This window comes from Sphingomonas sp. Leaf20 (assembly GCF_001421535.1).
In the GTDB taxonomy this organism is placed as follows: domain Bacteria; phylum Pseudomonadota; class Alphaproteobacteria; order Sphingomonadales; family Sphingomonadaceae; genus Sphingomonas.
The window spans coordinates 508,150-622,091 of record NZ_LMKN01000001.1 but is presented as its reverse complement, the minus strand read 5'-3'; the positions used below and the strand labels follow the sequence as shown (position 1 = coordinate 622,091).

Annotated in this window: 107 protein-coding genes (1 of these 107 running past the window's edge); 65 read left to right on the top strand and 42 right to left on the bottom strand. The window is 67.3% G+C overall.

The genetic code is table 11. From position 1 onward, the window contains the following. The 5 genes from infB to rimP form a co-directional block, all read right to left on the bottom strand. A protein-coding gene (gene infB / locus ASE72_RS03005; protein ID WP_056016471.1) for a translation initiation factor IF-2 crosses the window boundary here: on the bottom strand, positions 1-1,797 show its 5' portion. The gene continues 1,047 nt to the left of window position 1, outside the view; the window shows 1,797 of its 2,844 coding nt (coding positions 1-1,797); its start codon is at positions 1,795-1,797; the stop codon falls past the left edge of the window. After that, complete coding sequence (locus ASE72_RS03000) at positions 1,794-2,552, bottom strand: DUF448 domain-containing protein (RefSeq protein WP_056018814.1); 759 nt, start codon at positions 2,550-2,552, stop codon at positions 1,794-1,796. Before ASE72_RS03000 ends, infB begins: the two co-directional genes overlap by 4 nt. Positions 2,553-2,676: 124 nt before the next feature. Next, positions 2,677-2,913, bottom strand: a complete 237-nt coding sequence (locus ASE72_RS02995; RefSeq protein WP_056016469.1) for a tautomerase family protein — start codon at positions 2,911-2,913, stop codon at positions 2,677-2,679. Next, positions 2,913-4,622, bottom strand: coding sequence for a transcription termination factor NusA (gene nusA, locus ASE72_RS02990; protein ID WP_056016467.1), 1,710 nt, complete (start codon positions 4,620-4,622; stop codon positions 2,913-2,915). The genes ASE72_RS02995 and nusA overlap by 1 nt, the downstream gene beginning before the upstream one ends. Then, positions 4,622-5,218, bottom strand: a complete 597-nt coding sequence (gene rimP, locus ASE72_RS02985) for a ribosome maturation protein RimP (RefSeq protein WP_056016464.1) — start codon at positions 5,216-5,218, stop codon at positions 4,622-4,624. Before rimP ends, nusA begins: the two co-directional genes overlap by 1 nt. Positions 5,219-5,396: 178 nt before the next feature. Here rimP and ASE72_RS02980 point away from each other — a divergent pair, with 178 nt between their 5' ends. Next, positions 5,397-6,518 (top strand): PQQ-dependent sugar dehydrogenase, encoded by a 1,122-nt coding sequence (locus tag ASE72_RS02980; RefSeq protein ID WP_056016461.1) that lies wholly within the window; start codon positions 5,397-5,399, stop codon positions 6,516-6,518. A gap of 39 nt (positions 6,519-6,557) precedes the next feature. Here the strand turns inward: ASE72_RS02980 and ASE72_RS02975 are convergent, their stop codons facing one another. Further along, positions 6,558-6,959: a PaaI family thioesterase gene (locus ASE72_RS02975; protein ID WP_056016458.1), complete on the bottom strand. Its 402-nt coding sequence runs from the start codon at positions 6,957-6,959 to the stop codon at positions 6,558-6,560. Then, positions 6,953-7,375, bottom strand: a complete 423-nt coding sequence (locus tag ASE72_RS02970) for a PaaI family thioesterase (RefSeq protein WP_056016455.1) — start codon at positions 7,373-7,375, stop codon at positions 6,953-6,955. Before ASE72_RS02970 ends, ASE72_RS02975 begins: the two co-directional genes overlap by 7 nt. Positions 7,376-7,473: 98 nt before the next feature. Here ASE72_RS02970 and ASE72_RS02965 point away from each other — a divergent pair, with 98 nt between their 5' ends. Continuing rightward, positions 7,474-8,256 carry a crotonase/enoyl-CoA hydratase family protein gene (locus tag ASE72_RS02965; protein ID WP_056016452.1) on the top strand — a complete coding sequence of 261 codons (783 nt, stop codon included), beginning with the start codon at positions 7,474-7,476 and terminating at the stop codon, positions 8,254-8,256. A 2-nt stretch (positions 8,257-8,258) separates the two neighbouring features. On the opposite strand, the gene gorA is transcribed toward ASE72_RS02965, so the two are convergent. From gorA to pgi, 3 genes are all read right to left on the bottom strand, one after another. Then, on the bottom strand, positions 8,259-9,614 hold the full coding sequence (gene gorA, locus ASE72_RS02960; protein ID WP_056016448.1) for a glutathione-disulfide reductase: 1,356 nt from the start codon (positions 9,612-9,614) through the stop codon (positions 8,259-8,261). Between the two features lie 106 nt (positions 9,615-9,720). Then, positions 9,721-10,098, bottom strand: coding sequence for a DUF4174 domain-containing protein (locus ASE72_RS02955; RefSeq protein ID WP_235532199.1), 378 nt, complete (start codon positions 10,096-10,098; stop codon positions 9,721-9,723). Between the two features lie 174 nt (positions 10,099-10,272). Continuing rightward, on the bottom strand, positions 10,273-11,763 hold the full coding sequence (gene pgi, locus ASE72_RS02950; protein WP_056016445.1) for a glucose-6-phosphate isomerase: 1,491 nt from the start codon (positions 11,761-11,763) through the stop codon (positions 10,273-10,275). 125 nt (positions 11,764-11,888) lie between these two features. Between pgi and lepB the strand changes: the two genes are divergently transcribed. The 3 genes from lepB to era all read left to right on the top strand — a co-directional run bounded on the left by lepB (position 11,889) and on the right by era (position 14,472). Continuing rightward, a complete protein-coding gene (lepB, locus tag ASE72_RS02945) occupies positions 11,889-12,698 on the top strand; it encodes a signal peptidase I (protein ID WP_056018808.1) in 810 nt (269 codons plus the stop codon). Next, a complete protein-coding gene (gene rnc / locus ASE72_RS02940) occupies positions 12,635-13,357 on the top strand; it encodes a ribonuclease III (protein WP_082445753.1) in 723 nt (240 codons plus the stop codon). The genes lepB and rnc overlap by 64 nt, the downstream gene beginning before the upstream one ends. Before the next feature lie 176 nt (positions 13,358-13,533). Further along, positions 13,534-14,472: a GTPase Era gene (era, locus tag ASE72_RS02935; RefSeq protein WP_235532198.1), complete on the top strand. Its 939-nt coding sequence runs from the start codon at positions 13,534-13,536 to the stop codon at positions 14,470-14,472. Between the two features lie 182 nt (positions 14,473-14,654). On the opposite strand, the gene ASE72_RS02930 is transcribed toward era, so the two are convergent. Continuing rightward, positions 14,655-15,395 (bottom strand): NAD-dependent deacylase, encoded by a 741-nt coding sequence (locus tag ASE72_RS02930; RefSeq protein ID WP_056016440.1) that lies wholly within the window; start codon positions 15,393-15,395, stop codon positions 14,655-14,657. A gap of 205 nt (positions 15,396-15,600) precedes the next feature. Between ASE72_RS02930 and ASE72_RS02925 the strand changes: the two genes are divergently transcribed. The 3 genes from ASE72_RS02925 (at position 15,601) to ASE72_RS02915 (ending at position 18,621) form a co-directional block, all read left to right on the top strand. Next, on the top strand, positions 15,601-16,347 hold the full coding sequence (locus ASE72_RS02925; RefSeq protein WP_056016437.1) for a hypothetical protein: 747 nt from the start codon (positions 15,601-15,603) through the stop codon (positions 16,345-16,347). A gap of 163 nt (positions 16,348-16,510) precedes the next feature. Then, positions 16,511-18,028 carry a fumarate hydratase gene (locus ASE72_RS02920; protein WP_056016434.1) on the top strand — a complete coding sequence of 506 codons (1,518 nt, stop codon included), beginning with the start codon at positions 16,511-16,513 and terminating at the stop codon, positions 18,026-18,028. Between the two features lie 80 nt (positions 18,029-18,108). After that, on the top strand, positions 18,109-18,621 hold the full coding sequence (locus ASE72_RS02915) for a DUF2501 domain-containing protein (RefSeq protein WP_056016431.1): 513 nt from the start codon (positions 18,109-18,111) through the stop codon (positions 18,619-18,621). A 575-nt stretch (positions 18,622-19,196) separates the two neighbouring features. Here ASE72_RS02915 and ASE72_RS02910 read toward each other — a convergent pair. Then, on the bottom strand, positions 19,197-19,751 hold the full coding sequence (locus ASE72_RS02910; protein ID WP_056016428.1) for a hypothetical protein: 555 nt from the start codon (positions 19,749-19,751) through the stop codon (positions 19,197-19,199). 118 nt (positions 19,752-19,869) lie between these two features. On the opposite strand from ASE72_RS02910, the gene ASE72_RS02905 reads away from it, so the two are divergent. Next, entirely contained in the window at positions 19,870-20,250 is a 381-nt protein-coding gene (locus tag ASE72_RS02905) for a PRC-barrel domain-containing protein (RefSeq protein WP_156350081.1), read from the top strand. Positions 20,251-20,357: 107 nt separating this feature from the next. On the opposite strand, the gene uvrB is transcribed toward ASE72_RS02905, so the two are convergent. Next, positions 20,358-22,556 carry an excinuclease ABC subunit UvrB gene (gene uvrB / locus ASE72_RS02900; protein WP_056016421.1) on the bottom strand — a complete coding sequence of 733 codons (2,199 nt, stop codon included), beginning with the start codon at positions 22,554-22,556 and terminating at the stop codon, positions 20,358-20,360. A gap of 303 nt (positions 22,557-22,859) precedes the next feature. Between uvrB and ASE72_RS02895 the strand changes: the two genes are divergently transcribed. Next, positions 22,860-23,690, top strand: coding sequence for a ferredoxin--NADP reductase (locus ASE72_RS02895; RefSeq protein WP_056016418.1), 831 nt, complete (start codon positions 22,860-22,862; stop codon positions 23,688-23,690). Between the two features lie 188 nt (positions 23,691-23,878). Beyond that, the gene (locus ASE72_RS02890; protein WP_056016415.1) at positions 23,879-24,265 is read left to right on the top strand and encodes a VOC family protein; all 387 of its coding nucleotides are present in this window, start codon (positions 23,879-23,881) and stop codon (positions 24,263-24,265) included. A gap of 197 nt (positions 24,266-24,462) precedes the next feature. Here ASE72_RS02890 and ASE72_RS02885 read toward each other — a convergent pair whose 3' ends face one another. Further along, entirely contained in the window at positions 24,463-25,626 is a 1,164-nt protein-coding gene (locus tag ASE72_RS02885; protein ID WP_056018802.1) for an MBL fold metallo-hydrolase, read from the bottom strand. 119 nt (positions 25,627-25,745) lie between these two features. Here ASE72_RS02885 and ASE72_RS02880 point away from each other — a divergent pair, with 119 nt between their 5' ends. Next, the gene (locus tag ASE72_RS02880) at positions 25,746-27,326 is read left to right on the top strand and encodes an amidase (protein WP_056016413.1); all 1,581 of its coding nucleotides are present in this window, start codon (positions 25,746-25,748) and stop codon (positions 27,324-27,326) included. A 7-nt stretch (positions 27,327-27,333) separates the two neighbouring features. Here ASE72_RS02880 and ASE72_RS02875 read toward each other — a convergent pair whose 3' ends face one another. The 3 genes from ASE72_RS02875 to ASE72_RS02865 all read right to left on the bottom strand — a co-directional run bounded on the left by ASE72_RS02875 (position 27,334) and on the right by ASE72_RS02865 (position 31,640). Next, positions 27,334-28,803 (bottom strand): hypothetical protein, encoded by a 1,470-nt coding sequence (locus tag ASE72_RS02875; protein ID WP_056016411.1) that lies wholly within the window; start codon positions 28,801-28,803, stop codon positions 27,334-27,336. Next, on the bottom strand, positions 28,803-30,029 hold the full coding sequence (locus ASE72_RS02870) for a hypothetical protein (RefSeq protein ID WP_056016408.1): 1,227 nt from the start codon (positions 30,027-30,029) through the stop codon (positions 28,803-28,805). The genes ASE72_RS02875 and ASE72_RS02870 overlap by 1 nt, the downstream gene beginning before the upstream one ends. A gap of 87 nt (positions 30,030-30,116) precedes the next feature. Beyond that, on the bottom strand, positions 30,117-31,640 hold the full coding sequence (locus tag ASE72_RS02865; RefSeq protein ID WP_056016405.1) for a CpaF family protein: 1,524 nt from the start codon (positions 31,638-31,640) through the stop codon (positions 30,117-30,119). Between the two features lie 128 nt (positions 31,641-31,768). Between ASE72_RS02865 and ASE72_RS02860 the strand changes: the two genes are divergently transcribed. Together ASE72_RS02860 and ASE72_RS02855 are read left to right on the top strand one after the other, a co-directional pair. Further along, positions 31,769-33,316, top strand: coding sequence for a S1C family serine protease (locus tag ASE72_RS02860; RefSeq protein ID WP_056016402.1), 1,548 nt, complete (start codon positions 31,769-31,771; stop codon positions 33,314-33,316). 113 nt (positions 33,317-33,429) lie between these two features. Next, on the top strand, positions 33,430-34,977 hold the full coding sequence (locus ASE72_RS02855; RefSeq protein ID WP_200916152.1) for a hypothetical protein: 1,548 nt from the start codon (positions 33,430-33,432) through the stop codon (positions 34,975-34,977). A 49-nt stretch (positions 34,978-35,026) separates the two neighbouring features. Here the strand turns inward: ASE72_RS02855 and ada are convergent, their stop codons facing one another. Beyond that, a complete protein-coding gene (gene ada / locus ASE72_RS02850) occupies positions 35,027-36,154 on the bottom strand; it encodes a bifunctional DNA-binding transcriptional regulator/O6-methylguanine-DNA methyltransferase Ada (RefSeq protein WP_082445750.1) in 1,128 nt (375 codons plus the stop codon). Positions 36,155-36,216: 62 nt separating this feature from the next. Further along, complete coding sequence (locus ASE72_RS02845) at positions 36,217-36,894, bottom strand: dienelactone hydrolase family protein (protein ID WP_056016400.1); 678 nt, start codon at positions 36,892-36,894, stop codon at positions 36,217-36,219. A 332-nt stretch (positions 36,895-37,226) separates the two neighbouring features. Here ASE72_RS02845 and ASE72_RS02840 point away from each other — a divergent pair, with 332 nt between their 5' ends. The 5 genes from ASE72_RS02840 to ASE72_RS02820 all read left to right on the top strand — a co-directional run bounded on the left by ASE72_RS02840 (position 37,227) and on the right by ASE72_RS02820 (position 42,266). Then, positions 37,227-37,781 carry a F0F1 ATP synthase subunit delta gene (locus ASE72_RS02840; RefSeq protein ID WP_056016397.1) on the top strand — a complete coding sequence of 185 codons (555 nt, stop codon included), beginning with the start codon at positions 37,227-37,229 and terminating at the stop codon, positions 37,779-37,781. Positions 37,782-37,785: 4 nt separating this feature from the next. Then, positions 37,786-39,315 (top strand): F0F1 ATP synthase subunit alpha, encoded by a 1,530-nt coding sequence (gene atpA, locus ASE72_RS02835; protein WP_056016394.1) that lies wholly within the window; start codon positions 37,786-37,788, stop codon positions 39,313-39,315. A 123-nt stretch (positions 39,316-39,438) separates the two neighbouring features. Further along, a complete protein-coding gene (locus ASE72_RS02830) occupies positions 39,439-40,332 on the top strand; it encodes a F0F1 ATP synthase subunit gamma (protein ID WP_056016391.1) in 894 nt (297 codons plus the stop codon). A 17-nt stretch (positions 40,333-40,349) separates the two neighbouring features. Then, positions 40,350-41,825, top strand: coding sequence for a F0F1 ATP synthase subunit beta (atpD, locus tag ASE72_RS02825; protein ID WP_056016388.1), 1,476 nt, complete (start codon positions 40,350-40,352; stop codon positions 41,823-41,825). A 186-nt stretch (positions 41,826-42,011) separates the two neighbouring features. After that, positions 42,012-42,266 carry an ATP synthase F1 subunit epsilon gene (locus ASE72_RS02820; protein ID WP_056018797.1) on the top strand — a complete coding sequence of 85 codons (255 nt, stop codon included), beginning with the start codon at positions 42,012-42,014 and terminating at the stop codon, positions 42,264-42,266. 5 nt (positions 42,267-42,271) lie between these two features. Here ASE72_RS02820 and ASE72_RS02815 read toward each other — a convergent pair whose 3' ends face one another. The 3 genes from ASE72_RS02815 to ASE72_RS02805 all read right to left on the bottom strand — a co-directional run bounded on the left by ASE72_RS02815 (position 42,272) and on the right by ASE72_RS02805 (position 47,056). Next, positions 42,272-43,348 carry an acyltransferase family protein gene (locus tag ASE72_RS02815; protein ID WP_056016385.1) on the bottom strand — a complete coding sequence of 359 codons (1,077 nt, stop codon included), beginning with the start codon at positions 43,346-43,348 and terminating at the stop codon, positions 42,272-42,274. A gap of 48 nt (positions 43,349-43,396) precedes the next feature. Beyond that, positions 43,397-45,568 (bottom strand): primosomal protein N', encoded by a 2,172-nt coding sequence (locus ASE72_RS02810; protein ID WP_056016382.1) that lies wholly within the window; start codon positions 45,566-45,568, stop codon positions 43,397-43,399. 72 nt (positions 45,569-45,640) lie between these two features. Continuing rightward, on the bottom strand, positions 45,641-47,056 hold the full coding sequence (locus tag ASE72_RS02805; protein ID WP_056018794.1) for a sensor domain-containing diguanylate cyclase: 1,416 nt from the start codon (positions 47,054-47,056) through the stop codon (positions 45,641-45,643). 154 nt (positions 47,057-47,210) lie between these two features. Between ASE72_RS02805 and ASE72_RS02800 the strand changes: the two genes are divergently transcribed. Next, a complete protein-coding gene (locus ASE72_RS02800) occupies positions 47,211-48,110 on the top strand; it encodes a tyrosine recombinase XerC (protein WP_235532197.1) in 900 nt (299 codons plus the stop codon). Here the strand turns inward: ASE72_RS02800 and ASE72_RS02795 are convergent, their stop codons facing one another. From ASE72_RS02795 to rsmI, 5 genes are all read right to left on the bottom strand, one after another. After that, positions 48,111-48,710, bottom strand: a complete 600-nt coding sequence (locus ASE72_RS02795; protein ID WP_056016379.1) for a DedA family protein — start codon at positions 48,708-48,710, stop codon at positions 48,111-48,113. Between the two features lie 161 nt (positions 48,711-48,871). Beyond that, positions 48,872-49,840: a glutathione synthase gene (gene gshB, locus ASE72_RS02790; protein ID WP_056016376.1), complete on the bottom strand. Its 969-nt coding sequence runs from the start codon at positions 49,838-49,840 to the stop codon at positions 48,872-48,874. 162 nt (positions 49,841-50,002) lie between these two features. After that, positions 50,003-50,395 (bottom strand): YraN family protein, encoded by a 393-nt coding sequence (locus tag ASE72_RS02785; protein ID WP_056016373.1) that lies wholly within the window; start codon positions 50,393-50,395, stop codon positions 50,003-50,005. A 57-nt stretch (positions 50,396-50,452) separates the two neighbouring features. Next, positions 50,453-51,439 carry an alpha/beta hydrolase gene (locus tag ASE72_RS02780; RefSeq protein WP_056016370.1) on the bottom strand — a complete coding sequence of 329 codons (987 nt, stop codon included), beginning with the start codon at positions 51,437-51,439 and terminating at the stop codon, positions 50,453-50,455. Between the two features lie 39 nt (positions 51,440-51,478). Then, positions 51,479-52,324 (bottom strand): 16S rRNA (cytidine(1402)-2'-O)-methyltransferase, encoded by an 846-nt coding sequence (gene rsmI / locus ASE72_RS02775; protein WP_156350079.1) that lies wholly within the window; start codon positions 52,322-52,324, stop codon positions 51,479-51,481. 52 nt (positions 52,325-52,376) lie between these two features. On the opposite strand from rsmI, the gene ASE72_RS02770 reads away from it, so the two are divergent. Continuing rightward, the gene (locus tag ASE72_RS02770; RefSeq protein WP_235532277.1) at positions 52,377-53,561 is read left to right on the top strand and encodes a penicillin-binding protein activator; all 1,185 of its coding nucleotides are present in this window, start codon (positions 52,377-52,379) and stop codon (positions 53,559-53,561) included. 42 nt (positions 53,562-53,603) lie between these two features. Here ASE72_RS02770 and hemW read toward each other — a convergent pair whose 3' ends face one another. After that, positions 53,604-54,788 carry a radical SAM family heme chaperone HemW gene (gene hemW / locus ASE72_RS02765; protein ID WP_056016361.1) on the bottom strand — a complete coding sequence of 395 codons (1,185 nt, stop codon included), beginning with the start codon at positions 54,786-54,788 and terminating at the stop codon, positions 53,604-53,606. A gap of 43 nt (positions 54,789-54,831) precedes the next feature. Between hemW and ASE72_RS02760 the strand changes: the two genes are divergently transcribed. Continuing rightward, the gene (locus ASE72_RS02760; RefSeq protein WP_056018787.1) at positions 54,832-55,389 is read left to right on the top strand and encodes a CAP domain-containing protein; all 558 of its coding nucleotides are present in this window, start codon (positions 54,832-54,834) and stop codon (positions 55,387-55,389) included. 173 nt (positions 55,390-55,562) lie between these two features. On the opposite strand, the gene rdgB is transcribed toward ASE72_RS02760, so the two are convergent. Both rdgB and rph read right to left on the bottom strand, forming a co-directional pair. After that, positions 55,563-56,198: an RdgB/HAM1 family non-canonical purine NTP pyrophosphatase gene (gene rdgB / locus ASE72_RS02755; protein WP_056016358.1), complete on the bottom strand. Its 636-nt coding sequence runs from the start codon at positions 56,196-56,198 to the stop codon at positions 55,563-55,565. After that, positions 56,195-56,911 (bottom strand): ribonuclease PH, encoded by a 717-nt coding sequence (gene rph, locus ASE72_RS02750; protein ID WP_056016355.1) that lies wholly within the window; start codon positions 56,909-56,911, stop codon positions 56,195-56,197. The genes rdgB and rph overlap by 4 nt, the downstream gene beginning before the upstream one ends. Before the next feature lie 193 nt (positions 56,912-57,104). Between rph and hrcA the strand changes: the two genes are divergently transcribed. From hrcA to ASE72_RS02730, 4 genes are all read left to right on the top strand, one after another. Continuing rightward, positions 57,105-58,148, top strand: a complete 1,044-nt coding sequence (gene hrcA, locus ASE72_RS02745; protein WP_056016352.1) for a heat-inducible transcriptional repressor HrcA — start codon at positions 57,105-57,107, stop codon at positions 58,146-58,148. A gap of 25 nt (positions 58,149-58,173) precedes the next feature. Next, entirely contained in the window at positions 58,174-58,713 is a 540-nt protein-coding gene (grpE, locus tag ASE72_RS02740; protein WP_056016349.1) for a nucleotide exchange factor GrpE, read from the top strand. Between the two features lie 137 nt (positions 58,714-58,850). Further along, the gene (locus tag ASE72_RS02735; RefSeq protein ID WP_056016346.1) at positions 58,851-60,074 is read left to right on the top strand and encodes a threonine synthase; all 1,224 of its coding nucleotides are present in this window, start codon (positions 58,851-58,853) and stop codon (positions 60,072-60,074) included. A gap of 96 nt (positions 60,075-60,170) precedes the next feature. Next, the gene (locus tag ASE72_RS02730; RefSeq protein WP_056016344.1) at positions 60,171-60,410 is read left to right on the top strand and encodes a hypothetical protein; all 240 of its coding nucleotides are present in this window, start codon (positions 60,171-60,173) and stop codon (positions 60,408-60,410) included. A gap of 191 nt (positions 60,411-60,601) precedes the next feature. Here ASE72_RS02730 and ASE72_RS02725 read toward each other — a convergent pair whose 3' ends face one another. Together ASE72_RS02725 and ASE72_RS02720 are read right to left on the bottom strand one after the other, a co-directional pair. Further along, positions 60,602-61,114, bottom strand: a complete 513-nt coding sequence (locus ASE72_RS02725) for a hypothetical protein (RefSeq protein ID WP_056016341.1) — start codon at positions 61,112-61,114, stop codon at positions 60,602-60,604. Further along, positions 61,111-61,548, bottom strand: a complete 438-nt coding sequence (locus ASE72_RS02720; RefSeq protein WP_056018783.1) for a copper chaperone PCu(A)C — start codon at positions 61,546-61,548, stop codon at positions 61,111-61,113. The genes ASE72_RS02725 and ASE72_RS02720 overlap by 4 nt, the downstream gene beginning before the upstream one ends. Before the next feature lie 168 nt (positions 61,549-61,716). Here ASE72_RS02720 and dnaK point away from each other — a divergent pair, with 168 nt between their 5' ends. From dnaK to ASE72_RS02705, 3 genes are all read left to right on the top strand, one after another. Then, entirely contained in the window at positions 61,717-63,624 is a 1,908-nt protein-coding gene (dnaK, locus tag ASE72_RS02715) for a molecular chaperone DnaK (RefSeq protein WP_056016338.1), read from the top strand. Positions 63,625-63,751: 127 nt separating this feature from the next. Beyond that, positions 63,752-64,885, top strand: a complete 1,134-nt coding sequence (gene dnaJ, locus ASE72_RS02710) for a molecular chaperone DnaJ (RefSeq protein WP_056016334.1) — start codon at positions 63,752-63,754, stop codon at positions 64,883-64,885. Between the two features lie 59 nt (positions 64,886-64,944). Continuing rightward, positions 64,945-65,421, top strand: a complete 477-nt coding sequence (locus tag ASE72_RS02705; protein WP_056016331.1) for a TM2 domain-containing protein — start codon at positions 64,945-64,947, stop codon at positions 65,419-65,421. A 55-nt stretch (positions 65,422-65,476) separates the two neighbouring features. Here ASE72_RS02705 and ASE72_RS02700 read toward each other — a convergent pair whose 3' ends face one another. From ASE72_RS02700 to radC, 4 genes are all read right to left on the bottom strand, one after another. Continuing rightward, complete coding sequence (locus ASE72_RS02700) at positions 65,477-65,740, bottom strand: hypothetical protein (RefSeq protein WP_056016328.1); 264 nt, start codon at positions 65,738-65,740, stop codon at positions 65,477-65,479. Positions 65,741-65,965: 225 nt separating this feature from the next. After that, positions 65,966-66,184 carry a hypothetical protein gene (locus ASE72_RS20095; RefSeq protein WP_156350077.1) on the bottom strand — a complete coding sequence of 73 codons (219 nt, stop codon included), beginning with the start codon at positions 66,182-66,184 and terminating at the stop codon, positions 65,966-65,968. 108 nt (positions 66,185-66,292) lie between these two features. Next, positions 66,293-67,591 carry an adenylosuccinate lyase gene (gene purB, locus ASE72_RS02695; protein ID WP_056016325.1) on the bottom strand — a complete coding sequence of 433 codons (1,299 nt, stop codon included), beginning with the start codon at positions 67,589-67,591 and terminating at the stop codon, positions 66,293-66,295. Positions 67,592-67,756: 165 nt separating this feature from the next. Continuing rightward, on the bottom strand, positions 67,757-68,449 hold the full coding sequence (gene radC / locus ASE72_RS02690; protein WP_056016322.1) for a RadC family protein: 693 nt from the start codon (positions 68,447-68,449) through the stop codon (positions 67,757-67,759). An 88-nt stretch (positions 68,450-68,537) separates the two neighbouring features. Between radC and ASE72_RS02685 the strand changes: the two genes are divergently transcribed. From ASE72_RS02685 to alaS, 20 genes are all read left to right on the top strand, one after another. Continuing rightward, entirely contained in the window at positions 68,538-71,750 is a 3,213-nt protein-coding gene (locus ASE72_RS02685) for a YdbH domain-containing protein (RefSeq protein ID WP_235532196.1), read from the top strand. Positions 71,751-71,794: 44 nt separating this feature from the next. After that, positions 71,795-71,974 carry a YnbE family lipoprotein gene (locus ASE72_RS02680; protein WP_082445295.1) on the top strand — a complete coding sequence of 60 codons (180 nt, stop codon included), beginning with the start codon at positions 71,795-71,797 and terminating at the stop codon, positions 71,972-71,974. Position 71,975: 1 nt separating this feature from the next. Next, positions 71,976-72,356: a YdbL family protein gene (locus tag ASE72_RS02675; RefSeq protein ID WP_056016319.1), complete on the top strand. Its 381-nt coding sequence runs from the start codon at positions 71,976-71,978 to the stop codon at positions 72,354-72,356. A gap of 264 nt (positions 72,357-72,620) precedes the next feature. After that, complete coding sequence (locus tag ASE72_RS02670; RefSeq protein ID WP_056016316.1) at positions 72,621-72,941, top strand: AtpZ/AtpI family protein; 321 nt, start codon at positions 72,621-72,623, stop codon at positions 72,939-72,941. A 70-nt stretch (positions 72,942-73,011) separates the two neighbouring features. After that, complete coding sequence (locus tag ASE72_RS02665; protein WP_056018773.1) at positions 73,012-73,770, top strand: F0F1 ATP synthase subunit A; 759 nt, start codon at positions 73,012-73,014, stop codon at positions 73,768-73,770. A gap of 42 nt (positions 73,771-73,812) precedes the next feature. Next, the gene (locus ASE72_RS02660) at positions 73,813-74,040 is read left to right on the top strand and encodes a F0F1 ATP synthase subunit C (protein ID WP_055873230.1); all 228 of its coding nucleotides are present in this window, start codon (positions 73,813-73,815) and stop codon (positions 74,038-74,040) included. Between the two features lie 58 nt (positions 74,041-74,098). After that, on the top strand, positions 74,099-74,593 hold the full coding sequence (locus ASE72_RS02655; protein ID WP_056016314.1) for a F0F1 ATP synthase subunit B family protein: 495 nt from the start codon (positions 74,099-74,101) through the stop codon (positions 74,591-74,593). Beyond that, positions 74,586-75,230, top strand: coding sequence for a F0F1 ATP synthase subunit B family protein (locus tag ASE72_RS02650; protein WP_056016311.1), 645 nt, complete (start codon positions 74,586-74,588; stop codon positions 75,228-75,230). The genes ASE72_RS02655 and ASE72_RS02650 overlap by 8 nt, the downstream gene beginning before the upstream one ends. A gap of 156 nt (positions 75,231-75,386) precedes the next feature. Next, a complete protein-coding gene (locus ASE72_RS02645) occupies positions 75,387-75,707 on the top strand; it encodes a DMT family transporter (RefSeq protein ID WP_056016307.1) in 321 nt (106 codons plus the stop codon). Positions 75,708-76,015: 308 nt separating this feature from the next. Next, complete coding sequence (gene uvrC, locus ASE72_RS02640) at positions 76,016-77,941, top strand: excinuclease ABC subunit UvrC (RefSeq protein ID WP_056016304.1); 1,926 nt, start codon at positions 76,016-76,018, stop codon at positions 77,939-77,941. Between the two features lie 104 nt (positions 77,942-78,045). Beyond that, entirely contained in the window at positions 78,046-79,014 is a 969-nt protein-coding gene (locus ASE72_RS02635) for a polysaccharide deacetylase (protein WP_056016301.1), read from the top strand. After that, complete coding sequence (locus ASE72_RS02630) at positions 79,014-79,940, top strand: GNAT family N-acetyltransferase (RefSeq protein ID WP_082445747.1); 927 nt, start codon at positions 79,014-79,016, stop codon at positions 79,938-79,940. Before ASE72_RS02635 ends, ASE72_RS02630 begins: the two co-directional genes overlap by 1 nt. Positions 79,941-80,043: 103 nt before the next feature. Then, positions 80,044-80,775: a DNA repair protein RecO gene (recO, locus tag ASE72_RS02625; RefSeq protein WP_056016296.1), complete on the top strand. Its 732-nt coding sequence runs from the start codon at positions 80,044-80,046 to the stop codon at positions 80,773-80,775. A 40-nt stretch (positions 80,776-80,815) separates the two neighbouring features. Continuing rightward, a complete protein-coding gene (gene leuB, locus ASE72_RS02620) occupies positions 80,816-81,862 on the top strand; it encodes a 3-isopropylmalate dehydrogenase (protein WP_056018770.1) in 1,047 nt (348 codons plus the stop codon). Next, a complete protein-coding gene (locus tag ASE72_RS02615) occupies positions 81,859-82,986 on the top strand; it encodes a glycosyltransferase family 2 protein (protein ID WP_056016293.1) in 1,128 nt (375 codons plus the stop codon). Before leuB ends, ASE72_RS02615 begins: the two co-directional genes overlap by 4 nt. A 57-nt stretch (positions 82,987-83,043) precedes the next feature. Then, positions 83,044-84,249 carry a trans-sulfuration enzyme family protein gene (locus ASE72_RS02610; protein ID WP_056016290.1) on the top strand — a complete coding sequence of 402 codons (1,206 nt, stop codon included), beginning with the start codon at positions 83,044-83,046 and terminating at the stop codon, positions 84,247-84,249. Next, entirely contained in the window at positions 84,246-84,644 is a 399-nt protein-coding gene (gene apaG, locus ASE72_RS02605; protein WP_056016288.1) for a Co2+/Mg2+ efflux protein ApaG, read from the top strand. The genes ASE72_RS02610 and apaG overlap by 4 nt, the downstream gene beginning before the upstream one ends. Further along, positions 84,641-85,447 (top strand): LysR family transcriptional regulator, encoded by an 807-nt coding sequence (locus tag ASE72_RS02600; protein ID WP_056016286.1) that lies wholly within the window; start codon positions 84,641-84,643, stop codon positions 85,445-85,447. The genes apaG and ASE72_RS02600 overlap by 4 nt, the downstream gene beginning before the upstream one ends. Before the next feature lie 29 nt (positions 85,448-85,476). Further along, the gene (locus tag ASE72_RS02595; protein ID WP_235532195.1) at positions 85,477-86,007 is read left to right on the top strand and encodes a GNAT family N-acetyltransferase; all 531 of its coding nucleotides are present in this window, start codon (positions 85,477-85,479) and stop codon (positions 86,005-86,007) included. Between the two features lie 44 nt (positions 86,008-86,051). Next, the gene (gene alaS / locus ASE72_RS02590; protein WP_056016276.1) at positions 86,052-88,694 is read left to right on the top strand and encodes an alanine--tRNA ligase; all 2,643 of its coding nucleotides are present in this window, start codon (positions 86,052-86,054) and stop codon (positions 88,692-88,694) included. A 287-nt stretch (positions 88,695-88,981) separates the two neighbouring features. Here alaS and ASE72_RS02585 read toward each other — a convergent pair whose 3' ends face one another. Next, positions 88,982-90,625: a thiamine pyrophosphate-binding protein gene (locus ASE72_RS02585; protein ID WP_056016273.1), complete on the bottom strand. Its 1,644-nt coding sequence runs from the start codon at positions 90,623-90,625 to the stop codon at positions 88,982-88,984. A gap of 104 nt (positions 90,626-90,729) precedes the next feature. Between ASE72_RS02585 and ASE72_RS02580 the strand changes: the two genes are divergently transcribed. The 5 genes from ASE72_RS02580 (at position 90,730) to ASE72_RS02560 (ending at position 94,193) form a co-directional block, all read left to right on the top strand. After that, entirely contained in the window at positions 90,730-91,440 is a 711-nt protein-coding gene (locus ASE72_RS02580) for a CoA transferase subunit A (RefSeq protein WP_056016271.1), read from the top strand. A gap of 110 nt (positions 91,441-91,550) precedes the next feature. Next, complete coding sequence (locus tag ASE72_RS02575; protein ID WP_443024705.1) at positions 91,551-92,372, top strand: HAD family acid phosphatase; 822 nt, start codon at positions 91,551-91,553, stop codon at positions 92,370-92,372. Further along, entirely contained in the window at positions 92,372-92,683 is a 312-nt protein-coding gene (locus tag ASE72_RS02570; RefSeq protein ID WP_056016266.1) for a DUF5076 domain-containing protein, read from the top strand. Before ASE72_RS02575 ends, ASE72_RS02570 begins: the two co-directional genes overlap by 1 nt. Then, positions 92,683-93,318 (top strand): 3-oxoacid CoA-transferase subunit B, encoded by a 636-nt coding sequence (locus tag ASE72_RS02565; protein WP_056016263.1) that lies wholly within the window; start codon positions 92,683-92,685, stop codon positions 93,316-93,318. Before ASE72_RS02570 ends, ASE72_RS02565 begins: the two co-directional genes overlap by 1 nt. Further along, a complete protein-coding gene (locus ASE72_RS02560; protein ID WP_056016260.1) occupies positions 93,318-94,193 on the top strand; it encodes an alpha/beta hydrolase in 876 nt (291 codons plus the stop codon). Before ASE72_RS02565 ends, ASE72_RS02560 begins: the two co-directional genes overlap by 1 nt. A 151-nt stretch (positions 94,194-94,344) precedes the next feature. On the opposite strand, the gene ASE72_RS02555 is transcribed toward ASE72_RS02560, so the two are convergent. Next, positions 94,345-96,348, bottom strand: coding sequence for a M13-type metalloendopeptidase (locus ASE72_RS02555; protein ID WP_082445857.1), 2,004 nt, complete (start codon positions 96,346-96,348; stop codon positions 94,345-94,347). A 294-nt stretch (positions 96,349-96,642) separates the two neighbouring features. On the opposite strand from ASE72_RS02555, the gene ASE72_RS02550 reads away from it, so the two are divergent. Then, positions 96,643-98,016 (top strand): FAD/NAD(P)-binding protein, encoded by a 1,374-nt coding sequence (locus tag ASE72_RS02550; protein WP_056016254.1) that lies wholly within the window; start codon positions 96,643-96,645, stop codon positions 98,014-98,016. 76 nt (positions 98,017-98,092) lie between these two features. Here the strand turns inward: ASE72_RS02550 and ASE72_RS02545 are convergent, their stop codons facing one another. The 4 genes from ASE72_RS02545 to yghU form a co-directional block, all read right to left on the bottom strand. Beyond that, positions 98,093-98,959: an outer membrane protein gene (locus tag ASE72_RS02545; RefSeq protein WP_056016252.1), complete on the bottom strand. Its 867-nt coding sequence runs from the start codon at positions 98,957-98,959 to the stop codon at positions 98,093-98,095. A 93-nt stretch (positions 98,960-99,052) separates the two neighbouring features. Continuing rightward, positions 99,053-100,132 carry a ferritin-like domain-containing protein gene (locus ASE72_RS02540; protein ID WP_056016248.1) on the bottom strand — a complete coding sequence of 360 codons (1,080 nt, stop codon included), beginning with the start codon at positions 100,130-100,132 and terminating at the stop codon, positions 99,053-99,055. 53 nt (positions 100,133-100,185) lie between these two features. Then, positions 100,186-101,184: a ferritin-like domain-containing protein gene (locus ASE72_RS02535; RefSeq protein ID WP_056016245.1), complete on the bottom strand. Its 999-nt coding sequence runs from the start codon at positions 101,182-101,184 to the stop codon at positions 100,186-100,188. A gap of 185 nt (positions 101,185-101,369) precedes the next feature. Continuing rightward, complete coding sequence (gene yghU, locus ASE72_RS02530) at positions 101,370-102,242, bottom strand: glutathione-dependent disulfide-bond oxidoreductase (RefSeq protein WP_056016242.1); 873 nt, start codon at positions 102,240-102,242, stop codon at positions 101,370-101,372. Positions 102,243-102,842: 600 nt separating this feature from the next. On the opposite strand from yghU, the gene ASE72_RS02525 reads away from it, so the two are divergent. The 10 genes from ASE72_RS02525 to ASE72_RS02490 all read left to right on the top strand — a co-directional run bounded on the left by ASE72_RS02525 (position 102,843) and on the right by ASE72_RS02490 (position 113,858). Next, positions 102,843-103,829 carry a helix-turn-helix domain-containing protein gene (locus tag ASE72_RS02525; protein ID WP_082445745.1) on the top strand — a complete coding sequence of 329 codons (987 nt, stop codon included), beginning with the start codon at positions 102,843-102,845 and terminating at the stop codon, positions 103,827-103,829. A gap of 108 nt (positions 103,830-103,937) precedes the next feature. Further along, positions 103,938-104,711 carry a class I SAM-dependent methyltransferase gene (locus tag ASE72_RS02520; protein WP_056016236.1) on the top strand — a complete coding sequence of 258 codons (774 nt, stop codon included), beginning with the start codon at positions 103,938-103,940 and terminating at the stop codon, positions 104,709-104,711. Continuing rightward, complete coding sequence (locus ASE72_RS02515; protein WP_056016233.1) at positions 104,708-106,534, top strand: ABC transporter ATP-binding protein; 1,827 nt, start codon at positions 104,708-104,710, stop codon at positions 106,532-106,534. Before ASE72_RS02520 ends, ASE72_RS02515 begins: the two co-directional genes overlap by 4 nt. Then, a complete protein-coding gene (locus tag ASE72_RS02510) occupies positions 106,531-107,463 on the top strand; it encodes a hypothetical protein (RefSeq protein WP_056016230.1) in 933 nt (310 codons plus the stop codon). The genes ASE72_RS02515 and ASE72_RS02510 overlap by 4 nt, the downstream gene beginning before the upstream one ends. A 243-nt stretch (positions 107,464-107,706) precedes the next feature. Further along, positions 107,707-107,835, top strand: a complete 129-nt coding sequence (locus ASE72_RS20990; RefSeq protein ID WP_268795873.1) for a hypothetical protein — start codon at positions 107,707-107,709, stop codon at positions 107,833-107,835. Between the two features lie 556 nt (positions 107,836-108,391). Beyond that, the gene (locus ASE72_RS19530; protein ID WP_082445743.1) at positions 108,392-108,679 is read left to right on the top strand and encodes a PqqD family protein; all 288 of its coding nucleotides are present in this window, start codon (positions 108,392-108,394) and stop codon (positions 108,677-108,679) included. Between the two features lie 72 nt (positions 108,680-108,751). Continuing rightward, positions 108,752-110,821: an asparagine synthetase B family protein gene (locus ASE72_RS02505; RefSeq protein WP_082445742.1), complete on the top strand. Its 2,070-nt coding sequence runs from the start codon at positions 108,752-108,754 to the stop codon at positions 110,819-110,821. After that, positions 110,814-111,416 (top strand): lasso peptide biosynthesis B2 protein, encoded by a 603-nt coding sequence (locus ASE72_RS02500; protein WP_056016225.1) that lies wholly within the window; start codon positions 110,814-110,816, stop codon positions 111,414-111,416. The genes ASE72_RS02505 and ASE72_RS02500 overlap by 8 nt, the downstream gene beginning before the upstream one ends. After that, complete coding sequence (locus tag ASE72_RS02495) at positions 111,413-112,618, top strand: nucleotidyltransferase domain-containing protein (protein ID WP_056016222.1); 1,206 nt, start codon at positions 111,413-111,415, stop codon at positions 112,616-112,618. Before ASE72_RS02500 ends, ASE72_RS02495 begins: the two co-directional genes overlap by 4 nt. 85 nt (positions 112,619-112,703) lie before the next feature. Then, positions 112,704-113,858: a polysaccharide pyruvyl transferase family protein gene (locus tag ASE72_RS02490; protein WP_162235454.1), complete on the top strand. Its 1,155-nt coding sequence runs from the start codon at positions 112,704-112,706 to the stop codon at positions 113,856-113,858. The last annotated feature ends 84 nt before the right edge of the window (positions 113,859-113,942 follow it).

Genomic DNA, 113,942 nt, shown 5'->3' with positions numbered 1-113,942 from the left:
GAGACCGATCTTCTTGGTCGCGGAGACTTCGACGTCCTGGACGTCGCCGCCCATGTCCTCGACCACGATCTCCTCGCTCAGCAGGCGCTCGCGCACCTTCTGGGCATTGGCGCCTTCCTTGTCGATCTTGTTGATCGCGACGATCATCGGCACGCCCGCGGCCTTGGTGTGGGCGATCGCCTCCACCGTCTGCGGCATGAGGCCGTCGTCCGCCGCCACCACCAGGATGACGATGTCGGTGACGTCCGCGCCGCGAGCACGCATCTGCGTGAACGCCTCATGGCCCGGCGTGTCGAGGAAGGTGATCTTCGACTTGTCCTTCAGCGTGACCTGATACGCGCCGATATGCTGGGTGATGCCACCCGCTTCGCCGCGCACCACATCGGTGCCGCGCAGGGCATCGAGCAGCGACGTCTTGCCGTGATCGACGTGACCCATGATCGTGACGACCGGGGCACGCGGACGCAGAGTCTCGTCGGCATCGTCGATCGTGTCGTTCGCCAGATCCTGGTCGACATCGCTGACGCGCGTCAGGTTGTGACCGAATTCGGTGACGAGCAATTCGGCCGTATCCTGGTCGATCGTCTGCGTCATCGTGACGGGCATGCCCATCTTGAACAGCGCCTTGACGAGGTCGGCACCCTTCTCGGCCATACGGATGGCCAGTTCCTGCACGGTGATCGCCTCGGGGACGACCACGTCGCGGACCTGCTTGGCCTGCGGCTCGCGCGGACCACCGGTGCCACGACGCTCCTTCTCACGCGCACGCTTGAGCGCGGCGAGCGAACGGGCGCGGGCGCCATCGCCATCGCCGAGTGCGCGGTTGACGGTGAGCTTGCCCGAAGTGCGACGATCGTCGCCCTTGCGGTCACGCTGCTGCGGCCGTGCCGGGACGGCATCGCGGCGTACGCCACCCGCAGGTGCGTTTGCACCGGTCGCGCCAGGGCGCGCTGCGGTCGTACCGGCGTTGGCCGCCGTGGTCGGCGCTGCTGCTGCGGCAGGCGCTGCAACGGGCTTTGGCGGCGGGGGAGGGCGTTCAGGACGCGCCACCGGCGAGAAACGGCGTGGTGCCGGCATCGACGGATCGCGCGACAGTTCGAGAATCGGCGGCGGTGCCGGCGGAGCAACGGGGGCCGGCGCAGGCTTGGGAGCCGGCGCAGGTGCCGCCACCACGGGTGCGGGCTTCGGTGCAGCGACGACAGGCGCGGGCGCAGGTGTCGCGGCCGGAGCCGGGGCTGGCGCAGCGACGGGCGCAGGCGTCGGTGCCGCGACCGGAGCGGGAGCCGCTTCGACCACGGGCGCGGGCGCAGGCGCCTCGACCGGCTTCGGCGCAGGCGCGGCCTTGGCCTCCGCCTCGGCACGGGCACGGTCGGCGGCGCGGTTGCGCTCGTCCTCGGCCGCCTTGAGACGCTCGGCCTCCTGGCGACGACGTCCTTCTTCCAGCGTGTTCATGCGCTGCTCTTCCGCCTCGCGCAGCAGCTTTGCCTGACGCTCCTGCGGCGACAGGTTGCTCTGCGCGGGCGGGCGCACGGGGGCTGGGGCGGGCTGTGGGGCACGCGCCTGCGGGGCCGGTGCGGGCGCCGCAACGGGTGCGGGCGCCGCAACCGGTGCATCCGCGACCGGACCGTCGGGCTCGCCCGGACGGCGCAGCACGCGCGCACGCTTGGTTTCCACGATCACCGTATTCGATCGGCCGTGGCTGAAGCTCTGCTTCACCTGGCCGGTCTCGACCGTGCGCTTCACACCCAAAGGTGCGCGCATGCCAAGTTTCGGCTTCTCGTTGTCCGTGTCGCTCACTCAAATTCCTCAGTCATGTCCACGGCCGGGCTGTGTCCGGTCGATCCGGACGCCCCTGTTATGGGTGACGTCCCGTTTTGTTGGGACGCCGATGCGCCCTGCGAGGCCGTTTCGCAAGACACGGGAGAAGGTTCGGGGCCGATAAAATGCAGCCAGCGGTCGAGCGCTTCGCTCACCCGCTTTGCTGCAGCGCGGTCGGTCAGGCCAATGTGTACCACATTTTCCCGCCCCAGCGCCAACGCCAATATGGTGCGTGACGCAGGCAGTGCCAACCCCCGCAGACCCGAGCCTTCGACATCGTTGCCGATGCGCCACGCCTGGTCGAGCTTGCGGTTGCCATCCTCGGCCGCGTCGGACGCATGATAGAGCGCCTTCAGCTTGCCCGAGCGCGCGTTCTGCTCGATCCGGTCGGATCCGATCAGGACGGTGCCCGACCGCGATTCGAGCCCGAGCCGGTCGAGCGCGTTACGCTCGAGCGCGGCTTCGATCTGCGCGGGGAGCTCTGGGGGAATCGTGAACTCGCCGGTCTTGAACGCCCGCGCGAGCGCGCCTTTCAGCTTGCCCTTCTTGATCGCGGCTTCGAGTTCGACGCGGGTGACGCCGATCCAGGCACCGCGGCCGGGCGCCTTGGCGCGCACGTCGGGATGGATCTGTCCGTCCGGTGCCAGCGCGAGGCGGACGAGATGCGGCCGGACGTCGCGCTCACCCGAAAGGATACACCGGCGGATGGGTTCGGCGTCGGCGCCTTCGCGCACGCGCGGCGGGCCGGGGGCGCGCTCGCGCTTGCCCCCCTTGCCCTTGGTCGAAGCCGGGCGATCGCCCTGTCCCGTCCCGCTTGCGGGGGACGAGGAGGGCAGGGTGTCGGTAGCGCCTAGCGTCTCATTGCGAGGATTCCGCATGAGCGTCCTCCTGCAATTGCGGCTTCGGGGCGTCGCGGTCGACCAGCAACTGGCCGCCCGCGCCGTAATTCTCGGTCGAGACTTCTTCGATCACGATCTGCACCGCAGCCGGGTTCTTTCCCAGCCGCTCGACGAGCGACTGGGTGACGTCGGCGACGATGCCGGCCTTCTGGTCCTTGGTGGCGGACCCCGAAATGCGGATGCTGACAAACGGCATCAGGCCTTGTCGTCCTCGCTCTTCGCGTCGGTCGACTCTGCGGCGTCATCCATCGCAGCGTCGTCTGCCGCAGTGTCCTCGGCCAAAGCCGCTTCCACCGGAGCCGCGTCGGCTTCGTCAGCCTCGGCCTCGGGTGCCTCGTCCTCGAACCAGTGCGCACGCGCGGCCATGATGATCTCGTTGCCCTGCTCGTCGCTGAGCCCGTATTCAGCGAGAATGCCGCCCTTGGGCTCGGGACGCTTGGGCGCATCGTCGTTGCGACGGCGTGGCTCGACGCGCTTCTTCTCGACCAGCTCGTCGGTCGCCAGATCGGCAAGGTCGTCGAGCGTCTTGATGCCAGCCTTGCCGAGCGTGACGAGCATCGCCTCGTTCAGATACGGCATGCCCGCCAGCGCGTCCTCCACGCCGAGCGCGGTGCGCTCTTCGCGGCTGGCCGCGTCGCGGCGCTCGAGCGCCTCGGTCGCGCGGTTCTGCAGCTCGCCCGCGAGATCCTCGTCGAAGCCCTCGATGCCGGCGATCTCCTCGACCTCAACATAGGCGACCTCTTCGAGGTTCGTGAACCCTTCGGCCACCAGCAGCTGCGCGAGCGTCTCGTCGACGTCGAGCTCCTTCTCGAACATTGCCGAGCGCTCGACAAAGTCCTTCTGGCGCTTCTCGGAGGCATCGGCCTCGGTGAGGATGTCGATCGCCTTACCGGTCAGCTGCGACGCGAGCCGCACGTTCTGGCCACGACGGCCGATCGCGAGGCTCAGCTGATCGTCGGGAACGACCACCTCGATGCGCTCTTCTTCCTCGTCGATCACGACGCGGCTGACCGAGGCCGGCTGCAACGCGTTGACGACGAAGGTCGCGATGTCGGGCGACCAGGGGATGATGTCGATCTTCTCGCCCTGCATTTCCTGCACGACGGCCTGAACGCGGCTGCCCTTCATGCCGACGCACGCGCCGACCGGATCGATCGACGAATCATGGCTGATGACGCCGATCTTCGCACGCGAACCGGGATCGCGCGCGGCCGCCTTGATCTCGATGATCCCGTCGTAGATTTCGGGGACTTCCTGCGCGAACAGCTTCTTCATGAAGTCGGGGTGCGCGCGGCTGAGGAAGATCTGCGGCCCGCGGTTTTCGCGGCGGACGTTGAGGATCAGCGAGCGGATGCGGTCGTTGACGCGCACCACTTCGCGCGGAATCTGCGCGTCGCGGCGGATGACGCCTTCCGCACGGCCCAGGTCGACGACGACATGGCCGAACTCGACGCGCTTGACGACGCCGGTGATGATCTCGCCCGCGCGGTCCTTATACTCTTCGAACTGGCGCTCGCGCTCGGCGTCGCGGACCTTCTGGAAGATGACCTGCTTGGCAGCCTGTGCGGCGATGCGGCCGAACTCGATCGGGGGCAGCGGATCGACGATGAAGTCACCGAGCGCTGCGTCCTTCTGGAGCTTCTGCGCACCCTTGACGTCGACCTGCTTGAAATAGTCATCGACGGCCTCGACCACTTCGACGACGCGCCACAGGCGCAGATCGCCGGTGTTGGGGTCGAGCTTGGCGCGGATGTCGTTCTCGGCGCCGTAGCGCGAGCGGGCGGCGCGCTGGATCGCGTCCTCCATCGCCTCGATCACGATCGCCTTGTCGATCATCTTCTCCGACGCGACCGAATTCGCGATCGCGATCAGTTCCGCGCGGTTTGCGGTGACTGCCGTGGCCATCAATGCTGTCCTTCTTCGGTCTCGGCCTCGTGAGCGTCAGGCTCATCGGTGGGCGTGTCTTGATAGAATACTTCGTCCGCGCCTTCGGTTGAAAGCGGCGCGGTCGCGGCGATGAGTCGGTCGGTCATGACGAGCTTGGCGTCGGCGACCTGCGAAAAGTCGATCGTCATGATCTTGTGCTTGTTCACGTCGACGGTGATTTTGGTGCCCTCGACGCCCATGAGGTTGCCCGAGATCTGCTTGCGATCCTCGAACGGCTCGACAAGGCGGATGCGCGCCTCCTGGCCTTCCCAGTCGGCAAAGTCCTGGAGCCGGGTCAGCGGGCGATCGATACCAGGGCTCGACACTTCGAGACGGTACGCGTCTTCGCCGACCGGGTCCTTGCCCTCGGCTTCGAGCGCATCGAACTTGTCCGAGATGCGGCGCGACAGTTCGGCGCAATCCTCGATCACTAGCTGGCGGGTGTCGGGGCGCTCGGCCATGATCTGCAGCGTCGGATCGGACTTGCCGCCCTGCATGCGCACGCGCACGAGGCTGAGGCCGAGCGCCTTGGCTTCGGGTTCGATCAGGTCGGTCAGCAGGGCGATATTCGCCATCGAAATTCCAAACAGGGCCAAAGCACAGGGGGTTTCCGCCGCGGAGCAAGCCCCGCAGCCTCTTCACCTGGCGATGTAGAGAAGTGATGTCCCTATACGCCGGCTGGCGTTGCTCCGCAAGCGGGAGCAACCTTCGTTCGTCACGCTGCGTTTGCGTTGAGATTTCCGGGAGAAGATCATGATTCGTCGCACGCTGTTCGCTACCACCATCCTGTCCGTCACTTTGCTCGGTGCGACCGTCTCTGCGGCGCAGACCGCGGGCGGCAAGCCGTTCAGCGAGACCGTCGTCGCCGATTTCGAGTCACCCTGGGCGATGACGGTCCTGCCCGATGCGCGGATGCTGGTGACGGAGAAGAAGGGGCAGATGCTGCTCGTGTCCGCCGATGGCAAGACGCGGCAGACCGTGGCGACGATCACGGTCGACTCGGCGGGGCAGGGCGGCTTGATGGATGTCGTGCTCGCACCCGATTTCGCGACGAGCAAGCGTGTCTATTTCAGCTATTCGAGCGCGGGCGAGGGCGGCAAGGGCGTTGTCCTCGCGCGCGGGCGGCTGCGCCCCGACGGCGGGGGTGGCGAGCGGCTTGGCGAGATCGAGGTGATCTTCAGCGCGCGGCCGTTCGTCGAGGGCAATGGCCATTATTCGGGTCGCATCGCGTTTTCGCCCGACGGCAAATATCTGTTCTTCACCAATGGCGAGCGACAGAAGTTCACGCCGGCGCAGGATCCGAAGATGACGCTGGGCAAGGTCCTCCGCCTGACGCTCGACGGCAAGCCCGCCCCTGGCAATCCGCTCGCCGCCAAGGGGTTCGCACCCGAGGTCTGGACCTATGGCCACCGCAACCTGCTCGGCATCGCGTTCGATGCGCAGGGCAATTTGTGGGAGCAGGAGATGGGGCCGAAGGGCGGAGACGAGGTCAATTTGATCAGGCCCGGCCTGAACTATGGCTGGCCCAACGCGTCGAACGGCAGCCATTATGACGGCCGCGACATTCCCGATCACAAGCCGGGCGACGGTTACGAGGCGCCCAAGGTGTCGTGGAACCCGGTGATCTCGCCGGGCGGGCTGATGATCTATTCGGGCGCGATGTTCCCGCAATGGAAGGGCGATGCGTTCATCGGCGGGCTGTCGTCAAAATCGCTGGTCCGCGTCGACCTGAACGGCACGACGGCGGCGAAGGGCGATCAGTGGGACATGGGGGCGCGCATCCGCGAGGTGGAGCAGGGCCCCGACGGCGCGATCTGGGTGCTCGAAGACGGCGGTGAATCGCAGGGCCGGTTGATCAAGCTGACCGCGAAATAGAATGGTGGACCCGTCCCCCTGCCGCGCGGGGGGATGGGGTCAATCCCGCACGATCAGATAGTTCATCCGTGCAGCGGCGATCGGCTTGTCGCGTTCGTCCTGCCACGCGGTCGCCTCGACATTGGCGACGCGCGTGCCAAGCCGCGTCACCACGCCGGCGGCCCGAGTCGGCTTGTCACGCCCGCCGCGCATGAAATCGACCGTGACGTTGACCGGCTTGATGCGTGCGGAGGCGCCATCGCCGCCCTCGGCATTGAGCGCATGGTACAGCGCGGCGATCGCCGCCACTTCGAGCAACCCGGAAATCGCGCCGCCATGGAGGAAGCCGGGGCGGCCGACCACGTCGTTGGCGAACGGCATGACCAGGATCGGCGGCGCGCCGTCCTCGGCTTCGATCGCGACGCCGAGGATCGCCGCATAGGGGGGAAGACCGATCACCATGTTCCGAGCACCATGAACGTCCCCGCGACATGCGCGAGCGGATCATCGGGGTCGCCGTCATGCGCCTGTCCGCGTACGAACGCGATCGACCGCGTCAGGCGATAACATTCGCCGCGGCCGATCACCGTCTTGTCGGGCGTCGCCGGGCGCAGGTAATCGACGCGCAGATCGAGCGTCGCATGCGGCACGAACGCGTTGCGCTTGATCCAGATCGCGAGACTCGTCGCCATGTCCATCATCGTGATGATCGGCCCCGACGCGATCACGCCGCTCGACGGATCGCCGACAAGCTTTGGATCATAGGGCAAAGCGAGCTCTGCCCAGTCCGCGCCATGCGCATGATAGCGCATGCCGAGCGCGGCGCCGTGCCCGCCAAACCCATGCTTCGAAAATCGCTGTGCATCGAACCCGTCCATGTCCCGACCTCTACACGCCACCGACCGCCGCGCAACATTGCCGCACCTGCGGGGCGGGGCTAGCATCGTGTACAACGAGATCAGGAGAGAGGATCGCCATGAACGACCGGGTCACCATCGCCGTTTCGGACGGGATCGCCGATGTCCGCCTCAATCGCGCGGACAAGATGAATGCGATCGACCCGGCGATGTTCGCGGGAATCGCCGCCGCGATCGACCGGCTGGCGGGGATGGCCGAGGTGCGCGTTGTCGTGCTGTCGGGCGAGGGGCGGGCGTTCTGCGCGGGGCTCGACATGGCGTCGATGGCGGGCGGCGGGTCGGGGCTTTCGCTCGACGACCGGACGTATGGCGACGCCAATCTGGTGCAGCAGGTCGCCTGGGGCTGGCGCACGCTGCCGATGCCGGTGATCGCCGCGGTCCACGGCGTCGCGTTCGGCGGCGGGTTCCAGATCATGTCGGGCGCCGATATCCGCATCGCGCACCCGCAGGCCCGGTTCGCGATCCGCGAGACGCATTGGGGGCTGGTGCCCGACATGGCGGGGATCGCTTTGTGGCGCACGCTTGCACGCGACGACGTGCTGCGCGAACTGACCTACACCGCGCGCGAATTCGACGGGGCAGAGGCGCTGCACCACGGCTTCGTCACGCGGCTCGACGAGAATCCGCATGCCGCCGCGATGACGATGGCGCGCGTGATCGCCGCAAAGAACCCGCAGGCGATCCGGGGGTCGAAGGCGCTTTACACGCTCGCCGCGGATGCGGACTCGGCGGCGATCCTGCGCGCCGAAAGCGACGCGCAGGGGCGGGTGATGCGCAAGCCCAACCAGGTCGAACAGGTCCGCGCCAACATCGAAAAACGCGCCGCGGTGTTTGTCGACTAGGGCTATTTCATCAGCACGAGCTCTTCCGCCATCGTCGGATGCAGCGCCACCGTCGCGTCGAAATCGGCCTTCGTGAGCCCGGCCTTCACCGCGACCGCGGCGGATTGCAGGATCTCGGGGCAGTCGGGGCCGATCATGTGGATGCCGACCACACGGTCGGTCTCGCCGTCGCAGATCATCTTGTACAGCGACCGCTCGTTGCGCCCCGCGAGCACGTTCTTCATCGGCCGGAAGTCCGACGTGTAGACCTTCACCGAGCCCAGCGCCTGCTTCGCCTGCGATTCGGTCATGCCGACGCCGGCCATCGGCGGGTGGCTGAACACCGCGGCGGGGACGTTCGCGTAGTCGACGCGCGTCGGCTTGTTGCCGAAGAAGGTGTCAGCGAACGCCTGCCCCTCGCGGATCGCGACGGGGGTCAGCTGGATGCGGTTGGTGACGTCACCGACCGCGAAGATGCTGTCGCAGCTCGACTTGTTGTCGTCGTCGACCACCACCGCGCCCGCCGCGTCGAGCTCGACGCCTGCGGTCTCGAGCCCGAGCCCCTTGGTGTTGGGCAGGCGGCCGGTCGCGAACATCACAAGATCGACGACGATCGGCTCGTGCCCGCTCGTGTGTACGGTCAGGCAGCCATCCTCGCCCTTGTCGATCCCCTCGAACGCCGCGTTGAAGCGGAAGTCGATTCCCTTGCTCATCGAGATCTGGAGCAGCCGGTCGCGGATCGATTCGTCATAGCCGCGCAGGATCACGTCGGTGCGGTTGATCAGCGTGACGTGTGCGCCGAACTGGTGGAAGATGCCTGCGAACTCGTTGGCGATATACCCCGCGCCCGCGATCAGCACGCGCTTCGGCACGGCGTCGAGATGGAACACTTCGTTCGACGTGATGCCGTGCTCGGCACCGGGGCAGTCGGGCACCAGCGGGTGCGCGCCGACCGCGATCAGGATCTTCGCGGCGGTCTTTTTGCTGCCGTCGGCGAGCGTCACCTCGTTGGGGCCCGAGACCACCGCGCGTTGGTGGATGATGTCGACATGGTTGTTCTCGAGCGTCTGGGTATAGGCGCCGTTGATCCGGTCGACCTCCTCCATGACGTTGTCACGCAGCGTCGGCCAGCTGAACGCGCAGTCGTCGGGCACCTGCCAGCCGAAGCGCTTGGCGTCCTTCAGATCCTCGGCGAAATGCGCGCCGTAGATCAGCAGCTTCTTGGGTACGCAGCCGCGGATGACGCAGGTGCCCCCGACGCGATATTCCTCGGCGACCGCGACGCGCGCGCCGTGTGCAGCGGCGACGCGCGACGCACGCGTACCGCCCGAGCCGGCGCCGATGACGAAGAGGTCATAGTCGAATTGGGTATCGGTCACGGGCTATCCTTGTCGTCGCGCCGCCGCGCTGCGGCTTTGGGTGCCATCTGGGGCAGGGGGGATGCGCGGACAAGCCCGGCGCGGCGATCAGGCTGATCGGCCGGCTCTATCGATGGCCGGCTTTGCGCATCGGCATCACGTCGATCGTCTGCTCCAGCACGGCGGTGGGGAAGGGGTGTGCGCTGCGCAGTTTCTCACCGCCGTCCTTGCCGATCAGGATCGCGGTAAAGGCGGCCGGAAGGCGGAACTTGCGGCGCAGTGCGGGGGCGGTGTCGCCGGCCCCGCGGACCTGGTCGCCGATGACCTCGACTATGGTGAGGTCGCGGTCGTCGCATTTTGCGGTCCAGCTGCCAAGAAGGCGGCGCTGCTCGGCGAGCGCCGGGTCCTGCGCGGAGGGTGCCGCGACGATCAGCACGCGGCGGTCCCATCGCATCTGCGCGAGAGTGGGGGAGGCGGCGAGCGCGGCGGCTAAGAGCATCGACATGAAGATGTAACGCGGCAGGTTCGCTCGCGCTCCCTCAGCCACCACCCCGGCGAAGGCCGGGGCCCAATTGGGAGGGGGGTCGTTTGGGAAACCACGGTTCGCCCAATTGGACCCCGGCCTTCGCCGGGGTGGTGCAGGTTGAGGTTGGGGGAAGCGCGTTCCCCCGAGCCCAGCTTACCCAAACGCGCGCTTGATCAGGTCATCCGTCGAAGGATCGAACGTCTGTCCACCCTTCTCCGCCGCCTTCGCCATCTCCTTGCCCAGCTCCACCCCGAACTGGTCGAACGAGTTGATCCCCAGCAGCACGCCGTTCACGAACACGCGGTGCTCGTAGAACGCGATCAGCGCCCCCAGCGTGCGCGCATCCAGATCGTCGAGCAGCAGCGTTGAAGACGGCCGATCACCCGAATAACTCCGCGCCGGATCCTCGACCTGCTTGCCCGCCATCAACGCCGCACCCTGGGCGAACGCGTTGAGCAACAGCGCCTTGTGATGCTCCTCGGGCAGCGTGTCGCCGGCCTCGATCGACGCGACGAACTCGACCGGCACCAGATGCGTGCCCTGGTGGAGCAGCTGGAACACCGCGTGCTGCGCCTCGGTGCCGACCCCACCCCAGGTGATCGCCGCCGACGGCCGCCCGAGCGGCTCGCCGTCCGCGGTCACCGACTTGCCGTTCGACTCCATCTCCAGCTGCTGGAGATAGCTCGGCAGCAACCGCAACCGCTCGTCATAGGCAAAGGTCGCACGCGTCTCGGCATGGCGGATCTGCGTGTAATAGAGGTCGGCAAACGCGGCGAGCGCGGGCGCATTCTCGTGCAGCGCGGCGAGGCGGAAATGGCGATCCATCTCGGCCGCCCCCTCGAGCAGCTCCTCGAACCGGTCCCAGCCGAGCGCGATCGCGGCCGGGAACCCGATCGTCGACCACAGCGAATAGCGCCCGCCGACGCTCTCGGCGAACGGCAGGATGCGCGTCTCGTCGACGCCCCATTCCATCGCCTTTTCGGGCGCCGCGGTCAGCGCGATCACGCGCCCATACGGATCCTCGACATTATGCTCGGTCATCCACTGCAGCGCGGCTTCGGCGTTCATCAGCGTTTCGGTCGTGGTGAAGGTCTTCGACGCGACCACCAGCAACGTCGCGGCGGGATCGAAGCGTTCGAACACGTCCTCCAGCGCGACGCCGTCGACATTGGCGACGATCCCGACATCATAGCGCTTGTCGTCACGCCCGAGCGAGTCGACCAGCAACTGCGGCCCCAGCGCCGACCCGCCGATCCCGACGTGCAGGATATGCCGCACCGGCCCCAGCGCATCCGCCTCGATCGCGTCGATCAGCGTGCGCATCCGCTGGTGGCTCGCCTGCGCGATCGCGACGCTCTCGGGCTTGCCCTCGCCGCGCTCGGCGGTGTGCTCGACCGCGCGGCCCTCGGTGACGTTGACGACCTCGCCCGAGAACAGCGCCTGGCGCTTGCCCGCCAGGTCCTGCGCCTTGGCCATCTGCTCGAACGCGGCGACCATGTCGGTCGTGAGATGCGTCTTAGACCAGTCGAAATGGATACCCGCGACGTCGAGGCTCAGCTTCGAGAGGCGCTCCGAATCCTGCGCGAACAGGTCGGTCAGCGTGGTGGCGGGCAGGGCTTCGATCTTGGACCAGTCGGCGGTCATGCTACTTCTCCGAATAGACGTGCGCGCCGGTCATGCTGCAAGCGCGAGACCGCGACAACGGTCTTTCGGCGTTCGGTATCCTGCATGCGCTTGACGACACGCGCCGGTTGAGCAAACCCGCGAGCATGGCAAAAGACACGAAGACCAAACCGGTGCGCTCCGAAACTGCAGAGACGTTCCGCTTCCTTTTGAAGCTGGCGGTGGTCGTGCTGATCCTGCGCAGCTTCATCTTCGCGCCGTTCAGCATCCCGTCCGAATCGATGCTGCCGCGGCTGCTGATCGGCGACTATCTCTTCGTGTCGAAGTGGAATTACGGCTATTCGCGCTGGTCGCTGCCGGGTGGGGTGCCGCTGATTCCCGGCCGTATCTTCGGCAGCACGCCGACGCGCGGCGACGTCGTCGTCTTCCGCGCGCCCGAAGTGCTCGATCACGACGTCATCAAGCGCGTGATCGGCCTGCCCGGCGAGACTGTCCAGATGCGGCAGGGCGTCGTCTATCTCAACGGCAAGCCGATCCCGAAGCTCCGCATCGCCGACTTCACGATCCCGCTGACCGCCAATTTCGACGCCGAGAAATGCGGCGCGCCGTTCGTCGACGTCGTCGCCAACGTCCAGATCTGCCGCTACCCGCGCTTCCGCGAAACGCTGCCGGGTGGCCGCAGCTACGAGGTGCTCGATCAGGCGCAACTCCCCGACCGCGACGATACCGGGCTCTACACGATCCCCGCGGGTCATATCTTCGTGATGGGCGACAATCGCGACGACAGCGGCGACAGCCGCTTCCCCGCGCCGAGCGGCATGGGCTACGTCCCGCTCGAGAATGTCGAGGGCAAGGCGGTCGTCAGCTTCTTCTCGACCGACGGCAACGCCGAATGGCTGAAGCCCTGGACCTGGGTCAGCGCCGCGCGCTGGAGCCGGATCGGGGAAGGCTTTTGAGCGACCTCGCCGGCTGGCTGAAGACGCTCTTCGGCCGCACACCGACAAACCTCGCGCCCTATGAGCGCGCACTGACGCACGGCAGCCAGGCCGCGGCGAACTACGAGCGACTCGAATTCCTCGGCGATCGCGTCCTCGGCCTCATCATCGCCGAATGGCTGTACGAACTGTTCGCCACCGACCCCGAAGGCTCGCTGTCGAAGCGCCTCAACGCGCTCGTCACCGGCCCGGTCTGCGCCGACGTCGCCCGCGAACTCGGCGTCCGCGCGCATCTGAAACTCGGCAAGCAGGCGCGCGACGACGGCGCGAGCGACAGCGACAATGTGCTCGGCGATGTCATGGAGGCGCTGATCGGCGCCTGGTATCAGGAAGCCGGCCTCGACGCCGCGCGCGCCTTCGTCCGCGGCGCGTGGGGGGACAGGGTGCAAGCAGGCGCCAAGGCCCCGCAGCACCCCAAGTCCGCGCTCCAGGAATGGGCCGCCGCGCACAACCGCAAGCCCCCCGAATACACCGTCGTCGAACGCTCCGGCCCCGGCCACGCCCCCAAATTCACGATCCTCGTCTCGATCGGCAAGCTCGCGGAGGCGACCGCCATGGGCTCCAGCAAACAGGAAGCCGAAACCGCGGCCGCCAAGGCGCTGTTGGAAAAGCTCGGCTGACCCGCACCTCTCCGTCATCCTGACGAACGTCAGGATCCAGAGCCAAGAGCGACAGCCTGCGTGACCCTGGATCCTGACTTTCGTCAGGATGACGGATGCGGCGGGTGCGGGAATGACGGCCGCGCGTTTTATCTGTATGAGCGGCGCCGAATATCCCGATGCCGAAAAGAACCTGCGTGACCGAACCTACCATTCCTGAGACTTCCGCCCCCCAATCGGCGACCCCCAAGCATTGCGGCCTCGTCGCCATCGTCGGCGCGCCGAACGCCGGCAAGTCGACGCTCGTCAACGCGCTCGTCGGCCAGAAGGTGGCGATCGTCAGCCCCAAGGCGCAGACCACGCGCGCCAAGCTGATGGGCGTCGCGATCGAAGGCGACACGCAGATCCTGCTCGTCGACACCCCCGGCATCTTCGAGCCCAAGCGCCGCTTCGACCGCGCGATGGTCGCCGCCGCCTGGGGTGGCGCGGAAGGCTCGGACATCATCGCGCTGGTGGTCGACGCCAAGGGCGGGATCGGCGGCAAGGTCACGGGAATCGTCGAGTCGCTGGTCGGCCGTACCGAACCGATCTGGCTGATCCTCAACAAGGTCGATCTCGCCGACAAGACCAAGCTGCTGATCCACGCGGAGAAGCTGAACGCGCTGCTCCCCTTCGCCGAGACGTTCTTCATCAGCGCGGGCACCGGCGACGGCCTTGCGCACTTCAAGACGCAGCTCGCCAAGGCGATGCCCGAAGGCCCGTGGCATTATCCCGAAGACCAGGTCTCCGACTCGACCGAGCGCGCGCTCGCGTCCGAAGTGACGCGCGAGCAGCTCTATCTCCAGCTCCACGCCGAGCTCCCTTATGCGAGCACGATCGAGACCGAGCAGTATATCGAGCGCCAGGACGGGTCGTTGGAAATCCACCAGCAGATTCTCGTCGAACGCCCGACGCAGCGCGCGATCGTGCTCGGCAAGGGCGGCGTCCGTATCAAGGAAATCGGTGCCCGCTCACGCATCGAACTCGCCAGCATCACCGGCAAGCCCGTCCACCTCTACCTGCATGTGAAGGTCAAACCCGGCTGGGACGAAGACCGCGAAGTCTACCGCGACATCGGTCTCGACTGGGTCGACTGACCACCAGTCCGCTACTCGCCCTACCTGTTCCCCCGCGAAGGCGGGGGCCCAGTCTGGGCTCCCGCCTTCGCGGGAGAACAACCTTGCGCGCTCGGTCAGCGCCAATACACCCCCACCCAGCACTACCCCGGCGTAGGCCGGGGCCCAGTTGGGGGACGGTCGTTACGACGGGCAGCCCTCCGTTACTCAGGCCTTCTCACCTGGGCCCCGGCTTCCGCCGGGGTGGAAGATAAAATCCCCTCCACCCAATCCGGCACCAGCACCCCCGCGGCCCCGATCCGCGTTTCCTCGAAGAACACGCTCCCCATCGACGGATCGAGGTTGAGCTCGAGCGTCGCGGCGCCGTGATACACTGCGGTCTGCACGAACCCCGCCGCCGGATACACCGCGCCCGACGTCCCGATCGACACGAACAGATCGCAACGCGCCAGCGCCGCCTCGATCCGCTCCATCTGGTACGGCATCTCGCCGAAGAACACGATGTCCGGCCGCAACGCCGCCGTGCCGCACGCGCCGCACACCGATCCTTCCGGCAAGCTCCCGGCCCAGTCCTCCCGCGCGCCACACACCGCACACAGCGCCGACAGCAACTCGCCATGCATATGCAGCATCCGCGTCGCCCCTGCGCGCTCATGCAGGTCATCGACATTCTGCGTGACGATCAGCAATTCGCCCGCCCACGCTGCATCCAGCCGCGCGAGCGCGTGATGCGCTGCGTTCGGCTCGACCGCCGCCAGCGCCGCGCGCCGCAGATCGTAGAAGCGGTGCACCAGTTCCGGATCCGCCGCGAGCGCCTCGGGCGTGCACACGTCCTCCACTCGGTGGCCTTCCCATAAGCCGCCCGGCCCGCGGAACGTCGCGATCCCGCTCTCCGCGGAGATGCCCGCGCCCGTCAGAACGACGATGTTCCGTATATCCTGCATCGGTGGAGTCTAGGGATGGCGCTGTCGCGAGGATAGCTGCAGCCGCGCCGATATCGCGCCCCACCACGCATCGCGTCGACGGGATGCGTCCGGTTGCTCGGTTCCGGCGTTGAACCGAACCGACCATGTCTTCATGGCCGCCCGCAAATTGCCCGCCGGTGCCGCCATGGCACCGTGCGGCAGGATAATCGAAGGACCCAATGCGATGGTGACGAAAAAGCTGATGCTGCTGAGCAGCGTGATCGCGGTCCTTGGCGGCTGTGGCGACCAGACATCGACCAGCGCCAACAGCGCCACCGCCAACACCAGTGCGGCGGCGAGCCCCGCGTCCGACGTGACCCGCGTCCGCGGTGTGATCACCGCGGTCAATACCGACGCGCTGACCGTCCAGACCTATGACGGCAAGTCGGTCAGCGTCCCGCTCGACGCGCAGACCAAGGTCGCCTGGGTGGTGAAGTCGGACCTGTCGACGCTGAAGGACGGCGACTTCGTCGGCACCGCGACGACCGGCCCCGACGATGCGCTGCGCGCCGTCGAACTCGTCATCTTTCCCGAGGCGATGCGCGGGACCGGCGAAGGGCATTATCCCTGGGACGTCCCCGGCGCGGTCGCGGCCGCAGGCGGCGGCATGAACGGCTCGAGCGCGATGACCAACGGCACAGTCGACGGGCAGAGCGCGATGACGAACGGTACCGTCGATCAGCAGAGCGGCATGACCAACGGCACCGTCACCGGCGGTGCGGGGAAGCCCGGCGAGACGAAGCTGAGCATCTCGTACAAGGGCGGCAAGGCGCAGGTCGTCGTTCCCGTCGGCACCCCGATTGTCCGGTTCGAGCCGACCGAGCGCTCGGTCCTCGCGAAGGGCCAGAAGCTGTTCGCGGTCACCCCGGCCGGCGCGTCGGGTGCCAAGTCGGTCGCCGTCGGCAAGGACGGCCTGACCCCGCCGATGTAATCCGGTTCGGCCGCCGCGCCGGTACGCCGGCAACGCGCGCGACGCGTGGCAGGAGGGGCAGGGCCGCTCCTCCTGCCATGCGGTTGCCGGGACGCCCGCCGACTTCATAAATCACCCGATCGCCGCTAAGACGCCTGCAAACCCGTATCCGTAAAGGCGCTGCATGACCGTCATCACCGAAGCCGACCTGATCGAAAGCGTCGCCGACGCGCTCCAGTTCATCAGCTATTACCACCCGATGGATTACATCCGCGCGCTCGGCGTCGCGTACGAGGCCGAGAAATCGCCCGCCGCCAAGGATGCGATCGCGCAGATCCTCACCAACAGCCGGATGTGCGCGGAGGGCCACCGCCCGATCTGCCAGGATACGGGCATCGTCACGATCTTCGTCGAATGGGGCCAGGACTGCCGCCTCGACTCGACGCGCTCCTTGCAGGAGGTCGTCGATGAAGGCGTGCGCAAGGCCTATCTCAACCCCGAGAACAAGCTGCGCGCGTCGATCCTCGCCGACCCCGCCTTCACCAGGCGGAACACCAAGGACAACACGCCGAGCGTGATGCATGTCGAGATGGTGCCCGGCAACACCGTCTCGATCGACGTCGCGGCCAAGGGTGGCGGCAGCGAGAACAAGTCGAAGTTCAAGATGATGAACCCGTCCGACTCGATCGTCGACTGGGTGCTCGAGATGATCCCGCAGATGGGCGCCGGCTGGTGCCCGCCGGGCATGCTCGGCATCGGCATCGGCGGCACCGCGGAAAAGTCGATGATCCTCGCCAAGCAGTCGCTGATGGGCGCGATCGACATGGCACAGCTGAAGGAACGCGGCCCCAGGAACGACATCGAGGCGCTGCGGATCGAGATCTACGACAAGGTCAACGCGCTCGGCATCGGCGCGCAGGGGCTGGGCGGGCTCTCCACCATCCTCGACGTCAAGATCTTCGACTGGCCGACGCACGCCGCGTCGAAGCCGGTCGCGATGATCCCCAACTGCGCCGCCACGCGCCACGCGCATTTCGTGCTCGACGGCTCGGGCCCGGTCTATCTCGAAGCGCCCAAGCTCGAGGAATGGCCAGATGTGAACTGGACGCCCGACAAGGCGGCGATCCGCGTCGATCTCGACACGCTGACGCCCGAGGTCGTGCAGACGTGGAAGCATGGCGACCGCCTGCTGCTCAACGGCAAGATGCTCACCGGGCGTGATGCCGCGCACAAGCGGATCGCCGACATGCTGGCCAAGGGCGAGGAACTCCCCGTCGATTTCCGCGGTCGCGTGATCTATTATGTGGGGCCAGTCGATCCGGTCGGCACCGAGGTGGTCGGCCCCGCCGGCCCCACCACCGCGACGCGGATGGACAAGTTCACGCGCATGATGCTCGACCAGGGCCTGCTCGCGATGGTCGGCAAGGCCGAGCGCGGCGGCGACGCGACCAAGGCGATCGCAGAGCGCAAGTCGGCCTATCTGATGGCGGTCGGCGGTGCGGCCTATCTGGTCGCGCGCGCGATCAAGGGATCGAAGGTCGTCGGTTTCGAGGATCTCGGCATGGAGGCGATCTACGAGTTTGAGGTCGCCGACTTCCCGGTGACCGTCGCGGTCGATTCGGCGGGCAAGAACGTCCACCAACTCGCGCCGCTCGTCTGGCGCGAGAAGATCGCGCGCGAGGGGTTGCTGACCCCTGCGTGATGCCGGGGCCCGCCGAGGCCGATAGATGGGAACGGGGAGGGTGGCCCCTTTGTTGACCGTGCGAACCACAGGAGTTTCGTATGTTCAAGCCCGCCACCCCCGTTCTCGCGATCGCGATCGCGGCTCTCATGACGGCCGGCGCCAGCGCGCAGACCAGCACGCCGGCGCCCGCGCCCACCCAGTCCAATGGGGGTCTCGGAGGACTTAGCGACAGCCTCGGTGGCCTTGGCGGCGGACTGGGCGGACTGTTCGGTGGCGCCGCGCCGAGCATCGGGTCGATCGGCGCGGGCAATGCTGCAGGGCTGCTCGGCTACTGCCTCAAGAACAATCTGCTTGGGCAGGGCGGGATGCTTGGCGGGCTGGCCGGCGGCCAGACCAGTGCGCGCGCGGCGCCGCAGGCCAGCGGCGCGCAGTCGATCCTACAGCGGCTGACCGGACGCAAGGACGTGCAGACCTCGCCCGGGTTCGCCGCGGGGCAGGCGGGGCAGGTCCAGGCCGGCAATGGCCAGACGCTGGCGCTGGGGAATCTCGGCGGGCAGGTGAAGACGCAGCTTTGCAACGTCGTGCTGAAGCGCGCGAAGGCGTTCCTGTAAGGCGGACCAGGAAGGAAGGCGGGAAGACCCCGCTTTCCCCCGCCGTCATCCTGACGAAAGTCAGGATCCAGGGTTATGAAGCGCGCCGTTGATGGCTCTGGATCCTGACTTTCGTCAGGATGACGGGGGCTGAGTAGGAAGCGGTACCACGTCACACCGCGGGTATCGGTCGCTGTCACAAGGCCGGCGCGACTCACACCTCCGCGAAAACTTCGCCACAAATGAAAAGAGGTTGCCGAGGCGCATCCCTGCGACCCGGCAACCTCCAGACATGGTCAGCGGCCGGAGAGCTCCAGCCCGGAGGACCATGCGTACCACCTCATCCTGTCACACACGCGTTGACTGGGGGAGGATACCCCCCACGCATGTCGTCGGATATTAGCGGTGCGTCCCCCGAACGAACCGAACCGAACTCACTGCTGAACCATGAGACATCGGATCACCTCCTTTCGCTTGTTGAAAAAACACGACCAAGCTTGGCCGCGACCGCAATGTGTGCCGAGTATGCCCGCGATACAAGCCTTGATTTGGATAAGATTTCGATCGATCCTTCGCGGCTGTCGCTTGGCCGCAAATCAGCTGCGGCAGTCCTCCGCGACGCGCCCGATCTCGGCCCAGGCGGGGACGACGAGCGGCGGCTGGCCGGGCTGATCGATCACGAACCGGCCGCGGCTGAACCCCATCGCCTCGAGCAGCGGATCGGACGCGGTCAGCGTTGCGGCGACGGTGGTTGCAGTCATGGGCTGGACGGGGAGCGCCCGCGTGACGCTCGACGTGCGGATCGTCAGCGGGGTGACCGCGCTCGCGGTGCGCGACAGCACGACCTGGCGCGCGGCGGTGTCGCAGCGCAGCGTCAGGACGGGTGCACCCGGCGACGTCCCGAACGACGCGAGCGACCCGCGGGGCTCGCGGCGATACGTCCAGGTTCCGGGTGTATAGGGCCAGTCACGCCAGTCCGCGGTCAGCGGCATCGGGCGCGGCGCCGGGGCCGGGCGGGCGACGGGGGCAGGCGCGGGCGGTGCCTCGACCGTGCGCGGCGCGACGCAGCCGGAAACCAGCGCGAGCATGGCGAGGCTGGAGAAGCTGGCGGGCGTTCGCCGGCCGGCGGCGGAAAGGATGGAGACGCGCATCGCAGCGCTATGCGGCAGGCATGGGCAGGGCTCAAGTCGCGGCGGTGGACAGGGTGTGGGAACCGGCGCACGCTGATACCGGTTCAGCGACGGAAGATTCTGAATCAGGAGAAGAATGATGTCCGATACCGCTGCTGCACAGACGCCGACGCAATTGCTCGTCCAGGCGAATATCTCAGGGACGATGAAGGTCGAGAGCCGCGATGGCGATGCGGTCGGATCGGTCTATGCGTTCATGGTCCACAAGGGCACGGGCCGTGCGACGCACGCGGTGCTCAGCCTCGGCGGCTTCCTCGGCATGGGCAAGAGTTTCTATCCGCTGCCGTTCGCGCTGCTCCAGTTCGACGCGGTCCGCGACCTGTATGTCGTGACGATCGACAAGCGCGTGCTCGAAGGCGGCCCGAGCTGGGCGAACAATGCACCCGTGTTCGACCAGGCCTATGCCGATCGCGTCGCGAGCTACTACGGCTCGAACAGCGAAGACCTCGTCGTCGGCTAATCCTCGCCTTACCGTCATCCTGACGAACGTCAGGACCCAGAGCAACGACCGCAGCGTCCGTGGCTCTGGGCCCTGACTTTCGTCAGGGTGACGAAGAGGGGGGCGCCTCAGCGCGAGCGCGAGCCGCCCATCCGCATCTTCTGGCTCTTCCCGTAACGCGTTTTCCGCGTCCCCGGCTTGCCCTCGTTCGAGCGCCCCATGACCGGAGCCTTCTGCTGGTCCACGGGCAGACCCAGCTCCTCGTTCTCTAGCTGCCGGATCTCGTCGCGCAGGCGCCCGGCGGTCTCGAATTCGAGATCTGACGCCGCTTTGCGCATCTGCTTTTCCAGATCCTCGATATACGCGCGCAGATTATGGCCGACCATGTGCGGGCGGTCCTCGTCGATCGGGATCGTCACCTGATCCTGGCTCGCGACATGCGCGATGATGTCGCCGATGTTGCGACGGATCGTCGTCGGCGTGATGCCGTGTTCGGTGTTGTATGCGACCTGTTTCTCGCGGCGTCGCGCGGTCTCGTTCATCGCGCGCTCCATAGAGCCCGTGACGCGGTCGGCATACAGGATCACGCGGCCGTCGACGTTACGCGCCGCGCGACCGATCGTCTGGATCAGCGAGGTCTCGGAGCGCAGGAATCCCTCCTTGTCCGCATCGAGGATCGCGACCAGCCCGCATTCGGGGATATCCAACCCCTCGCGCAACAGGTTGATGCCGATCAGCACGTCGTACACGCCGAGCCGCAGGTCGCGGATCAGCTCGATCCGCTCGAGCGTCTCGACGTCGCTGTGCATATAGCGGACCTTGATCCCCGCCTCGTGCATATACTCGGTCAGATCCTCCGCCATCCGCTTGGTCAGCGTCGTGACGAGCGTGCGATAGCCGAGCGCGGTGGTCTTCCCGACCTCGACGATCAGGTCCTGCACCTGCTCCTCGACCGGCTTGATCTCGACGGGCGGATCGATCAGCCCGGTCGGGCGGATGACCTGTTCGGCGAACACGCCGCCGGTCTGCTCCATTTCCCAGCTGCCCGGCGTCGCGGAGACATAGGTGGTCGGCGGGCGCATCGCGTCCCATTCGTTGAACCGCAGCGGCCGGTTGTCGATCGCGCTCGGCAGGCGGAAGCCATATTCGGCGAGCGTCAGCTTGCGGCGGTGATCGCCGCGCGACATGCCGTTGATCTGGCCGATCGTGACATGGCTCTCGTCGACGAACAGCAGCGCGTTGTCGGGCAGATATTCGAACAGCGTGGGGGGCGGCTCGCCCGGCATGCGGCCGGTGAGGAAGCGGCTGTAATTCTCGATCCCCGCGCAGCTGCCGGTCGCCGCGATCATCTCGAGGTCGAAGTTCGTCCGCTGCTCTAGTCGCTGCGCCTCGAGCAATTTGCCCTCGAGCACCAGTTCCTTCAGCCGCTCGGCCAGCTCGTGCTTGATCGCCTCGCCCGCCTGTTTCAGCGTCGGGCCGGGCGTCACGTAATGCGAGTTCGCATAGACGCGCACTGAGTTGAGTGACGCAACCTTCTTGCCGGTCAGCGGATCGAACTCGGTGATCTCCTCGATATCGTCGCCGAAGAACGAGATGCGCCACGCGCTGTCCTCGTAATGCGACGGGAAGATCTCGAGCGTGTCGCCCTTCACGCGGAAATTGCCGCGCTGGAACGCCGCGTCGTTGCGCTTGTACTGCAGCGCGACGAGCTTGCGCACGATCTCGCGCTGGTCGACCGTCGTGCCCTTTTTCAGGTCGAAGATCATCGCCGAATAGGTCTCGACCGAGCCGATGCCGTACAGGCACGATACCGATGCGACGATGATCACGTCGTCGCGTTCGAGCAGCGCGCGCGTCGCCGAATGCCGCATCCGGTCGATCGACTCGTTGGTCGACGATTCTTTCTCGATATAGGTGTCAGACCGCGCAACATACGCCTCGGGCTGGTAATAGTCGTAGTAGCTGACGAAATATTCGACCGCGTTGTCGGGGAAGAACGACTTCATCTCGCCGTAGAGCTGCGCCGCCAGGATCTTGTTTGGCGCCAGGATCAGCGCAGGCCTCTGCACGCGTTCGATCACGCTCGCCATCGTGAAGGTCTTGCCCGACCCGGTGACGCCGAGCAGCACCTGATCCTTCTCGCCGTCGCCGATCGCCGAGACGAGTTCGGCGATCGCGGTCGGCTGGTCGCCGGCGGGGGCGTATTCGCTGACGAGCTTGAACGCCTTGCCGCCCTCGACCTTGGCAGGCCGCGCGGTCGGGCGGTGCGGGACGAAGGTGTCGCCGGTTTCGGGCTCGGCGAGACTGGTGCGGATCTGAATGGCCATCGAGGGGGAATATGGGGAACAAACGCGGCAACGGCAACGTGTCGGGCAGCTCTGATCCGTCATCCTGACGAAAGTCAGGACCCAGGGTCCCGGGGGCAGCCCTTTGCGGCTCTGGATCCTGACTTTCGTCAGGATGACGGGTGTCGGGTCGGCAAGAGCAGGTCGTGTAACCCGCGGTGACGGCGGCGCTTTGTGCCCCCCCAAGCTTTGCTGTTGTTGACCCATACCCCGCGCGCCAATACTGCGACCGTTTCGCAAGCCATCGATCCGCCGACGCCCCGCCGCGCAGGCCAAGGAAAACGCATGACCGCCCCTATCGTCGCCGAAACCCGCGCGCCCGCGCTGATCCCCGAAACCCCCGCGTTCCTCAACGCCAAGGTCCTCTGGGTCCGGCATTGGAACGAACATTTGTTCAGCTTCGCGATCGAGCGCCCGTCGAGCTTCCGCTTCCGCTCGGGCGAGTTCGTGATGATCGGCCTCCCCCAGGAGGGCGGCAAGCCGATCATGCGCGCCTATTCGATCGCTAGCCCGCATTATTCCGAAGAGCTCGAATTCCTCTCGATCAAGGTCGAGGACGGCCCGCTGACCTCGAAGCTCCAGCTGATCCAGCCCGGCGACGAAGTGTATCTCGGCAAGAAGCCGACCGGCACGCTGGTGCTCGACGCGCTGCTCCCGGGCAAGCGCCTCTTCATGTTCTCGACCGGCACCGGCCTCGCGCCGTTCCTCAGCCTGATGCGCGATCCCGACGTCTATGCGGCCTATGAGCAGGTCATCGTCGTGCACAGCGTGCGCCGCGTCAGCGATCTCGCCTATCACGACGAGATGGTCGGGCTGCTCGCCGAGGACCCGCTGATCGCCGACGAGGCGCAGACCCAGTTCCACTATATCCCCACCGTGACGCGCGAGCCGTTCCGCACCACGCGACGGATCGGCGCGCTGATCGAGGATGCGTCGCTGTTCGGCCACCCGGTCCGCGGCGAGCAGAAGCTCAACCCCGAGACCGACCGCGCGATGCTGTGCGGCTCGACCGAGATGATCAAGGAATTCGCGGTGATGCTCGAGGCGAACGGCTTCGAGGAGGGCGCGAATTCGAAGCCCGGCACGTTCGTGATCGAGCGCGCCTTCGTCGGCTGATCCTCCGTCATCCTGAGGACCCCCCCGTCATCCTGACGAAAGTCAGGATCCAGAGCCACCGAGCGCGAGCATCATGGCTCTGGATCCTGGGTCGAGCCCAGGATGACGGAATTAGTGGCGGAAAGGGTGCATTGTCTCGGCCGCTGAACGGGTCGATATGCCTCCTCAAATACCAAGAGGAGAGAGTCATGATCGGCTACGCAACGCTCGGCACCAACGACATCGACGCCGCGCTTACCTTCTACGACGCGCTGCTCGCGACGGCGGGCGGCAAGCGGCTCATGCAGATGCCCGACGATCGCATGCTGACCTTCTACGGCGCCGGCGCGCACAAGCCGATGCTGGTGATCGGCAAGCCCTATGACGGCCAGGCCGCGACCGCCGGCAACGGCACGATGGTCGCGCTGGCCGCGGATTCACGCGCGCAGGTCGATCAGGTCCATGCCAAGGCGATCGAACTCGGCGGCGCGGACGAAGGCGCGCCCGGCATCCGCGGCCCCGAGGACATGGGCTTCTACGGCGCGTATTTCCGCGATCTGGACGGCAACAAGCTCTGCGTATTCAAGATGGGGTGAGCGGTGTGGGCAAATGAGTGATTACCGTCCCCGCTTGCATACCACCCCGGCGAAGGCCGGGGCCCAATTGGAAAGGTGGCAGTAACAAAGCGCTGTCCCCTGCCGGCAGCCTCCCCCAATTGGACCCCGGCCTCCGCCGGGGTGGTAGCTCTAGCGGTGCTACGGCGCGGCAAGCTATCCGAGACAGATACCCCGGCCTACCGCAAAGCCCGAACCGCCGGCGTATCGAGGCACTTCAGCAACGCCGCCCGCGACATCGGCGCCCCTCTCGCTGGCGGCGCATAGGCAGCAATCTGCGTCGGCCGGCCGATCGCCACCGGCGCGAACCCGGTCTGCCCGGTGCACCGCATCGCCGCCGCAAGCAGCTTGGGCGGCGTGTCATACCCCTCGAACGACAACCGGAACGTCCCCCAGTGGATCGGGATCGCGTGCGCCGCGCCCAGCCGGCGATAGACCTCGACCGCATCGACCGGCCCGATATGGCTGCCCGACTCCATCTGCCGGTCGACGAACCGGAACGCGCCGATTGGGATCAGCGCCAGTCGGACCGGCCCGAGCGCCGCGGCCTCGACCGGCCATTGCCCGTCGCCCATCCCGGTATCGCCCGCAAAGAACACGTTCCCGCCCGGCAGCGTCACCACGAAGCTCGACCACAAAGCGCGGTTGCGATCGGTGAACCAGCGGCTCCCCCAATGATGGTTGCGAGTCACGCTGACCGACACGCCGGGCTTGATCGCCACCCGCTGCCCCCAGTCGAGCGCCGTCGCCGCCGCGCTGGTCTGCCCGATCACGCTGTCATTCCCCAGGCTCGTGACGATCCGCGGCCGATCGCGCTGCCACAGGCGTTTGAGCGTCGCCTTGTCGAGATGGTCATAATGATCGTGGCTGACCAGCACGAGGTCGATCCTGGGCAGCGCATCGAACGCGATCCCCGGCGCGGCGACCCGACGAGGCCCCGTGCCGAGCGGTCCCGCCTTCTCCGCCCAGACCGGATCGGTCAGGATGTTGAGCCCCTGCGTCTGGATCAACACGCTGGCATGCCCGACCCATGTCACGACCATCCGCTCGCCCTCGACGCGCGCGGGCGGCGCGGTCGGCCGCACCGTCACCGAACTGGGCCAGGCCGGCCGCCCGTCGCTGCCCGTGAAATAGCGCCAGAAGAAGCCCGCGCGGCCGCCCCCCGCAGGCTGGATCTGCTGCGTATCGGCGTCGTTGTCGGGATTGGCGAAACGCGCGCCGTCGAAATGACCCGTGGCGGGGCCCCGGTAATAGATCCGGTCGAGGAAGCGCGGGACGATCGTCACGGCCAGCGCCACGATCACGACCGTCAGCAGCAGCACGCTTCCGACGATCCTTAACACCAGACGCACGCCGTTTCCCCAGAATGGTTGTCGACGCGTAACGCATCGTGCGGCGCATCGTTCAGACCGCTTGGCGCGACGCTGCAACCCCGATAGCTTCGACAAAAGGGGATTCGAAAATGCGCAGGATTATCATGGGGCTGTTGCTCGCAACCGCGATTCCGGCGGGCGTGCATGCAAGGACGGTCACGGTCGAGGAGCAGTCGATCGACCAGCTCCAGGCGATGATGACCGCGGGCAAGGCCAGCAGCGTCGATCTCGTCCGCGCCTATCGCACGCGGATCGCGGCGATGGATCGCAAGGGTCCGGCGCTGCGCAGCGTGATCGCGCTCAACCCGGACGCGGAGGCGCAGGCGAAGGCGCTCGATGCCGAGCGCAAGGCCGGACGTGTGCGCGGGCCGCTCCACGGCGTGCCCGTGCTGATCAAGGACAATGTCGAGACCGCCGATGCGATGCCGACCACCGCGGGCAGCCTCGCACTGAAGGACAACATGACCCGCCGCGACGCGCCCGTCGTCGCGCAGCTCCGCGCGGCGGGGGCGGTGATCCTCGGCAAGACCAACCTGAGCGAATGGGCGAACATCCGCTCGACCCGGTCGATGAGCGGCTGGAGCGCGGTCGGCGGGCTGGTCCGCAATCCCTATGCGCTCGATCGCACCGCCTGCGGCTCGTCGAGCGGTTCGGGCGCGGCGATCGCCGCCAGTTTCGCCGCGGCGGCGATCGGGACGGAGACAGACGGCTCGGTCGTCTGCCCGTCGTCGATCAACGGGCTCGTCGGGCTGAAGCCGACTTTGGGGCTCGTCAGCCGGACTCATGTCGTGCCGATCAGCCATAGCCAAGACACGCCGGGGCCGATGGCGCGCAGCGTGCGCGACGTGGCGACGATGTTCTCGGCGATGATCGCGCCCGATCCGGCGGATGCCGCGACCGCGGGAGCAGCGGCCTATCGGCGCGACTATGCGGCGGGGCTGTCGACGAGTGCGCTGTCGGGGCTGCGGATCGGCGTGATCCGGCCCGAGATGACTGCGGACGTCGCGGTCAGATACGAGGCGGCGCTAGACGTGCTGAAGGCGGCGGGGGCGGTGCTGGTCGAGGTGAAGCAGCCCAAGCTCGACGGGATCGGCGAAGCGGAATTGCTGGTGCTGCAGACCGAGCTGAAGGCGGATCTCGATACCTACCTCGCGACCACGCCCGCCGCGGTGCGGACGCGGACGCTGGATCAGGTGATCGCGTTCAACACCGCCAATGCCGCGACCGAGATGCCGTTCTTCGCGCAGGAGACGTTCGAGGCGGCGGCAAAGACCAGGGGGCTGGGCGATCCAGCCTACAAGGCTGCGCGTGCTAAGTCGCTCCGGCTGGCAGGCGTCGAGGGGATCGACGCGATGCTCAAAAGCGCGGGCGCAACCGTGCTCGTCGAGCCGACCTATGGCCCCGCCTGGCTGAGCGAACCGGTCTATGGCGACCAATATGGCGGGCCGAGTGCGAGCGAGTTGCCGGCGGTGGCGGGCTATCCGAACCTGACCGTGCCGATGGGGCTGGTCCGCGGGCTGCCGGTCGGGCTGTCGTTCATCGCGACGAAATATGGCGACGCGGCGGTGCTGGGGGCGGGCTATGCCTATGAGCAGCGGGCAAAGGCGCGCGTGGCGCCGCGTTACCGCGCGACGGCGGATGCGGGGCCGGGGCTCGACGGGGTGCGCTAGGCCGGGGCTAACGCGTCGGTTGGCGCAGCGGGCGGTCGTTGCGCAGATAGACTGCGGTGCGGTCCTTCAGGCGGCGCGTGGTGAAGACCAGCCGGTAATCGCGCGCGAGGGCCGCCTTCACCGCGCGCAGGCTGCCGACGTTCCAGATCGACAGCCGGCGGTTCGAGGTCACGATCACCGGCGGCCGGGTGGCGAGGATGCGGCGGACTTCGGCGGCTTCGTCGACCCCCGTCGCGCCCTGTTCTGTCGTCAGGCTGAGCAAATTGGGAAACGCGTAGGCGGTCGGCACGCACACCCGGGCGAGCACATAGGTGACGGTGTCGCCGCGGAACACATAGGGGCATTCCCCCCCGCTGTTCGCCGCGACAAGCCGGGCGACCGCGCGCGCGCCGGGGGCGTCGTCATGGCCGACGATGCGCTCGACGGCGAGGATGCCGAACGGCACGACCAGCGCGAGCGCCAGCATCCTGCCGTAGCGCGACAGCGTCGGCGCGGCGGCGATCGCGAGTGGCGCGACCAGCGGCAGGCCGTAATGGTCGAAGAACGTGCCGATCGCAAAGAACCCCAGCGCCGCCGCGATCAGCCAGCCAAAGGCGATCAGCCGGGTCTGTCCGTCGATGCCCGCGCGCGGGCGATCGCGCCAGGCGAGCACCGCCGCCGCGAGCAGCGGCAGCAGCTGTGCGGTGATGCCGAGCAGCCGCATGACGACTTGCCCCAGCGGATAGCCCGGGCGCAACAGGATCGAGGCGAAGTTCGCAAACCAGAACGCGTCCAGCCAGCCGTGCGCGGCGTACCAGCCGAGCGCGGCCAGCGTTGGTGCCAGTCCGGTCGCGGCGAAGGCCAGCGTGGCGGCACCGGTCACGGGCACGGAGGCGCCCGCCTTGCGCAGATACCAGAGATGCGCGAGCCCGAAGAACGCGCCTTCGAAGGCGGGCGTGTACTTCATCTGGATCGCGATTCCCGCGAGCAGGCACGCGACCACGCCGCTCACCACGATGCCACGCCGATCGCCGGCGGCCGCCTTCACGGGCAGCCGCAGCGTCAGCAGCGCCGCGAACGCCATGGGCAGATTGTAGAAGACCGGCGACTGGCCGCCGCCACCGCTGAGCAGCGACAGCCCGGCGAGATAGGCGGTGCCGGCGGCGAGCGCACCGCGATCATCCGCACCGACGGTCCGCGCGCCGCGGTGGACGATGACCGCGGTCGCCCAGGCAAAGACGGTCGCGACGAGCTGATAGGCGAGAACGCCGTCGCCCGGCAGCAGGCGCATGCCGGCGAACAGCAGGAACAGCCCGATCGGCTTGCGGTCCCAGATGTCGATGAACGGAACCGCGCCGTGAAGCATCCGGTCGCCGACGAGCAGATAATATTGCTCGTCGACCGCGATGACGGGATTGCCGAAATCCCAGCCGCGGATCGCCAGCGCGACGAGCAGCAGGACGAGCGCGGTCGCCCAGCGGTTACGCGGCATCGTCATCAGTAGAAATTCCGCAGCGTCAGGATCCGCGACGTCCCGTCACAGCCGCCAAGCGTGACCGCGCTGCCCGCGGGGCGTACCGCCCAGGTCGCGATCGGACTGGTGGGATAATCGCGCGGGATCTTTACGCCGTCGATCGTGCAGATCAGGTCGCCGACCTTCCAGCCGTCCGCCTCGGCCGGACCGCCGCGCATCACGTGCAGGACCTTCAATCGGTCGCTCTCGACGCCCATCAGCAGGCCGCTGGTCGAGCGAAGCGGTAGCGGGTCGGCGACGGTGGTACGCTTGAACACCATCCGTCCGGCAAGCGGGTCGAGCAGCACGCGGTAATGCTGGAGAAAGCCCGAGCCGATGCGGCCGGCGGTGCCGATCGATTGCGAAAAGCCGTTTTCGGGTTCGATCCGGACCTCGGTCTCACGCGCGACGAGCGTACCGACGCGGATTTCGGGGGCGATGGCGAGCCCGCTGACGACCGCGCCGCCGAGGCCGAACGCGATCGCGGTGGTGGTGCGCAGCCCGGGCGGCGCAGCGCGGCGCCAGCCTGCGGCGGTGACGGTGATCGCGGATCCGTCGCCGGTATCGACCACCATCGGCGCCAGCGTCCGCGTGCCGAGCCGGATCGCGCTTTCATAGACGCGGCGGTCGGCCGAGACGCCGAGCGGGGCGGTCTCACCGGCAAAGGGCAGGCGGCCCGACGGGATCAGGCGGAAGCGGTGGGTCGCATAATCGATGTCGAGCGCGTGTGCCGCGAGCAGGTCGCGCCCGACGAGCAGGTCGACCGCACTCGCGCTGCCGGTCGCGAGTGCCGGCAATTCGGCGACGCTGACGCCGCCGCCGGCCCGCGTCAGTCCGCCGAGCGTGGTCGTGCGGGTGGGCATCCATTGCAGCGCGACCGATCCACCAATCGCGGTCGCTTGGCCGCCCGCCTTCAGCTTGGCGCGGACGACCGCGGGCGAGGTCTTCGCCAGCAGGGTATAGCTCACACCGGTATCGAGGATCGCGGTGACGCTCCGGCCGTCGATCTGCATCGTGAAGCGGATCTGGTTGCCGGGTGTCAGGTCGAACGGCACCCAGCGCGCCTCGGCGTCGGGCGCCAGCCGCGCGACACCCTGATCGCGCGACGCGGGCGACGTGTCCCCAGCCGGCGCAGCGTTCGCGGCCGGCTCGTGCGCCGATAGGGTCGGGGCCGCGAGCAGCGGGACGATGGCGAGGAAACGGAGACGCATGTGGCATTGGCCCTAGCGGGTCCGCCACGCCTTACAACCCGCGGCGGTCCCGCTCCGGTCCGCCGCGCGACACCGGGGGAGGCGAGACTAGAGGCACGCCTCGAGATACGCCTGGTCGAAGCCGAACTGCTTGGCCTTGTCGAGCGTGTAGGGGCGCAGGCCCATCGAGCGGTATTCGCCGAGGATCTTGCCGTCGGCGCTCTCGTCGAGATATTCGAACTTGAACAGCTCCTGCGTGACGATCACCGGGCCCTCCATGCCGATCACCTCGGTGATGTTGGTGACCCTACGAGATCCGTCGCGCAGGCGCTTCACCTGGATGATCAGCTCGACCGAATCGGCGATCTGGCGCGAAATCGCCTCTTTGGGCACCTTGATGTCCGACATCATCACCATGTTCTCCATACGCGCGAGCGCCTCGCGCGGGGAGTTGGCGTGGAGCGTACACATCGACCCGTCGTGCCCCGTGTTCATCGCCGCTAGCATGTCGAAACACTCGGAGCCGCGAATTTCGCCGAGGATGATCCGGTCAGGGCGCATACGCAGTGCGTTCTTCACGAGATCGCGGATGCTGATCTCGCCCTGACCCTCGAGATTGGCGGGGCGCGTCTCGAGCGGCAGCCAGTGCGGCTGTTGCAGGCGAAGCTCGGCGGCATCCTCGATCGTCAGCACGCGCTCGCCCGGGTCGATCATCTTCGACAGCGCGTTGAGCATCGTCGTCTTGCCCGAACCCGTACCGCCCGAGATCACGACGTTGAACCGCGATGCGCCCGCGATCTTGAGCGCGGTCGCCATCTTGGGGCTCATGCTGCCGAACCCGGCCATCATGTCGAGCGTGATCGGTTTGGCGGAAAACTTACGGATCGAGATCGCGGTGCCGCGCAAGGAGAGCGGCGGCACGATGACGTTGACACGGCTGCCGTCCTTCAGGCGGGCGTCGGCGAGCGGCGTGGTCTGGTCGACGCGGCGGCCGACCGAGTTGACGATCCGCTGCGCGATCTGGAACAGATGCTCCTCGTCGCGGAACTGGATGGGGGCGAGCTCGAGCTTGCCCTTGCGCTCGACATAGGTCTGTTCCGGACCGTTCACCATGATGTCGGTGATGTTCGGATCCGCCAGCAATTCCTCGAGCGGCCCGAGCCCGAGCAGCTCGTCGACGAGCACCTTTTCAAGCGCGAACTGTTCGCGGCGGTTGAGCGTCAGCTTCAGCTCGGCGAGCACTTCGCCAATGATCGGGCGAAATTCCTCGGCCAGCTCGTCCTTGCCGAGCGTCGCGGCAGCCTCGGGATCGACGCGTTCGAGCAGGCGCGGAAGCACCTGTTCCTTGATCTTGTGGATCGACTGTTCGAACCCCTCGACCTTGCTCGCGCCAGCATCGCCCGACGCCGCCTGGCGGTCGGCAAGCCGCTGCATCGCGTCGACCTGCGCAAGCGGGACGCTGCCTTCGGTCTCGCCGGGCATCGGCAGCGACTCGAGCGGCGGAAACTGGCTGCCGGCGTCCGATTCGACGCGGGGGGCGGGGCCACCGCCCTGCATCGGCCGCGCGACGCCAAAGGCCGGCCGGACCGCCGTTCCACCACTTATTCCACTGCGACGCCCGAACGCGCTCATGCACAAATCCTTGATCGTTAACGCCGGACTAGGGTCGAAGCCTTGAGATTTAGCTAACCAATCCAAGGCGGCCGCCGCTCGGCCCGAAACGGGTTCTTTGACGGCGCCGGGACGGATAAGGAGGGGGCATGCTGAGACGCCTGTCCACCCTGCTCGTCATCCCCCTGATGGCGCTGGCCGCCATCGGCCTACCCGCCGCCCCCGCCAGAGCCGACGATATCGCCGCGGCGGGACGCGGCGTCGTGCGCGTCGTGACGATCGCCGTCGTCGACGATCAGGTGGTGGGGTTCGGGCATGGCAGCGGCTTTGCCGTCGCACCCAACCGGATCGTCACCAACGCACATGTCGTCGACCTTGCCGAGCGATACCCCGACAACGTCGTGGTGGGCGTGGTGCCGACCGAGGGCGACAAATCCTATCAGGGCAAGGTCATTGCCTATGACGCGCAGCGCGACCTCGCCTTGATCGAGTTCACCGGTGCCCGGCTGCCACCGAGCGCGCTGTACACCGGACCGATCGACGAGGGCGGGGCGGTGGTATCGCTGGGATTTCCCGGCAATGTCGACCTCGCGACCGCGCGATCGGCCGCGGACTATATCCGCCCGACCAGCCCGGTCCGGTCGGAGGGCGTGTTCTCCGGGCGACGCACGCTCGGCGACATCGAGGTGCTGTTGCATACCGCGAGCATCGCGCGAGGCAATTCGGGCGGGCCGCTGCTCGACCGGTGCGGCCGCGTGATCGGCGTCAATTCGGCGATCACACGCGGCGAGGAGGGCGATTCGACGTTCGGGTTCGCGATCGCGGATACCGAGCTCGCCGCGTTCCTGCGCGAGGCGAAGCAACCCTATGCCGCGGTCGGCACCGCGTGCACGTCGATCGAGGACCGTCTGCGGCAGGACAGCGATGCCGAGGTCCGTGCGGCGACCGATGCGGCGGCGGCGCGGCGCGATGCGGCTTCGCAGGCTGCGCTGTCGCGCGAGCGGGCGCTTGAACAGGCGCGGATCGAAGCCGAGCACATGCGCGAGAACGTCATGGCGATCGCAGGCCTGCTGCTCGTCGCGGGGGCGCTGGGGATCGGCACTGCGGGACTGCTCGAATCGCGTGGCCGGCGGCAGGCGGCGATCTGGACGGTGGCGGGTGGCGGCGTCGCGGTGGTCGCGGCGGTCGTCGTGTTCGTGCTGAGGCCATCGGGGGCGGTCGATCTGCCCGCAGCCCCGGCCGGGCGGGCGGCCTCGACCGCTGGACGGTCCGTCCCGGTGGTCGAGGACAAGGCGCTCGGCACGCTGATGTGCAGGCTGATTCCCGAGCGGAGCCGGATCACGATCTCGTCGAGCGACGACGTGCCGATCCTCTGGGGGGCGGGGGGCTGCGTGAACGGCAAGACGCAATATGTCGCGGGCAATGGCCGGTGGGAGCGCGTGCTGGTGCCCGAGACCGAGCAGACGGTGTCGCTGCTGTCGTTCGACCCGCTGACGCGCACCTATGCCAACACGCGCTATCTGATGTCGGGATCGGGGATGGCGGCGGCGCGGGCGGCACGGGGCGAAACGCCGGGGCAGTGCACGACCGATCCGGCGGCGATCACGCGGCTGGTCGGCCAGCAGTCCGCGGTGCGCGCCACGTTGCCGCCTTTGCCGAACGAAAAGCTCGTCTACAGCTGCGCGCTCGCGGATTGATCCAGAACCAGCGTTTCGAGGCTCGGCAAGCGTCGCCCCGCATGGCAGGATAGCCCCTTCGAGGGGGAATGATGATGCGGCGATACGGGGTGCCATGCGGAGCGTGGGCCGGAATGCGGAACGGCGTGGCGTTCGGCGTCATGCTGGTCGCGGGGTTGGGCGCGCCGGCATCGGCGAAATGGGCGCGCGCAACGTCCGACCATTTCGAGATCTATGCCGAGATGCCGCCCGCCGCGCTGGAGAAGATGGCGACCCGGCTCGAGCAGTTCGACGGGGCGATGCGCTTTCTGCATCATACCGACGCGGGGACCGGCGCGAAGGGGGCGAACCGCGTCACCCTCTATGTCGCGAACGACATCGCCGCGGTCCGCAAATTGTCGGGCAACCGCAATATCGCGGGCTTCTATCTGCCGCGCGCGAGTGGATCGGTCGCCTTCACGCCGCGCATCGGCGACGTCGGCGGGATGCCGCAGATCGTGCTGTTCCACGAATATGCGCATCATTTCCTGCTGGGCAATTACGCCGCCGCCTATCCCGCGTGGTTCTCCGAAGGCTATGCCGAGTTTGTCTCGACCACCGCGTTCGAAAGGGCGTTTGTCCAGCTCGGCGGTGCGGCACAGCACCGCGCATACGGACTGCTGTCCGCGAAGCCGCTTCCGGCGGCGACGTTGTTCGCGACCGGGCAACAGCTGACCGTGGATCAGCGCGACGTGATGTACGCGCGGGGATGGCTGCTCACGCACTATCTGATGTTCGACCCAGTCCGCGGAAAACAGCTGTCGCAGTATCTGGTGGCGCTCAACGCCGGAACGCCGAGCATCGCCGCGGCAACCGCGGCGTTCGGCGACCTCCGCGCGCTCGACAAGGCGCTGGATACCTATCTGCGTCAGCCGCGGATCCCGGGCCTGCGCATCCCCTATGACAAGCTGCCCGTCGCGCCGGTCGTCGCGACCATGCTGTCGCCGGGTGCCGAGGCGATGGTCGAGCTGCGGATGCGATCCGAGCGTGGCGTCGATCGTGCCACCGCAGCGCCGATCTTCGCGCGTGCCGCCAAGATCGCGGCCGCCTATCCCGACGATGCGCTTGCGCAGGGCTGGCTGGCGGAGATGGCCTATGATGCCGGGTATGACGATGCGGCGGAGGCTGCGGCGGACCGCGCGTTTGCCGCGGATCCGGCGTCGCGCCAGGCGATGCTGTACAAGGCGCAGGTGTTGCTGCGCCGCGCCGCGATCGCGAAGTCGACCGACGCCAAGACGTGGAGCGCGGCACGGCGCTGGATCGTCAAGGCCAACCGCCAGTCGCCGGACGATGCCGAGGCGCTATCGCTCTATTACGACAGCTTCGCCATGGCGGGGGAAAAGCCCAGCGACGCCGCGATCGCGGGGATCGGCCGTGCGCTCGAGCTCGTGCCGCAGGATCCATCGCTGCGGTTCACGGTGGCGGCGCAGGCGATCCTCGACGGGCGTTCCGACGTCGCGAAGCGCGCGTTGCGTCCGCTGGCGTTCGACCCGCACCAGTCTGCGGACAATCCTGCCGCGCGGCTGATCGCGATCCTCGACAGCGGCGTCACGGGGCCGGCGGCGATGCTCGCGCTGACCAAGGCACAGGGCGAGACCGCCGCCGCGGCGCCACCCGCGACGGGAGCGCCGACGGGCGATTAGCCGGAGACCGGGCGGGGGCGGTTCGACACGCGCGGGGTCTCGACCGACGTCAGGATGACGCTGTCGGGGAGCGAGCGTCGGCACCGGTCTCCTTCGCCAGCAGCGCGCGTTTGCGGTCGAGTCCATAGGCATAGCCGCCAAGCGTGCCGTCGCTACGCTGCGCCCGGTGGCAGGGGATGAGGATCGCGACGGGGTTGGCGCCGCACGCACTGCCCGCCGCGCGGACCGCGGCCGGGTTGCCGGCGATCGCTGCAAGCTGCGTGTAGGTGCGGGTTTCACCCGCGGGGATACGCGCGAGCGCCTGCCAGACCGCCTCCTGAAACGCGGTGCCGCGAACGTCGAGCGGAAGGTCGTGGTGGCGGTCGGGTGATTCGACGCTGGCGACGACGCGTGCGGCAAGCGTGGCGAGCGCGGTATCGCCGGGCAGGATCGTCGCGTTCGGGAAACGCGTCGCGAGCGCGTCCGTATCCTCGTCGAACGCAACGCGGCACAACCCCGTCTCGGTCGCAGCGATCAGCAGCGGGCCGAGGCTGGTCGGAGCGATTGTCCAGCGGATCGTCACCCCGTGGCCGCCGCGGATCCAGGCGCTGGGCGGCATGCCGAGTCGTGCGCCCGCATCGGCATAGAACCGGCTAGGGGCCGCATAGCCCGCATCGTAGATTGCATCGGTGACGCGCGTCTCGCGGCTCAGCGCGTCGGCGGCGCGGGCGCTGCGCAGGCCGCGGGCATAGGCCGCCGGGGTGACGCCGGTCGCGCGGCGGAAGAGCCGGTGGAAATGATGCGGCGCATAACCGACCGTCCGGGCAAGCGCATCGAGCGGGATCGTCTCGCCGCACGCCTCGATCGCGGCAATCGCCTGCGCCACCGCGATCCGGTCGCGGCCAAGCGAATCGGGGGTGCAACGCAGGCACGCGCGGAACCCCGCGGCGCGCGCGGTTTCCGTGTCCGGGTAGAAGCTGACATTAATGCGGTTGGGATGGCGCGCCGGGCAGCTCGGCTTGCAATAGATGCCCGTCGTGGCGACCGCGACGACGAAGCGGCCATCGGCGGATCGATCGCGCGCCTCGAACGCGGCCCAGGCGGCGTCCGCGTCGATGCCGGTGGCGATCGGACGGGGGGCGGGACCGGGGCCGGGGCCGGTACTGGCCGCGGGATCGGGGGCAGGGGGGTGGGTCATGGCCGGATGATAGCCGATCCAGAGCTGCGCCCCATCCCAATGCTTGCTGTCAAAGTCGCCGATCAGCCGCCATGCGCGCGGAACAGGTCGAGCGTGCGCTGCCTGGCGAGATCCGCGCTGGGTTCGTGGTAATCCTTGCGGCGATCCGAGTTGAAGCCATGGCCGGCCTCGTAGACGTAGACCGTCGCGTTCGGCCAGTCCTTGGCAATGACCTGCTCGACGCCCTCCATCGGGATGCCGTGGTCGTGGCGGCCGAAATGAAGGATGACGGGCACCTTGGGCTCCTCGTCGGCTGCGGCGGGGATCATGCTCCCATAATAGCCGCTCGCGGCGGCGACGCCGGTAAGCCGCGTCGCGGCGAACCACGCGACCGACCCGCCATAGCAATAGCCGACGACGAACACCGGCCCGGCGGGGGCAAGCGAGTCGATGCATGTCTGGACGTCCTTCAGCGACAGGTCGAAGGGATGAAGCTGCCGGGCAAGCTCGATGCCGCTCGCAAGGCCGTCACCCGAATAGTCCGCCTCGAACCCCGGATGCTCGCGGTCGAACAGCGCGGGCGCGAGCACCTCATAGCCATCGGCGGCATATTCGTCGCACAGGTCGCGGATATGATCGGTGACGCCGAAGATTTCCTGCACGAGGACCAGCCCGCCGCGGCGTTCGCCTGCCGGCTGCGCGTGATAGACCGCGATGGTCGCGCCGTCGGACATGGTCATCGTTTCCATCGTGCCGGTCATTCTCGACTCCTCGTCGGTTGGTCCTAACGCCCGCTCAATACCGTCATTCCCGCGGAGGCGGGAACCCATAGTGGCAGCCCGTGCGATGAACGCGCCGGGTCCGGAGGCTATGGATCCCCGCCTGCGCGGGGATGACGGGAAGAGTGAGGTGGGGCCGTCCAGCCATGTATCAATGACAAAACAGTCACAAACCGACCGCGGCAACCCTCCCGCCGGGTTGCCAATCCGTGAACCCGATGCTACCCGCGCCGCGTCCCATGAGAGGTGCTTTCGCGCCCTCTTCCCCCATGGGACAGCAACATTTTCGGTTTCAGGCGAGGATTGACAGGTCCGTGGAGACATCCGGCGGTATTCAGGCGAGCTTAGGCGGGCGTTATGCGCTGGCCCTGTTCGAACTCGCACGTGACGCGAAGACGATCGACGCAGTCGAGTCGAGCCTGGCGAACGTGCGTGACGCACTGGCGCAGTCGGAGGACTTCCGTACTCTGACGATCAGCCCGATGGTGTCGCGCGGCGCAGCGGTGAAGGCGGTCTCCGCGGTCGCCGACGAACTCGGCGTCGATGCGACCACCAAGAGCTTCCTCGGCGTGCTCGCCGAGAACCACCGGCTGGGCGCGCTGCCCAAGATCATCAAGGCGTTCCGCGCGCTTGCTGCGCAGCATCGCGGCGAGATCGCGGCCGAGGTGACCTCCGCGCACCCGCTGACCGACGAACAGGTGATCGAGCTGAAGCATCAGCTCCGCCAGCGCGTCGGCCGTGAAGTTTCCGTCGACCTCAGCGTCGACCCATCGTTGCTGGGTGGACTCGTCGTCCGCGTCGGCAGCCAGATGATCGATTCGTCGATCAAGACGCGTCTCAACACTCTCGCGCACGCGATGAAGGGCTAAGCTAATGGATATCCGCGCCGCAGAAATCTCGAAGATCATCAAGGATCAGATCGCCAATTTCGGTACCGAGGCCCAGGTCAGCGAGACCGGCCAGGTGCTGAGCGTCGGTGACGGCATCGCGCGCATCTTCGGCCTCGACAACGTCCAGGCCGGCGAGATGGTCGAATTCTCGAACGGCGTGCAGGGAATGGCGCTCAACCTCGAGGCCGATAATGTCGGCGTCGTGATCTTCGGGTCGGACTCGGAGATCAAGGAAGGCGACATCGTCAAGCGCACCGGCACGATCGTCGACGTGCCGATCGGCAAGGAGCTGCTCGGCCGCGTGGTCGATGGTCTCGGCAACCCGATCGACGGCAAGGGCCCGATCCACACGACCGAGCGCAGCCGCGTCGAGGTCAAGGCGCCGGGCATCATCCCGCGCCAGTCGGTCAGCGAGCCGGTCCAGACCGGTCTCAAGGCGATCGACGCGCTCGTCCCCGTCGGCCGCGGCCAGCGCGAGCTGATCATCGGCGATCGCCAGACCGGCAAGTCGGCCGTCGCGATCGACGCGTTCATCAACCAGAAGATCGCCAACGCCGGCGACGACGAGTCGAAGAAGCTGTATTGCGTCTATGTCGCGATCGGCCAGAAGCGCTCGACCGTGGCGCAGCTCGTCAAGACGCTCGAAGAGAATGGCGCGATGGAATATTCCATCGTCGTCGCCGCGACCGCGTCGGACCCCGCACCGCTCCAGTATCTCGCGCCCTACACCGGCGTCGCGATGGGCGAGTATTTCCGCGACCGCGGCATGCACGCGCTGATCTGCTACGACGATCTGTCGAAGCAGGCGGTCGCTTACCGTCAGATGTCGCTGCTGCTGCGTCGTCCGCCGGGCCGTGAAGCGTATCCCGGCGACGTGTTCTATCTCCACAGCCGTCTGCTCGAGCGTGCGGCCAAGATGTCGGACGCGAACGGCGGCGGCTCGCTGACCGCGCTGCCGATCATCGAGACGCAGGCGGGCGACGTTTCGGCGTACATCCCGACCAACGTGATCTCGATCACCGACGGCCAGATCTTCCTCGAAACCGACCTGTTCTTCTCGGGCGTGCGCCCGGCGATCAACGTCGGTCTCTCGGTCAGCCGCGTCGGCTCGGCCGCACAGACCAAGGCGATGAAGAAGGTGTCGGGCTCGATCAAGCTCGAGCTCGCGCAGTATCGCGAGATGGCGGCGTTCGCGCAGTTCGGGTCGGATCTCGATGCGTCGACGCAGAAGCTGCTCAACCGCGGTGCGCGTCTGACCGAGCTGCTCAAGCAGGCGCAGTTCTCGCCGCTGCCGTTCGAGGAGCAGACTGTGTCGATCTTCGCTGGCACGAGCGGCTATCTCGACAAGGTGCCCGTCGCCGACGTGACCCGCTACGAGCAGGCGCTGCTGGCCGACATGCGCGCGAACCATGCCGATGTGCTGAAGCTGATCCGCGATACCCGCGATCTGGGTAACGAGGCGAAGGACAAGCTGAAGGCGGCGCTCGAGGCGTTCGCCAAGACGTTTGCATAAGTAAACTCCCTCTCCCCTGCGGGGAGAGGGTCGGGGTGAGGGGCAGTACCGCGAGGTGCCGCTCCCGTGGCAGCCCCTCACCCCAACCCTCTCCCCGGAGGGGCGAGGGAGCAGGAAGAGAAGATGGCATCACTTAAGGCCCTCAAGATCCGCATCGGCTCGGTGAAGTCGACGCAGAAGATCACCAAGGCGATGAAGATGGTCGCCGCTGCGAAACTACGCCGGGCGCAGGACGCGGCGGTCGCCGGCCGGCCCTATGCCGAGCGGCTCGAAGCGGTGATGGCGAGCCTTGCGGGGCGAGTCGGCATCGCGCCGGGCGCGTCGCCGCTGCTGGCCGGGACCGGGAAGGACCAGGTCCACCTGATCGTCATCGCGACGTCGGAGCGTGGTCTGGCGGGTGCGTTCAACACCAACATCGTCCGTGCGGCGCGCCGCAAGGCCGACGAGCTGATCGCGGCCGGCAAAACCGTGAAATTCTATGTCGCCGGCAAGAAGGGGCGCGTGATCAAGCGCTTCTTCCCGAACGACATCGTTGCCGATCACGAGATGGGCGGAATCAAGAAGCTCGCGTTCAGCGATGCACAGGCGATCTCGGAAGACCTGATCAAGCGCTTCGGCGAGGGGCAGTTCGACGTCGCGCATCTGTTCTACGCGAAGTTCGTGTCCGCGCTGGTCCAGCTGCCGACCGGGATCCAGATCATCCCGATCCCGCTTTCGACGATCCCCGGTGCAGACCCGAAGCCCAACGCGCCAGCCGAGGCCGTGGTCGAGTATGAGCCTGACGAGGAAGCGATCCTCGCCGACTTGCTGCCGCGCAACGTCGCGATCCAGATCTTCCGCGCGCTGCTCGAAAATGCGGCGTCGGAGCAGGGGTCGCGCATGAACGCGATGGACAACGCCACGCGCAATGCGGGCGACATGATCACGCGTCTGTCGATCCAGTATAACCGTACACGCCAAGCCGCGATCACGACCGAGCTGGTCGAAATCATCTCGGGCGCCGAAGCGCTCAAGTAAGCCCAAGGAAGCAGACAATGGCAACCGCCCCAGAGACCATCGCCGCCCCCAAGGCAGCAACCAACAACACGGGTCGCATCTCGCAGGTGATCGGCGCGGTCGTCGACGTGCATTTCCCCGACAATTTGCCCGCCATTCTGTCGGCGCTCGAAACCGACAATAACGGCAACCGGCTCGTGCTCGAGGTCGCGCAGCATCTCGGCGAGAACACCGTTCGCACGATCGCGATGGACGCCACCGAGGGTCTGACCCGCGGCCAGACCGTCACCGACACCGGTTCGCAGATCCGCGTGCCCGTCGGCCCGAAGACGCTCGGCCGCATCCTCAACGTCATCGGCGAGCCGATCGACGAGCGCGGCCCCGTCGGCGCCGAGACCACCGCACCGATCCACGCATCGGCGCCGTTGTTCGTCGACCAGTCGACCGAGAGCGCGATCCTCGTCACCGGCATCAAGGTCATCGATCTGCTCGCACCCTATGCAAAGGGCGGCAAGATCGGCCTGTTCGGCGGCGCCGGCGTCGGCAAGACCGTGCTGATCCAGGAACTGATCAACAACATCGCCAAGGGGCATGGCGGCACCTCGGTGTTCGCCGGCGTCGGCGAGCGTACCCGCGAGGGTAACGATCTGTACCACGAGTTCCTCGACGCGGGCGTCATCGCCAAGGATGCCGACGGCAATCCGCAGTCGGAAGGCTCGAAGGTCGCGCTTGTATTCGGCCAGATGAACGAGCCGCCAGGCGCGCGTGCCCGCGTTGCGCTGTCGGGCCTGACGATCGCCGAGTATTTCCGCGACGTCGAAGGCCAGGACGTGCTGTTCTTCGTCGACAACATCTTCCGCTTCACGCAGGCGGGCGCAGAGGTTTCGGCACTGCTCGGCCGAATTCCGTCGGCGGTGGGCTATCAGCCGACGCTGTCGACCGACATGGGCGCGCTGCAGGAGCGCATCACGTCCACGAACAAGGGCTCGATCACCTCGGTGCAGGCCGTGTACGTTCCCGCGGACGATCTTACCGATCCGGCGCCGGCGACGTCGTTCGCGCATCTCGATGCGACGACCAACCTCAACCGTGCGATCTCGGAGCTGGGCATCTACCCGGCGGTCGATCCGCTCGATTCGACGTCGCGTCTGCTCGAGCCCCGCGTCGTCGGCCAGGAGCATTACGACACCGCGCGTGCGGTCCAGTCGACGCTGCAGAAGTACAAGTCGCTGCAGGACATCATCGCGATTCTCGGCATGGACGAGCTGTCCGAGGAGGATAAGCTCACCGTGCAGCGTGCGCGCAAGATCCAGAAGTTCCTGAGCCAGCCGTTCCACGTCGCCGAGGTCTTCACTGGCATCAGCGGCAAGTTCGTCCAGCTCGAGGATACGGTCCGCTCGTTCAAGGCGGTCGTCGAGGGTGAGTATGATCACCTGCCCGAGAGCGCGTTCTACATGGTCGGCGGCATCGACGAAGCCGTCGCCAAGGCCGAAAAGATGGCCGCGGAGGCGTAAGCTTCTTCTGCTCCCTCTCCCCTCGGGGGAGAGGGTTGGGGTGAGGGGCCGCCACGAGCGCCCCCGCCCGGTACTGCCCCTCACCCCAACCAGTTTGGGGTGAAAATTACCCCGTAATTTTCAGGCCATGCTGGGGGCATGGCCGACCCCAAACTCCCCGATGGGGAGAGGGAGAAGGCGAACAAGATGCTGCATTTCGAACTCGTCACGCCAGAAAAGCTCGTCCGGTCGGAGGAGGTCTACATGGTCGTCGTCCCCGGCACCGAAGGCGATTTCGGCGTTCTGGAAGGCCATGCGCCGTTCATGTCGACGGTCCGCGACGGTGGCCTTCAGGTGTACCGCACCGAAAACGGCACGCCCGAGACGATCGCGATCCAAGGCGGGTTCGCCGAGGTCAACGCCAAGGGCCTGACCGTCCTCGCCGAGCACGCCAGCGAATAAGCCGATCAGGCGAATGCCGCGCCCTGGCTGGCCGGCATTGGCCGTCCGCGCGTCAGCCGGGCCAGCATCGGGCGCTCGATCCAGCGATGGACGATCAGCCCCAGCATCGTCGACGCGGCGATGAATGCAGCGGCAAACGGGTAGGGCGAGACGGGCGGAACATCCTGTCCGAGCTTCCACAGGATCGCGATCAGGCACGGGTGCGTGAGGTAGGTCGAATAGGACGCGTCGCCGATACGCGCGACCATCCGCTCGAACGGCCCGCGCGCGGTGGCGTCGATCACACCCACCACCACCAGCGCCCACGGAACCCCCCAGGTCCATGTCCGCGCGAACCCCGTCTCGCCCGCCACCGCGAGGTTGACCTGCAGCGGCAGCGTGACCCCCAGTCCGAACGCGATCCCGATCGCGAGCAACGCGACGCCGGTCACCAGCGCGGGGGCGGCGATCCGCGCACTGATCCCGCGGCGCCACGCCATCCAGACCGCCACGCCCAGCGCGAATTCGAGCAGCAGCGGGTTGAGCAATACGCGCAGCGGCGCCCAGCCGGGATGGATGACGCTTCCCGCAAGCGCGACGGCGACGGTCATTGCGAACAGGTGCTCGACGCGGTGCCGACGCGCGCGCATCGCGACGGCGACGACCGCGTAGAAGGCGAACTCGAACGCGAGCGTCCACCCGGGATAGAGCGCGGGCAGATGATAGCTGCCGCCGTCGAGCACGGGGAACACGGTGAAGGACATGACCGCCGACGGCAGCGTCAGCGGATCGTGCATGATCGTCATGTAGATCACGCTGACGCAGGCGAACAACGGGACGATGCGCAGCCATCGCTTCGCCAGGAACCGCATCGGATCGTGATCCGCCGTCGCCAGCCAGTGCGCCATGACGAAACCGCTGATGACGAAGAACAGGTCAACCCCGCTCGCGCCGAATGCGGCAAGGTTGGGGACCGCGGGAACGAACGCGCCCGTCATCGGCACGGGCCCGGCCTCGATCATGTCCGACGCGTGCATCAGCAGGACGAGCGTCGCGGCGAGCGCGCGGAGCCACTGGATCGGAGCGATACGGCTGGACGACATGCCGGGGACATTAGCGCCCAGCCGTTAAGGCGACGTTTCGTCAGGCCGTCAGAGGAAATTATACGGGTCGACGTCGACCGTCACGCGGACCTTCGACGGCCATTCCAGCGTACCGAGCCAGGCGCGGATGACGTCCTGTACATCCAGCGCGCGCTTCGCATGGACGAGCAGGCGGTAGCGGTGCCGGCCGCGCAGCATCGCGAGCGGGGCGGGCGCGGGGCCATAGACGTGCATGCCCTCGACCTGCGGTGCCGACCGGCCGACGAGCCTTGCCGTGTCATGCGCGCATGCCTGGTCCTCGGACGACACGACGATCGCCGCGTATCGGCCGAACGGGGGCGCGCCCGCGTCCTTTCGCGCGTCGGTCTCGGCTTCGTAAAATGCGTCGGCGTCGCCGGTGATCAGCGCCTGCATCACCTGCGCCGCGGGACTGTGCGTCTGGATAAAGACGTGCCCGGGCTTCTCGCCGCGTCCGGCGCGACCCGAGACCTGGCGGATCTGCTGGAATGTCCGTTCCGCCGCGCGGAGATCGCCACCGTCGAGCCCGAGATCCGCGTCGACGACGCCGACCAGCGTGAGGTTCGGGAAATGATACCCCTTGGTGACGAGCTGCGTGCCGACGACGATGTCGATGTCGCCCGCCTCCATCCGCCCGACGAACTCGGCCGCCTTGGCAGGCGACCAGATCGTGTCCGAGGTCACGACCGCGGTCTTCGCCTCGGGGAACAGCGCGGTGACCTCGTCCGCGATGCGCTCGACGCCGGGACCGCAGGCGACCAGCGTATCCTCGCCCTGGCATTCGGGGCAGACGCGCGGCGTCGGTTCGATATGGCCGCAATGATGGCAGGCGAGGCGCCGCGTCAGCCGGTGCTCGACCATCCACGCGGTGCAGTTCGGGCACTGGAACCGGTGCCCGCACGTCCGGCACAATGTCAGCGGTGCATAGCCGCGCCGATTGAGGAAGAGCAGCGACTGTTCGCGCCTGTCGAGCGTCGCCTGGATCGCCTGGACGAGGCGGGGCGCGAGCCAGCGGCCGCGTTCGGGTGGCTCCTTGATGAGGTCGATCGGTTCGATCGTCGGCATTTCCGCGACGCCGAACCGGCCGGGCAGTTTGAGTTCGGTATAGCGGCCCGTCGCAACCTGTTGTCGCGTCTCGATCGCGGGGGTCGCGGAGGCCAGGATGACCGGGCAGGATTCGAACTTGCCGCGCATCACCGCAACGTCGCGCGCGTGATAATGCACGCCCTCTTCCTGCTTGAAGCTCGTCTCGTGCGCTTCGTCGACGACGATCAGCCCGAGGTCGCGGTAGGGCAGGAACAGCGCGGAGCGCGCGCCGACCGTCACCAGCGCCTCGCCGCTGGCGATCGCGCGCCAGGCCCGACGGCGCTGGCTCGAGCGGAGCCCCGAATGCCACGCGACCGGTTCGCATCCGAAGCGGTCGTGGAACCGCTTGAGGAACGGTTCGGTCAGCGCGATCTCGGGGAGCAGGACGAGCGTCTGGCGGCCGTCGCGGATCGCCTGTGCGACGGCCTCGAAATAGACCTCGGTCTTGCCCGACCCGGTGACCCCGTCGAGCAGGATCGGCTGGAACGCATGCGCCGCGACCCCGGCGGTCAGCGCGTCGGCCGCTGCCTGCTGGTCGGTCGAGAGCACGGGTTGATGATGCGACGGATCGGGGACGGGGTAGGGGCTGTCGATCGCGACCTCGACCGCTTCGAGCGCACCGACCTTGACGAGCCCGCGGATCACCGCGTCGCTGACGTCGGCGGCGGTCGCGAGCTCGCGGATCAGGCCCTGGCGGTCCGCGATACGCTCGAGGGCCTGCTCCCGTTGCGGCGTCAGCCTCGGCGGGATCATGCCCGTCGCGCGGTACTCGACCGCGGTGCGCGCGCCCTCCAGTGCGGAGGTCGATGCGAGCGACATCCGCAGTACCGACGCGGGCGGGGCGAGATAATAGTCCGCGGTCCATTCGATCAGCCGGCGCAGCGGCGCACCGAGCGGCGGGACCTCGGCAACCGCAAGCAGGTTGCGCAACCGGTTGTCGCCGACCTCCGCATCGGACGGCATCCGTTCCGCCTCCCAGACGACGCCGAGCAGCTGACGCGGGCCGAGCGGGACGACGACGATCGACCCGGGCTCGACCGTCGTGCCGGCGGGCACGCGGTAATCGAGCGGCCCGAGAGCGGCGTTGAGGATCAGGACACGGGCACGGGACGACATCGTCCCTGCATATGGGGGCGGATCGACTCGACGGAAACCATTTTAGCGATAGCGGATCATCGCCGGCGTCGGTCAGGCAGCGCGCTGCTGGTTCCCCCGCCGCCGCTCGCCGATGCGTTCGCGCTTGGCCTTGTAGAGATGCGTGTCGGCGCGGTGGACGAAATCGCGGATCGAATGCGTGTCGGGCTGGAGCGCGGCGAGACCGACGGTCCCTGCGCTGACCATCGCGAGGCCGTCCTGGACGACGGGAAAGCGGAGCGCATCCTGCAGGCGGACCGTGACGTCGTCGGGCGCCGAGACGAGCGCGGGATCCTCGAGGATGACGGCGAATTCGTCGCCGCCAAGCCGCGCGGCGAAGCTGCCGCAGAGCCATGGCGCGCGCAACACGTCGCCCACCTCGCGCAGGACATCGTCGCCGGCATTGTGGCCCAGCGTGTCGTTGATCGCCTTGAACCCGTCGAGATCGACCAGCGCGAGCATGAGGGGCGTCTGGTCGCACCGCGCGCGCGCCATCGCCGCCTGCAAGGCGCGGTCGAACGCGGCACGATTGGCGATACCGGTCAGCGCGTCGGTATCCGCACTGCGTCGCAGCGAGACCTCGAGCGCGTGGCGGTCGGTGACGTCCTGGAAAATTCCGATGAGCGCGACCTGATCGTCATAGGCCGACTCGCCACTGGCCTCGCGCTCGCCAAGTATGCGCACCCGGCGCGGTTCGCCCGCGGCGGTCAGGAAATCCACTTCGAAATCGAACGGGCTTCCGGTTTCGAACAGCGAGGTCATCGCCTCCGCGACCTGTCCGCGCGCATGCGGGGGATAGAAAGCGAGCGCTTCCTCGGGACGCGGCGTCGCCCCGATCGGCAGGTCGTGGATGCGGAAAACGCCGTCCGACCAGTCGACGGGGCCGTCGGGCCAGACCGCGCGCCACGACCCGATCGCCGCCATGCGCTCGGCCTGGCGAAAGATCTGGTCCTGTCGCGTCAGCGTTGCCGACTGCCGCTCGGCGGTGACCGCGATCGCCAGCGCCTTCTGCGCCGAGGTCCGCGCGGCGATCGTCGTTTCGGCCAGGACGGCGAGATGCTGCAGCGCGCGGCGGCCCGCGTCGGTGAGGCTCCGCGGATTGGTATCGAGCACGCAGAGCGCACCGATGGCATAGCGATTGCCGCCGTCGTCGGTCGCGTGGATCGGCGCGCCCGCGTAGAAGCGCGCACCATCGGGCGCGGCGACCAGTGCGTTCGTCTCGAAACGCGGGTCGAGGCTCAGATCGCCGATGACCAGCGGGTCGGTGCCGCGGATCGTGTAGTTGCAGAACCCGTCTTCGCGGCGAAATTCCTGCTGCTCGCCCGAATTCGCAGCCTTGATCCACAACCGGTCGCGATCGACCAGCGTCATCAGCGCGGTCGGGCAATCGAGCATCTCTGCCGCGAGCGCGACCAGCGAGTCGAACTCGCGTTCGGGGTCAGTGTCGAGCAACGCCAATGCATGCAACATTGCGACCCGACGGTCTTCGAACGCGGCGTCGCTTGCTGTATTGGCAGGTGCGGAAGCGTGCGCATCGACAGCGATCAGGTCGGTGGATGACATGAGTCCTGATAACCCCAGACCGTTAATTTTCTTTGACGTTAAAACGCCCTAGCATGGATCGATGACGAAAACCGCAAGCCTTGCCGCGTCGATGCTCTGGGCGGATCATTTGGCCCGGGACCGATTGCGCTCGGCGCATACCGTCCGCGCCTATCGTGGGGCGGCGGAGCGGTTGACGGCGTTTCTCGTCGGTCACTGGGGTGGCCCGGTCGATCGGATGGCGCTTGCCCGCGTCGGTACGGCCGAGCTTCGCGCGTATCTCGCGCATCGGCGCGGCGAGGGACTCGGCAATGCTTCGACCGCGCGCGAGCTGTCCGCGGTGCGCGGCTTCCTCGCCTGGGCGAACCCGGAAACGGACGTCGTCCGGCTGAAGGGACCCCGCGTCCACAAGGGGGTGCCGCGTCCGATCTCGCCCGCCGAGGCCGTGGCGCTCGCCGAGGAGGTCGCCGACGATGCCGCCGAGCCGTGGATCGGCGCGCGCGACTGGGCGGTGCTCATGCTGCTCTATGGTGGCGGACTGCGGATCGGCGAGGCGGTCGCGCTGCGCGGTGCGATCCTGCCGCTCGGCGAAACGCTTCGGGTGACGGGCAAGCGGGAGAAGACGCGGATCGTCCCGCTGCTGCCGCAGGTGCGCGACGCGATCGCAGCCTATGCCGCGCAGTGTCCGTGGCCACTCGTCCGGGACGAACCGATATTCCGGGGGGCAAAGGGCGGGCCGCTGGCGCCGACCGTGGTCAGGAAATCGGTGCGCGCCGCGCGTGCGCGACTGGGCCTCAGCGAGCGGACCACGCCGCATGCGCTGCGGCACAGCTTCGCGACGCACCTGCTGGGGCGGGGGGCGGATCTGCGCGCGCTGCAGGAGCTGCTCGGGCATGCGAGCCTGAGTTCGACGCAAATCTATACGCAGGTCGACGCCGCGCATCTGATGGACGTGTATCGCAACGCGCATCCGCGCGCGTGATCAGCCCTTCGGCTTCCAGGTCAGCACCCGCCAGCCATAGAGCAGCGCGATGATGACGAACGTCGCGACCGAGACGGGCCCGACATAGCGATCGAGCTGTTCGAACCGCGAGCCGAGCAGGATCCCGGCATAGGCGAGCACGGTGTTCCAGATCGCGCTGCCCGCCGCGGTCCAGACGACGAACTTCCAGATCGGCATGCAGGTCATCCCCGCGGGCAGCGAGATCACCGTGCGGAATGTCGGCATGAAGCGGAACACGAAGATCACCCAGCCGCCGCGCTTCACGAAGAACCGGTGGACCTTCTCGATGTCGGACCATTCGATCGTGAGCCAGCGACCATGGCGTTCGACGAACGGGCGAAACCGCTCGTAGCCGATGTTCCGGCCGATATAATACCAGAAGTAATTGCCGACGACCGAGCCGACGGTCCCCGCTGCGATCAACGGGACGACCGTCATATGGCCGCGCGCGACCGCGATCCCGCCCAGCCCCATGATGACCTCGGACGGAACGGGAGGCACGATGTTCTCGAGTGCCATCAGCAGGAAGATGCCGAAATACCCGCCCCAGGCGATCAGGTTGATGATGAATTCGGTCATGGGTATCAGATACTTCCGGCACCGCGGATGTGTTCCGCCGAGTGCTCGTGGTTACACGCACCCGGGCCTGATCGGACAATGGTCATCCCGAGGACTCGCGCGGGTGGCGCGATCCCTCCAATCAGGCCCTGACGGGCTGCGCGGTGGTGATTGTCGCGCGGTCAGGTGCGGCGGTTTATGCCAGCCGTCACCTTCGCCTCGATCGCGTCCCAGATCATGCCGGCGATGTCGGTCCCATTGAACCGGTCGATCGCGACGATCCCGGTCGGCGAGGTGACGTTGATCTCGGTCAGCCATTTGCCGCCGATCACGTCGATCCCGACGAACAGCAACCCGCGCTTCTTGAGTTCGGGCCCGAGCACCGCGCAGATCTCGCGCTCCTTGTCGGTCAGATCGGTCTTCTCCGCCGATCCGCCGACCGCGAGATTGGACCGGATCTCGCCTTCGCCGGGTAGGCGATTGATGGCGCCGGCGATCTCGCCGTCGACCAGCACGATTCGCTTGTCGCCCTTCGCGACGTCGGGGAGGAACGCCTGCACCATGTGTGGTTCGCGCCACGTCATGTTGAACACCTCGATCAGCGCGGACAGGTTGGCGCCGTCGGACTCGACCTTGAAGATCGCCTTGCCGCCATTGCCGTGCAGCGGCTTGATGACGATCGCGCCGTGCTCGGCAAGGAACTTGCGCGCTTCGTCGAGACTGCGCGTGACGAGCGTCGGCGGCATGAACTGCGGATAATCGAGCACGAACACCTTTTCGGGTGCGTTGCGGACCTGCGCGGGGTCGTTGACGACCAGCGTCTTGTCTGCGATCCGCTCGAGCAGGTGCGTGGCGGTGATGTAGCCGAGATCGAACGGCGGATCCTGGCGCATGAGCACCACGTCGGCCTCGTCGCCGAGATCGAGGTTCACCGGCTCGCCGACCGAGAAATGGTCGCCGACGACGCGCTGCACGGTGACGGGATACGCCTTCGCCCAGACCCGCCCGTCGCGGTAGTTCAGATCCTCGGCGGCATAGTGGAAGAGGCTATGGCCACGCTCCTGCGCCGTCAGCATCAATGCGAAGCTCGAGTCGCCGGCGATGTTGATGCTGTCGAGCGGGTCCATCTGGACGGCGACGGTGAGGCTCATGCGACTTCCTTCTGTTCGGTCGAGCGCATGTAGGTGCGCACAGGGGCGAAGTCACCCGGTCACACCCCCCGTCATCCTGACGAAAATCAGGACCCAGAGCCAGACAGCGATGCCCAGAGTATCCTGGGTCCTGACTTTCGTCAGGATGACGGGGGCGGGTCTCTATCCGATCCATGCATTCTCGATGTGCCGCGGGCGTGTGCCGGGGGCGAGCAGGATCACGTCGACGCGGATGTCGTCGGTCGGCCCGGCATAGCGCGACATCAGATATTCCGCCGCCGCCGCGACGCGCGCAAGCCGGCGTTCGTCGATCGCGAAGTCGAGGTCGGCTGCGGTCGCGCGCGTCTTCACCTCGACGAAGGCGACGAGACTGCCCTTGCGCGCGACGAGATCGACTTCGCCGGCCGGGGTGCGGACCCGGCGGTCGAGGATGTGCCAGCCCTTCAAGCGGAGCCACCAGCCGGCGAGCCGCTCCCCGCGCCGTCCCGCGTCATCCGCCTGGCGGCGCGATGCCGCGCTTCGGGCGGGGCGTCTGACGGGGCGGGGTCCGGTCATGAGGGCAGGGTGCCCGCCAGGGGGCGAGCGGGCAAGACCGCATGATGCGCTCTGCTGTTACGGCCAGCGCGCCTCCACGAAGCGGGCAATCGCATCGGCGAGTTCGCGGTCCTCGGGCGTTCCTCCCATGAACCCGCCATGCGGCATCGCCTCGAAGACGTGGAGTTCGGCAGCGACGCCGGCCCGCAGCAGCGCGCGGTGCATGCGGACGGTGCTGGACAGGAACAGATCGCGCGTGCCGGTCTGCAGGAAGGTCGCAGGGAAGCCGGTCGGATCGCCGAAAAGCGGGGAGACGAGGGGGGCGGCGAGGTCCGCGCCGTTTGCATACAGCAGATTGCTCGCCATCAGCGACCCGGGCAGCACGACGTCGATCATGCGGTTGGTCGCGAAGCTGTCGCCCGTTTCGGTCAGGTCGACCTGCGGCGACAGCAATACCAGTCCGGCGGGAAGCGGCAGCCCTTCGTCGCGCGCACGCAGAAGCATCGCCGCGGCGAGGTTGCCGCCCGCCGATCTTCCGCCGACGACGATGTTTCCGGGGGCGTGCCGTTCGAGCACATGGCGATACGCTGCCATGCAGTCGTCCAGCGCGGCGGGATAGGGGTGTTCGGGCGGCGTGCGATAATCGACGGCGTAGCAGCGGACGCTATGCGCATCCGCCTGCATCTGCGCACCGGCGCGGCACGCCTGGCCGCCACCAAAAACCAGCGCGCCGCCGTGCAGGTCGATATAGGCGCAGTCCGCGCGCGCGATCTTGTCGGGCGTCGCGACGTGGACGATCGCGCTGCCCGTGCGGATCGTCTCGACGCGCGCGTGCAGCCCGCCCGCCAGCCCCTCGACCGAGGCGGCATATTGCGCATCGACCGCCGCCTTCATCCGTATCCAGCCGTCGTGATCGGTCGGGTCGGGCATCGCGTACAGCGCGTGGACCGGTATGCCGTCGTCGCCGACCAGCCGCTGCAGCGCGGCGCGTGCGGGGGCGCTGATCGATGTCGGGAAGGGCACGATCCTTCGGTCGACCACCACGCCTTGTTCATCGTCGTTCATGGCGTTCCCATAGTGTTGCGCGCGCCGGCAAGCCCGGCCTCAGCGATCCTGTTTCAGCACAAGCGCCCGCGCGTAGAGCGTCTTCCGGTCGAGCCCGAGCGCCTTTGCGACCTCACTCGCGGCCTGGCCAGTCGACAGGCGGGTCAGCGCCTCGGCGAGCGCCACGTCGGCGTCCTCCGCGCTGGCGGGCGGCGCTTCGCCCGGCGGAGCGACGACGATGACGATCTCGCCGCGCGGCGGGGCGTCGGCATAGCGCGCGGCAAGCGTGGACAGCGTGCCGGTCACCGCCTCCTCGAACTTCTTGGTGATCTCGCGCGTGACCGCCGCCTCGCGATCGCCAAGTCCCTCGGCGAGCGCGGCGAGGCTGGCGCCGAGCCGCGGGCCCGATTCGTACAGGACGAGCGTCGCGCGGATCGTCGCGATCTCGGCGATCGCCTCCGCGCGGGCATGCGCCTTGGAGGGGAGGAACCCTACGAACAGGAACCGGTCGGTCGGCAGCCCGGCGAGCGTCAGCGCCGCGACCGCCGCACAGGGGCCCGGGATCGTGACGACGAGATGCCCCGCCGCACGCGCGTCGCGGACCAGCTTGAAACCGGGATCGGAGATCAACGGCGTCCCCGCGTCCGACACGAGCGCGACCGCCTCCGTTGCCATGCGGGCGATCAGGCCGGGGCGCACCCCTTCCGCATTGTGATCGTGATACGGGACCATCGGCGTCTTCGTCCTGACATGGCGAAGCAGCCCGGCGGTCACCCGGCTGTCCTCGACCGCGATCACGTCGGCGCGGCTGAGGATATCGGCGGCACGCGGCGACAGGTCGCCAAGATTGCCGATCGGGGTCGCGACGATGTAGAGGCCGGGGTTCAATAGGGTTTCAGGGTTCATGGGGATTGTCATGGCAGACGTAGCGACGATTGGGCAATCGGGCCGCAGACAGATGCACGCGTTTGGGCGTCTGACGGTGCGCGGGGTTGCGCTGACGGCAGCGTGCCTGCTGGGGGCGTGCCAGACGATCGTCCCGCGCGGCCCGGTCGAGCCGTCGCAGCAGCGCCCGACCACGCGGCCGGCGGAGCGGCCCACGCTCGACGTCGAGGCCGGCATCCCGCGTGATGCCGAGCGCAACCGCGTCGCTTTGCTGGTGCCGCTGTCGGGGAGCAATGCGGGCGTCGGCACGTCGATCGCGAACGCGACGATGATGGCGCTGCTCGACACGCAGAACCAGCGCGTCCGGATCACCAACTACGATACCGCGACGGGTGCCGCCGCCGCCGCACAGCGCGCGATCGCCGAGGGCGCGCAGCTGATCTTGGGGCCGCTGCTGTCCGACGACGTGCGGACGGTCGCGCCGATCGCGCGCGCGGCGGGTGTGCCGGTGCTGAGCTTTTCGAACGACCTCGGGGTCGCGGGCAATGGCGCGTATCTGATGGGCTATGTGCCGACGCAGGCGATCACGCGCGTCGTCGATTTCGCCAAGGAGCGCGGTGTCAGCAATTTCGCCGGGCTCATCCCCAACGGGCTGTACGGCGAGCGGGCATCGACCGCGTTCCTGCGCGCGGTCGAGGGCGCGGGCGGCCAGGTCGTGTCGCTCCAGACCTATGGCCGGACTGCGGGTGGTGTGTCGGGCGCGGTCACGCGGCTGGCGGCGAAGGCGCCCTATGATGCGGTGCTGATCGCCGACAGCGGCAACACGGCGGCGTCCGCAGCGGCGCTGGTGAAGCGCGGGGCGGGTGCCTCGACGCGGATCCTCGGGACCGAATTGTGGAATTCCGAATCGAGCATCGCCAGCAAGCCGTCGCTCAGCGGCGCGTGGTATGCGAGCGTTTCGGATACGCTGTACCGGCAATATGCCGCCAAATATCGGGCGCGGTTCGGCAGCGGCCCGTTCCGTCTGTCGAGCCTCGGCTATGATTCGGTGCTGCTGACGGTGCGGATTGCGCGCGACTGGAAGCCGGGGACCGCGTTCCCGGTCTCCAAGTTGCGCGACGGGGACGGTTTTTCGGGGATCGACGGTGCGTTCCGCTTCGGCCGCGACAACGTCGCCGAGCGCGCGCTGGAGGTGAAGGAGATCCGCGGCGGCACGACGAGCGTGGTCTCGCCGGCACCGACCGGGTTCGGAAAATAGGCTTGGCGCCTCCTGCTCTCCCGCGCGTGGCGGGAGAGCAGGTCAGGCCGTCACGATTTCGGGCAGGATCGCGTCGAGGAGCAGCGCGCCCGCCTCGGTGACGCGCAACCGGCCGGGTGACCGGGCGATCAGGCCAAGCGCCTCGAGCCGTTCGACTGCCGCGAGGTCGACGGGAACGACGCCTGCGTTGAGCCGCGTGATCCGGTCGAGGTCCACGCCCTCCGCAAGCCGAAGCCCCATCAGCAGCGCCTCGGTCGCGCGCGTCGACGGGGTCAGCGGATCCTCGACCTCCATGCCGTGGCCGTTGCGTTCAATCGCCGCCATCCAGTTTTCGGGCTTCTTGCGGCGTACCGTCGCGAGCCCGCCACGGCGACCATGCGCGCCAGGGCCGATCCCGGCATAATCCTGATATCGCCAATAAGCGAGGTTGTGGCGGCTCTCCGATCCCGGCCGTGCGTGGTTCGACGTCTCGTAGGCCGGCAAGCCGGCAGCGGCCGTATCGGCGCGCGTCGCCTCGAACAGATCGGCGGCGGAATCGCCGTCGGGAATGACGATCCGGCCGGCGAGCGCATCCGTCGCGAAGCGCGTGCCGGGCTCGATCGTAAGCTGGTAGAGAGACAGGTGTTCGGTGCCGAAGCTCAATGCGCGCGCGAGTTCGGCGCGCCAGTCGGCAAGGCGCTGCCCGGGCAGGGCATAGATCAGGTCGAAGCTGACGCGCGGAAAGACGCTCTGCGCAATGCCGAGCGCCGCCTGTCCTTCGTTGACGTCATGCGCGCGACCGAGGAATTTGAGCGCCTGGTCGTCGAGCGACTGCAATCCGAGCGACACGCGGTTGACGCCCGCGCGGGCGAGATCGGCAAAGCGCGCGGCCTCGACCGAGGAGGGGTTGGCCTCCAGCGTTATCTCGATCCCGTCGGCGAATCCCCACGCGCGGTCGGCCGCATCGAGGATCGCGGCGACGGTTTCGGGAGGCATCAGCGACGGCGTGCCCCCGCCGAAGAAGATCGACTGGAGCTTGCGCCCCGGCAGCACGCTGGCCTCGTGCGCGAGATCGGTGAGCAATGCGGCGCGCCAGGCGGCCTGGTCGACGCCTTCGCGGACATGGCTGTTGAAGTCGCAATAGGGGCATTTCGACACGCAGAACGGCCAGTGGACGTAGAGCGCGAGATCGCCCGCTTGGTCGCTGGCGTGATCGCGGGCGGGGCTTGGTGTTTCGAGGACGGACATTATGTGGCGCATATGGTCGCATGGCGCGGCGGAAGGAAGCGCAATGCGGGTTTGGTCGGGTTTGACGGTGGCGGCGGCGCTGATGATCGCTGGCTGCGCACAGGGGCCCGAGCGCGTGGTCGAGCGGCGCGAGACGCAGGCGCCTGCGCCGCGCGGGACGGCGCTGCTCAAGACGGTGATGATGGAGGGGCACAACGCCGCGCGCGCCGCGGTCGGCGTGCCGCCGCTGGTGTGGAGCGATACGTTGGCGACGACCGCGCGCAGCTATGCCGAGGAGATGGCGCGGACCCGCAAGTTCGAGCATGCGGCGCAACCGCAGGGGCCGGGGCGCGAGGGCGAGAATCTGTGGACGGGGACGCGGGCGGCCTATGCCTATCCGGAGATGATCGGCCACTGGGTCGCGGAGAAGCGCGATTTCGTCAACGGCGTGACGCCCGCCTTCAGCCGGACGAGCAAATGGGAAGACGTCGCGCACTATACGCAGATCGTGTGGCGCAACTCGACCGCGGTGGGCTGCGCGACCGCCAGCAACGACCGCGACGACTATCTGGTATGCCGCTATTCGCCGCCGGGTAACGTGGTTGGTGAGCGGACGTTCTGATTGCGCTCCGGTCGAACGCTGTGCTCTGTCACCCCTGCGGGTGGCGCCGTAAGCGTCACCCCAGCGAACGCTGGGGTCTTCCGGTTCGGGCCGCACCCTTTCCAATGGTGAGACCCCAGCGTTCGCTGGGGTGACGGGCACAGCGTAGGGGAGGGACGATCCCTCCCCGGGCTTCAGAATACCGCGGCTTTCAGCAGTTCGAACGCCTCGGTGCGGTGGCTGATCGCGTTCTTCGTCTCATGCGGGAGTTCGGCATAGGTCTCGTCATAGCCGTGCGGGACGAACATCGGATCATAGCCAAAGCCGACCCGGCCACGCGGCGGCCAGACGAGCGTGCCCTCGGCGCGGCCCTCGAACCATTCGACATGCCCGTCGGGCCAGGCGAGCGCGAGCACGCTGACGAAATGCGCGCCGCGGCTTGCATCGGGGCCCTTGGCGGCGAGCGCGTCCTCGACCTTGCGCATCGCGAGGTTCCAGTCGCGGCCATCGGGCGTCTCGGCCCAGTCCGCGGTGTAGACGCCTGGATCGCCGTTCAGCGCATCGACGCACAGCCCGCTGTCGTCCGCGAGCGCCGGATAGCCCGACAGGTCGGCGGCGGAGCGTGCCTTCAGCTCGGCATTGGCGAAGAACGTCGTTCCCGTCTCGACCGGCTCGGGCAGGTCGAGTTCGGCGGCGGACACCACCTCGAACCCGCGACCTGCGAGCAGGTCGGCGATCTCGCGGACCTTGCCCTTGTTGTGGCTGGCGATGACCAGCTTGCCGGGCTGGAGCTTGCGGATCGCCTGCGGGGTGCTGCCTTCGCCGCTCACTTGGCGACGGCCTTTGCCTGCGCCGCGAAGATGTCCGTGCAGCCGATCCGCGCGAGGCGGAGCAGGCGAAGCAGCGCCTCCTCGTCATAGGTCGCGCCCTCGGCGGTCGCCTGCGCCTCGGCGATGTTGCCGTTTTCGAGCAGCACGAAGTTCGCGTCCGCATCCGCGCCCGAATCCTCGATATAGTCGAGGTCGAGCACGGGATTGCCCTGGTAGATGCCGCAGCTGATCGCGGCGACCTTCTGCCTCAGCGGGTCCGCGGTCAGCTTGCCGCTCGCGAGCAGCCCGTCGATCGCGAGCCGGAGCGCGACCCAGCCGCCCGAGATCGACGCGGTGCGCGTGCCGCCATCGGCCTGGATCACGTCGCAGTCGATCACGATCTGGCGCTCGCCGAGCAATTTCAGATCGGTGACGGCGCGCAAGGAGCGCCCGATCAGACGCTGGATCTCCTGCGTGCGACCCGACTGCTTGCCCTTGGCCGCCTCGCGGTTGTTGCGCGTGTTGGTCGAGCGCGGGAGCATGCCATATTCGGCGGTCACCCAGCCTTCGCCCTTGCCGCGCATGAACGGCGGGACCTTCTCCTCGACGCTGGCGGTGACAAGCACCTTGGTGTCGCCGAAGCCGATCAGGACGGAGCCCTCGGCGTGCCTGGTGTAGCGGGGTTCGATCGTGATCTCACGCATCTGGTCTGGGGCGCGGCCGGATGGGCGCATGGTGTATTCCTTCGTTAACATTTTTGGAAAACTGCCGTTCGTCCCGAGTAGTCATCGAGCTTGTCGAGAGGACGTATCGAAGGACATGTACCTCGATACGCGGTCTCGACTTCGCTCGACCGCTACTCGGCACGAACGGGGAAAGCGGTTGCCTAGCCTTTCGCATTCGGGCTCGCCAGCCTAGATCACCCAGATGGCCACGCCCCCCGTCACCGAACTGACCGACCGCGCGCGCGATATCTTTCGTGCGGTCGTCGACAGCTATCTCGCGAGCGGGACGCCGGTGGGGTCGAAGACGATCGCGCAACTCGCGGGGCTCAGCCTGTCGCCCGCGTCGATTCGCGGCGTGATGGGCGAGCTCGAAGGCCTCGGGTTGCTCGCCAGCCCGCATACCAGCGCGGGGCGGATGCCGACCGATCGCGGCCTGCGACTGTTCGTCGACGGGATGATGCAGGCGATGGAGCCCTCGTTCGAGGAGCGCCAGACGATCGAGGCGCGCGCCGGCGTCGGTGGCCCGGTCGAGGAGGCGCTTGCCGCCACCACGCTCGCGCTGTCAGGTCTGTCGGCGTGCGCGGGGCTGGTGATGGTGCCCAAGCGCGAGCTGAAGCTGCGCCAGATCGCGTTCGTCGCGCTGTCGCCCGAACAGGCGCTGGCGGTGCTCGTCAGCGAGGATGGCTCGGTCGAGAATCGCGTGATCGCGCTGCCGAAGGGGATGTCGACGTCCGCGCTGATCGAGGCGGGCAATTACATGTCGGCGACGCTCGGCGGGCTGACGCTGGCCGAAGCGCGGGGCCGGATCGAGCGCGAGCTGGCGGATGGGCAGGCGGCGCTCGACGGCGCGGCGCGGACGCTGGTCGAGCGCGGGATCGCGGTGTGGAGCGAGGATGCCGATCGCCGCCCCGTACTGATCGTGCGCGGGCAGGGGCGGCTGATCGACGCCGCCGCTGCCGCCGATCTCGACCGGGTCCGCGACCTGCTCGACGACCTCGAGGGAAAACAGGAAGTCGCATCGCTCCTCGACAGCGCGCGGGCGGGCGATTCGACGCGGATTTTCATTGGTGCCGAGACAAAATTGTTCGCGCTTTCAGGGTCTTCGGTGATCGCACGACCGTTTCGTGGTCTCGACGGCCGGGTGGTCGGCGTGGTGGGCGTGATCGGCCCCACGCGGTTGAACTATGCGCGCGTCGTGCCCATGGTGGATTTCACGGCTGCAACGCTCGCCCGGTTGATGGGTTGAGCGGGCCCAACTTATAGGGAAAACCATGTCCGATATCGACCAGAACACGCCTGCCGACCTGCGCGAAGAGACCGCCGAGGACGCGCCCGAAGTCGCCGCGAACGACCGCGTCGCCGAGCTCGAGAACCAGCTCGCCGAAGCCAAGCAGAACGTTCTGTATGCGCAGGCCGAGATCCAGAACGTCCGCCGCCGCGCCGAGAAGGAAGCGCAGGACGCACGCGCCTATGCCGCCACCGCGTTTGCCCGCGACGTGCTGTCGGTTGCCGACAATCTCGCGCGCGGCCTCTCGGCGATCCCGGCGGACCTGCGTGCGGACGACAAGATGAAGGGGCTCGTCACCGGGCTCGAGGCCACGGGCCGCGAGCTGGAGAGCGTGTTCCAGCGCCACGGCATCACCAAGATCGCTGCCGAGGGCCAGATGCTCGACCCGAACAAGCACCAGGCGATGCTCGAGATCCCGAGCGACCAGCCGGCTGGCACGATCGTCCAGGAAATGCAGGCGGGCTACATGATCAAGGATCGCCTGCTGCGGCCCGCGATGGTAGGCGTCGCCAAGGCGGGGTAAGCCTGCCGGGCCGGTGGTCTCCCGCGAAGGCGGGAGCCCAGGGTTCCAAACGCTGGCGCCTTTGACCCCGGGCCCTCGCCTTGGCGGGGGGACGGCCAAGGCCGGCACTCAATTTTCTGCCTCGCCGGGATGACGACATGAACGAGAACCTCACCGCCGATCGCGAGACGTTCGTCACGCATCTCGAATGCTCGATCACCGGCGAACGCTACGAGGCGGACCAGCTGCACGGGCTGTCACGCGCGGGCAGGCCGTTGCTCGTCCGCTATGACCTCGACGCGGTCCGGGCGGCGATTTCGCGCGACACCATCGAGGCGCGGCCGACCGATCTCTGGCGGTGGCGCGAGCTGCTGCCGGTGCGTGAGACCTCGAACATCGTCAGCCTCGGCGAGATCGAGACGCCGCTGGTGCCGCTGACCAAGTCGGGCGGCCCCAACGTACTGGTCAAGGACGAGGGCCGCCTGCCGACCGGCAGCTTCAAGGCGCGCGGGCTGGTCATGGCGGTGGCGATGGCGAAGGAGCTCGGCGTCACCAAAATCGCGATGCCGACCAACGGCAATGCCGGCGCGGCGCTGGCCGCCTATGCGACGCGCTGCGGGATCGAGACGATCGTGCTGTGTCCCGACGACACCCCCGAGATCAACGTCCGCGAGATCGCGATGCAGGGCGCGCGCGTCTGGCGCGTCAACGGGCTGATCGACGATTGCGGGGCGATCGTCGGCAAGGGCGCCTCCGAAGGGCGCTGGTTCGACTTCTCGACGTTGAAGGAGCCCTACAGAATCGAGGGCAAGAAGACGATGGGGCTGGAACTGGCCGCGCAGTTCGGCTGGAAACTGCCCGATGCGATCTTCTATCCGACCGGCGGCGGTACTGGGTTGATCGGCATGTGGAAGGCGTTCGACGAACTCGAGCAGCTCGGCTGGATCGGATCGGAGCGACCCAAGATGTTCGCGGTGCAGGCGAGCGGCTGTGCGCCGATCGTCCGCGCGTTCGAGGCGGGCGAGGAGCATGCCGAGCGCTGGGAGGATGCGAGCACCGTCGCGGCGGGCATACGCGTGCCAAAGGCGGTTGGCGACTTCCTGATCCTGCGCGCGGTCCGCGAGAGCGGCGGGCAGGCGATGGCGGTCGGCGATCCCGCGACCCTCAAGGCAGTCGAGGCGGCGGCGAAGCAGGACGGCCTGCTGCTGTGCCCCGAAGGCGGCGCGACGCTCGCGGCCTATCATCAGGCGCTGAACACCGGACTGGTCGACGAGGACGACCGCGTCGTACTTTTTAATTGTGCGACCGGACTGAAATATCCGATGCCGGAAGCGCCGCAAGCGCTTGATCGGACACGACCTATCGATTTCGACGCGCTCTAGCGTGCCGATCATCGCCGGCGGGGCTCGCCTGCCGGTGGTTGATCGGGATCAATCTTGTCTGCAACGGGGCGCCCTCGATCACGAAAAGGGGCGAACATGCAGAAAATTTTCCAGGTCATATGCGTCGTGCTCATCGGCGCCACGGTCATGTTCGGCGGGCGCTGGTACATGTATGTCGCGCGCGGCGAGAGCCCGTATGACGAGGTCGGCATCGCGCTGAACAGCCATGCGCCTGCGCCGTTGCGGAGCTGGGGCTGCCACAAGATGCAGGCGCGGTTTTTCGGGCAATTGCCGCCGTCCGGCTGTGCCGCGGCTGACGGGCGCAGCTGGATCTGAGACCGCTGCCGCGGCCAGCGATCCACCGTCATCCCAGCGAAAGCCGGGATCTCCCTGTGAAAGCGCGCGCGAGAGCCGCTTGAGATCCCAGCGTTCGCTGGGATGACGGTTTGGGGGGGGGGCGGCGCGATAAACCACGCTCCGTCATCCTGACGAAGGTCAGGATCCAGAGCCAGGTACGCCGGTCTCCATTATCCTGGATCCTGACTTTCGTCAGGATGACGGGGTGTCGCCCGTGGCTTGAACGGCAACACCGTCTCGTACTGCGCAAGCGGCGGTGCGCCCGCCACCTTGGCCCCGGCGCGCAGCAGGAATGCGTGACGCACGATCTCGCCCTGCTGTTCGATGCCATAGCGGTGCAGCGCGACGCCGGGCCGGAACGCATAGTCGTAGCGGCACCATGGATGTCGCGCGAGCGGGAGGAAGACGCCGCGCTGATGCTGCCAGATGTGCGTCATCTCGTGGATGAACAGCCCTTGCAGCGTCAGATGCGCGTGCGCGAAATCGTCGCACCACAGATCGCCCTTGGGGTGGAAATGGATGCACCCGCGCGGCGCCATTACGGTGTCGCGCGGCTGGAAGAACGCCCATTTGCGGCGTGCCAGCCGCACCGGTGCATAGTCGATCGCATCGCCGAAGACCGACGCGGCGAGCGCTGTCTCGGCCGGGGTCAGCGCCCGCGCCGACCGATCGCGATCGCTCACTTCGTTCCGGTGTCGCCGGCGCCGACGACCGTCGCGTTCTGCAGGATCCGGGTACCGTCGGCGAAGCTGAGCGTGAGCGTGATCAGGCGGCCCCCGGGGGTGATCCCCGGGTTCATGTTGTACAGCATGACGTGACGGCCACCGGGTGCGAACACGACGTCGGTGTTGGCAGGGATTGCCACGCGGGGGATCGGTTTCATCGACGTGACGCCGCCCGACGCCATGCTCTCATGCATCTCTGCGCGGATCGCGACATCGGTGGTGACGTTGATCAGCGTCGCATCGGCCGGTCCGCCATGGATCGTGAAATAGGCCGCTGCCGGGCGCCCCTGCACCGCAGCCAGCCGTACCCAGGCGCCATCCACGGACAGCTGCTTCGGCTGCGCGCAGCCGGCCGTCGCCACCACGGCGATCCCTGCAAAAATACCACGCATCGTCATGATTGCCACTTCCGCTATCCCCTCTTGCTATCTCTACGGGCCGTACAATCTTGCGGCAAGCGCGAGCCAACCTATATCGCGCCCATCAATCGAAAGGTTCCACTGCCGTAACGGGGTGGAGCCCGAGACTTTTTTACGATGTGTGAGGGGCTATTTAAACTCATGGCTAAAGTAATCGGTATCGATCTCGGCACGACCAACAGCTGCGTTTCCGTGATGGAAGGCGGCAAGCCAAAGGTCATCGAGAATTCCGAAGGCGCGCGCACCACGCCGTCGATCGTTGCATTCGCCAAGGATGGCGAGCGACTGGTCGGCCAGCCGGCCAAGCGGCAGGCAGTGACGAACGGCGACAACACCATCTTCGCGGTGAAGCGCCTGATCGGCCGTCGTTTCGACGATCCGATCACCAAGAAGGACACCGAGCTGGTCCCGTACAAGATCTCGCGCGGGCCGAACGGCGACGCGTGGGTCTCGGCCGGCGGCAAGGATTACTCGCCGTCGCAGATCTCGGCGTTCACGCTGCAGAAGATGAAGGAAACCGCGGAGTCGTATCTCGGCGAGACGGTCACGCAGGCGGTCATCACCGTGCCGGCCTACTTCAACGACGCACAGCGCCAGGCGACCAAGGACGCGGGCCAGATCGCCGGCCTCGAAGTGCTGCGCATCATCAACGAGCCGACGGCTGCGGCGCTGGCCTACGGCCTCGACAAGCAGGACGGCAAGACGATCGCGGTCTACGATCTCGGTGGCGGCACGTTCGACATCTCCGTGCTCGAGATCGGCGACGGCGTGTTCGAGGTGAAGGCCACCAACGGCGACACCTTCCTCGGTGGTGAGGATTTCGACAACAAGATCGTCCAGTTCCTCGCCGACGAGTTCAAGAAGGCCGAGGGCATCGACCTCGCCAAGGACAAGCTCGCGCTGCAGCGTCTGAAGGAAGCCGCCGAGAAGGCGAAGATCGAGCTGAGCTCGGCGCAGTCGACCGAGGTCAACCTGCCCTTCATCACCGCGGACCAGAACGGCCCGAAGCATCTGGTGAAGTCGATCACGCGCGCCGACCTGGAGCGGATGGTCGAGGACCTCGTCAAGCGTACGCTCGAGCCTTGCCGCAAGGCGCTGGCTGATGGCGGCCTGAAGCCCGAGGACATCTCGGAGGTCGTGCTCGTCGGCGGCATGACGCGCATGCCGCGCGTCCGTGAAGTCGTGAAGCAGTTCTTCGGCAAGGAGCCGCACACCGGCGTCAACCCGGACGAAGTCGTCGCCATGGGCGCCGCGATCCAGGCCGGCGTGCTGCAGGGCGACGTCAAGGACGTGCTGTTGCTCGACGTGACGCCGCTGTCGCTCGGCATCGAGACGCTGGGTGGCGTGTTCACCCGGATGATCGATCGCAACACGACGATCCCGACCAAGAAGTCGCAGACCTATTCGACCGCGGACGACAACCAGGGCGCGGTGACGATCCGCGTGTTCCAGGGCGAGCGCGAGATGGCGGCCGACAACAAGATGCTCGGCAATTTCGATCTCGTCGGCATCCCCCCCGCACCGCGCGGCGTGCCGCAGATCGAGGTCACGTTCGACATCGACGCGAACGGTCTCGTCAGCGTCTCGGCCAAGGACAAGGGCACCGGCAAGGAGCAGCAGATCCGCATCCAGGCGTCGGGTGGTCTTTCGGACAGCGACATCGACCAGATGGTCCGCGATGCCGAGACCTTCGCCGAGGAGGACAAGAAGCGTCGTGCGGGCGCCGAGGCGAAGAACAACGCCGAGTCGCTGGTTCACACGACCGAGCGCCAGCTCGCCGATAACGGCGACAAGGTCGACGAGTCGCTCAAGACCGAGATCCAGGCCGCGATCGACGCGACCAAGGCTGCGGTCGAGAGCGGCGATGCGGACGCGATGACCGAGAAGAGCACCGCGCTCGCCCAGGTCGCGATGAAGCTCGGCCAGGCGATCTACGAGAAGCAGGCCCAGTCCGAGGCATCGCCTTCGGCCGAGGGTGACGCGGCGAAGAAGGACGACGACGTCGTCGACGCCGAGTTCTCGGAAGTCGACGAAAACCCGAAGGCGTAAGGCTTAGGCATATGCATACCCCCCGTCATTCCAGCGCAAGCTGGAATCTAGAGTCTCGGGCGTCCGCCCATCCGGCTCTGGATCCTGGCCTTCGCCAGGATGACGGGACGGGCGCAGGGGGCGAAGTATGAGTACCCAGACAGACTATTACGAACTGCTCGAAATCGAGCGGACCGCGGATGCGGGGACGATCAAGTCGTCCTATCGCAAGCTCGCGATGAAATATCACCCGGACAAGAACGCGGGTTGCAAGGATTCGGAAGCGCAGTTCAAGGCGGTCAGCGAGGCGTATGATTGCCTCAAGGACCCGCAGAAGCGTGCGGCCTATGACCGGTTCGGGCATGCCGCCTTCCAGAACGGCGGACCCGGCGGCGGCGGCGGCGCGCAGGACTTTGGCGGCTTCTCCGACATCTTCGAAAGCGTGTTCGGCGAGTTCATGGGCGGCGCGCAGCGCGGCAGCGGCGGTCGGAGTGGCGCGCGGCGTGGTGCTGACCTGCGCTATGACATGGAGGTCACCCTCGAGGAGGCGTTCCACGGCAAGGCCACCGAAGTCACGATCGATGTCTCGGCGCCATGCGACACGTGCGACGGCAGCGGCGCGCGCTCGGGCACGCGGGCGAAAACGTGCCAGCATTGCGGCGGGCATGGCAAGGTTCGCGCGCAGCAGGGTTTCTTCGTGGTCGAGCGCGCATGCCCGGTCTGCCAGGGCGCGGGCGAGGTCATTGCCGATCCATGCCCCGATTGTCGCGGCGACGGTCGGGTCGAGAAGACCAAGACGCTCGCGATCAACGTTCCGCCCGGTGTCGACGAGGGCACGCGGATCAGGATGACGGGCGAGGGCGAGGCCGGCGCGCGCGGGGCGCCCGCTGGCGATCTCTACGTGTTCCTCCATGTCGCCAAGCATCACCTGTTCGAGCGCGAGGGCACGGCGTTGTTCGCGCGCGCACCGATCAGCTTCACGGTCGCGGCGCTCGGGGGATCCTTGTCGATTCCCGGGCTCGACGGACGTACGCACGAGATCAAGATCCCCGCGGGCATCCAGTCGGGCAAGCAGCTCCGCCAGCGCGGCGCGGGCATGCCCGTGCTGCAGGGGCGCGGGCATGGCGATCTGGTCGTGCAGATCGATGTCGAGACTCCGACCCGTCTGTCGAACCGGCAGAAGGAACTGCTCGAGATGTTCCGCGAGACCGAGACAGGCGACGAATGCCCTGACAGCCAGGGCTTCTTCGCAAAATTGAAGGGCGTGTTCGCGGCGGAATAGGCCGGACCTGCCTGTTGGGTTCGATCCGCCACGATTGGGCGCGGTGTTGGGGGATTGCGATGCGCGGACAGATACTGGGTGTGGACGTGCGGACGGGCGAGGGCCTCGTTTCGGGCCAGGACGGCCAACGGTATCGGTTCGCGCCGGAAGACTGGGCACATCGCGGCGAGCCGGTGATCGGTGCCGAGGTCGATTTCGAGACCGCCGACGACCGGGCGCTGAGCGTGTTCCCGCTGCCCAGCGCGGCGACGCCGGGGCCGCGACGCGCGGTACCAACTGCGGTGACCGCAAGCGGGGCCGCAGCCGGGCTGGCCAGCGACCGCAACAAATACGTCGCTGCGCTGATCGCCTTCCTGATCGGGACGCTCGGCATCCACCGCTTTTATCTGGGGCGGATCGGATCGGGGATCGTCATGCTGGTGCTGAGCATCACCCTGGTCGGGCTGGCGATCACGATCCCATGGGCGTTTATCGACATGATCCGTTATCTGATGATGTCGGACGAGGAATTCGCGACGCGCTATCCGCGCGGCTAGGCGGCAGAGGACGGTCCGGACGGGGCTTGCCGCGTCGGGACCGTCTCTTCCAAGCTCATTTCGTGACGAAGACGACGCCGCGTGCGCCCCACTCGGACCGCGTCTCGCAGATCGTGACGGGCAGCGTCTTGTCGACCTTGCGCCCCAATATCGTGCGCGGCATGCAGACGCGGCTCGTATCGTCCTTGAACGCGCTGGCGGGCATGGTGATGGTCACCGGCTTCTCGCCTGCGGCAAGCGCGGGGACCGCAAAGCCGGTCAGCGCGACGGCGGCGGTGAGGAAAGCCGAGACGGGGCGGCGCAGAGAAAGAATGTGCATCTTAAGGCTTTCACGATCGAGCGCCGAACCGCGCTCAACTGTGTCACTGCATTAATGATGCCAAACACCTAAGTGCTTGATCCTGCAGAACTCCGTGTCAGCGAGGGCTGTCGCTTGGCCGTTCTTTCGCCACTTCGGGGGACATTGCACCAACTTCTGGTACGGAGCCGTGCGGTCCTCCGGCCTAGCCGCGCCCCTCCTTGGAGGGGCGGGCGGGCCGATGGATCAGAGGGTGGAAATGACCACCCCGACCACCAGCGCCTGGGCCGCGATCGCCAGCATCGAGCTGGTCACGGTTTCGAACATGCGCATGGGTAGGTCTCCGATGCCGGAGTAATATCCGGCATCGGGGATATGGTGATAGTTGCGGGTTGTCGCAATTCTGTAACACGAAATCGTAATTGCGTTGCGTGCACTTTGGTAGGGTCTTGCTGCTCCCGCCACCCGTCATCCTGACGAAAGTCAGGATCCAGAGTACCGTAGCGCTGTCCTGCTTGGCTCTGGATCCTGACTTTCGTCAGGATGACGGAGTGGGAGGGCTTACCTCTGCCCTTACGCCGCGCCGAACACCCGCGCGAAGATCGTGTCGACGTGCTTGAGGTGATAGCCGAGGTCGAACTTGTCCTCGAGCTCGGCATCGCTCAGCGTCACTTCTGGATCGGCCTTGAGTAGCTCGAGAAGCGACAGCGCGCCGTCCGAATCCCACACCTTCATCGCGTTGCGCTGAACCAGTCGATACGCGTCCTCGCGGCTGACGCCGGCCTGCGTCAGCGCGAGCAGGACGCGCTGCGAATGGACGAGGCCGCCCATCTTGTTGAGGTTCTTTTCCATCCGCGCCGGGTACACGACCAGCTTGTCCATCACCCCGGTCAGCCGCGCGAGCGCGAAGTCGAGCGTGATCGTCGCGTCGGGGCCGATATAGCGCTCGACCGACGAGTGCGAGATGTCGCGCTCATGCCACAGCGCGACATTCTCGAGCGCGGGCGTGACATAGCCGCGGACCATGCGCGCGAGGCCGGTCAGGTTCTCGGTCAGCACCGGATTGCGCTTGTGCGGCATCGCCGACGAGCCCTTCTGGCCCGGCGAGAAATATTCCTCCGCCTCGAGCACCTCGGTGCGCTGGAGATGGCGGATCTCGGTCGCGAGCCGCTCGATCGAGCTCGCGATCACGCCAAGCGTCGCGAAGAACATCGCGTGGCGATCACGCGGGATGACCTGCGTCGAGACGGGCTCGACCGAGAGGCCGAGCTTGCCCGCGACATAGTCCTCGACGAACGGATCGATGTTGGCGAACGTGCCCACCGCGCCCGAGATCGCACAGGTCGCGACGTCGGCGCGCGCCGCCACCAGCCGCGCACGGTTGCGCGCGAACTCGGCATGCGCCTGCGCCATCTTGAGCCCGAAGGTGACCGGTTCGGCGTGGATGCCGTGGCTGCGGCCGATCGTCGGCGTCATCTTGTGTTCGCGCGCGCGGCGTTCGAGCACCACCAGCAGCGCATCGAGATCGGCGATCAGGATGTCGCTCGCCTTGGCCAGCTGCACCGCGAGGCAGGTGTCGAGCACGTCCGACGAGGTCATGCCCTGGTGCATGAAGCGCGCCTCGGGGCCGACATGCTCGGCGACGTTGGTCAGGAAGGCGATGACGTCGTGCTTGGTCTCGCGCTCGATCTCGTCGATCCGGTCGACCTCGAACGCGCCCTTTTCCCAGATCGCGGCCGCCGCCTCTTTCGGCACGACGCCCAGCTCGGCGAGCGCGTCGGTGGCGTGCGCCTCGATCTCGAACCAGATCTGAAAGCGTGCTTCGGGCGTCCAGATGGCGACCATGTCGGGGCGGGAATAGCGGGGGACCATCGGGTTTTCCTCGGGAGTCTGCGGGGGTGGCTCGGCAATGGGCGACGCGCCTCCCATCGGGTCGGGAGTAGCGCCAGCGATCGCGCGCCCGGTAGCAGGCCGGGGCGCCGGGTTCAAATCACGCCGCGGTCGCGTCCGGATCTCGTCGCGGACGGGGTGGCCGCGTCAGACAAGGCCCTGCGCGCGCAGGCTGGTATGCCCGGTCGCGCCGACGATGATGTGGTCATGGACGGTGATCCCGAGCCGCTTGCCCGCTTCGGCGATTGTCCGGGTGATCTCGATGTCCGCGCGGCTGGGGGTCGGATCGCCGCTCGGATGGTTGTGGACGAGGATGAGCGACGCCGAGCCGAAATCGATCGCGCGGCGAATCACCTCGCGGACATAGACTGCCGCCTGGTCGATCGAACCCTTGCTCATCACTTCGTCGCGAATCAGCATGTTGCGCGTGTTGAGGTGGAGCACGCGGAACCGCTCGATCGTATGGTGCGCCATGTCCGCGCGCAGATAATCGAGCAATGCCTGCCAGTTGGCGAGCACAGGACGATCGCCGACGTGCGACTGGAGCAGGCGGATCGCGGCGGCGTGCGCGATCTTGATCGCGGCGGTCGCGATGTCGCCCATCCCGTCGACGCGCGCGAGCGCCGCGGGATCGGCAGTCAGCACGCCGCCGATCCCGCCGAATTCGCGCAACAGCGCCTTGGCGAGCAGTTTCGTGTCGCCACGCGGAATCGCGACCGCCAGCAGATATTCGATGAGTTCGTGGTCGAGCAGTGCTTCGCCGCCGCCGTCGAACAGGCGCTGGCGCAGCCGGGCGCGATGGCCCTTTCGCGCGTCGATCGGATCACCGGGATCGGTCATGACGCGATGCTAGCACAATCGTGCGCAATTGCATGACGTCGCCGGGCATGCCTATGCAATGCGCCACGAAGCGTTGCGGAGTAAGGCGTTGAGCGAAGCGAGCGAGACAGGGGCCGACCCTTCCCGGTCGATGTCCGCTCGTGGTGGCCGCCTTAATGGCCGGCGCAATGGTCGGCGTCGTCGGATCGCGCGGCTGATCGCGCTGGCGATAGTTCTTGCGCTGGTCGCACTGTGGCTCGTGCGCAAGCCGATCGCAGAGGGGTTCATCGACCGCGAGCTCGCGCGTGCGGGCGTTCCCGCACAATACGACATCGCCGATCTCGCGCTCGGCGGGCAGCGACTGACCAATGTCGTACTCGGCGATCCGGCAAACCCCGACTTGGTGGCGGACTGGGTCGAGACGCGCACGGGGATCGGATTGTCGGGACCGTATCTTGATGCGGTGCGCGCGGGGCATGTTCGGTTACGCGGCCGGCTGGTCGATGGGCGGGTGTCGCTTGGCGCGATCGACCGGTTGCTGCCCGCGCCGTCGGGCAAGCCGTTCGCGTTGCCCGCGCTCGACGCGACCGTCGACGATGCGCGGATCCGGCTGGAGACGCCGTACGGATTGATCGGGCTGAAGCTTGCCGGCGCGGGGCGGCTGGACGACGGGTTTCGTGGCTCGATCGCCGCGGTGAGCGAGCGTGTGACGGTAAGCGGATGCACGGGCGACCGGCTTGCCGCCACGATGCGCGTCCGGATCGACGCGGCCAGGCCGATCCTGCGCGGGCCGGTCCGGCTGGCGCGGCTGGCGTGCGGCACGTCGCAGGCAGCGGCCGTCGCCGCCAATCTCGACCTGACGCTCGGTGCAGCGCTCGATCGGTGGCAGGGGCGGGCCGTGCTGGCGACCGGGCCGGGACAGACGCCCGGCGCGACGATCGGCGGGGCGCACGGGAGCGTCGAATTCGCGGGTAATGCCGCGGCAACGGCGGGCAAGGTGGATCTCGCTGCCGACACGGTACGGCTGCGTGACGCCCGCGCACGACGCGTCTCGGCCACAGGATCCTACCGCATTGGCGAGCTTGTCGCGTTCGACGGACGCATCCGCTCGGCTGGTACCGCGATCGTCGATCGCCGACTGGCCGGTATCGCCGCGCTGGCAGGGTCGGCCGCGGGGACGCCGGTCGCTCCGCTTGTCGATGCCGCCGTTGTCGCGATGACCCGCGCCGCAAAGGGGTTCGCCGCGGATGCGGTGGTCGCGCTGCAGATCCGCGGTGGGCGCGGCGAAGCGACGCTGTCGCGACTCGCGCTCGCGTCGGCAAGTGGCGCGCGGATCGCACTTAGTGGCGGAGACGGGATCACGCTTGGCGTGCCCGCGGGAGGCGTCCGGCTCGGCACGACGCTCACGACTCGGGGGGGTGGTTTGCCCGAGACTCGCGTGTCGATCACGCAGGCGCGGCCGGGGGCGCCGATCCGCGGGGTCGCGCAGATGGCGCCCTATGTGGCGAACGGCGCCCGGCTGGCGCTGACGCCGGTGCGGTTCAGCGCCACGCCCGGCGGGGCTACCGCGATCACGACGCAGGTGACGCTCGACGGGCCGATCGGCACCGGGCGGGACCGCGTCGAGGGGCTGTCGATACCGATCGATGCGCGGTGGGACGGTCGCGCGCGCCTCGTCGTCAACACCGGCTGCGTGCCGCTCGCGGTACAGCGGCTGGCGGTGTCGGGGCTGGTGCTCGACCCCACGCGGTTGTCGCTGTGCCCGATCGATACGGCGCTGTTGCGCGTCGAAGGCGGACGCGTAACCGGTGGCGCGCGGATCGCCGCGGCGTCGCTGAAGGGGCGGCTGGGCAGCACGCCGCTGACCCTGGCCGCGGCGGGTGCGACCATCAGGCTGGCGGACCGGGATTTCGCGATCGATGGCGTTCGGACCCGCATCGGCACGCCGGAGCGCGTCACGCGGCTCGATTTCGGGACCGTGACGGGCCGGACCACGGCGCAAGGCATCGCAGGCGCGTTCGCCGGCGGATCGGGGCAGATCGCGAACGTGCCGCTGCTGCTCGGCGAAGCCGCGGGCGACTGGACGCTGGTCGGCGGGGCGTTGAGGCTGAACGGTACGATGGGCGTCAGCGATGCGGCAGGCAGCGCGCGGTTCAAGCCGGTTGCCGCACGGGACGTGACATTGTCGCTGATCGGCGGGACGATCACCGCGGCGGGGACGCTGTTCGAACCGGTCAGCAGCACCAAGGTCGCCGACGTCACGCTGGTGCATGCGCTCGGCACGGGCACCGGGCGCGCCGACCTGTCGGTGCCCGGCATCACCTTCGCCAAGGACACGCTGCAACCCGACGCGCTCACCCCGCTGACCTTCGGCGTGATTGCCGACGTCAACGGATCGGTCAGCGGCGAGGGGCACATCGCGTGGAATGCGGGCGGCGTGACCAGCACGGGCATCTTCCGGACCGCGGGCACCGATCTTGCCGCCGCGTTCGGTCCGGTCACCGGGATCGCGACCGAGATCCGCTTCACCGACCTGCTCAACCTCCAGAGCGCGCCGGGGCAGGTGGCGACGATCGCGACGCTCAACCCGGGCATCCCGGTCAGCGACGGCACGATCCGCTACCAGACGCTGCCCGGTGCGCGCGTCCGGGTCGAAGGCGGGGCATGGCCGTTTGCCGGCGGATCGCTGACGCTCGATCCGACCCTGCTCGATTTCTCCGCGGCATCCGAGCGACGGATGACGTTCCACATCGCCAACATGGCCGCGGACCAGTTCCTCCAGCAGTTTGATTTCAAGAATCTCGACGCGACCGGGATCTTCGACGGCGTGCTGCCGATGATCTTCGACGAAAGCGGCGGGCGGATCGAGGGTGGCGACCTTCGCGTGCGGCCGGGCGGGGGGACGCTCGCCTATGTCGGCGATCTCAGCCAGAAGGATCTCGGCATCTGGGCGAACATCGCGTTCCAGGCGCTGAAATCGCTGCGCTACCAGTCGCTGCGTGTCGGCATGAACGGGCCGCTGGCGGGCGAGATGGTCACCGACGTGCGCTTCGCCGGGATCAGCCAGGGCGAGGGGGCGAAATCGAACTTCATCGTCCGCCGCCTGCAGCGGCTGCCGTTCGTGTTCAACATCCGGATCAAGGCGCCGTTTCGCGGGCTGCTCGATTCGGCGCAGAGCTTCTATGATCCCAAACGGCTGATCCAGCGCAACCTGCCCGCGTTGTTGCAGCAGCAGGCCGCCCCGCCGCCCCCGACCCCAGCTCCGACCCCAGCCCCAACACCGCCAACCATTCAGCCGCCCGAAAGCAGGATCGTGCCATGACCGAAACAGGATTGAAGAAGCGGATGCAAAGGCCGATCTTGCGGATGATGACGAGGACGATCGCGATTATCGGGCTGACCGCCGCCCTGCCGGGCTGCATCAACGTGTCGGCCCCCGACAAGCCGATCGAGATCAACCTCAACATCAACGTGACGCAGGAAGTGGTCTATCGTCTCGATGGCGAGGCGAAGTCGCTCATCCAGCAGAATCCGGGGATATTCTAAGATGAAGACCAAGGTCATGATGATGGTTGCCGCAGCGGTGGCTCTCGGCGGCCTTTCGGTGGCCGCCTCGGCGCAGCGCGATCCGGCCTATGCCGCGGCGCGCGCGGGCGGTGAGGTCGGCGAGCAGCCCGACGGCTATCTGGGCCTCGTCGGCGCGGCGAGCGGCGATCTGCGCGCGCTGGTCAACAACATCAACATCCAGCGCAAGTCGGCCTATACCGCCAAGGCGCAGGCGAGCGGCGCGACGGTCGAGCAGCTGGCGTTCACCAGCGGGTGCAACCTGATCGCTGGGACCAATCCGGGCGAGAAGTACAAGACGCCAGGTGGCGTGTGGAAGACGCGCACTGCCGCCGCCCCGGAGCGTGATTCGCGCTGCGTCTGAGGGCACCGGTCTAAGGCCATCGGTCATCCTGGGCTCGACCCAGGATCCAGAGCCACGCATGGTCCGCCCGCGGCTCTGGATCCTGACTTTCGTCAGGATGACGGGTGGGAAAGGGTGTTACGCACCGCGCGGCGACCCCATTGATGACGATACTGTCACACCGGTTGACTTGAGCAAGCCTGTTTTCTAAACGGACCGCGCCTTGGCGGGATCGCTCGTCGCTGCGTATATCTCCCCGGTGTCGTATCAGGTGGAGAGCATATCGTGGCGGAGATCGAACCCGGACAGGACCCCTACGGTGTTGAAGATCCGCGACTTTCCGCGCTCGATGAGCGATTGAGGGAGGTCAAGGCTCGGGAGGCGCTTAAGACGGGGCAGGGAGTACCGGATGCCGAGCGGGGCTACTCGCAGGGCAATCGCGTCATCTCCGCGCTGATCGGGAGTCTTGTTGGCAGTGCGCTGATCGGTTGGTTGATTGACCACTGGTTCGGTACTGGCCCCTGGGGGCTGATCGTGTTGCTGTTCCTCGGGATAGCGGTCGCGTTCAGGCAGATCATTCGAATTTCAGGCGAACGCCCGGAGTAACCGGGCGTTTGTCGTTTCAAGACGGCAGGGATTCCACGTGGCGGCAGAACAGGGCGGCAAGATCGATCCGATGCACCAGTTCCTGATCGAGCCGGCGTTCGGCTCGCACTGGATCGTAGGTGGTTACGACCTGTCCTTCACCAATTCCGCGATGTGGATGGTGGTGACGCTGGTCGCACTTTGGGCCTTCATGATCGGCGGAATGAAGCGCGAGCTCGTCCCCGGTCGCTGGCAGGCCGCGGTCGAAGGCTTTACGGGCTTCATCTCGGGCATGCTCGAGCAGAATGTCGGCCCGGGCGGCAAGCGCTTCGTGCCGTACGTCTTCTCGCTGTTCATGTTTATCCTGTTCGCGAACATCATCGGCCTGCTGCCGTTCGGTATCGTCCCCGGCGTTCACCCGTTCACGGTGACGAGCCACATGACGGTGACCGGCGTGCTCGCTCTGATCAGCTTCGGGATCGTCCTGCTCGTCGGCTTCGGCAAGCATGGCTTTCACTTCTTCTCGCTGTTCGTGCCGAGCGGCACGCCGGCGCTGATGATCCCGCTGATCTTCGTGGTCGAGCTGATGTCGTTCCTCGTGCGTCCGTTCTCGCTCGGCCTGCGACTGTTCGTGGCGATGACCGCGGGGCATATCCTGCTCAAGGTGCTCGCGGCGTTCGTGATCAACGGCATCAACCTGGGCGGCGTCTATATCGGTCTGGTGACCGCGCCGAGCATGCTGCTGATGATCGGCATCACGCTGCTCGAGCTGCTGGTCGCCGCGATCCAGGCCTATGTGTTCGCGCTGCTGACGTCGGTCTATCTGAACGACGCCGTGAACCTTCACTAAGTTTCTTCTCAACGTTACTGATTTTCCAAGGGAGTTTTCGACATGGACGCACAAGCAGCAAAGATGATCGGTGCCGGCCTCGCAGCGATCGGCATGGGCCTCGCCGCACTCGGCGTGGGTAACGTCTTCGCACAGTTCCTCGCCGGCGCGCTGCGCAACCCGGGCGCTGCAGACAGCCAGCAGGGCCGTCTGTTCATCGGTTTCGCAGCAGCAGAGCTTCTCGGCCTGCTCGCGTTCGTGACGATGATCATCCTGGTGTTCGTCGCCTAACCACTCGCTGATCTGGCCGGGCGATACCCCGTCCGGCCGTATCACGAAGGACAGACCAATGCCCCAGATTGCCCAGATAGCCGCCACCTACGCCTCGCAGATCTTCTGGCTGCTCCTCACCTTCGGAATCCTGTATTTCGGGATCGGCAAGGGGATGGTGCCTAAGATCGTGTCCACCGTGGACGCGCGCGAAGGCCGGATCGCCGGCGATCTGGCGGCGGCGGTCGCTGCCCGTGCGCAGGCCGATACGGTCCAGGCGAACTGGCAGGCTGAAATGGACGCTGCCCGCGTTGCGGCGCAGGCGGAAACCGCGGCTGCTGCGAAGCGGGCGGCTACCGCATTCGAGCAGCAGGTCCACGCGGCCGATGCCGAAATCGCCGAGCGTCTCGGGCATCACGATCTCGCCGTGGCGAACGCGAAGGCCGAGGCTCTCGCCAATCTTCAGGGTGTCGCGGCAGAAGCGGCACAGCAACTGGCCGCCAAGGTCGCTGGACTTCAGGTAAGCCTGGACTCGGCGAGCGACGCGGTACGCAGGACGATGGCTCATGGCTAATACCCCCGCCGCCACTTCGGCCGCGAACCCCGACGCTCCGGCTGAGGTGATATCCGCCGAGGGCATGGCGCCCGAAGGCGCGATCGACCAGCAGGGTATCCAGGGTCACACGACCGCCCCGGGCGGTGTCGAGCATGTCGTCGACCCGACGGCGCTCGGCATCAATTCGACCGGCTGGGTCGCGATCGCGATGATCGTCGTGCTCGTGCTGATGGTGTGGAAGAAGGTTCCTGGAATGATCGGGCGGATGCTCGACGCCCGGATTGCCGGGATCCGCACGCAGCTCGACGAGGCGACCGCGTTGCGCGCCGAAGCCGAGGCGATCCGGGCCGAATATGAAGCCAAGGCGAAGACGGCGCATGTCGAGGCCGAGGCGATGAAGGCGCACGCGCATCACGAGGCTGCGGCGATCATCGCCAAGGCCAAGGCCGGTGCCGAGGACCTGATGAACCGTCGCGCCAAGATGGCCGAGGACAAGATCGCCGCTGCCGAACGTGCAGCAGTCGCCGAGGTCCGCGCGCGTGCCGCCGATGCTGCGGCGAAGGCTGCCGGTATCCTGATCGCGGAGCACCACGACGCTGCGGCCGACCGCATGATGGTCGATCGCTCGATCTCCGGACTCGGCCGCCTGAACTGACGCTTCTCCTCTCCCCTCGGGGGAGAGGAAGGGGCCCGCTGCGAGGCAGTGGGAAGGTGAGCGCACGCGTCCCTCCCGCGCTACCATTTTTGACGGCCGTCTCTTCCCGGGTTTCCGGCGGCCGAGTCTCCAATCTGAGCCCGTTGGAGAACAATCATGTCCTGGCTTATCCTCGGCGTCGCCGTGATCACCGAAATCTGCTGGGCGCTCAGCCTGAAATGGGCGGCGACGATCGCCACGTGGCAGGCGTCGAGCGTCCCGATCGTCCTCAGCTTCGTCAATATGGGTCTGCTCGCACTCGCGATGCGCGGGCTGCCTGCGGGGACTGCCTATGCGATCTGGACCGGTGCGGGCGCGATTGGCGTGATCATCGGCGGCGTCATCCTGTTCGGCGACAAGGTCAGCGGCGTCCAGGCCTGCTTCATGGCGCTGACCGTGGTCGGCATCGTCGGCACCAAGGTGTTCGCGCAGGCCTGATGATCTCTCGGCCCGCAGGGCATGAAGAAGCCTGATTCACGCGAAGGCGCGAAGGCGCGAAGAGAAGAATGGTTCACGCGGAGGCGCGGAGACGCGGAGGTGTTGCGCTTTTGGCTGACGTGGCGGCCAGCCAGCGCGTGATGCGAGCCTTCGGCGATCACGGGCGAACACCGCCACCCTAATCTTCTCTCCGCGGCTCCGCGTCTCCGCGTGAACCAAACTCCTTATCTTCGCGCCATCGCGCCTTCGCGTGAACATCACTGTCCTCGGCTGGCATAACCCCCTCCGACTCCCTAGATTCCCCAGCGATGTCCTCCCCCAATTCCCCCGACCGGTTCAACGAAGACAAATCCACGTTCGCGGTGCGCGGCGGTGGTGAAGCGCCCGATCTCGCGGCCGGCGTCGCGGCGATCCGCAACGTGCTTGATACGCTGCCGGTTCGCCCCGGCGTCTACCGCATGCAGGATGCGCGCGGCGACGTGCTCTACGTGGGCAAGGCGCGCGCGCTGCGGAATCGCGTCGCCAACTACGTCCAGGTCGAGCGGCTGACCAAGCGCCTCCAGCGGATGGTGTCGCAGACGCGGTCGATGACGATCGTCACGACCAACAACGAGGCCGAGGCGCTGCTGCTCGAATCGCAGCTCATCAAGCGCTATCGCCCCGCGTACAACGTGCTGCTGCGCGACGATAAGAGCTTCCCGTTCATCCTGCTGCGCGACGATCACGATTTCCCGCGCGTCCAGAAGCACCGCGGCGCGCGGCGCGCGAAGGGCAATTACTACGGCCCGTTCGCCAGCGCCGGATCGGTCAACAACACGCTCAACGCGCTCCAGAAGCTGTTCCTGCTGCGCAGCTGCACGGACAGCTTCTTCAAGACGCGCGACCGGCCATGCCTGCTCTACCAGATCAAGCGCTGCTCCGCGCCGTGCGTCGGCCGGATCGACGAGGGTGCGTACAAGGAACTGGTCGACGACGCGAAAAGCTTCCTCGCGGGCAAGTCGACCGGCGTGCAGGCCAAGCTCGGCGCGCAGATGCAGGCGGCGGCCGAGAATATGGACTTCGAACTCGCCGCGCTGCTGCGCGACCGGCTGAAGGCGTTGACGTTCATCCAGGGCACGCAGGCGATCAACGCGGAAGGGGTGGGCGACGCGGATATCTTCGCGATGGCGTGCAAGGACGGGCTGATCGGCATCCAGGCGTTCTTCATCCGCGGTGGCCAGAATTGGGGGCATCGCAGCTTCTTCCCGCAGCACACCAATGACGTGCCCGAGGACGAGGTGCTCACCAGCTTCCTCGGCCAGTTCTACGAGGACGTGCCGCCCGCCCGGCAGATCCTGCTCGACCGCGAACTCCCCGAGGCCGCACTGCTGGTCGAGGCGCTGGGCGAGCGCGCGGGCTACAAGGTCGCGCTCCAGGTCCCGCAGCGCGGCGATCGCCGCCGGCTGATGGATCAGGCCAAGCGCAACGCGATCGAGGCGATCGAGCGACGTCAGGCCGAATCGACGACGCAGGCGAAGCTGCTGCGCGAGGTCGCGGACCTGTTCGATCTCGCCGAGCCGCCGCAGCGGATCGAGATCTACGACAACAGCCATATCCAGGGCACCGCCGCGACCGGCGCGATGGTGGTTGCCGGGCCGGAGGGCTTCCGCAAGGGCCAGTATCGAAAGTTCAACATCAAGAACAAGGAGACGATCCCGGGCGACGATTTCGGGATGATGCGCGAGGTCTTCACGCGGCGGTTCGCGCGCGCGCAGGCCGAGGATCCCGATCGCGATTCGGGCGAATGGCCAGATCTGGTGCTGATCGACGGCGGCAAGGGGCAGCTCAACACGGTCAAGGCCGCGCTCGAGGAGATCGGCGTCGAGGACGTGTGCCTCGTCGGGATCGCCAAGGGGCCGCAGCATGGCCGCGACGGGCGCGAAGTGTTTCACATGCTCGACGGCCGCGAATTCCAGCTGCCCGTCAACGCGCCGGTGCTGTTTTATCTTCAGCGCTTACGCGACGAGGTCCACCGCTTCGCGATCGGCGTCCACCGCGACAAGCGGAGCAAGGCGATCGGCGCGAGCCCGCTCGACGAGGTCCCCGGCATCGGCCCCGCGCGGAAAAAGGCGCTGCTGATGCATTTCGGCACCGGCCGCGCGGTCCGCAATGCGAGCCTGCAGGATCTGCAACAGGCGCCGGGCGTCTCGGCGGGGGTCGCGCAACAGGTGTACGACTTCTACCATTCGCGGTGAATGATGCTGTCGTCCCGACGGCAATCCGCCCAAGCGCGACGGCAACGCGGCGTTTGGACGAAACTAGCAACTTAATCTTCATCATATATTGCTACACGTGATTAGTGACCACGGCCGCGTTCCTGACGATCGATACCGAGTTCGCCTGGCGGCATCATGCCGCGGGGCTGGACGTCGAGGAGATTTATGCACGGTCGCTCGAACCCGCCGGCGTCGGGCTTGGCTATCAACTGGCCGAGCTGGCGCGTCATGATCTGAAGGCGTGCTTCTTCGTCGATCCGATGCCTGCGCTCCTGTACGGGATCGAGCCGATCCGGCGGATGGTCTCGACGATCCGCGATGCGGGGCAGGAGGTGCAACTGCATCTCCACCCGGCATGGACCGATGCGGTCGCAGGCGACGGTGGTCGCGGGCATGGCCGTTTCGATCTGTCCGATCATGACCGCGCGACGCAACACGCGCTGATCGTCCGTGCCACGGAGCTGTTGGTCGCGGCCGGCGCACCGCACCCGATCGCGTTTCGCGCGGGCAGCTATGCCGCGAATGATCACACGTTGGATGCACTGGCCGAACTCGGCTTCGCCTATGACAGCAGCCATAATGGCGCGGTGTTCGGATCGAGCCACATCATGCTGCCCAAGCGCCAGATTGCACCGATCGTGCCGCTAAGGATTGCGGGCAGGGGTCTGGTCGAAATTCCCGTCACCGTCGTCGAGGATACGCCGGGGCGGTTGCGGACGCTGCAGCTCTGCGCGCTGTCGTCGGGGGAAAGTCGCCGCGCGCTCGAGCATGCGGTCGCGGCGGGTCATGTCGCGGTGACGATCGTCAGTCATGGTTTCGAGCTCGCGAATCGGCAGGGCAACCGCGCGAACGCCGTGCATGTCCGCCGGTTCGAAGCGCTCTGCGCCACGCTCGATGCGATGCGCGACGCCCTGCCGACCTGCCATTTCCGAGATCGACCGCCGCTGGCGCTGGGACAGGACGACCGGCCGCTCGCGCGTGATCCGATTCGTCGGGGGCTGCGTCAGGCGGAGCAGCTCTGGTCGAACTGGGTCGAAGAACGCGCGGGCTGATGACCGCTGCGGCCCCGGCGGTGGCTTCGACCGCTTCAATACAGCTGAAATTCCAGATCGGCGCGCGGACGGTGGCGGCGGTCCCGCGGCGGCTCGTCCGGGTCGCGCTGTCGCTCGACGACGTCCTGAGGGACTGTCCGGTCTCGCTCCCGCCGCTGCCCCCGGATGCGCAAGGCTATGCGATCACCTCGCTGCCCGTGTCGCGGATCGGGGAGATTCGGGCGGGCGGGCTGCTCACCTTCGTGCGGCAGCGTTATGTGCGCTATCATACCGACCTGACGATCGGCGCGGAGGCATGGCTCGCGACGCTGTCGGGCAGTGCGCGGTCGGGGTTGAAGCGCAAGACGAAGAAGCTGGCGGCGCTGTCGGGCGGCACGCTCGACGTTCGCGCCTATCGCACCGCGGCCGAGTTCGCGATGTTTCATCCGCTCGCCCGCGCCGTGTCGGCGACGACATATCAGGAGGCGCTGCTGGGGTCGGGGCTGCCCGACGGCACCGGGGCGATGGACCGTTTCCAGGCGCTCGCCGCGGAGGACCGGTTGCGCGCCTGGCTGTTGTTCGTCGAGGACAGGCCGGTCGCCTATCTGTGCTGCATCTCTGATGGAGACACGCTGCGCTACGATCATGTCGGCCACGACCCCGCATATAACGCGCTGTCGCCCGGCGCGGTGCTGCAGGTCGAGGCGATGCGCGCGCTGTTTGCGGATCGTTTCGCCCGGTTCGACTTTACCGAGGGGGAAGGGCAGCACAAACGGCAGTTCGCGACCGCGGGAACGGCGTGCGTCGACCTGTTGTTGTTGCGGCCGACGCTGGCGAACCGCACGATCATCGCGTCGCTGGGCGCGTTCGACGGGGCGGCTGGCTGGGCGAAGCAGACGTTATCCCACCCACGGCTCGTGCGGGTGCTGCGCGCGGTACGGCGGTGATGATCGGCTCTGCGTCCTGATCCGCACCGGGATGACGTGGCGGCTGTGCCTGTTCCCCCATTCCGTACTCCCCCTTGCTGTGCGGGACGCGTAAGGATGGCGCATGCATCTTCGTGCGTCCGCCATCATCGTCGCCGTTCGCCAGCACGGCGAGCATGGCGCGATCGTGCGCGCGCTGACGCGCGAGGACGGCGTGCAGCCGGGCTATGTGCGCGGCGGGCGGTCGCGGGCGATGCGGCCGGTGTTGCTTGCAGCCAACGTGATCCAGGGCGAATGGCGCGCGCGGACGGGTGAGCAGCTTGCCGCGCTGACCGCGGAACTGATCCACAGCCGCGCGACGCTGCACGGCGAACCGCTCGCGGCGGGCGCGCTCGAATGGGCGACGGCGCTCGCGGCGGTCGCGCTGCCCGAGGCGCAGCCCTATCCGCACATCCACGATGCGCTCGACGGCGTGCTCGGGGCCATCGAGGCGGCACCGACCGCGCGCGGCTGGGCGGCGGCGCTCGTGCGGTATGAATTGCTCGTGCTGGCGGAGCTCGGCTTCGGTCTCGATCTCGACCGGTGCGTCGCGAGCGGCGCGGTCGAGGATCTCGCGTTCGTCAGCCCCCGCAGCGGGGCGGCGGTCTCGCGCGGTGCGGCGCACGGGTACGAGGCCAAGCTGCTCCCGCTGCCCGCGTTTCTCGTCACCGGCGGCGAGGCGGGATGGCCCGACATCTTCGACGGGCTGCGTCTGACCGAGCATTTCCTGACGCGCGATATCCTTGTCGAGCGCCGCGCCGAACCGCTCGCGGCGCGCGGCCGCCTCGTCGATCGGCTCAAAAGGGCGGTTGCGTGAGCGCGGCTTGCCCGGCAAGGGCGGCGGCGGAGGAACGCACATGCCCCTGATCGCGATACTGGCCGGCGACGGCATCGGACCCGAAGTGACGGCGGAGGCGCGACGCGTGCTCGACCGGCTCGGCCTCGATCTGACCTTCGAAGAGGCGCTCGTCGGGGGTGCCGCGTACAAGGCGGCGGGGCATCCGCTGCCGCCTGAGACGCTGTCGCTCGCGCGCCGCGCGGATGCGGTGTTGTTCGGTGCGGTCGGCGACCCCGATTGCGACCGGCTCGAACGGCATCTGCGCCCCGAGCAGGCGATCCTGGGGTTGCGCAAGGAACTGGGACTGTTCGCCAATCTGCGTCCGGCCAAGCTGTTCGCGGGGCTCGAGGATGCGTCGTCGCTGCGCCCGGAAATCGCACGCACGATCGACATGGTGATCGTCCGCGAGCTGACCGGCGACGTGTATTTCGGTGCCAAGGGCATCCGGACGACCGACGGGGGCCTGCGCGAAGGCCATGACGAGATGCGTTACGACGAGGCGGAGATCGCCCGGATCGCGCGCGTCGGGTTCGAGACTGCTCGCACCCGCAAGAGCAAGCTTCTGTCGGTCGACAAGGCCAACGTCCTCGAGACGTCGCAGCTGTGGCGCGACGTCGTGATCGAGGTGTCGGCGGACTATCCCGACGTCGCGCTCAGCCACATGTATGTCGACAACGCGGCGATGCAGCTGGTGCGCGATCCCGGCCAGTTCGACGTCGTCGTCACCGGCAATCTGTTCGGCGACATCCTGTCCGACCAGGCGTCGATGTGCGCGGGGTCGATCGGCATGCTCCCCTCCGCTGCGCTCGATGGTACCGGTCGCGGGCTCTACGAGCCGATCCACGGCAGCGCGCCGGACATTGCGGGGCAGGGCAAGGCGAACCCCTGTGCCGCGATCCTCTCCGCGGCGATGATGCTCCGCCATTCGCTCGATCTGCCAGATCCTGCCGACCGGATCGAGGCGGCGGTCGCCGCGGCGATCCTCGGCGGCGCGCGGACGCCCGATCTCGGCGGATCGATGACGACGCGCGCGATGGGCGATGCGGTGATCGCAGCGCTCGGATGATTCCCGCTTTGCTCGACGTGTCGGACGTCCCCGCCTTGCTCGAACTGGCGGTGGTCATCCCCACGTTCAACGAGAAGGCCAACGTCCCGACGCTGATCGCCAAGCTCGACCAGGCGCTGGCGGGACGCCGCTGGGAGGCGATCTTCGTCGACGACGACAGTCCCGACGGTACCGCGGATGCCGCGCGCGAACTCGGGCGGATCGATACGCGGGTGCGCGTGATCCAGCGGATCGGTCGCCGCGGCCTGTCCTCGGCGTGTATCGAGGGGATGTGCGCGACTGCGGCGCCGGTCGTCGCGGTGATCGACGGCGATCTTCAGCATGACGAGACGTTGCTGCCGGCGATGCTCGACCTGCTGCAGGCGGGCGATCACGACGTCGTGATCGGGTCGCGCTTTGTGAGTGGCGGCGGGACGGGCGACTGGGACCGCGACCGTGTCGCAAAATCCGCGCTCGCGACGCGCCTGTCGCGCCGCGTGCTGAAGGCCGATCTCAGCGATCCGATGAGCGGCTTCTTCGCGATCCGCACCGAGGTCGTGCGTTCGCTTGCGCCGTCGCTGTCGGCGATCGGGTTCAAGATCCTGCTCGACCTGCTGACCGCCAGCCCGCACCCGCTGCGCTTCGCCGAGCTCCCCTACACGTTCCGCGTCCGGACCGAGGGCGAGAGCAAGCTCGATCACGTCGTCGCGATGGAATATCTCATCGCGCTCTACGACCGGATGTTCGGGCGGTTCGTCCCCGTCCGGTTCGCGATGTTCTCCGCGATCGGGGTATTCGGGGTGGGTATCCACATGGCGGTGCTGACCGCGGTGTTCATCGGGCTCGGCACGTCGTTTCTCGTCGGGCAGATCATCGCGACGCTCGCCGCGCTCACGATGAACTTCTTCCTCAACAACGCTTTGACCTATCGCGACCGGCGGTTGAAGGGCTGGCGGCAGCTCGCGGATGGCTGGGTGTCGTTCGCGGTGATCTGTTCGGTCGGCGCCGTCGCCAATGTCGGGATCGCGGCATTCCTGCACGACATGCGCAACGATGCCTGGGCCGCGTCGGCGCTCGTCGGCGTGCTGGTCGGTGCCGTCTGGAATTACGCCTTGTCATCCAAGTTTACCTGGGGGCGTTACTAGCGCGATCGACCCTCCGCAGGGGTTGTCATCACCGCCCGCCCCCGGCAAAGCGTCGCCATGAAGCGCAAGACCGGCCAGGATCGTTCGATCACCCAGAATTGGCGTCCCCAGACGCAGGCCATTCGCGGCGGCACCGCCCGCAGCGAATATGGCGAGACGTCCGAGGCGTTGTTCCTGACCTCGGGCTATTGCTACGACAAGGCCGGCGATGCCGCCGCGCGTTTTGCCGGCGAGCAGGACGGGATGACCTATTCCCGGCTCCAGAACCCGACGGTGGAGATGCTCGAGGAGCGGATCGCATTGCTTGAGGGGGCCGAGGCGTGCCGGTCGATGGCAACGGGCATGGCGGCGATGACCGCGGCGCTGCTGTGCCAGTTGCAGAACGGCGATCACCTCGTCGGCGGCCGCGCGGCGTTCGGATCGTGCCGCTGGCTGACCGACACGCTGCTGCCCAAGTTCGGGATCGCCACGACGATCGTCGACGCACGCGATCCGCAGGCGTTCCTCGACGCGGTGCGCCCCGAGACCAAGGTGTTCTTCTTCGAGACGCCCGCCAACCCGACGATGGACATCGTCGACCTCAAGGCGGTGTGCGACATCGCGCGCGAACGCGGGATCACGACCGTCGTCGACAATGCGTTCGCGACGCCGGCGTTGCAGCGGCCGATGGAATTCGGTGCGGACGTTATCGCCTATAGCGCGACCAAGATGATGGACGGACAGGGGCGCGTCCTCGCGGGTGCGGTGTGCGGGACCGAGGACTTCATCACGAACACCTTGCTGCCCTTCACGCGCAACACCGGGCCGACGCTGTCGCCGTTCAACGCCTGGGTGGTGCTCAAGGGACTCGAGACGCTCGACCTGCGTATCCGCCGCCAGTCGGAGAATGCACTAAAGGTCGGCGCGTTTCTCGAAGCGCGCGTGCCGCGTATCCTGCACCCGGGCCTCGCCAGCCATCCGCAGCACGAGCTCGCGATGACCCAGATGGACGCGTGCGGCCCGATCTTCGCGTTCGAGGTCGAGGGACGCGACCAGGCGCACGGCCTGCTCGACGCGCTCGAACTGGTCGATATCTCGAACAACATCGGTGATTCGCGGTCGCTGATGACTCACCCCGCCTCGACCACGCATGCCAGCGTCTCGCCCGACAAGCAGGCGGAGATGGGCGTGACCGAGGGGCTGCTCAGGCTGAACGTCGGGCTCGAGGACGTCCGCGACGTGATCGACGATCTCGACCGGGCATTGGGCAAGGTCGGGCTGTGAAGGCGCTGTTCCCCAACGCGGCGACCACGCGCGGGGTAACGGTGCGCGTCTCGGTCAGCTATCTGCCCGAACAGTCCGAGCCGCAGCGCGGCCGCTGGTTCTGGGCCTATCACATCCGGCTCGAGAATGACGGGCCCGGCGCGGTGCAGCTGCTCACCCGGCACTGGATCATCACCGACGGGCGCGGGGCGCGGCACAGCGTCGAGGGCGAGGGCGTCGTCGGCGAACAGCCGCTGATCGAGCCGGGCGCGAGCTTCGATTACGTCTCGGGTTGCCCGCTCGCGACGCCCACCGGCGCGATGCAGGGCTCGTACCGGATGGTCGACGACACGGGCGCGGTATTCGACGTGGCGATCCCGAACTTCTCGCTCAGCGCGCCCGCGGTGACGTCGTGAAGCGGACGCATCTGCCGCTCAACGGGCTGCGCGTGCTCGATGCGGCGGCACGACATCTGTCGTTCACGCGCGCCGCGGACGAGCTGGCGGTCACCCCCGCCGCGGTCGGGCAGCAGATCCGCGCGCTCGAGGATACGCTCGGCGTCGTGCTGTTCCGGCGCACGACGCGCGGGCTCGAACTGACCCCCGAGGCCGAGGCGGGTCTCGGACCGCTGCGCAACGGCTTCCTCCAGTTCGAGGAGGCGGTTCGTGCGATGCAGGCGGGGCAGACGTCCAAGTCGCTGACGATCGCCGCACCCCGCGACCTGACCGAGAAATGGCTGATGCCGCGGCTCGCCGAGATCGCGGCCGGGGACCCCGACCTGCGTTTCGTGCTGATCACCGCAGACGAGACGGTCGACTTTACCGAAGCCAATCTCGACCTCGCGATCCGCTGGGGCGATGGTCCCGGGGAGAATGAGGGCGAGGCGCTCGAGTCCGAAGGGCTCGTCACGATCGCGGCGACCGGCAGCGTGTCCGAGGCGATCATCGCCTGGCCCGGCGCGCCTGTTAATGATCCAGCTGCGGGAGATACCACCGCGCTCGTCCGCGTCGGCGATGCGGGACTCGCGATCGATGCAGCGGCGGCGGGACTGGGTCGAGCGACCGTCCCCGAACTGCTCGCGCGCCGTGCGCTCGACGCCGGCACGGTCCAGCTGATCGGCGATGCGCAGCCGTCGCGCGGGGGCTATTGGCTCGTCGCGCCGCTGCCGCAGTGGCGTCAGAAGAAAGTGCGTGCGCTCGTCGACGCCCTGATCGCTTGAGGCGTCGCGCACTACCTCACCCGGTGCTGGTGACTCCGCGCCTGCGGTTGCGGCCGCTGGTACAGGCGGATGCGGTCGCGCTGCATCCAACGCTCGCCGATCCCGAGCTGATGACCTATTCGGCGGATGGCCCGCTCACGTCGATCGAGGCGACGCGCGCCTATCTGCTCGAGGATGCCGCCGATGTGAACTGGCGCGCGTGGGCGATCACGCGGCACGGCGACGACCGGGCGATCGGCTGGGTCTCGGGCGGGCGGATGCGCGGGCAGGGGGTGACCGAGATCGGCTTCATCCTCGCGCGCGCGCACTGGGGCCGCGGCCTTGCCAGCGAAGCGGTGTCTTCGGTGCTAGACCAGCTGTTCGCCGAGGGACAGCACCGCGTGTTCGCCGATGCCGACAGCGAGAACCGCGCGTCGATCCTGTTGCTCGAACGGCTGGGGTTTCGGCGCGAGCGTCTGCTGCGCGGCGAATGGGAGACGCATATGGGGTTGCGCGACAGCCTGATCTACGGGCTTCACGCAGATGACTGGCTCGCGGCGGCACTGCCCCAATCCGCGTAACGCGGTCACTTGAGCGAACCCCGTTGCTCGCCTAAGTCGGCGGCATGACATCGACGAACGACATCCGCCGCGGCTTCCTCGACTATTTCGGTTCGCAGGGGCACCAGATCGTGCCCTCTGCGCCGCTCGTGCCGCAGAACGACCCGACGCTGATGTTCGTCAACGCCGGCATGGTGCCGTTCAAGAACGTCTTCACCGGCCTCGAATCGCGGCCCTACACGACCGCCACCTCGTCGCAGAAGTGCGTTCGCGCGGGTGGGAAGCACAATGATCTCGACAATGTCGGCTATACCGCGCGGCATCACACCTTCTTCGAAATGCTCGGCAATTTCTCGTTCGGCCAGTATTTCAAGGAACAGGCGATCACGCACGCCTGGACGCTGCTGACCAAGGAATGGGGCCTGTCGCCGGACAGACTGACCGCGACCGTCTATCACACCGACGACGAGGCGTTCGACCTCTGGAAGAAGATCGCGGGCCTCCCCGAGCACCGCATCATCCGCATCCCGACCAAGGACAATTTCTGGTCGATGGGCGACAACGGGCCGTGCGGGCCTTGCTCGGAGATCTTCTACGACCACGGCGATCACATCCCCGGCGGCCCTCCCGGCAGCCCCGACGAGGACGGCGATCGCTTCGTCGAGATCTGGAACCTCGTGTTCATGCAATATGAGCAGGAAAATGCCGAGATCGTCGGCAATTTGCCCAAGCCCTCGATCGACACCGGCATGGGGCTCGAGCGGATCGCCGCGGTGATGCAGGGCGTCACCGACAATTACGACACCGACACGTTCAAGGCGCTGATCGCGGCCTCGGGCGCGCTGACGCATACCGCCACCGACGGCGCGAACACCGCCAGCCACCGCGTGATCGCCGATCACCTGCGCACCGCGGGCTTCCTGGTCGCGGACGGCGTGCTGCCCGCGAACGAGGGCCGCGGCTATGTCCTGCGCCGGATCATGCGCCGCGCGATGCGTCATGCGCATATCCTGGGCGCGAAGGAGCCGCTGATGCACCGGCTGGTGCCTGCGCTCGTCACCGAGATGGGCGCCGCCTATCCCGAACTGTCGCGCGCGCGCCCGCTGATCGAGGCGACGTTGCAGCAGGAGGAAACCCGCTTCCGCCAGACGCTCGACAAGGGGCTGAAGCTGCTCGACGAGGCGACCGCGGACATGACCGAGGGTACGCTCGCGGGTGACGTCGCGTTCAAGCTCTACGACACCTATGGCTTCCCGTACGACCTGACCGAGGACGCGCTGCGCGAACGCGGTCTCGCCGTCGACCGCGAGGGCTTCGACACCGCGATGGCCGAGCAGAAGCGCGCGGCGCGGGCCGCCTGGAAGGGCTCGGGCGCCAAGGCCTCGGACGATATCTGGTTCGATATCGTCGAGCAGACTGGCGGCACCGAATTCCTCGGCTATGCGTCCGACACCGGCGAGGGCGAAGTCGTCGCGCTGGTCAAGGACGGCGCGCGCGTCGACCATGCGACGACGGGCGACACGGTGTCGATCGTCGTCAACCAGACGCCGTTCTACGGCGAGAGCGGCGGGCAGGTCGGCGATGCCGGGCACATCTCGACCGACACCGGGCTGCGCGCGACCGTCACCGAGACGTCGAAACAGCTCGGCCGCGTGTTCGTCCACCATGCGATCGTCGATGCGGGCGGCATCAAGGTCGGCGAGTCCGTGAAGCTCCAGATCGACGTCGCGCGCCGCGCGCAGATCCGCGCCAACCACTCCGCGACGCACCTGCTGCACGAAGCCTTGCGTGAACGCCTCGGTAGCCACGTCGCGCAGAAGGGGAGCCTCGTCGCGCCCGATCGCCTGCGCTTCGACTTCTCGCAGCCGGTCGCGATGACGCCCGCCGACATCGCGCAGGTCGAGGCCGATGTGAACGCGCAGGTCCGCGGCAACGGCGCGGTCACCACGCTGCTGATGACCCCCGACGACGCGATCGCGATGGGCGCGATGGCGCTGTTCGGCGAGAAATATGGCGACGAGGTCCGTGTCGTGTCGATGGGGTCGACCGACGAGGGCACCTATTCGATCGAGCTGTGCGGCGGCACGCACGTCACCGCGCTCGGCGATATCGGGCTGTTCAAGGTCGTCGGCGAGGGCGCGGTGTCGAGCGGCGTGCGCCGCGTCGAGGCGCTGACCGGCGAGGCGGCGCGCGCCTATCTGACCGGCCGCGACGACCGCCTGCGCGAGGCGGCGGCGGCGCTGAAATCGACCCCCGACGAGGTGCCCGCGCGCGTCGCGGCGCTGATCGAGGATCGCCGGCGTCTCGAACGCGAGCTGGCCGATGCGAAGAAGGCGCTGGCGTTGGGCGGCGGCAGCGGCGGTGACGCGGCGGGCCCCGAAGAGGTCGGCGGCGTGGCGTTTATCGGCCAGGTGCTCAGCGACTTCGAGGCGAAGGGCCTGCGCGGCGCGGTCGACGAGGCCAAGCAGCGGCTGGGGTCGGGGATCGCGATGCTCGTCGCGATCAACGACGGCCGCGCCTCGGTCGCGGTCGGCGTGACCGCGGATCTGGTCGGCACCCGCAACGCGGTCGACCTGCTGAAGATCGCGGTCGCGACGCTCGGCGGGCAGGGCGGCGGTGGCCGTCCTGATATGGCGCAGGGCGGTGGTCCCGATGGCGACAAGGCGGCGGACGCGGTGGCCGCGGTGCGGGCGGCGCTGGAGGGCTGAGCGGCTTACCGGTTTACCGGCTTCCTTCTCCGTGCCGTTCCCCCGCGGACGCGGGGGCCCAGCTAAGTACCGATAGCCCCCGCTACCCTGGGCCCCCGCCTTCGCGGGGGAACAGCGAGAAGAGGGTTGCCAAATATTCCCACACAACCCCGGCGAAGGCCGGGGCCCAATTGGGAAGGCCAACGTAACGGAGGACCGCCCGTCGTTGCCCCCGTCCCCCAATTGGGCCCCGGCCTTCGCCGGGGTGGGGCATAGGCTTGGGTAGTGGCCACATCACCAGCTAAGCATTACGCCGCCCCGCGCACTTTCGTCAGCGTCGTGCCCGCAGTGATCGCCTCGATATCCGTCACCAGGTGCAGCAACCGCACCCCGCCGCGCGCCATCGCCCGGTCGAGCGCAGCGACGAAATCGCCCGTCTGCGTCACCGTCTCCGCCCAGCATCCATAAGCGCGCCCAAGCGCCGCGAAGTCCGGATTGCGCAGCGCCGTCCCCGACACCCGCCCCGGATACTCCCGCTCCTGATGCATCCGGATCGTGCCGTAGCCACCGTTGTCGACGACGACCACCAACATGTCCGCCCCGTGCGCAACCGCGGTCGCCAGCTCCTGCCCGTTCATTAGGAAACACCCGTCGCCCGCGAGCGCGACAACCGTCCGCTCGGGATGCCGCAGCGATGCGGCGACCGCTGCGGGAACGCCGTAGCCCATCGCCCCGGCGGTCGGCGCGAGCTGCGTCCCCGGTCCGGCATAGGCCCAGTAGCGATGCCACCAGCCCGAATAATTCCCCGCGCCGTTGCAGATGATCGCATCCGCAGGCAGCCGCTCGCGCATCGCGGTCACGCACGGCCCCAGGTCCATCGCGAGATCGCGCGGGCGCGGCGTCGACCAGTCGAGCCACTCGGCATGCGCCTCCTGCCCGGCGGTCCGCGGCGGCAGGTCGACCGCGAGCAACGCCTCGGCGAACTCCGCCATGCCTGCGCATATGGCAACGTCTGCGCGGTAGGCGCGGTGTAGTTCGTCCGGATCGGGATGGACGTGGATCAGCCGCTGTCCGGGGTGATCGGGCGTGACCAGCGCATAGCCATCGGTCGTCGCCTCCCCCAGCCGCGGACCGACGACGAGCAACAGATCCGCCGCCTTTACCCGCTCGACCAGCCTGGGATTGGGGCCATAGCCCAGATTGCCCGCCCAGACGGGGCAATCGTTCGGAATCGCGTCCTGCCGCCGGAACGCCGCGGCGACCGGAATGCCGTTGCGATCCGCCCAGGTCGAAAACGCGCCCGACGCGGCGACGTCCCAGCCTGCACCGCCGACGATTGCGACGGGCCGCTCGGCGGTGGTCAGCAGGTCGGCGAGCAGGTCCATCGTATCGGTATCGCAGCCTTGCGCGACGCGCTCGACGCGCGGCCGATCCACCGCCTCCACCACGTCGAGCAGCATGTCCTCGGGCAGCGCGAGCACCACTGGCCCTGGCCGCCCCGAAAGCGCGGTGGCATAGGCGCGCGCGACATATTCGGGGATCCGCCGCGCGTCGTCGATCCGCGCCGCCCATTTGGCGACGGCCCCGAACATTGCCTGGAAATCGATCTCCTGGAACGCCTCGCGGTCGCGCGTGCCGCGGTCGATATCGCCGACGAACAGGATCATCGGCTGCGAATCCTGCATGGCGACATGCACGCCGATCGACGCATTGGTCGCACCCGGCCCGCGCGTCACGAAGGCAATGCCGGGCCGGTGCGTCAGCGTGCCGTCCGCGCACGCCATGAACGCGACGCCGCCCTCCTGCCGGCACACCACCGTCTCGATCGCAGGCGTATCATGAAGCGCATCGAGGACCGCGAGAAAGCTCTCGCCCGGCACGGTGAAGATCCGGTCGCACCCTTGCGCGACGAGTTGATCAACGAGGATGCGGCCGCCGGTACGCTTGGTCATAACAATCTCCTGCCCGCACCCTAACCGCGCGATCCGCGCGAAGTCGAGGCGTTGCCGTCGCCCGCCTCGCGCTTTATGCGATGGCAAAGACCAGAGGAGGATGCATGGCGAACAAGCGCTACACCGATGCGGCAACGGCACTTGAAGGCGTGCTGTTCGACGGCATGACGATCTGTGCGGGCGGGTTCGGGTTGTGCGGCATCCCCGAGCGGCTGATCGATGCGATCGAGGCGTCGGGGGTCAAGGATCTGACGATCGCGAGCAACAATGCCGGGATCGACGGGCAGGGGCTCGGCAAGCTGCTCCGCTCGCGCCAGGTGAAGAAGATGATCTCGTCCTATGTCGGTGAGAACAAGGAGTTCGAGCGGCAATATCTGAGCGGTGAGCTCGAGGTCGAGTTCTGCCCGCAGGGCACGCTCGCCGAGCGTTGCCGCGCGGGCGGCGCGGGCATCCCCGGCTTCTACACCAAGACCGGCGTCGGCACGTTGGTGGCGGAGGGCAAGGAGGTGAAGAGCTTCGACGGGCAGGACTATATCCTCGAACGCGGTATCCGCGCGGACCTGAGCATCATCAAGGGCTGGAAGGCGGACGAGAGCGGTAACCTGATCTTCCGCAAGACCGCGCGCAACTTCAACCAGCCGATGGCGACCGCGGGCAAGATCTGCGTCGCCGAGGTCGAGGAGATCGTCCCCGTCGGGAGCCTCGATCCCGACACGATCCATTTGCCGGGGATCTACGTGAAGCGGATGATCGTCGGGGCACCCTACGACAAGAAGATCGAATTCCGCACCGTCCGCGAGCGGGTCTCGGCGTGACATCGGCGCCGTTCTCCCGCGCCCGCGGGAGCGCAGGGTTGCGGGCGTTCCGGCGGGTCGCCTGGGCCCCTGCATTAGCAGGGGCACTCGCCCTGCAAGGGTGCGTCAGCGTGTCGGCGCCGACTTCGATCGCGCCTGCACCGACCGCAGCCGTGCCCGTCACCGTCGACGGCGTCCCCGCGGGGATGCAGTATCTCTATGCCTCGGGCGAGGCTGCCGCGGTCAGCATCCAGGCGTGGAACGCGCTCGTCGGCTATGTCCGTGCGCAGCGCTCGCCGGTGTCGGTCGTGCTCGCGCCGGGCGCGACGCTTGCCGCGCCGAGCTGGACCGCGTGCGGCGGCAAGCCGAAAGCCGCGGTGTTCGACGTCGACGAAACCGTCCTGCTCAACCTCGGCTTCGAATATGACGCGGCATCCGGCCAGCCCTGGTCCGATAGCCGCTGGCAGGCGTGGGAGCGCACCGGCATCAAGCAGGTCGCGCCCGTCCCCGGCGCGCGTGCGGCGCTGACGCAGCTCCGCGCGATGGGCGTCACGGTCGTGTTCAACTCCAACCGTTCCGCCGCCAACGCCGCGCAGACGCAGGCGGCGATCGACGCCGCCGGCCTTGGCCCCGCGCGCCATGGCGAGACGCTGTTCCTCGCCGGCGACGACGCGATGGGGTCGAAGAAGGATGGCCGCCGCGCGACGATCGCCGCGAAATACTGCGTGGTCGCGATGGGCGGCGATCAGCTCGGCGATTTCAGCGATCTGTTCAACGCAGGCCAGACTCCCGCGGCGCGTCGTGCCGTCGTCCAGTCGCCCACGCTCGCCGCGAAATGGGGGGCGGGGTGGTTCGTGCTGCCCAATCCCGTCTACGGCACCGCGCTGAAAGGCACGCGCGACGAGGTCTTTCCGCCCGCGATCCACTGGGCGCCGACACAGGGAGTCCAGTGATGACTGACCATCCCAATGCGATCAAGCTCGACGCAGGCGCCGCGCTGACCGGCGAATCGCTCGAGGTGGCGCGGATCTGGATCACCAACAATGCGGGCAGCAACGTGCTGATCGATGCGGGGGTGCTCGAGGATCCGACGGTGTTCGGCTATCTTCTCGCCGACACGATCCGTCACGCCGCGCGCGCCTATGCGGCCACCTGGGACATTGCCGAGGACGCCGCTTTGCAGGCGATCGTCGACGGCGTCAGCGCGGAGCTGCGCGACCAGGTCACGACCATTACTACCATCCAGGAAGGAACGCTCAACTGATGCCGTGGGATCGCAACCAGATGGCCGCGCGTGCCGCCAAGGAACTGAAGGACGGCTATTACGTCAATCTCGGCATCGGCATCCCGACGCTTGTCGCGAACAACATTCCCGACGGCATGACCGTCACGCTCCAGTCGGAGAACGGGATGCTCGGGATCGGTCCGTTCCCCTATGCGGGCGAAGAGGATGCCGACCTGATCAATGCGGGCAAGCAGACGATCAGCGAACTGCCCTCGTCGGTATATTTCAGCTCGTCGGACAGCTTCGCGATGATCCGCGGCGGGCATATCGACCTGACCGTGCTCGGCGCGATGGAGGTGAGCGAAGACGGCGACATCGCCAACTGGATGATCCCGGGCAAGATGATCAAGGGCATGGGCGGCGCGATGGATCTCGTCGCCGGCGTCAAGCAGATCATCGTCGTGATGGATCACACCGCGAAGGACGGCACGCCGAAGTTCATCCCGTCGTGCTCGCTGCCGCTGACGGGCAAGAACGTCGTCGACATGATCGTCACCGATCTGGCCGTGTTCCAGCGCGCCGACCATGGGTCGCCGTTCAAGCTGATGGAACTCGCGCCGGGCGTCACTGCGGACGAGGTCGCGGCGAAGACGACGGCGCGCTACACCGCCTGATGAAACGCGCCGCCATCGTTCTGGCGTTGATCGTTATCCTGATCGCGGGTGCGGCATTCAGCGCGGGTCCCGGCACGCTCAGCGTGCTGGACGGCGTGATGGGCGGGGGCCGAGGGACCGCGCGGGTGCGCGAGGGGGTGCCGTTCGGTACGCACGGGCAGAAGCTCGACGTGTGGCGGCCATCGGGGGGCGTCAAGACGGGGCTGCCGGTGCTCGTCTTCTGGTATGGCGGCGGGTGGGTGCACGGCTCGCGCAGCGACTATGCCTTTGCCGCGCGCGCCTATGCGAAGGCAGGCTACGTCGTCGTGATGCCTGACTACCGCAAAGTCCCCGACGTGCGCTTCCCCGCCTTCCTCCAGGACGGTGCCGAGGCGATGAAGTGGACGCGCGACCATATCGCGCAGTCCGGCGGCGACCCGAACCGGATCGCGGTCGCGGGCCATTCCGCGGGAGCATACACAGTCGCGATGCTGACGCTCGACGAGCGCTGGCTGAGGGCGGAGGGCGTCGACCCGCATATCATCAAGGCCGCGGTCGGGCAATGCGGGCCGTATGATTTCTACCCCTTCACCGCCAAGCGCGCGATCGATGCGATGCAGGGCGCGACGGACCCGGTGATGACCCAGCCGATCCACTTTGCGCGGCGCGACGCGCCGCCGATGCTGCTAGTGACCGCGGGCGACGACACGCAGGTGAAGCCGCACAACGCGATCAACCTTGCAGCAAGGCTGAAGACGCTCGGTGCACCGGTGACGCATGTCGATTATCCCGGCCTGAGCCACGAAAACGTCGCGATGGCACTCTCGAAGCCGTTCCGGGGCAAGGCGCCGGTGCTGGCCGACAGCGTGGCCTTCCTGAAGCGGGCGATGCCGTGAACGGGCCCCTGCCGGCCGTGACGGGTACGGCAGCAGCGAGGATGACGGCGGACGAGCAGGAACACCGCCACCCTCGTTGACAGGACGGAGCCATGCCGCCCCGACCTTGGCTCGCCGCTGGATTTTTTCGTCCGGCGGCGGCCTTAGTGGCTTACCAGATGCGGACGCGGTCCGCAGGCGCGAGATACTGTGCGTCGCCGGGCTTCACGTCGAACGCCTTGTACCAGGCATCGACGTTGCGCAGCGGGTTGATCGCGCGGATCTGCCCTGGCGAATGCGGGTCGCTGACGAGCTGCTGGCGCAGGGCCTCGGTGCGGAACAGCGTGCGCCAGACCTGACCCCAGCCGAGGAAGAAGCGCTGGTCGCCGCTATAGCCGTCGAGCACCGGCGCGGGCTCGCCACCGAGCGAGGTGTGATAGGCGTCGAGCGAGATCAGCACGCCGCCCAGATCGCCGATATTCTCGCCCATCGATGCGCGACCGTTGATCTTCACCCCGGGCAGGCCCTCGAACGTATAGGCTTCATACTGCGCGCCGAGCTTGACCGCCTGTGCCTCGAACTTGGCGGCATCCTGCGCGGTCCACCAGTCGCGCAGCACGCCCTTGCCGTCCGACTTGCGTCCCTGATCGTCGAAGCCGTGGCTGATCTCGTGACCGATCACGCCGCCGATGCCGCCGTAGTTGACCGCCGGGTCGGCGTCGGGATCGAAGAAGGGCGGTTGCAGGATCGCCGCGGGGAAGACGATCTCGTTCTTCACCGAATTGTAATAGGCGTTCACGGTCTGCGGGGTCATGCCCCATTCGGCCTTGTCGACCGGACCGCCCATGCGGTTGCGGCGATAGTCCCATTCGAACCGGCTCGCGCGTTCGACATTGCCGATCAGGTCGCCGGGGACGATGCGCAGCGCGGTATAGTCGCGCCATTTGTCGGGATAGCCGACCTTGACGCTGAAATTGGCAAGCTTGGCCTGCGCCTCCTGCTTGGTCGCGGCGCCCATCCAGGGAAGGCCGTCGATCCGGCCGCGCAGCGCGATCCGCAGGTTGGCGACGAGGGCGTCCATCTTGGTCTTGGACGAAGGCGGGAAATAGAGCGCGACGTAATCGCGGCCGATCGCCTCGCCCAGTGCGCGTTCGGTGACGCCGATTCCGCGCTTCCAGCGATCGCGCTGCTGCGGCTGGCCGTTGAGGAATTTCGAGCGGAAATCGAAATTGGCGTCGACGAACCGCTTCGACAGCATCGGCGCGATGTCGTCGGTGGTGCGGAACGCCTGCCAGGCCTTGAGCGTGTCGAGGTCGGTGGTCGCAAACACCTCGGCGATCTTGGGGAAGGCGGTGTTCTGCGCGACGATCGCGCGGTCCGCCTTGGCGACGCCCGCCGCCGTCCAGAACTTCGCCCAGGGGAAGCCGGGGGCCTGTGCCTGCAACTGCGCCAGCGTCATCGGATTATAGGTCTTGTCGCGGTCGCGGCTTTCCGCGCGGGTCCAGTGCGCCTGCGCGATGCGCGTTTCCATCGCGACGATCTTGGTCGCGGCGGCGTCGGGATTGGCCCAGCCCGCCATCGTCAGCATCTGTGCGACATACTGGCGGTAGCGCGCGACCTGGGACGCGAACTTCGCATCGAGATACAGATCGCGGTCGCCCAGACCCAGCCCCGACTGACGCAGGTAGAGCGCGTAGACATCGGGGCGCTTCGCGTCGTCGTTGACGCCAGGACCGAAGAAGCTCGCGCCGAAGCCGCCCATCGACTGGCCCATCAGCACGGCGACGTCATCCTTGGACGCGGCCGCCTTCACGGGCGCCAGCCGCTGGATGAGCGGTGCCGCATCGGCACGCTCGATCGCTGCCTCGTCCATGAAACCCTGATACAGCGTCGCCACCTTGGCGCGGTCGGGGTTCGCGGCATCGGCGGGACGATAGCCCTCGACGAGCGTGCGCATCCGCGCCTCGGACAGGTCGCGCAGCACCGCGAAGGCGCCATAGGACGAGCGATCCGCCGGGATCTGCGTCTTCTTGACCCAGCTGCCGTTCACATAGTCGAACCAGTCGTTGCCGGGCTTCACGCTCTTGTCCATGCCGGCAAGGTCGAAGCCCCAGCTGCCATAGCGGGTGGCGGCGGAATCGGCGGCGGCGGGGGCAGAGGCGGCGTCCTGCGGCATGATCGATTCAATCGTGCAGGCATCGTCGATGCAGGCGTGCAGATCCTGTGCGGTGGCGGACGACGCGGCAATCGCGACGACAGAGGCAAATATGACGAACCTGGTCTTCAAAGGATGGTCTCCGCAATGGATCAGCGCGCACCGGACGGGGCGAGCCGTTGACGGGAAAGTGCAACAGCGCTGTCGTTTGTGCAATACGTCAGTCCTGACAGGGACTTGCCGGCATCGGGTGTCCCGCGGCGGCCGATTGTCCTATCGAGCGCGGCGAGACGATCGAAAGCAGATGGGGACGAGATGACATTTATCGCAGGGCCCGAGGATCACGTGGTCATCGTCGGCGGAGGGTTTTCGGGGACATTGCTGGCGATCAACCTGATGCGCCATGGCGGTCCGCGAGCAACCCTGATCGAGCGTCGCTCGCGCCAGCTCGCGCGCGGCGTCGCCTATAGTGCGGCGCATCCCAGCCACCTGCTCAACGTGCGCGCGGGGAACATGAGCGCGCTGCCCGACGATCCCGACCATTTCGTGCGCTGGCTCGAGACGCGCGGCGAGGGCGACCGCAAGACGTTCGTGCCGCGGACCACCTACGGGGCGTATCTCCGCGAGATGCTCGACGCGGTGGTCACACGCTCGGAAGGACGGCTGTCGCTTGCCCAGGGCGAAGTCTGCTCGATCGATCTGGTCGCGCGCGGTGGCGTTTCCGTCGGGATGGCCGACGGAAGCCGGATCGCCGCCGACAGCGCGGTGCTCGCGCTGGGCAACCTGCCGCCGCATACGCCGCCGGAACTGATTCCCGAGGACCTGCCGCCCGGCCGCTACAGCGCGGATCCCTGGGCCTCCGATATTGGCGAGGGGCTCGGGCCTGACGACACGGTGGTGCTGGTCGGGACCGGGCTGACCGCGATCGATGCCGCGTTGCTGCTCGATGCGCGGGGGTTTGCAGGTCAGATCCTGGCCGTGTCGCGGCGGGGGCTGTCGCCGCGTCGGCATGTCGACGGCGCGCCGCCCGCACGTGTACTCGACAAACCGCAGGGGGATCTGTCGGCGATCGTCCGCCATATCCGCGCGCGGGCAGGGGCGGACGGCTGGCGCGCGGCGGTCGACGAGCTTCGACCGGTGACGCAGATGCTGTGGGCTGCTGCGCCGACGCCGCAGCGCGCGCGGTTCCTCCGGCATGCGCGGCCCTATTGGGACGTCCACCGGCACCGTCTCGCTCCCACCGTCGCCGACCGTGTCGATGCGCTCGTCACGAGCGGCACGCTGAGCTTTGCTGCGGGCAAGATCGTGTCGGCGACGACGGCAGGGGGGGCCGTCGACCTGACGTGGCGACCGCGCGGCGAGGATGCGCCCATCGTCACGCGTGCGGCGCGGATCGTCAATTGTACCGGGCCGCAGGGCGATCTGTTGCGCTCCGACGAGCCATTGATCCGGCACCTTATCGCGGATGGCGTGATCCGTCCCGATCCGCTGCGGCTAGGTGTCGATGTGGATTCACAATCACGTGCGATTGGTCGCAACGGGGTCGTCGAGCAGCGGTTGCACTGCATCGGCCCGATGACGCGTGGAGGGCTGTGGGAGGTTGTCGCGGTGCCCGATATCCGTCAACAGAGCTGGGACCTGGCGCGGCGGTTGTCGAACGCGCAGTGGGTCGGCGGCGAGGGACTGTAGGAGCGGGGCTCCAGCAGCGCGCTGCCGCCAGCCGGTCGCAAACGGGCCTGCGCACGTGGCGCAGGCCCGTCTTGCATCAGAACCTGAACGCCGCCGTCGCGCGCAGGCTGTGCCAGCGGAACTTCTCGTCGCTGCGCTTGAAGTCAGTGCCGGTGGTGTTGGGGGCCAGCACGAACGGGTTGTTTGCGACCAGGATCGGGCTGCCCGAGATGGCGGGACCCGCCGTCGTACGGACGCGGAAATCGTCGTCCTTGTACTGATGGAACATATATTCCATCCCGATCGAGATGTTCTTCGTCAGCTTCTGCTCGATGCCGCCGCCGCCGAGGAAACCCCATTGCTGGCGCTTGCCCGACGCCGCAAAGGCATTGGCGGTGTTGGTGGTGAAGAACAGGCGGTCGATCTTGGCATAGCCCGCACCGAACGTGCCGTAGAACAGCGTGGTGTTGACCGCATAGCCGGCGCGGCCGCGGACGGAGGCTTCCCAATCGATCTTGCGCGCCATCGTATAGCTGGCGGGCGTGCTCGAGAAGGCCGCGACGCTGTCGGTGATCTCGGACTTGCCGAATTCGCCGACGACGCCGACGACGATGTTGCCGCGCTGCGCATCCATGCCGACCCGGCCATAATAGGCCCAGCCGTCATCGTCGTTGCGGCAGCCAAAGGTCGGGACTGCCGTACGTGCGGAGCCGTTGCAGAACCCTGGCGAGAACGCGTTGGCGCCGCCGATCGTGCTGACCTGGTCGCCGAACGTTCCATCGAGGTTGCGGTCGAACTGGATCGACGAGCCGACATCGTTGCCCTGCACGTCATACCCGCCCGCGGCGCCGATATAGATGCCCGAGAACGGACGCTCTTCGGTCGTTTCCTGCGCGGCGGCAGGCATGGCAAAGGCGCAGGACAGAGCGAGGCCTGCGCAGGAAAGAAGGTGCGAAGTCTTCATGGTGTGATCATCCCGAATTCGGGAGCCGCACATACCGACCAGGCATGCGCGGCTCGAGGAGTGGACCGCGCCCCGACGGGACGCGGGACGGGGTTACGCGTTGGCCGCGCTCGTCTTGATGTTACCGTTGAGGCCCGCGGGGAAGAACCCGCCGGACGAGACGGATGCGCTGTTGAGGTACACGATATTGAGGACCTGCCCGGCGGAACGGCTGTAGACGATCCCGTTGGCGTCGGTCGGCACGATGTTCGAGACGTTGGCATCGGTGCCGGTGATACCCTGATCGTCGTCCCCGATCACGCCGGTCGACGTGTTGGTGATGGTGCCGTCGAGGCTGTCGCGCGCGTTGCTGATCGCATTCGCGCCAGTGATGAGCGCCGGGACCGCGGCAACGGCGGCGGTGGTTGGTGTTGCCGGCGTACCCAGGCCGCGACGATAGAGCACCGTCCGGACCAGGCCGGCATGATAGGCCTCGGCGGCAAGGATGCCGGCAGCAGCCTCGAGATAGGTCTTGTTGGCGATCAGAACCGACGCGCCCTTGTATGCCGAAACGCCCACGTCTTCGAAGATGAAAGCGCCCAGCAGGAAGTTGTTCTCGTTTTCGTAGGGATCGAAGACCTGGTTCGCGGTGACGAGACCAGCCGCACGCGCTGCTGCCGTGAACGACCCCGGCGATGCGACGGTGCCGGCCGAGATGTTGATCGCAGGCTGCGCGACTGCTGCAGTGCCCAGCGCGCTGCGAAGGAAGGCGACATGCGCTATCTCGTCGAGGGCGATCTCGCGCGCATATTCCCGAATGACCGCATCCCCGGTCCCGTTGGCGAACTCCGGAACCTGGCGGCCACCGGTCACTGCGCCTTGCGTCCCGGTGCCGGTCAGCAAACTTGCATTGAGGCCAACCCCGAACACGGCAAAGGCATAGAATTGCGCTTCGAGATATTCGAGCTGGAGCGCGAAGTTGAGGACGTCGGCGTCGTTGAGGGCCGGTGCGGGAGTCGGGGTCGGCGTGGGTCCGGGTGCGAGGTCGCTGTCGTCATTGCCGCATGCGGCGAGCAGCGAAGCGCCGCCAACGGCAAGCGCGCCACCACCGGCGAAGCGCAGGAAGCCGCGGCGTTCGTTGCGGCGGGTGGCGATCCTGTCGAAGATTTCGAGCTTTGTCTGGATGTCGGTCATGGGTCTATCCCCTTGAAAGTCGTAAGCGTGGCTTTTGGCGGATGCGTGTCGGATCAGGACGACGTGGTGCTGGTCCGGATCGTTCCGTTAAGGCCCGCGGGGAAGAAGCCGCCGGCCGATGCCGCGCTGCCGTTGAGATAGACGATGTTGAGCACCTGGCTCGTCGACCGGCTATAGGCGACGCCATTCGCGTCGAGCGGCACGATGTTCGACGCCTGCACCGCAGCCTGTGTCGTGGACAGGTTGGTGGGCGTCTGGCTCAGAGGCGAGATGCCCTGATCGAGATCGAGTGTCGCGCCGTCGAGCCGGTCACGGGCATTGGAGATGGCATCCGCCGAGGTACGCAACGCGGGAACAGCAATGCCCTTCGCATACAGCGTCGTGCGGACAATCGCCGAATGATAGGCCTCGACCGCGAGGATACCGGCTGCGGCTTCGAGGTAGGTCTTGCTGGTCAGCAACGGCGCTGCGCCCTTGTAGGCGGTAACGCCGACATCCTCGAAGATGAAGGCGCCGAGCAGGAAGTTCTCAGGCGAAGAATAGGGGTTAAACGCCGTGCCGGCAGGGACGAGACCGGCTGCCTGTGCGGCAACCGAGAAGGCACTGGTCGGCGAAACGCTGACGTCGATCGCCGGCTGGGCGACGGCCGCGCTGCCAAGCGCCGTGCGCAGGAAGCGGACATGCGCGATTTCATCCTGCGCGATCTCGCGCGCATATTCAGCGACGCGCGGATCGAAGTTGAAATTGACTTGCGTGCCACCGCGAACCGCACCCTGCGTGCCGGTGCCGGTCAGCAGCGAATTGTCGAGCCCCGTGCCATAGGCTGCGTAGGAGTAGAACTGCGCCTCGAGATATTCGAGGTTGAGCGCGAAGTTCAGGACATCGGCGTCGGTGACCGACTGGGCGGCGGCGGCGGTCGACAGCGTCATTGCGGTCGCACCGGCGGCGGTCATCGCAGCAGCACCGACGACGCTCTTGAAGAACTCCCGCCGATCGTTGCGCCGTTCGACACGGGCATCGAGGGCATCGATCAGATGGTTTGATTCGGTCATTGGCTTCATCTCCCTGAACCAGGCACGTCGGCACATGGTCAGCGCGTGGGTCGCCTTCGCTGGGCGCTCTCACGTGCTCGACGACCCAGAAACGGGATCAGGGAGATAAAGTTGCAACTAAATGATAAGACAGGGCAAATTATCGAATTATACTAATCCCCAGCAGTATTTCGGTGCGCTTAAATTCACGTGTCGGACGACTTGTCCATCGTGCGGGTGTCGAAGTCGGCGGCATCGTGCCGTTCGTGCAACTGACTGGCCGGATCACCCATGACGCGGTTGACCATCCGGCCGCGGCGTACCGCAGGTCGTGCGGCGATCGCTGTCGCCCAGCGCTGAACGTTGGGATAGTCCTGGACCTGAAGGAACTCGCCGGCGTCGTAGAGTTCGCCCTGCGCGAGGACACCGTACCACGGCCAGGCCGCCATGTCGGCGATCGTGTACGCATCGCCGGCGAGATAGTCGTTGTCGGCGAGGCGGCGGTTCAGGACGTCGAGCTGGCGCTTGGCCTCCATCGCGAACCGGTCGATCGCATATTCGATCTTGACGGGTGCATAGGCGTAGAAATGCCCGAAGCCGCCGCCGATGAACGGCCCGCTGCCGACTTGCCAGAACAGCCACGAGAGACAGGTCGCGCGTGCCGCGGGCTCGGTCGGCAGGAATGCGCCAAATTTTTCAGCAAGATGCATCAGGATCGCGCCGGACTCGAAGATCGGAATCGGCGTCGCATCGCTGCGATCCATCAGCGCAGGGATCTTCGAATTGGGATTGATGTCGACGAAGTCGCTGCCGAACTGGTCGCCCTCGTTGATCCGGATCAGCCAGGCATCATATTCTGCCCCGGCATGGCCGAGCGCGAGCAGCTCCTCGAGCATGATCGTCACCTTCACGCCATTGGGTGTGCCGAGCGAATAGAGCTGGAGCGGGTGGCGTCCGACGGGAAGCGCCTTGTCATGCGTCGCGCCCGCAATGGGACGGTTGATTGCGGCGAACCGGCCGCCATTCTCGCGGTTCCACGTCCAGATTGCCGGGGGAGTGTAGGATGAGGCGTCGGTCATGACGATGCTCCGTTGCTGAATAAGAGAAGGTAGGGAACGGCAGAGGTCCGTGTCGGTGCTGAACGCCCCAGCTCCAAGATCGCCGCGTTGCGTGGCGGACCACCGAGGCAGGGGGGCAGGAATAGGCGACGCAGCGGTCACTCACCACCATTCGCTGTCGTGATGCGTCCGTCGTGCGTGGGAAACCTCCGGGCAGCCTGCGTACCGATGACGCGGCATATCGCGTTACGCCTCGCCAGTGGCGCGTTTACCATGAGTGCGTTCCGGTCGGCGTGAAAGGCGGTCCCGCACATCGTGTCCGGCGTCCGATGATGACGGCTGTTCGGGGCAAGCTCTTTATAATACAATGTTTATGAGGGACGAAGCATGATGCGGCACTATAGCTGAGGAATTTCACGGATGATCTTTAACATTAACTCTATTCTTGGTATTGGTAAGAATATCTTAGTGAATAGTCTGTTCGTGTTGTAATATTCGCAAGGTATTTGTTAAATAATTTGGTGTAAACCATGGTGGCGCTAAGTCCGGGGTGGTGGTTCGCGTTGCCGAGGGGGTTTCGGGCAATGCGAGCGTCGGGGGTCGTCGGGGCAGGGGTGGCAAATGAACATTGATCAAGTCGTTGGCGGAACATGTGTCGCTGGGGTGCCGGCAAGCGCCTTCGCCATGCCGCCCGGCATGCGGATGCGGTACGATCCGCCGCATGCCTCGCTGTCCGACTATCTGACGGGCTATGCGATCTACGCGGCCGAAAGCCGGGCGCCGATGGTCAACTGGTACCTGCCCGCGCCGGCGATGATTTCGGTGCTCGTGGACGCCGGGCCGGTCTCGGTCGCGATCGGCAACCACCGGTTCGGCCCGCTGGACCGCGTCAGCCTGTATGGACCGACGAGCCGTGCGTTCCAGACGGTGACGCATGGCGGCATCGCGGTCGGCATCGGCGTCAGCGCGCTGGGCTGGTCGCGGCTCACGTCGCGGCTCGCGGGGGATTTCCGCAACAAGATCGTGCCGCTGGACACCGTGGTCGGCGGCGTCGTCGCGCGTCGGCTGACCGAGGGTCTGGACGCCTTGTCCGACGATGCGATGATCAAGCCGTTGCTCGATTCGATCTTCGAACCGCTGTTCCTGCGCCGGCATCCGCACGAGGACCTGATCCGTGCGTTCACGACATTGGCGGTCACCGACGGCGTCATCGAAATGCACGACGTCGCCGAACGGCTCGGGATCGAGACGCATGCCTTGCGGCGGCTTGCGACGCGGCATTTCGGCATGCTGCCAAAGATGTTGCTCCGCCGGGCGCGGTTTCTGCGATCGTTCATCAAGCTGATCCAGCCCGATGGCCGGATCGACTATTCGGCGATCGACAGCAGTTACTTCGACGCCTCGCATTTCCTTCGCGACGCCTCGACCTTCCTCGGAACGACGCCGCGGCGGTTCCTAGCGTCGGAAACGGTGTTTCTCAAGGCGAGCCTGCGGGCACGCGCCGCGGTCATCGGGACGCCGACGCAGGCGCTGCACGTCGCGCCGTCGCCAGTGGTGATCCGGCCGGGTCGCGGAAGCCCGGGGTTCCAGGACGAACTGCCGGGCTGACCGCCGGACGTTTGCACAGGCGGCGGGCGAAACCCGCGTCGTCGTCAGGAACGATCGATGCTGCCCTGGCGAGGGCGGCGCACGGTTTGCAAAGGGGAAGGGCAAGGCATGGGGCAATGGCGCAACGTCGCTGAACGCGTTCCGGGATACCGGATGGCGCTCGCGCTGCGTGATCTGACGCGGCCGGGCGACCGGCGCGCGGCTGCGCTGTTGCGCCTGCGACGACCCGCCGGGCTCTTCCAGCCGTTCGGCACGACCGGGGTCGATCGCTATCCGGCGATCTTCGGCCGGCTGCGCGAGGCGTTGCAGCCGCATCCCGCCACGCACGGCGACGTCCCGCTCCGGCTGTTGTCCTTCGGATGCTCGACGGGCGAGGAGGTGTTCACGCTGCGTACGTATTTTCCGACCGCCACGATCACGGGGATCGACATCAGCGCGCCGCGTATCGCGGTGGCGCGGCGCGAGGTGCCGGCCCGCCAGCAAAAGACGACGCGCTTCGTCGTGGCCGCGTCGGCCGCGGGCGAGTTGCCGGACAGCTATGATGCGGTTCTCGCGATGGCGGTTTTCCGTCACGGCGACCTGGCCGATGGACCCGCGCGGATAGGCGCCGGCCTGTCGTTCGACCGGTTCGAAACCGCCGTCTCGCAGCTTGCCGTGCGGGTAAGGCCGGGGGGATATTTCGCGATCCGCCACGCCAATTTCCGCTTCGCCGACACCGCGATCGCCGATGGCTTCGACGCGATCATGTGGGACGAGTCGATCACCCCGCATTACGACCGCTCGGGTCTCAGACTCCGGCACGTGGCGACCGAGCCGTGTCTTTTTCGAAGACGGTACGATCCCGACATCGCATCCCGTCCTGACGATCCCGTCGTCGGATGATAGCGGGCGATGCGCGATCCTTTGCTGCGGACTTTTTCGGGTTCGCGCCTCGCCGCGTGATGCTCGCCACGATCATCGTCGGCATGGGGGCGCTGGTCGAAGGGCTGGGGATCATGCTGCTCGTACCGCTGTTCGCGGCGGTCACCGGCCCCGATGGGGATCGGATCGCGCAGCTTGCCACCTGGCTTTTCGACCGCGTCGGGCTGTCCGGGCGCAGCGACCGGCTCGCCGTCATCATGATGCTGTTCGGCGTGCTGATGATCGTCCGGACCGCACTGCTTGCCCGGCGGCAGGTCCTGCTTGCTCAGCTCGAGCTCGATTACCTCGCCCGGATACAGCAGCGGCTCGTGACGCGGCTGGCGGATGCGCGGTGGGAGCGCGTCGCGCGGTTGCGTCATGCGCGCGTCGTGCAGGCGCTTGGCAGCGACGTCGCGCGCGTCGGGGAGGCCGCATTGGGACTGCTGCAATCGCTCGTCGCATGCGCGATGCTCGTCGTGCAGGTCGCGCTCGCGATGTGGCTCAGCCCGGGATTGACGATCGTCGCGCTGCTGTTGTTCACGCTGGCGGGGGCGATGACCCGCAAGTTGCTCCATGCCGCACGCGCGATGGGGGATGCGGTGACGGGTCTGCACCTTCGCCTGCTCGACAACACCGGGCAGTTCCTCGGATCGCTCAAGCTGTCCGCGAGCCAGAATCTCCAGCATGCGTTCGTCGCCGACTTCACCAGGGCGCTCGATCAGTCGAACGCGCGCGAGCTGGCATTCGTCGACGACCAGAACGCGATGCGCATGCGGCTGACGGTGTTGGCGGCACTGGTCGGCGGCGTGACCGCCTATGTCGGGTTCGCCTGGCTCGCGGTTGCGCCGACGAGCGTTGTCGTTTTGCTCCTGATCCTGTCGAGGATGGGCGGTCCGCTGGGTCTGCTGCAATCGCAATCAGTGAGCTTCGTCCGCGCGCTGCCCGCATATCGTAACCTTCGCGCGCTGGAAAAGGATCTGGGTGGTCGCATGCGTCCGGATGGCGGCAGGCCGCGGGCGGTGGTCGCGCGGGGCGACGTGCCCGATGGCGATATCCTGTTCGACGACGTGGTCTATCGGCATGGCAGCGCATCGGCGCAGGGCTGGTCTGGCGGCGTCGACGGGCTTTCGCTGATGCTGAAACGCGGCGCGATGACGGGCGTGGCGGGGGCATCGGGCGCGGGCAAGACGACATTCGCCGATCTGCTGGTTGGTCTGTATCGGCCCGAGCGCGGCGTCATCTCCGTCGGCGGAACGATCGTCGATCTCGTTGCGATGACCGCCTGGCGTGACCGGCTCGCCTATGTCTCGCAGGATCCGTTCCTGCTCCACGATAGCGTCCGGGCGAACCTCGCCTGGGGAACGGGGGCGGATGAGGCGGCAATGCACGCCGCGCTCGCTATCGCGGGCGCCGACGTTCTCGTAGCACGGCTCGCGCAGGGGCTGGATACGCTGGTCGGGGAGCGCGGGGCATTGCTGTCCGGCGGCGAGCGGCAGCGGCTGGCGATCGCGCGTGCCGTGTTGCGGGATCCGGCGCTGCTGATCCTCGACGAGGCGACCAACGCGATCGATGTCGCAGCCGAGACGGCGCTGCTCGCCAGGCTGCGCAGCGCACGTCCCGCCCTCACGATCGTCTCGATCGCGCATCGATCGGAGACACTCGCGCACTGCGACCATGTCCACGTCCTGTCGCACGGGCGCGTGATCGCAAGCGGGAGTTACGCGATCGTCGCGCCGTATCTCGGGGACGACGGCTTCACGCCGGATCGAGCGTCCCGTCAGCGTGCCGGCGCAGATACGGCATGACCGAGCGGTATTACTACCGCGGCTTCGGCCTGTCGTTTGCCAGCGTGATCCCGATGCCGTCGATCGGTCCGACGCAGCGCGTATCGGGCCAGCACATCGACGTCACGGTGGATCTGGGGCGCGTGCACTTGCCCGATGGCGCCGTGACGATGGGCGATCTGACGATCGCCGTATCGGGTGACGTGGTGCTGGTCGCGATCGAGGAGGTCGGGCGGTTTTCGGTCGTGGGCGGCCGACGCATCGTCGTCGACCGCGATCACGGCGTGGCCGACGACGAATTGCTGCTGTTCCTGCTCGGCAGCGTCTTCGGGATCATCCTGTATCAGCGCGGCTATATTCCGTTTCATTGCAATGCCGTCGAGATGAACGGCCGCGCCATACTGTTCTGCGGCGACCCGGGGGCGGGGAAATCGACGCTTGCCGCGTTTCTCGAAATGCGTGGCCACCGGCTGCTGACCGATGACGTGTGTCCAGTGATGCTGCAGGGGCCGACGGGGGCAATCACCGCCTCGCCGGGCCTTGCGCGGCTGAAATTGTGGGGCGAATCGCTCGAGCTGCTAGGGCGCGAGCGCGCGGGGCTGCGGCAACTCCCCTGGCAGGTCGACAAATATGAAATGCCGCTGGCCGATGACCGCGTGACCGGCGATCTCCCGGTCGGGGCGGTGTATCACCTGCGTGACGACAGCGACGGGCGGGTTCACGGCATCCACCGGCTCGCCGGTCTCGACGCGGTCAACGCCGTCACCGCGAACATCTACCGGCGGCGTATCGGCGATCTGATGGGGCTGGGCGCGATCTATCTTTCGGGTGCCGTCCGGATCGCCCGCGACATCCCGATCTATTCGGTGAACCGCAAATGGGGGCTTTCGCACTTCGAGGCGGAAGCACTCGCTGCGGAGCGGCACATGGGGTCTTCGAGCTTCCTGTGAGGGGAGGGGGCCGGCGTTGCTAGAGGCAAGCCTCATCCACGCGTCCAAGCGATTTCCGGATAACTATCGGATGATCGAAGAAAAGTCCTCAAGCAAATAATGCCGTGTCGCAATGGACTGTAAGGATGCAACACAGTCCTCAAGACTTGTTTACAAGACATTAACCATTGGTGGACTTTAGAACTTGGTTGTCTTAGCCAATGCCTTGTGAGCGACCCGATGGTCGGGGGCAGGGAGGCAGTCATGAACACCAATAGCGAGCGCCTGGTCTGGGAACGTCCGATGCTGTCGCGCATGGACGCGGCCGATGCGAAGAGCGGCAATTTGCACCACACCGATCAGTTTAACTTTAGACGCAACACTGGTTCCTGATCACTGCCGAGCCGATGCAAGCCGGCCCGACAAAACTGACGGCGAAAAGCGCGGCTTGCGGGTCGCGCTTTTTTCGACGTGGTGATGATGACGGTGACGGTGACGGTGACGGTGACGGTGACGGTGACGGTGACGTGGTGACGGTGGCGTGGTGACGGTGGCGTGGTGACGGTGGCGTGTGGTCGGCATGACCGAGTCCGTCCGGACAGCATTCGTGTGGGGCATCTGCCGCTGGGTGAAGGCCCGCCTGTCTGCGTCCAATCGGCGCGTTCCGTCCCAGCGTGCGGGATGGCTGCTGACAACAGATCTCGGCTGCCGGCAATGTGCGCTGGGTTCTGCGTGGCGGGGGCGTGCAGGCCCCAACGTGGTGCCCGTTATTCCGCAATCACGAGCAACGCCCGACCTCGCCCGCGTCGGGTCGCACCGCAGTAGCGCCGGCGCGAAGTGCGTCGAAAGCTGATCCATCGGAGAGTCGAGCTATCGTCCGGCCTGTGCGCCTTCGAGCCATCACGGGGGATATGCGCCGGGTTCCACTTCGTAATAATGGGGTTATGTCGTGGTGAATCAAGAAGATATTTCAGTGATTCGTAATGCAGCGGCAGTTACCGCGGAAATTGGTGGACAACTCGTGGCGCTGGATGTTCAAAAGGGGACGTGTTACGGACTGAATGGCGTTGCCACTCGAATCTGGAACATGATCGAGGCGCCGATGCGGGCTGCGGATATTTGCGATAGGCTTTGCGAGGTATACGACGTTGATCGGGATGAGTGCCTTGCGCAGACGACCGGTCTTCTTGCGGAATTGCAGGCTGCGGGCTTGGCTCATCCCGCTTCCCGGACGTGATCGGCAGCGCCGCCGCGAGCGCCTGACAGGATTGCGGCGCGTACGTACGACGGGCCCGGCCGATCGCCGACGATGCGACTCCGCCGGCCCGCACCGCGCGTCTTCGATCCCGAGGAGGTGGTCGAAGGGGGCGGGCGTGCCGACCCCTCACGCGGTTGCAGGATGCCCGTGACCGCGCTGTACGGGCTTTGTCGGTGGGACGGCGGGATTGCGGATCGGGACCTGCCCCGAATGGCGGCCGCATTGCGGCGCTTCGGTCGATCCGGATCGGATCACTGGACGGCGGGTTCGATCGCACTCGGCATTGCGCGTCACGCGCTGCTTCCCGAAGACGAGCATGTGCCCGAAATCCACCAGCGCGGACGGCGCTATGCGGTCGTTGCCGAGGTGCATCTGAGCGAGCGGGAGTCGCTGGTCGCACAACTCGACCTCGACGCGCAGACGGCCGCACTCATGTCCGATGCGGCGCTGGTCGCGGCGGCGGTCGAGCGTTGGGACGAGGCTGCGTTCGACCGTATCTACGGCGCCTTTGCCGTGGCCGCCTGGGACACGCATGAGCGCCGGCTGATACTCGCGCGGGATCCACTCGGCGCGCGCCCCTTATTCTATCACGCGACCGGAGACCTGCTCGCCTTCGCGTCGATGCCCGAAGGGCTGACGGTCCTGCCGGCGGTCGACGCGGGCATGGATACGGACCAATATGTCCGGCTGCTGCGCGATCTGGCGCCCGAACGGGATCGGACGCCGTTGCGCGGCATATCGCGGGTCATGCCCGGACATCATGTGATCGTGCGGAAGGACGGGATCGACCGCGTCCGGTGGTGGAAACCGGACCTGACGCCGCTGATCCTCGCCGATCAGGACGATTATGCCGCTGCATTGACCCGGCATCTGGAAAACGCGGTGAGGGCCTGTCTGCGCGGCGTTTCCGGCCGCGTCGGCGCGCAGCTGAGTTCGGGGTTCGACAGCAGCGCGGTGCTCGCGGTTGCGGCGTCGCAGCTCGCGCGGCGTACGGTCGACGCCGGCGCGGTGAAGATAACCGCGTTCACTGCCGTGCCGCGATCGGACCGGCATACGCAGGTGCTGGCCCATCACATCGCCGACGAGGGCGATCTCGCAGCGGAGGTCGCGGCAAGCCTGCCCAATGTCGATCATGTGCGTGTCAGCGTCGAACACGGTACGCTCGATACGCTTGGTCGGACCACCGGCCTGTATCCGCTGCCGATCCGCAACCTATGCAACCTGACCTGGGTCGATGCGATCGCGGACGCGGCACGCGCGCGCGGACTGACCATCATGCTGCAGGGCGGGATGGGCAACATGACGTTGAGCGAACCCGGCGTTCTCGCGCTGCAGGAACTGATTGCCGCCGGACGGTTTCCGACCTGGTTTAGGATCGCGCGGAAGCTGGTGCGCAACGGGTGGATGCAGTGGCGCGGCGTGCTGTGGAACAGCGTTGCCGGCAAGCTTCCGGAACGCGTCTGGCGGTTCATGGAGACCCGCTCGGGCCGCGCGCCGATCGCCACGCGCCGCTTCACGCTGCTGCGCGATGCCGTCTACGACCATGCCGGCAGTATAGCGCGTGAGACCGCGACCGCCGATCCCTACACCGTCATCGACGTCGCCGAGTCGGCGCAGCCGGTCGCCACGAGCGTCCAGAACCGGCTTGCGATCGCCTCGGCGGATATCGGCAGTCTGCACAAGGCGCAGCTCGGCGAATGGGGGATCGATACGCGCGACCCCACCGGCGATCGGCGGTTGATGGAGTTTGCGCTGCGCGTGCCCGTCGAACGCCTCATCTGGGACGGCGAGCCGCGCGCGATCCTGCGCCGGGCGATGGCGGGGCGGTTGCCGGCATCGATCGTCGACAACCGTCGCCGCGGGTTGCAGAGTGCCGACTGGCACGAAGGCCTGATCCAGTCGCGTAGCGCGCTGATCGACGAGATCGAACGGATCGAGATGTATGACCCGGTTGCCTCGCTGATCGATATCGACCGGCTGAAGGCGCTCGTCGCGGATATGCCCGATCTCGATTCGCCGCGCTGGCAGGAGGGCGATACCGAGGTCGATTATCGCCTGACGCTGCTCCGTACGGTGTCGATCGCGAGCCACATGCGTCGCGTGTCGCGAAGCAATGTCTGACCCTGGCCCCCCCGCCGCATCGGCGTCGCCGCGTCATGATCGGTATCTGGCGAACCACCTCCGGCATGGTCGCGCGCTCGCGGGGAAGCTTCACGCGCTGTCCGGGGCCGACGCGGTCGCGCTGGCCGAGGCGATCGTGCTCCTCGGCCTTGCCGCGCCGCTGATCCGCCTCGTCCCTTTTCGGACGATCGCCGCGGCTATGTCCACGCCGATAGGTTCGGCGCGACATGACGCGGCCGTGATCGCGGCGACCGTGGAACGCGTCGCATGGGCGATCGACCGATCTGCCAAGCGTGTGCCGACGCGCGCGCTGTGCTTCGAACGCGGGCTCGCGGCGCATCTGATGCTCCGCCGTCGCGGGATCGATTCGACGCTGGTCTACGGCGTGGCGCCGGGTGACAGCGACGGCAGTGTCCTGCGCGCGCACGTCTGGGTCCATGTCGACTCCGTCGAGGTGACGGGCGGCGGTGACCTGACGGGCGGCGACGACCTGACGGGTTATGCACCGCTGGCGAGCTTTCCCTCGGGGCGTACGCACACCGAGCCGCTGCGGCCCCGCCCGCCGTTACCCGCCATTCATGAGCGGGACGCGTGACGCTCGGTATATCGCAGTCGCTCGCAGCCGCCAGTCTGCCCGACGTCGCGACCGCGCCGTTTGCCTTGGTCGCCGCCTGCAGCGCCTGGCCGCTGCACGGGCCTCAACTCGCGGCGATACGGGCGGCCGAGTCGGATGGTCCATTACTCGACTGGGAGCAGGTGCTGGCGCTGATCGAGCGCCACCGGATCGCAGGGCTGGTCCATCATGCGCTGACGGTTGCCGATATCGCGATCCCGGCGCCGTTTGGTGCGATCCTGCAGGCGCGCGCGACCGCAGACGGCGTCCATGAACTCAAGCAGGTCCATCGCACACTGGCCTTGTCGCGCGCCCTCGACGCCGCCGGGATTCGCCACTTCGTGCTGAAGGGCGTGACGAGCGCGATGATGGCGTTCGGCCGCTACGGCGTTCGCTACAGCGTGGATATCGATCTGCTGGTCGATCGGACCGCGATCGAGGCGGCCGCGGACACGATGCGCGCGCTGGGCTATGTCCGGGTCGATCCGCCCGAGCTGGCGACCGCGGCAGACGTTCGGGCGTGGATGGCGCATCACAAGGACGTCGTATTCGTCCACCCCGATGACGAGACGGTCGTCGAACTTCACTGGCGGCTCTTCCAGAATTCCTATCTGATGCCAAACACGGTGGAGGGGCCGCTGACGAGGCTCGCCCTGTTTCCCGGGGCGGACGTGCCGACGCTCCCCGAGGAAACGGCGTGGCTCTATATCTGTGCGCATGGCGGTGAGCATGGCTGGGCGCGGATGAAGTGGCTCGCCGATCTCGGGGCTTTGCTGGCGCGGTCGAGTGGAGAGGCGCACCGGCTGTATGCACATGCCCATGCCGCACGCCTGAAACGTCTCGTCGGTCCGGGCATCATCCTGTGCGCCAAGCTTTACGGAACAGCGGTACCCGAGCGGCTCGAACGCGATTTTGCGCACGATCGAAGGATGCGCTGGATCACGAGCATCGCGTGGCAAAGCCTTGTCGGCGACGAAAGCGGCACCGAGCTCGAGGCGACCAAGCTGGGCGCGACACGCAAGAATCTGGGGCATTACCTGATCTCGAACGATCCCCGCCATTGGTGGCGCGAATTCGTCTTCGATCTGCATGATCGGGGGCGCGGCGACGAGGAGACCGCGGGACCGTCCCGCGTGGCGCGCGTCATCGGACGCCTGGCCCGTCTGGCGCGCAAGGAGCCCTGATCATGACAGCCCCAAGCGATCGCGGATCGTCCGCGCCATCGAGGATGCAGCGGATGGGTTCGGGCCGATCCGTCGGAGCCGCGCGATGAAGGTCGCGTTGCTCAACGTGAAATACAGTGCGAATCTGGGGGATGGCCTGTTGTCCGAATGCCTCGAAGGCGCGCTTGCGTCGGCATTGGGCCGGATTGCCGGCGCGGGCGGGCCGATCGTCGTCGAGTCGATCGATCTCGCCGGGCGAACCGGCTTCAGCAGCGGAAGCGGGCTTCGCGGCACGGTCCTCAAGACGCTCGAGGGAATGCCTGACTGGGTGCGTCAGCCGATGATGTACGTCGTGCTGAAGACGCTCGTGCGGACACGGCTTCGCAAATTCTATGCCGACAGCCTGGCGGGCGTCGACGCAGTCGTGCTTGGCGGCGGTAATCTCCTCGCCGACTCGGACCTCAATTTCCCGATCAAGATCGAGGCCGCCCTCGCCGAAGCGACGCGGCGCGGGCTGCCGGTGGCGGTATTCGGTGTCGGCGTCACGCGGAACTGGACGCGTACCGGCACGCGGCTGTTCGCGCGCGCGTTCTCGCGGGCGAGGCTGATCGACGTGACCGTGCGCGATACGCGGTCGCAGGCCGTGTGGAACGACCTGCTCGCCGGCCGGTCGATCCAGCCGGCGGGACTGGCCTGCGATCCGGGTCTGCTCGCAGCGTCGCGCTATGGCGACTGCGCGGCGAGCGATCGGACGAAGCCCGTCGGGTTCTGCATCACCGATCCGCTGTTGCTGCGCTATCACGGCGAAGCCTCGGTGATCGGCAGCGATATGGCCGGCTGGTATGCCGACGCCATATCGGCGCTGGCGAACAGCGGACGCGAGGTGGTGCTGTTCACCAACGGCAGCCCCGAGGATCGCGCGTTTCTGGACACGATCGCGCCCGCGCTCGTTGATCGCGGCAACGGTCGCGTGCGCCGGGCCGAGGATTTCACGACCCCGGGAGATCTGGTGCGCTTCATCGGGGGGTGCGCGCTGGTCGTCGCACACCGGATGCACGCGTGCATCGCCGCCTATGCGCTCGGCATCCCGCCGGTCGGACTGGCATGGGACGTCAAGCTCGACAGCTTCTTCGCGCTGACCGAGCGGAGCGACTATATCGTTCCTGACCGCCGATATCGAGGCGGCGGGAGCGGGGCTGGGGGTGGAGCCGCGCGACACTTGCGCATTTGCCTCCGCGATCCGGCTGATCGCCGAGGATGATCGACGCGCGCGGCGGATGAGCGAGGCGGCGGTCGGACTAGCCGGACGGATCGCGTTGTCGACCGATGCGTGGATCGATCGCCT

Bases quoted from the DNA above. Each gene is read 5' to 3' on its own strand.
- ASE72_RS02995 (WP_056016469.1), bottom strand. From the start codon at position 2,913: ATGCCGTTTGTCAGCATCCGCATTTCGGGGTCCGCCACCAAGGACCAG.
- nusA (WP_056016467.1), bottom strand. From the start codon at position 4,622: ATGGCCACGGCAGTCACCGCAAACCGCGCGGAACTGATCGCGATCGCG.
- rimP (WP_056016464.1), bottom strand. From the start codon at position 5,218: ATGGCGAATATCGCCCTGCTGACCGACCTGATCGAACCCGAAGCCAAG.
- ASE72_RS02980 (WP_056016461.1), top strand. From the start codon at position 5,397: ATGATTCGTCGCACGCTGTTCGCTACCACCATCCTGTCCGTCACTTTG.
- ASE72_RS02975 (WP_056016458.1), bottom strand. From the start codon at position 6,959: ATGGTGATCGGTCTTCCCCCCTATGCGGCGATCCTCGGCGTCGCGATC.
- ASE72_RS02970 (WP_056016455.1), bottom strand. From the start codon at position 7,375: ATGGACGGGTTCGATGCACAGCGATTTTCGAAGCATGGGTTTGGCGGG.
- ASE72_RS02965 (WP_056016452.1), top strand. From the start codon at position 7,474: ATGAACGACCGGGTCACCATCGCCGTTTCGGACGGGATCGCCGATGTC.
- ASE72_RS02955 (WP_235532199.1), bottom strand. From the start codon at position 10,098: ATGTCGATGCTCTTAGCCGCCGCGCTCGCCGCCTCCCCCACTCTCGCG.
- pgi (WP_056016445.1), bottom strand. From the start codon at position 11,763: ATGACCGCCGACTGGTCCAAGATCGAAGCCCTGCCCGCCACCACGCTG.
- lepB (WP_056018808.1), top strand. From the start codon at position 11,889: ATGGCAAAAGACACGAAGACCAAACCGGTGCGCTCCGAAACTGCAGAG.
- rnc (WP_082445753.1), top strand. From the start codon at position 12,635: ATGGCTGAAGCCCTGGACCTGGGTCAGCGCCGCGCGCTGGAGCCGGAT.
- ASE72_RS02930 (WP_056016440.1), bottom strand. From the start codon at position 15,395: ATGCAGGATATACGGAACATCGTCGTTCTGACGGGCGCGGGCATCTCC.
- ASE72_RS02925 (WP_056016437.1), top strand. From the start codon at position 15,601: ATGGTGACGAAAAAGCTGATGCTGCTGAGCAGCGTGATCGCGGTCCTT.
- ASE72_RS02920 (WP_056016434.1), top strand. From the start codon at position 16,511: ATGACCGTCATCACCGAAGCCGACCTGATCGAAAGCGTCGCCGACGCG.
- ASE72_RS02915 (WP_056016431.1), top strand. From the start codon at position 18,109: ATGTTCAAGCCCGCCACCCCCGTTCTCGCGATCGCGATCGCGGCTCTC.
- ASE72_RS02910 (WP_056016428.1), bottom strand. From the start codon at position 19,751: ATGCGCGTCTCCATCCTTTCCGCCGCCGGCCGGCGAACGCCCGCCAGC.
- ASE72_RS02905 (WP_156350081.1), top strand. From the start codon at position 19,870: ATGTCCGATACCGCTGCTGCACAGACGCCGACGCAATTGCTCGTCCAG.
- uvrB (WP_056016421.1), bottom strand. From the start codon at position 22,556: ATGGCCATTCAGATCCGCACCAGTCTCGCCGAGCCCGAAACCGGCGAC.
- ASE72_RS02895 (WP_056016418.1), top strand. From the start codon at position 22,860: ATGACCGCCCCTATCGTCGCCGAAACCCGCGCGCCCGCGCTGATCCCC.
- ASE72_RS02890 (WP_056016415.1), top strand. From the start codon at position 23,879: ATGATCGGCTACGCAACGCTCGGCACCAACGACATCGACGCCGCGCTT.
- ASE72_RS02880 (WP_056016413.1), top strand. From the start codon at position 25,746: ATGCGCAGGATTATCATGGGGCTGTTGCTCGCAACCGCGATTCCGGCG.
- ASE72_RS02875 (WP_056016411.1), bottom strand. From the start codon at position 28,803: ATGACGATGCCGCGTAACCGCTGGGCGACCGCGCTCGTCCTGCTGCTC.
- ASE72_RS02870 (WP_056016408.1), bottom strand. From the start codon at position 30,029: ATGCGTCTCCGTTTCCTCGCCATCGTCCCGCTGCTCGCGGCCCCGACC.
- ASE72_RS02865 (WP_056016405.1), bottom strand. From the start codon at position 31,640: ATGAGCGCGTTCGGGCGTCGCAGTGGAATAAGTGGTGGAACGGCGGTC.
- ASE72_RS02860 (WP_056016402.1), top strand. From the start codon at position 31,769: ATGCTGAGACGCCTGTCCACCCTGCTCGTCATCCCCCTGATGGCGCTG.
- ASE72_RS02855 (WP_200916152.1), top strand. From the start codon at position 33,430: ATGCGGAACGGCGTGGCGTTCGGCGTCATGCTGGTCGCGGGGTTGGGC.
- ada (WP_082445750.1), bottom strand. From the start codon at position 36,154: ATGACCCACCCCCCTGCCCCCGATCCCGCGGCCAGTACCGGCCCCGGC.
- ASE72_RS02845 (WP_056016400.1), bottom strand. From the start codon at position 36,894: ATGACCGGCACGATGGAAACGATGACCATGTCCGACGGCGCGACCATC.
- atpA (WP_056016394.1), top strand. From the start codon at position 37,786: ATGGATATCCGCGCCGCAGAAATCTCGAAGATCATCAAGGATCAGATC.
- ASE72_RS02830 (WP_056016391.1), top strand. From the start codon at position 39,439: ATGGCATCACTTAAGGCCCTCAAGATCCGCATCGGCTCGGTGAAGTCG.
- atpD (WP_056016388.1), top strand. From the start codon at position 40,350: ATGGCAACCGCCCCAGAGACCATCGCCGCCCCCAAGGCAGCAACCAAC.
- ASE72_RS02820 (WP_056018797.1), top strand. From the start codon at position 42,012: ATGCTGCATTTCGAACTCGTCACGCCAGAAAAGCTCGTCCGGTCGGAG.
- ASE72_RS02815 (WP_056016385.1), bottom strand. From the start codon at position 43,348: ATGTCGTCCAGCCGTATCGCTCCGATCCAGTGGCTCCGCGCGCTCGCC.
- ASE72_RS02810 (WP_056016382.1), bottom strand. From the start codon at position 45,568: ATGTCGTCCCGTGCCCGTGTCCTGATCCTCAACGCCGCTCTCGGGCCG.
- ASE72_RS02805 (WP_056018794.1), bottom strand. From the start codon at position 47,056: ATGTTGCATGCATTGGCGTTGCTCGACACTGACCCCGAACGCGAGTTC.
- ASE72_RS02800 (WP_235532197.1), top strand. From the start codon at position 47,211: ATGACGAAAACCGCAAGCCTTGCCGCGTCGATGCTCTGGGCGGATCAT.
- ASE72_RS02795 (WP_056016379.1), bottom strand. From the start codon at position 48,710: ATGACCGAATTCATCATCAACCTGATCGCCTGGGGCGGGTATTTCGGC.
- gshB (WP_056016376.1), bottom strand. From the start codon at position 49,840: ATGAGCCTCACCGTCGCCGTCCAGATGGACCCGCTCGACAGCATCAAC.
- ASE72_RS02785 (WP_056016373.1), bottom strand. From the start codon at position 50,395: ATGACCGGACCCCGCCCCGTCAGACGCCCCGCCCGAAGCGCGGCATCG.
- ASE72_RS02780 (WP_056016370.1), bottom strand. From the start codon at position 51,439: ATGAACGACGATGAACAAGGCGTGGTGGTCGACCGAAGGATCGTGCCC.
- rsmI (WP_156350079.1), bottom strand. From the start codon at position 52,324: ATGAACCCTGAAACCCTATTGAACCCCGGCCTCTACATCGTCGCGACC.
- ASE72_RS02770 (WP_235532277.1), top strand. From the start codon at position 52,377: ATGCACGCGTTTGGGCGTCTGACGGTGCGCGGGGTTGCGCTGACGGCA.
- hemW (WP_056016361.1), bottom strand. From the start codon at position 54,788: ATGTCCGTCCTCGAAACACCAAGCCCCGCCCGCGATCACGCCAGCGAC.
- ASE72_RS02760 (WP_056018787.1), top strand. From the start codon at position 54,832: ATGCGGGTTTGGTCGGGTTTGACGGTGGCGGCGGCGCTGATGATCGCT.
- rph (WP_056016355.1), bottom strand. From the start codon at position 56,911: ATGCGCCCATCCGGCCGCGCCCCAGACCAGATGCGTGAGATCACGATC.
- hrcA (WP_056016352.1), top strand. From the start codon at position 57,105: ATGGCCACGCCCCCCGTCACCGAACTGACCGACCGCGCGCGCGATATC.
- grpE (WP_056016349.1), top strand. From the start codon at position 58,174: ATGTCCGATATCGACCAGAACACGCCTGCCGACCTGCGCGAAGAGACC.
- ASE72_RS02735 (WP_056016346.1), top strand. From the start codon at position 58,851: ATGAACGAGAACCTCACCGCCGATCGCGAGACGTTCGTCACGCATCTC.
- ASE72_RS02730 (WP_056016344.1), top strand. From the start codon at position 60,171: ATGCAGAAAATTTTCCAGGTCATATGCGTCGTGCTCATCGGCGCCACG.
- ASE72_RS02720 (WP_056018783.1), bottom strand. From the start codon at position 61,548: ATGCGTGGTATTTTTGCAGGGATCGCCGTGGTGGCGACGGCCGGCTGC.
- dnaK (WP_056016338.1), top strand. From the start codon at position 61,717: ATGGCTAAAGTAATCGGTATCGATCTCGGCACGACCAACAGCTGCGTT.
- dnaJ (WP_056016334.1), top strand. From the start codon at position 63,752: ATGAGTACCCAGACAGACTATTACGAACTGCTCGAAATCGAGCGGACC.
- ASE72_RS02705 (WP_056016331.1), top strand. From the start codon at position 64,945: ATGCGCGGACAGATACTGGGTGTGGACGTGCGGACGGGCGAGGGCCTC.
- ASE72_RS02700 (WP_056016328.1), bottom strand. From the start codon at position 65,740: ATGCACATTCTTTCTCTGCGCCGCCCCGTCTCGGCTTTCCTCACCGCC.
- purB (WP_056016325.1), bottom strand. From the start codon at position 67,591: ATGGTCCCCCGCTATTCCCGCCCCGACATGGTCGCCATCTGGACGCCC.
- radC (WP_056016322.1), bottom strand. From the start codon at position 68,449: ATGACCGATCCCGGTGATCCGATCGACGCGCGAAAGGGCCATCGCGCC.
- ASE72_RS02680 (WP_082445295.1), top strand. From the start codon at position 71,795: ATGATGACGAGGACGATCGCGATTATCGGGCTGACCGCCGCCCTGCCG.
- ASE72_RS02675 (WP_056016319.1), top strand. From the start codon at position 71,976: ATGAAGACCAAGGTCATGATGATGGTTGCCGCAGCGGTGGCTCTCGGC.
- ASE72_RS02665 (WP_056018773.1), top strand. From the start codon at position 73,012: ATGCACCAGTTCCTGATCGAGCCGGCGTTCGGCTCGCACTGGATCGTA.
- ASE72_RS02660 (WP_055873230.1), top strand. From the start codon at position 73,813: ATGGACGCACAAGCAGCAAAGATGATCGGTGCCGGCCTCGCAGCGATC.
- ASE72_RS02655 (WP_056016314.1), top strand. From the start codon at position 74,099: ATGCCCCAGATTGCCCAGATAGCCGCCACCTACGCCTCGCAGATCTTC.
- ASE72_RS02650 (WP_056016311.1), top strand. From the start codon at position 74,586: ATGGCTAATACCCCCGCCGCCACTTCGGCCGCGAACCCCGACGCTCCG.
- ASE72_RS02645 (WP_056016307.1), top strand. From the start codon at position 75,387: ATGTCCTGGCTTATCCTCGGCGTCGCCGTGATCACCGAAATCTGCTGG.
- uvrC (WP_056016304.1), top strand. From the start codon at position 76,016: ATGTCCTCCCCCAATTCCCCCGACCGGTTCAACGAAGACAAATCCACG.
- ASE72_RS02630 (WP_082445747.1), top strand. From the start codon at position 79,014: ATGACCGCTGCGGCCCCGGCGGTGGCTTCGACCGCTTCAATACAGCTG.
- recO (WP_056016296.1), top strand. From the start codon at position 80,044: ATGCATCTTCGTGCGTCCGCCATCATCGTCGCCGTTCGCCAGCACGGC.
- leuB (WP_056018770.1), top strand. From the start codon at position 80,816: ATGCCCCTGATCGCGATACTGGCCGGCGACGGCATCGGACCCGAAGTG.
- ASE72_RS02615 (WP_056016293.1), top strand. From the start codon at position 81,859: ATGATTCCCGCTTTGCTCGACGTGTCGGACGTCCCCGCCTTGCTCGAA.
- ASE72_RS02610 (WP_056016290.1), top strand. From the start codon at position 83,044: ATGAAGCGCAAGACCGGCCAGGATCGTTCGATCACCCAGAATTGGCGT.
- alaS (WP_056016276.1), top strand. From the start codon at position 86,052: ATGACATCGACGAACGACATCCGCCGCGGCTTCCTCGACTATTTCGGT.
- ASE72_RS02585 (WP_056016273.1), bottom strand. From the start codon at position 90,625: ATGACCAAGCGTACCGGCGGCCGCATCCTCGTTGATCAACTCGTCGCG.
- ASE72_RS02580 (WP_056016271.1), top strand. From the start codon at position 90,730: ATGGCGAACAAGCGCTACACCGATGCGGCAACGGCACTTGAAGGCGTG.
- ASE72_RS02570 (WP_056016266.1), top strand. From the start codon at position 92,372: ATGACTGACCATCCCAATGCGATCAAGCTCGACGCAGGCGCCGCGCTG.
- ASE72_RS02565 (WP_056016263.1), top strand. From the start codon at position 92,683: ATGCCGTGGGATCGCAACCAGATGGCCGCGCGTGCCGCCAAGGAACTG.
- ASE72_RS02560 (WP_056016260.1), top strand. From the start codon at position 93,318: ATGAAACGCGCCGCCATCGTTCTGGCGTTGATCGTTATCCTGATCGCG.
- ASE72_RS02555 (WP_082445857.1), bottom strand. From the start codon at position 96,348: ATGCCGCAGGACGCCGCCTCTGCCCCCGCCGCCGCCGATTCCGCCGCC.
- ASE72_RS02550 (WP_056016254.1), top strand. From the start codon at position 96,643: ATGACATTTATCGCAGGGCCCGAGGATCACGTGGTCATCGTCGGCGGA.
- ASE72_RS02545 (WP_056016252.1), bottom strand. From the start codon at position 98,959: ATGAAGACTTCGCACCTTCTTTCCTGCGCAGGCCTCGCTCTGTCCTGC.
- ASE72_RS02540 (WP_056016248.1), bottom strand. From the start codon at position 100,132: ATGACCGACATCCAGACAAAGCTCGAAATCTTCGACAGGATCGCCACC.
- ASE72_RS02535 (WP_056016245.1), bottom strand. From the start codon at position 101,184: ATGACCGAATCAAACCATCTGATCGATGCCCTCGATGCCCGTGTCGAA.
- yghU (WP_056016242.1), bottom strand. From the start codon at position 102,242: ATGACCGACGCCTCATCCTACACTCCCCCGGCAATCTGGACGTGGAAC.
- ASE72_RS02525 (WP_082445745.1), top strand. From the start codon at position 102,843: ATGAACATTGATCAAGTCGTTGGCGGAACATGTGTCGCTGGGGTGCCG.
- ASE72_RS02520 (WP_056016236.1), top strand. From the start codon at position 103,938: ATGGGGCAATGGCGCAACGTCGCTGAACGCGTTCCGGGATACCGGATG.
- ASE72_RS02515 (WP_056016233.1), top strand. From the start codon at position 104,708: ATGATAGCGGGCGATGCGCGATCCTTTGCTGCGGACTTTTTCGGGTTC.
- ASE72_RS02510 (WP_056016230.1), top strand. From the start codon at position 106,531: ATGACCGAGCGGTATTACTACCGCGGCTTCGGCCTGTCGTTTGCCAGC.
- ASE72_RS20990 (WP_268795873.1), top strand. From the start codon at position 107,707: ATGAACACCAATAGCGAGCGCCTGGTCTGGGAACGTCCGATGCTGTCG.
- ASE72_RS02505 (WP_082445742.1), top strand. From the start codon at position 108,752: ATGCGACTCCGCCGGCCCGCACCGCGCGTCTTCGATCCCGAGGAGGTG.
- ASE72_RS02500 (WP_056016225.1), top strand. From the start codon at position 110,814: ATGTCTGACCCTGGCCCCCCCGCCGCATCGGCGTCGCCGCGTCATGAT.
- ASE72_RS02490 (WP_162235454.1), top strand. From the start codon at position 112,704: ATGAAGGTCGCGTTGCTCAACGTGAAATACAGTGCGAATCTGGGGGAT.